Genomic DNA, 111992 nt, shown 5'->3' with positions numbered 1-111992 from the left:
CCGCCGGCCCCAGCCTCGCGGTGAATGTCGGCAGCGCGGCGCTGCCATCGCGCATCACGCCGGAAGACGCCGGCCTGCCCCGCCACCCGCTCGCCGCCATCCGCGGCGGCGATCCGGCCTATAATGCCGCCGCGCTGCGCCGCCTGCTCGATGGAGAGGCGGGCGCCTATCGCGACGCCGTGCTGCTCAATGCGGCGGCGGCGCTTGTCGTCGCCGACCATGCACCCAATCTCACTGCGGGCGCACAGGCCGCCGCCGAAGCGCTCGACGCCGGCCGCGCCGCCGCGCTCCTCGACCGCTGGATCGCCTACCGATGACCATTCTGTCCCGCATTATCGAAACCAAGCGCGCAGAGGTTGCCGCGCGCAAGGCGACGATCAGCCTCGCCGATCTCGATGCGCGCATCGCCGCGGTGACGAAGCCGCGCGGTTTCCGCGCCGCGCTCGACGCGAAATCCGGCCATGCGCTTATCACCGAAATCAAGAAGGCCAGCCCATCCAAGGGGCTGATCCGCGCCGAGTTCGATCCGCCCGCCCATGCGCGCGCCTATCAGGCGGGTGGCGCGGCCTGCCTGTCGGTCCTCACCGACGAACAATGGTTCCAGGGCAGCGACGACTATCTGATTGCCGCCCGTGCCGCCTGCGACCTGCCCGTGATTCGCAAGGATTTCATGGTCGATCCCTGGCAGGCGACCGAAAGCCGCTCGATCGGCGCCGACGCCATCCTCATCATCGTCTCTGCGCTGGACGACAATCAGATGGCGGAAATCGAGGCCTCGGCGCTCGATTGCGGCATGGACGTGCTGGTCGAGGTGCATGACGAATCCGAACTGGAACGTGCGCTTCGCCTCAAGTCGCGGTTGATCGGCGTCAACAACCGCAATCTACACGATTTTTCGGTCAACTTCGCCCGCACGTACGAGCTGGTCGGCAAGGCGCCCAAGGGCTGCACCTTCGTCGCCGAAAGCGGCCTCGAAACCCGCGCCGACCTCGACGCGATGGCGCAGCACGGCGTGCGCTGCTTCCTGATCGGCGAGGCGCTGATGCGCGCCGACGACGTCGAGGCCGCGACGCGGGCACTGGTCGGGTGAGTCGCCTCACCCATCTCGACGCAGACGGCGCCGCGCATATGGTCGACGTCGGCGACAAAGCGGTGACGCAGCGTCGCGCGGTCGCGACCGGCCGCATCGCCATCGCCTCCGACGCCCTCGCCGCGATCCGCGACGGCGCCGCGAAGAAGGGCGACGTGCTCGCCGTTGCCCGCGTCGCCGGGATCATGGCGGCAAAGAAGACTGCGGACCTCATCCCGCTCTGCCACCCCTTGCCGCTGACCCGTGTCACGCTCGACCTGACGCTCGACGATGCCGGCATCACCGCCACCGCGCTGACTGCCACCGACGGCAAGACCGGCGTCGAGATGGAGGCGCTGACCGCCGTCTCGGTCGCGCTGCTCACCATCTACGACATGGCGAAGGCGATGGACCGCGCGATGACGATCTCCGACATCCGACTGCTCGAAAAGGCCGGCGGCGCCTCCGGCGACTGGCGCGCCTGACGCCATGGCGCTGCTGCCGATCGACGAAGCCCAGGCGCGCCTGTTCGCGCGCGCAGCGCCGGTCGAGACCGAAACCGTGCCGCTCGCCGCCGCCGCCGGCCGCTGGGCGGCGGACGACATCGCCGCCCGCCGCACCCAGCCCGCCAGTGATTTGTCGGCGATGGACGGCTATGCGATCCGCTTCGCCGACCTGCCCGGCCCGTGGACGCTGGTCGGCGAAAGCGCCGCCGGCCGGCCCTTTGCCGGCACCGTCGGCGCTGGCGAGACCGCGCGTATCTTCACCGGTGCCGCACTCCCCGACGGCGCCGACACGGTCATGATCCAGGAGGAGGTCGCGGCCTCCGGCACCACGATCCACCTGACCGGCGAAGGTCCAGCGACACTCGGCCGCAACACCCGCCGCCGCGGCCTCGACTTTCACGCCGGCGATCGCCTGATCGCGCGCGGCGAGCGGCTGACGCCCGCGCGCATCGCCGTCGCCGCGACGGGCGGCATCGGCACGATCGCGGTCCACCGCCGGGTGCGCATCGCCATCTGCGCCACGGGCGACGAATTGGTCGATCCGGGCACCGGCGGCGACCCGAGCGCGCTGCCCGAATCGAACCGGGCGATGCTGGCGGCCCTGCTCGCCGATCTGCCGGTCGAGCTGATCGACCTCGGCATCCTGCCCGATGACCTCGATCGCCTGCGCGAAGCCTTCGCCCGCGTCGACGCAGACCTGCTCGTCACCACCGGCGGCGCGTCGGTGGGCGACCACGACCTCGTGCGGCCGGCGCTGGAGGCGGCGAGCGGCGTCATCGATTTCTGGCGGATCGCGCTGCGGCCGGGCAAGCCGATGATGGCGGGACGGCGCGGCGCGATGCAGGTGCTCGGCTTGCCGGGCAATCCGGTATCCGCCTTCGTCACCGCCATACTCTTCGTCAAACCGTTGATCGCGCACCTTTCTGGTGCCGCGGACCCGCTGCCGCGCAGCACGATGGCGATCCTGGGCGAAGACCTGCCCGCCAATGGCGCGCGCACCGATTATCTGCGCGCGGAACTGCGCGACGGCCGCGCCTATGCCTCGACCATTCAGGACAGTTCGATGCTGCTGACGCTGGCGCGCTCACACTGCCTGATCGTGCGACCGATCGATGCCCCCGCGGCGCGCGCGGGCGACTCGGCGGAAATCCTCGTCATCGCTTGACGCCCCACGAATTGTTCCCTAGAAGTTCCGCGTCTGTTCTGACGGGGAAGGACCGCTTATGCTCACGCGCAAGCAGCACGAGCTTGTATGCTTCATCAACGACCGGCTCGAGGAGACGGGCATCTCGCCGTCGTTCGAGGAGATGAAGGACGCGCTCGACCTCAAGTCCAAGTCCGGCGTCCACCGCCTGATCAGCGCGCTGGAGGAGCGCAACTTCATCCGCCGCCTGCCCAACCGTGCTCGTGCGCTCGAAGTGCTGCGCATGCCGGAACGCTCCGAACGCAAGGCGCCCGAAACGCCCGCGCTCGCGGCGCCGCCGAGCGCTCCGGCCACGGGCAATGTGCGTCCCGCCCCCTCGCCAGCAAATGACGTCGTCGAAATCCCGCTGCACGGCCGGATCGCCGCCGGCGTGCCGATCGAGGCGTTCGAAGGCAGCTCGATGCTCGCCGTCCCCGCGGCGTTGCTCGGCACCGGCGAACATTATGCGCTCGAGGTCTCCGGCGATTCGATGGTCGAGGCCGGCATTCTCGACGGCGATTACGCGCTGATCCGCCGCACCGACATCGCCCGCGATGGCGAGATCGTCGTTGCGTTGATCGAGGACAGCGAGGCGACGCTCAAATATTTTCGTCGCGAAGGCGCGATGATCCGGCTCGATCCCGCCAACCGGGCCTATGAACCCCAGCGCTACGTCCCCTCGCACGTCCGCGTGCAGGGCAAGCTGTCGGGCATCCTTCGCCGCTACGACTGATGCAAGGCCGCCGCGGCGACGGGGCGTACGACCCTGTCGTTCGTGTGACTTTTGTGACTTTCAAACGGCCCCTTCGACGTCCCGTTGAGGGGGGCGTATCAGGATTTTAGATTCTTTGCCCGCAGGTTAGGACGGTAACGCCAGCCGTCTCTGGAGTTTGATCCATCGCCGTTGAACCAGGCGTCATCCCAGCGAAGGCTGGGATCTTCCGATGATAGCGGGCGACAGGAGCCGCAAGAGGCCCCATCTTTCGCTGGGGCGACGGCTCTGTGGAAATGGGTCAGGCTCTAAGGCGGTATGACATCAGGTTGATCAAGTGGCATCATCGCGAGCGGAGCGAAGCAAGGGGCGGCTCAGCGTTGGGCCCTCCTACTACAGAGCGGCATGCCCGTCGCGAGGGATCAGCGCGCCGGCATGGCGTGATCAGAACGGGATCGCCGGCGTGGTGCCCTCCGTCCTCGGCGGCGCCACCTTTGCCCCGACCAGCCACGGATGCCGATCCCCGGGGTGCATCACCGTGCGCACCCGCCCGCTCGCCAGGGTCAGCATGACGCCACCGGTCCGTCGCAACACTGGCGCATCAAGCCGCAGCCAGCGCGGCCGGCACGCACGCGGCAGGCGCCGGTCGCTCACCACCACATCCGCCGCCTGACAGGCTACAACCAGGTCCTTCCACGCAAGTTGGTAACCGCTGCGGGTCGCCAGCACCCGAAACCGGCGCCCCTGCCCGTCGATCGTCGCCACGCACGCATCGCGGCTGCACCGGGCCTCCGGCAGATCGTCGAGCAGCCATGGCTCGCCATCGGTCCCGCCATTTTCGGCGAGCATCGCCCGCGTATAGTCCCCGGCACGATCGCGCAGCAGCGCCAGCCGACCGCCCACCCGGATCGCCATATGTCGCCCGTCCCCCGTCACCAGTAGGTCGGGTGGCGGGGTCGACGCCGCCCAGACGGCGCCGACGACGATCGGCAGCACGCCGACCCAGCGCACCCGCGTATTCCACAGCGCCAGCCAGAGCCCACCGGCGATCATCGCCAGAAACGCCCCCATTGGCATCGACGGCACCGCCAGCGACGCGCCCGGCGCATCCGCCACGACATGCGCCAGCCACAGCAGCGCCCGCAACGGCCCGTCGGTCAGCCACCACAAAGGCCCGCCCAGCCCGATCGTGTCGAGCAGCAACGCGCCCGCCTCCAGCGGCATGACGACGAACGTCGTCAGCGGAATGGCGATGATATTGGCGGCAGCCCCGTACAGGCCCGCCTTATGGAAGTGATAGACCGCGATCGGCATCAGCGCCGCCTCGACCACCACGCCCGTCAGCAGCAGCGACCCGAGCCCGCGCAGCAAACGCCGCGTGCGCGACTCCTCGCGCGGCTCGAACCATCCGCGCACCCGCGGATGCTCATGGAGCGCAACGATCGCCACGATCGCGGCGAACGACAGCTGGAAGCTCGGCCCCACCAGCGCTTCCGGCCGCACGGCCAGCACGACCATCGCACCTGCCGCAACCAGCCGCAGCGTCATCGCCTCCCGCCCCATCGCCAGCGCCGCCAGCACCAGTAGCGCGGCGACGCACGACCGGATCGTGGGAACCTGAGATCCGGTGAGCAACGTATAGCTGATGGCAGCCAGCGCCCCCATCCCCGCGGCGACCAACGGCAACCGAACGCGAATGGCGAGCCACGACCACAGCGCCAGCAGCCGCAACGTCAAGACCATCGTCGCCGCCACCGCCGCGGTGATGTGCAGCCCGCTGACCGACAGCAGATGCGCGAGTCCCGCACGCCGCATCGCCTCCGCATCGCGCTCGCTGATCGCCCCCTCGTCCCCGGTCGCCAGCGCCGCCGCGATGCCGCCCCGGCTCCCTTCCAGCCGATCCGTGATATGGGCAGTCAGGCGCCGCCGCAGGCTGCCCTCCGACGCGCCGGGCGACAGCAACTCCACCGGCGCGAACCCCCGTCCGGTCGCGCCAATTCCGGCGAACCACGCCGCCCGCGCGAAATCATAGGCTCCCGGCACCGACGCCGCAGCCGGCGGCATCAGCCGCGCCCGCAGCCGGATCCGCGCCGCCTCACCCAACCCCTTCGGCACATCGTCGGTCGACAGGTTGACCCGCACCCGCGGCGGCAATCCCAGCCCCGGATCGCTCTCGATCGTCAGCCGCACCAGATCGCGCGCGACGAGCGCCTCCATCCCGGTCACCCGCCCGGTCACGACGGCGACGACCGGCCGCGCCAGTACCGGTGCCGCGACCTGCTCCGCGCGCCACCACGCGGCCGCCACGCCCGCCGCGACCATAATACCGCCGACAGCGACGCTATGCGCCGCCCGCCCGCCCCGCCCGATCGCCGCCGCAGCGCAGGCCATGGCCAGCGCCGCCAGCATTGCGGCGATCCACTGGTTCGGGTCGGGCATCAGGAACCAGCCGCCGGCGCCGGTCCCGAACGCAACCGTCACCCACAGCGCAATACGATCGCGTTCCGCGTCCAGCCACGCTTCCATACGATCGCGCAACCGATGCCACCCCCGGGGCATTTGAAGGCGCACGGAGCGCGTGCTAGAGGCCGCGGCGGCTGAACTGGCCATCAGGTTTCAAACTTTGGGAGCAAGCGCGGTTGGGCGCAACAGTTGAAAATCGTTCGGGCGACGGCGCGGGAATAGTCACGCGATTCGCCCCCTCGCCCACCGGCTATCTGCACCTCGGCGGCGCGCGTACCGCGCTGTTCAATTGGTTGTACGCGCGTCACCACGGCGGCACGTTCCTGCTGCGGATCGAGGATACCGATCGCGCCCGCTCGACGCAGCCGGCGATCGACGCGATCCTCGCCGGTTTGCAATGGCTGGGCATCGACTGGGACGGCGACGCCGTCTTCCAGTTCGCGCGCGCCGACCGCCATGCCGAGGTTGCGCATCAGATGGTGGCGAACGGCCATGCCTATCGCTGCTATATGACGCAGGACGAGATCGCCGCGCAGCGCGAGGCGGCCCAGGCGGCGAAGCAGCCGCTGCGTATCCGCTCGCCCTGGCGCGATGCCGATCCGGCCACCGCGCCGGACGGCCAGCCCTTCGTCGTGCGCCTGAAGGCGCCGCGTGAGGGCGCGACGACGATCGACGACCAGGTACAGGGGTCGGTGACGGTCCAGAACAGCGAGCTCGACGACCTCATCCTTCTGCGCTCGGACGGCACGCCGACCTATATGCTCGCGGTGGTGGTCGACGATCACGACATGGGCGTGACGCACGTGATCCGCGGCGACGATCACCTCAACAACGCCTTCCGTCAGCTGCCGATCTACAAGGCGAATGGCTGGCCGGAGCCGGTCTACGCGCATATCCCGCTGATCCACGGCACCGACGGCGCCAAGCTGTCGAAGCGCCACGGCGCGGTGGGGATCGAGGCGTATCGCGACGAACTCGGCATCCTGCCCGAAGCCTTCGACAATTACCTGCTCCGTCTCGGCTGGGGCCATGGCGACGACGAGATCATCAGTCGCGAACAGGCGACCGAATGGTTCGACCTCGACGCGGTCGGCAAGAGCCCGTCGCGCTTCGACTTGAAGAAGCTCGAAAACCTCAACGGCCATTACATCCGTGCCGCGGACGACGCGCGACTGGCTGGATTGGTCGCGGGGATCGGCGGCTATACCGACGTCGATCTGCTCACCCGCGCGATGCCGGTGCTGAAGGCGCGCGCCGCCAACCTCAACGAACTGAGCGAGGGCGCCGCTTTCCTGTTTGCGGTCCGGCCGCTCGCCATGGATCAGGCAGCTTCGGACCTGCTGACCGCCGACGCTCGAACGCTCCTCGCTGCGCTGCACGCCGCGCTTGACGCGGTGCAGCAGTGGGATCAGGAGACAATCGAAGCAGCGGTACGGCAGGTGGCGGACAGCACGGGCGTGAAGCTCGGACAGGTCGCCCAGCCGCTCCGCGCCGCTCTCACCGGGCGCAAGACCTCGCCCGGCATTTTCGACGTGCTCGCGTTGCTCGGCAAAGAGGAAAGCCTCGGCCGCATCGCGGACCAGATGCAAGTCTGATAGGAAGGACAACCAGATGACCGAAGCCGCAAAGGTATCCGTGAACGGCAAGGATTTCGACTACCCGGTCATGTCCGGCACTGTCGGACCGGACGTCGTCGACATCCGCAAGTTCTACGCGCAGACCGGGGACTTCACCTACGATCCGGGTTTCACCTCGACGGCGTCGTGCCAGTCGAAACTGACCTATATCGACGGTGACGAAGGCGTTCTGCTGCATCGCGGCTATCCGATCGGCGAACTCGCCGAACAGTCGAGCTTCATGGAAGTCGCCTATCTGCTACTGAACGGCGAGCTGCCCTCGGCGGATGAGCTGACGGGCTTCACGAACACGATCACGCGCCACACCATGGTGCATGAACAGCTCGCGGCGTTCTTCCGTGGCTTCCGCCGCGATGCGCACCCGATGGCGATCATGTGTGGCGTCGTCGGCGCGCTGTCGGCTTTCTATCACGATTCGACCGACATCCACGATCCGGTGCAGCGCACCATCGCCTCCCACCGCCTGATCGCGAAGATCCCGACGATCGCGGCGATGGCGTACAAGTACAGCGTGGGCCAGCCCTTCCTGTACCCGGACAACTCGCTGTCCTACACCGGCAACTTCCTGCGCATGACCTTCGGCGTTCCCGCCGAGCCGTATGAGGTGAACCCGGCCGTCGAAAAGGCGATGGACCGCATCTTCATCCTCCACGCCGATCACGAACAGAACGCGTCGACCTCGACCGTGCGTCTGGCGGGTTCGTCGGGCGCCAATCCGTTCGCGTGCATCGCGGCGGGCATCGCCTGCCTCTGGGGTCCGGCGCATGGCGGCGCGAACGAAGCCGCGCTCAACATGCTGCGCGAGATCGGCACGCCAGAGCGTATCCCTGAGTTCATCGCGCGCGCCAAGGACAAGAACGATCCGTTCCGCCTGATGGGCTTCGGTCACCGCGTCTACAAGAATTACGACCCGCGCGCGACGGTGATGCAGAAGACCGTGCGTGAGGTGTTCGACGCGCTGAAGGTCAACGATCCGCTGTTCGACACCGCGCTGCGGCTCGAGGAGCTGGCGCTGTCGGACGATTACTTCATCGAGAAGAAGCTGTTCCCGAATGTCGACTTCTATTCGGGCGTCATCCTGTCGGCAATCGGCTTCCCGACCGAGATGTTCACCGTGCTGTTCGCCCTCGCCCGCACCGTCGGCTGGGTCGCGCAGTGGAACGAGATGATCACCGATCCCGACCAGAAGATCGGCCGTCCGCGTCAGCTGTACACCGGCCCGACGCAGCGTTCGTACGTTCCGGTCGAGCAGCGCTGATGCGCCGGGCCCGGCCGGTCCTCATCTCGATCGGCGTCATGCTGACGCTGGTCGGGTTGCTGTGGGTCGGCCAGGGCCTCGGCTACGTCCATTGGCCGCAGGAGAGCTTCATGCTCGACCAGCGGCCATGGGCGGATCGCGGTGCCGCGCTCGCTGTTGGTGGATTGCTCTTGATCTTGGTCGCGCGTCGCATCCGACGCTGACGCCCCGCGAAACGCTTCGGGGCCGCGTTCAGACCGGCAGGCTGAGCGTGAACCGCGCGCCCTCACCGGGCGCACTCTCTACCGTAAGGTCGCCGCCCATCGCCCGCGCTAGACGCCGCGCGATATACAGGCCCAGGCCATTGCCGCCCGCCTCGGTCGGATCGACGCGCTCGAACTTCTCGAAAATGCGCGCCTGATCCTCGATCGCGATGCCCTTGCCCTGATCGGCTACCACCGCCTCTGCCATACCGCCGGTGCGCAGTGCGGTGACGCTCACCACACCGCCCTCCGGCGAGTAGCGCACGGCATTGCCGACGAGATTGACCATGATCTGCAGCGCACGGCGGAAATCGCCCTGTGCCGGCATGCGCAGCTCGGGCAGCGGCCGCGCAATCGCGACGCCCGCATTGCTCGCGCGGACGGAGAGCAGCCCCGCCGCGCGGCGCGCGACGTCGGCGAGATCGATCGAATCGGTTTCCAGCGCGAAATCGGGCCGCTCGATCGCTTGCAAATCTACGAGATCGTCGACCAATCCGAGCAGATGCCGACCGGCATTGGCGATGTCCGACGCATAATCGGCATAGTCGCGCTGCACCGGCCCCTCGGCCTCGGCGTGGATCGTGTCGGCGTGCGCGATGATCCGGGCAAGCGGCGTGCGCAGCGCCTTGTCGAGCCCTTCGGTAAAGGCCGGCGCGATCGGCGACGGGGCGGCCGGTGCTGGCGCGTCATCCTCAGCCCGCGCGATGCCGGACAGACCGGCAAATTGCCCCGAGGGGTCGCGGCGCACATGCGCGGTTAGCAGGACACGGACATCACCGCCGCGCACACGCGCCTGCTGGCGCTCGAGCGGCCGCTGACGCGCCACCGCCTCGAGGATCGGGAGCGCACCGTCGCCATCGGAGTCGAGCGTGAACAAGGCGGTCAGCGGCTGCCCGAGCAGCGACAAGGCGTCGAACCCCAGCCGCCGCGCTGCATCGATCGACACGAACGTCAGCCGAAGTCCGCCATCCGTATCCCAAGCGAGATCGTCCGATTCGATCAATCGGGCTGCAGGCGATGCGATGACCGGCCGCGCGCGCATCTCACGCCAGCCACTGACGGCCATGCGTACCCCATCGCTTTCCGGTTGGGCACGTACCCACAGGTCGAGGTCGGTATCGCCGTCGGCGACCACGACGCCACGTGACACGAGAATGCCGAGCCGCCGCGCGAGACGCGCTACGGTCGCCAATTGCGGCACCGCCAGCGCCGCGCCCATCATACCGCCTGCGGCTTCGTTGAGCGCGAGAAGTGCCGGGTCGGCCGCGACCAGCCGGCCCTCGCCATCGATCATCGCATGGCTGACGGGTACGTCGGGAATACCGTCCAGCCTCATCGTCCAGCCTCTCGCGCCAAAGCATCGATCGCGAGACGCAGGTCGTGGTGTAGCGTCAGCGGGGCCAGCGCCGATCGCGCAGCCTCGACGGGAACGGCGGCAATGGCGTCGAGTTCCTCGGCAAAGATATCAATGTCACGCCGCGGATCGGCGTCGGCAAGCGCCAACGCGATCCGCGCGATCGTAGGCCGGTCCAGCGCCGCAGCGCGCAGCGCCAGCCACAGCCGGTCGCCCTCAGGCTCCAGCACGATCGCGCGCGCGCCGATGAAGTCGAGATCGACCGCGCGGCCGAGGATTGCGACAAACAGGATCAGGCGACGATCGCCAAGGGCTTCGACCAGCAGATCGCCGAGTTCGTGCGCCCGCGCATCGATCGCGCTCGCGAGGCGGACCGCCAATGCTTCCACGCGCTGGCCCTCGTCGTGCGCGGCAAGACTGCGCTGCGCTGCCTCGACGATCGCGCGATCGACGGCGGCGTCCTCACCCGAGACGGCGATGCGGCCTTCGCGGATCGAGGCGGCGACCCACCAGACCAACTGATGATGCCGCTCGGCGGGCAGCAGGCCGGACATTGCGCCGCCTTGCTCCACCGCGGCCCGGCGCCGAGCCTCTGCGGTCATCAACGCCCGGGCCGCGCCGGCGACGACGCCGTCATCGACCTCGGCCAGGCGAACGAGCAGGCTTGGCTGATCCGGCGCACCCGCCTGCGACGGCAGCGCAGCAGCGATTCGGTCGCATCGTACCTGCGCGATCAATTCGTCCATCAGACCACGATCGCGAAGCAGGCCGGCACGCGACAGGCGTCGCACCACGTCCTCGTGCCCCTTCAGCAGCTGTTCGGCCTGGCGATCGGCACCCTGCCCTGCAAGGACACGGGCTGCGTGACGGCGGATATCCGTCTCGACGCCCTGCACGACGGCTGCGAGCATGCGCCCCAGCGCCACGCGCGTCCGCTCATCCAGCCGCGAATCCTCAGCAACGAAGAAATCGTCGATCGCACCGGTCAGGCGCGCGTCGGCGCGCGCCGCGAGACGGGTCGCAGCGCCGATGCGCGTGGCGAGCGCATCCCGCTCCGCCTGATCCGTTCCGACCGCCATGATGTGGTTGCCTACGCTTCCATCATTAAGACAGCGTTATGCAAGGGTCCGCAATCGCTCGATTCCAGCGGCCAATGTTGCGGCGGCATAGGTCGCCGCAAGCCCAAGTCCGAGCATGGGCGACGACAGGAGCGCCCCGATCCAGACGAGCAGCAAATAGGCTGGCGGACTGCCCCACCACGTGGCGCGCGGCGCCGGCCCCAGCGCGCGCTCGCCAAGACCCGCAAGCACGACACCGGCCAGAGCCAGCATCTGCTCACTACCATCGACGGATAATTGGGTTGCATCATGGCCATAGGCCAACACCGCCAGGGCCGGCAGGATCGCGGCGGCGCGAGCCAGCCATGTCGCACTGCCCGATTCGTCACGCAGATCGGCAAGGATGGCGCCGAGCGAGAGGCCCAGCGTGCCGACCAAGGTCAACAGCAGCCCCGACACGTCGTGCCCGAACGCCGTCAGCGTCGTACCGAGCAGCCCCAACATACCTCCCGCGCCCGCCACGGCGACGATGGGCACCGTCCGCGGCACCAGCAACGGAATGACCGACCGGGCGAGCGGTGCAGCAATGTAGCGTTCGAACCACCCACTTCGCGACGACACCATCGCCGCCATCGCGCGCCGGCTTCGCGCTTCCAGCGCCTGCGCGGAATGACCGACGCCATGGCTCGCGCGGACCGCCTCTTGCGGCAGCAGGATATGCGTTGCCCGTGCCTGCGAAGCGAGGCGGACCAACGTCGAGGGCACGTCATAGTCGCGTGGCATCGCGGCGAGTTCGGCCAGGCGACGCGATTCCAGTCGGGCAACGCCTGCCCAGACCATACCACCGCCCAGCCTTTCATAGCCCGGGCCCACCTGATCCTCCGGCACCACCAGCAGCGCATCGCCGCCCTCGCGCGCCAGTACGGCGAGCGTATCGCCAGTGGTGGTCAGCCCATCCGCCAGCATCAGCACGCGGGCCAGCGGGTGCAGGGTCTCTGCCGCCTCGGCGGCAGTCCGCACCGTGTCGACGGCGATGCCACGCTTGCCTATGCGATTGATCGCGCCCAGCAATTCTGGCGTCAGGCGGGCAACGACGATGATGATCTGCGATGCGCCGGCGGCGATCAGCAGACGCGCCTGATATTCGATCAGCGTCACGCCACCGAAGGGCAGCGTCGCGGTCAGCATGTTGGGCCGATCGTCCGCGTCGTGCATGGCGAAGAGAAGGCCGGCGAGCATCTGGCGCTGTTAAGGGGTCATCTTCCCCCTGCCTAGGGCGGATTGCGTCTAGAGGCGCATCACCGATCGACGCAGCTTGCCGAGGATAGCAGTATCGCGTGCGCCGTCTGCCGCCTGTGCCGCCAGCGCCATCAGCCGGACTGCTCCGAAGCTCGCCGCCAGCCCCTTCAGTCGCGAGGCCGCGTCACGCCATTGGTCGCGGGTCGTCGCCGCGTCCATCGCCGCCAGCGCCCGTTCGGCGCTTTCGGTGAAGGCCAGCCGCAATTCGGCGATCAGCCCGGGTTCGTCACCCACTGCGGCGGCCAGCGCCGCGTCGATCGCTCCGGGATCATACGCCATGAGACCCCGCTTAGCGTACCACCACTTAACCAAGTGTTGCACTTTCGCTTTATGACGGTGCCGAACATGGTTAAGCCCGGCGGACACGAACGGGGGTTCCATGATTATCGACATGCGGGCGGAAGCCGCAGCCACCGACGATGCCCTGGGCCGGTACGAGCTGGAACCGACCACGCCCGAATCGATGGGCGGCCACGGCGACTATCACGGCGGCGAACCGCTCGCCTGGACCGAAGCGGTCGAGGTCGAGCCGCGCCGTGCGACGTGGCTGGCGCCGACGCTGGCGATCGCCGCCTCCATCGCCTGGATCGGCGGCATGCTCTGGCTCGCCCGCGATCAGCTTCCGTTCCTGCTGCCCGTCCCCCTCGCCCAATATATCGCCGCGCTGGCGGTGATCCCCGCCCTCATCGGCATCGTCTATCTGCTCGCCATGCGAACCAGCCGGCGCGAGGCGACGCGATTCCGCAGCACCGCCCAGGCGATGCGTGCCGAGGCTGCCAGTCTGGAGCGGACGGTCGCCGCCGTCTCCCGCTCGCTCGACGCCAACCGCCGCCAGCTGGCCGACCAGATCACCACGCTGATGGCGATGGGCGATGGCGCCAACGAACGGCTGGCTGCCGTCGGACGTGGCATGGCGCTTGAGATCGGCCAAGCCGACGCCCACGCCCGCGCGCTGTCCGAAGCCGTAGCCGAGGCGCAGACCCACCTCGGCGTGCTTCTCGCCTCGCTGCCCCGCGCGCAGGCCGAGGTGGCGGAGGCCGGCCGGTTGCTCGACGATACCGGTCTCGCGGCCGGCGAGCATGCCGCGGCTTTGGAGGCGAAGCTCGCCGCGCTGGCCGACCGCGGCCGGGAGGCGGACCTCGTCGCCGGGGGCGCCGCGCAGAAGCTCGCTGCGCATATCGCGCGCATGGAGGCGACCAGCGAAACCGCGGGCGCACGGCTCGAATCGGTCACGGGCGACATGTCCGATGCGGTCGACGCGCTGCTCGACCGGACCGCCGACGCCGTGGACGAGGCACGCAAGGGCATTGCCGCGCAGGGCGAGGCGATGCTGGCAATGCTCCGCGCCAACCAGGCGGCGCTCGACACCGCTGCGCGTCAGAGCGCGGATGCCTTGGGGGAACGGATCGCTGCCGTCGAGGACGTCATCGACCGCGTGACACTGCGCCTGCACGACCAGCGTGGTGCCAGCGAATCGCTGCTCGCCGGGCTCGACGCCGGGATCGAGCGGGTGGAAACGCGGCTGGATACGTTGCACGCACAGGGCGTCGACCGGTCGCAGCTGCTCGCCGCGTCGATCAGCGCGTTGGGTGGCTCGGCGGATGCGATGACCGAGGCCTTGCGCACCGGTGAGGCGATGGCGACGCGGACGATCGGCACCACCGAATCGCTGCTCATCGCGCTCGACGCCGCCGCCCGCGAGATCGACGAGACGCTGCCCGAAGCGCTCGCACGGCTCGACTCGCGCATCGCGTCGAGCAAGCAGGTCGTCGTCGCCGCCAAGCCGGAACTGCTCGCGCTCGTGACCGCTGCGGAAAGCACGCATGATGCGATCGAGGCGATCGCCGGCGTTATTGCCGAACAGACAACGACGCTCGATCGGCTATCGGGCACCCTGCTCCAGACGCTCAACGATGGCCGTGCCAAGGCCGATGCGCTCGGCATGATGGTCGACGAAACGATCGATCGCACGCATCGCTTCGCCGAGGAGGCCGCACCGCGGCTCGTCGACGCGCTGCTCCGCGTCCGTGACACCGCATCCGTCGCGGCGGACAAAGCGCGCGAGACGCTGGCGAGCGTCATTCCCGATGCGGCCAGCCAGATGGAGGAAGCGAGCGCCGAGGCCATGCGCCGTGCCACCGGCGACACGGTCGAGCGGCAGGTTCGGGCGATTGCCGATGCGACGGGGCATGCCGTCGATGCCGCTACCCGCGCGACCGAACGGCTATCGGCGCAGGTTCAGCGGATCCTCGATCAGACGGCGTTAGTCGAAACGCGGCTGGAGGATGCGCGCACCGAGCGCGAAGAGGCGGAACGCGACACGTTCGCACGCCGCGCGTCCCTGTTGATCGAATCGCTCAATTCGGCAGCGATCGACATCACCAAGGCATTTGCACCCGAGGTATCCGACAGCGCCTGGGCCGCCTATCTGAAGGGCGATCGCGGCGTCTTTACTCGCCGAGCGGTGCGCGTCCTCGAACCGGGTGATGCGCGCGATATCGCGCGGTTGTACGATGACGACGCCCGGTTCCGGGAATCAGTCAATCGCTACATCCACGATTTCGAAGGGATGCTTCGGACGATCCTTGCGCAGCGCGACGGCTCGCCGCTCAGCGTCACCTTGCTGTCGTCGGACATGGGCAAGCTGTACGTCGCGCTGGCGCAGGCGATCGAACGGCTACGCTAAGACGTCAGTTGGGATGCTGCTCGCGTGTCGTGGCGTCGCGCAGCAGATCGTCGATCGCGGCGGCGATGCGAGCCGCAACCAGCGGTCGCCCTTCTTCATCCATCAGGTGGAGCGCGCGTTCGAGCAGATCGAGCGCCTGGCCGTGCCTGTCGTACACCGATCGGGCCTTTCGTCAGTCACCACCCTCTGTGGCGGCGGGAAAAGCCTATCAGGCAACGGCTTGCGCGAACCTGACACGAACATGACAATCAAGTCAGACCGATCGTGCCCTAACTTCGATTGTAGACGGCCTCGCGATCGAACAGGTCGAGCATCTGCGGCGTGACCCAGCCGAATTCGTAGTTGGCGATAAACAGGCCGAACAGGATCGTCGCGACGATGGTCACACGGACCGCGAGGCGGCCGAGGCGGAATTCGTGCGGCGCACTTTCCGCCTGACCTGCGACGTGCTCACCCCCCACTTCGTGGGTCGTGCGCACGCCCCAGGGCAACACTAGGAACACCGAGAACGCCCAGAACAGGACGTAGATCGCAAGCATCGACGTCCAGCGCATGGAATCAGGCCTCGACGACCAGCACGTCGACGATCGGCTTCTTGCCCGTCCAGCGGGTCGCGATGCGACGCACCGCGAGCCGGACGTCCTCGCGGCGACGGTCGAGTTCGCGCCGCTGGCCCTTCAGCGCTTCGGCAGCTGCCTCGGCGGCATCTTCGATAAACGCCGCGCGATCCTCTTCGACCGGCACGCCCTGTACGCGCACCTGCGGCCGGCCGAGCAGCCGCCCGTCCTTGCCGATCGCGACCGCAACCGAAATCTGGCCGTTGATCGCCAGCTTGCGACGTTCGTTGATCGTCGATCCGTCGGCGGGCAGAATCACGTCACCATCAAGCACCAGGCGGCCCACACTGGCATTGCCGATCTTCTCGGGCTTGCCGGGCAGCAGTCGAATGACGTCGCCGTCGCTCTGTACGATCGACTGCGGCACGCCTTCGCTCAGGGCGAAACGGGCATGCTCCATCATGTGACGCATCTCGCCATGGACCGGCACCAACGTCTGCGGACGGATCCACTTGTACATCTGCGCCAGTTCCGGCCGACCGGGGTGGCCCGAGACATGGACGTGCGCTTGCCGCTCGGTGATCATCACGACGCCCTTAGACGCGAGCGTATTCTGGATCTTCCCGATCGCGACCTCGTTGCCCGGGATCTGCTTCGACGAAAAGATCACCGTGTCGCCAAGGTCGAGCTTGATCGTGTGCGAGCCATCGGCGACGCGTGCCAGCGCTGCGCGCGGCTCGCCCTGACCGCCAGTGGCGACGATCAATACTTTGTTTTTCGGCAGGCGCATCGCGGTGTCGGGATCCACCGTTTCGGGGAAGTCGGTCAGATACCCGGTCGCCTGCGCGACCTTCAGGATCCGATCGAGCGAGCGGCCGGTGACACACAGCTTGCGGCCCGTCTCCCGCGCAACCTGCCCCAAAGTATGGAGGCGCGCCGCATTGGACGCGAAGGTGGTGACAAGCACCCGCCCCTTCGCGCGCGCGATCTGCTCGGCAAGGCCGCGACGCACCGACGCTTCGGAGCCGGACGCTTCCGCATTGAACACGTTGGTAGAGTCGCAGACCAGCACGTCGACGCCAGCATCCCCGATCTGGGTCAACCGTTCGGGGCTGGTCGGCTTGCCGATCACCGGCGTGGGATCGAGCTTCCAGTCGCCGGTGTGGAACACGCGGCCCGCCTTGGTCTCGATCACGAGCGCATTGGGTTCGGGAATCGAGTGCGACAGTTCGATGAAACTGACGCCGAACGGACCGATCTGCGCCCCTGCGACGCCGCTCTTACCCGGCTGAATCACGCGCAGTTTGACGCGGTGGACGTTGCCCTCTTCCTCCAGCTTGCCGCGGATCAGGCCCGCGGTGAACGGCGTCGCATAGAGGGGCACGCCCAGGTCTTCAGCGAGATAGGGCAGCGCCCCGATATGGTCTTCATGCCCGTGCGTCAGGACGATGCCGACGAGGTCGTTCAGACGATCCTCGATGAAGGACAGGTCGGGCAGGACGATGTCGATGCCAGGATAGGCGGCGTCGGCGAAGGTCACGCCCAGATCGACCATCAGCCACTTGCTGGCGTGGCCATAGAGATTGACGTTCATGCCGATCTCGCCCGAGCCGCCCAGGGCGCAGAAGAGAAGTTCGTTGGTCTTGGGGGTCATTGATGTCTTTCGTGAATTGCGTAGCGCCCGCAGGCCGGTGAATGGCGCGAGCGCGTCTCAGCCGATATGGGCGTTTTGGTACATGATCGCCAGCCCCTGGATCGTTAGGTCCGGCTCGATGACGTCGAACACGTCGGTATGCTGTTCAAACAAGGTGGCAAGGCCGCCGGTAGCGATCACCTTGGTGGGACGGCCGATCTCCGCCTTCATGCGCGCGACCAATCCCTCGATCATCGCGATATAGCCCCAGTAGATACCGATGTTCATCTGATCGACGGTATTGCGGCCGATAACGCTGCCGTTCCCCTTGGGCGCTTCGATCGCGATCCGCGGGAGCTTGGCGGCGGCACTGACCAAAGCGTCGAGCGACAGGTTGATACCTGGCGCGATGATCCCCCCCTTGTACGCCCCGCTATAGTCACTGCAGTCGAAGGTCGTCGCGGTGCCGAAGTCGATGACGATCAGGTCGCCGGGATGCAACGCGTGCGCCGCGATGGTGTTGACCGCGCGGTCCGCGCCGAGCGTCGCGGGCTCGTCCACGTCGATTGTGATGCCCCATTCGACGGGCGCCCGGCCGGCGATAAGCGCTTCTCCGCCGAAATATTTGTTGCTGAGCACCTGGAGGTTGTGGAGCGCGCGCGGCACGACAGTCGCGATCATGACCGCCTCGACTTGGCTCCGGTCATAGCCTTCCAGCGCGAACAGCTGGCTGAGCCATACCGCATATTCGTCGGCGGTGCGCCGCGGATCCGTGGCGATGCGCCAGCGCGCCTTGATCGTCCGGCCTTCCACCAGCGCAAACACGACGTTGGTGTTGCCGGCATCCACGGCGAGCAGCATCCTCAATACCTCACAGCAGAAACACGTCGCCGGCGTGAATGACATGCCGAACGCCAGAGGCCAAGCGCAGGATCAGCGCGCCCTCCGCATCGAGCCCGTCGAACAGGCCGTCGACCGCGCTGCCATCGGGCAGCCGCGCCGTCAGCGCCGTGCCAACCGGATGCGCCGCAGCGAGCCAGGCCGCCCGGACCGCGGACAGCCCCTCACCCCGCCAACGGCCCAGCCAGCGCGCGAACGCTTCTGCCAATACATCGGCGAATGTCGCAGGGTCGACGGTAAGACCATATGCGGCGAGGCTGGTCGTGGGCCGGTCCGGTAGATCGGGGTGGTGCGCCAGATTGACGCCGATCCCTACGATCACCGCGTCCCCACTGCGTTCGAGCAGGATGCCCGATAGCTTGGCGCCATCAATCGACACATCGTTCGGCCATTTCAGAATGGCGCGAGCCTGTCCCCGCAGGGCGACGCCGAGCGCATCGTGCAGCGCGACCGCCGCCACCAGGGCCAAGGTGGCGGCAGGCGGATCGCTCGGCCGCAATCGTACGATGGTCGAGCCTGCGAAATTGCCCGCCGGCGCGGACCACGCCCGTCCGAGCCGCCCGCGCCCCGCGGTCTGTCGCTCGGCGCGGAGCCACAACCCTTCTTCCGCGCCGTGCGAGGCGAGGAGCAGCATGTCGGCGTTGGTCGATCCCGTTTCGGGGATTGTGCGGATGGTCAAACGCCGGGGAACAATGCGCGAGCGGCGGCCATAGTCCAGCCACCGAGCAGCGGAATGGCGAGATAGCCGAGCGGCGACACGAAGGCAGCCGTCAGCACGATCAGACCGCCTTCGACGGGGCTGTTGCCCTTCACGAACGCGGGCGCCGGTTCGTCGAAGTACATCGTCTTGACGACGCGCAGGTAATAATAGGCACCGATCGTCGACGCCGCGATACCGATGACCGCGAGCGGGAACAGCCCGGCCTTCACCGCAGCGTCGAACACCGCGAACTTCGCGTAGAAGCCGAACAGCGGTGGGATGCCGGCGAGGCTGAACATGAAGATCGCGAGCGCCGCAGCGAGGCCCGGACGGGTCCGCGACATGCCCGAAAGCGAGGCGATGCTCTCGACCGGCTGGCCCGCTTCGTCCCGCATCTGGAGCACGATCAGGAACGAACCCAGCGTCATGGCGATGTAGATCGTCATGTAGGTGAGCACGCCCGCTACGCCCTCCGGCGTGCCCGCGGCGAGGCCGACCAGCGCGAAGCCGACGTTGTTGATCGACGAATAGGCAAGCAGGCGCTTGATGTTGGTCTGGCCGATCGCCGCAACCGCACCAAGGATGATTGAGGCGAGCGCGGCGAAGATGACGATCTGGCGCCACTGTTCGGTCGCCGGGCCCATCGCCTCAACGGCAACGCGGACGGCGAGGCCCATGGCCGCGACCTTCGGCGCCGAGGCGAAGAAGGCGGTGACCGGCGTCGGCGCACCTTCGTACACGTCCGGCGTCCACATGTGGAACGGCACGGCCGAAATCTTGAAGGCGATGCCGGCGAAGACGAACACCAGACCGAACAGCAGACCCAGCGACTTCGTGCCGGCGTAAGCCGCAGCAATCCCGCCGAACAGCGTCGTGCCCGAGAAGCCGTAGACCAGGCTGATGCCGTAGAGAAGGATGCCGCTCGCCAGTGCGCCGAGGATGAAATATTTAAGGCCCGCTTCCGCCGAACGCGTGTCGCGGCGCATGAAGCTCGCCAGCACATAGGCCGACAGGCTTTGCAGCTCGAGGCCGACGTACAGCGTCAGCAGATCGCTCGCCGACACCATCATGCCCATGCCTGCCGCGGAGAGCAGGATGAGCACCGGATATTCGGGACGCAGATCGTCGCCGCTGGTGCGCTGGAAGAAGTCCGGCGCCATCAGGATACCGACGGCGGCGGCCACGAAAATCAGCACCTTGGCGAAAGCGGCGAAGGCGTCAGCGCGGTACAGCCCGTCGAACGCGCTGCCGCCGGAGCCCGCGGGCCCCATCAGCGCGACGCACGCGCCAGCCAGGATCGCAACCGCAGCCCAGGACACCGCGCGGGTCGACGCAGGCCCACCCCAGGCGGCGACCAGCATCAGGACGATGGCGCCGACGCCGAGGATCACCTCGGGCAGCGTCATGGCGAGATTGGCGGCGTAATCCATCAGTGCGTGGTTCCGTGGGCAGCGGCGGCATGCGCCGCGGCAGGAGTGGTCGCGGCGGGCTTGCCGGCGGTCGGCTTGGAATCGGACGGCGGCGCTGCCCGATCGACGCGGGTCAGCAGGACGGCGACGTCCTTACGCATCGGCGCCATGAAGCTTTCCGGATAGACGCCCATCCACAGCGCGACCGCGGCGATCGGCGCAAGCAGCCAAAGTTCACGATGCGACAGGTCTTCCATCTCGCGGACCTCGTCCGACTTGATCTCGCCGAAGGCGATACGGCGGTAGAGATAGAGCATGTACGCGGCGCCGAGGATGATGCTGGTCGTGCAGAGCAGCGCGATCCACGTCGACACCTGATACGTGCCCATCAGCGACAGGAATTCGGCGACGAAGCCACTCGTCCCCGGCAGACCGATCGACGCCATCGTGAAGAACAGAAAGAACAGGGCATAGCGCGGCATATTGATCGCCAGACCGCCGTAGCGGCTGATCTCACGCGTGTGCAGGCGATCGTAGATCACGCCGACGCATAGGAACAGCGCGCCCGACACCAGGCCGTGGCTGAGCATCATGATCATCGCGCCTTCGATGCCCTGCCGGTTGAAGGCGAACAGGCCGATGGTCACGATCGCCATGTGCGCGACCGACGAATAGGCGATCAGCTTCTTCATGTCGGACTGAACCAGCGCGACGAGACTGGTGTAGATGACCGCCACCGCCGACAGGCCAAAGATCAGCCAGGTAAGCTGGCCCGACGCTTCGGGGAACATCGGCAGGCTGAAGCGCAGGAAGCCGTAGCCGCCGAGCTTCAGCAGCACGCCCGCCAGGATCACCGAGCCAGCGGTCGGCGCCTGCACGTGCGCGTCGGGCAGCCAGGTGTGGACCGGCCACATCGGCATCTTCACCGCGAACGAGGCGAAGAACGCGAGCCACAGCCACGTCTGCACATGCGCCGGGAAGTTGAAGGTCTGCAGCGCCGGGATGCTGGACGTGCCCGCAGTCTGCACCATGTACAGCATCGCGATCAGCATCAGCAGCGAGCCGAGCAGCGTGTAGAGGAAGAACTTATACGACGCGTAGATGCGGTTCACCCCGCCCCAGATGCCGATGATCAGATACATCGGGATCAGACCGGCTTCGAAGAACAGGTAGAACAGGAACAGGTCCTGCGCCGCGAACGTGCCGATCATCAGCGTTTCGGTGAGCAGGAACGCGGCCATATATTCCGGCACGCGGTTCGTCACCGACCGCCAGCTCGCCCCGATGCAGATCGGCATCAGGAAGACGCTGAGCATGATCAGCATCAGCGCGAAGCCGTCGATGCCGAGGTCCCAGGCGAAGAAGCCGAGGCGCGGGCCGTGCTCGACGAACTGCCACTGCGCTCCGCCGATGTCGAAGTTCGCCCAGAGCAGGATGCCCAGCGCGAAATCGACCAGCGTCGCCGCCAGCGCGATCATCCGCGCCGTTGCGGCGGGGACGAACAGGCAGGCGATCGCCGCGAGCGCGGGGATCAACAGCATGATCGTCAGGATGGGGAAGCCGCTCATTGTGCGATCGCCCAGGTGACGACGGCGGTCAGACCGATCAGCATGACGAAGGCATAGGTATAGACATATCCGTTCTGGAGCCGGCCGGCGATGCGACTGGACCGCTCGACGATCCACGCCGAGCCGTTCGGCCCGAAGCGATCGATCGTCTTTTCGTCACCGCGATGCCACAGGAAGCGGCCGATCGCGAAGGCGGGGCGGACGAAGAGCAGGTTATACAGCTCGTCGAAATAATATTTGTGGGTGAGGAAGCGGTACAGAACGCGGAACTGCTCCGCCACCGCGGCGGGGAAGGTCGGCGCCTTGATATAGGCGTACCATGCGGTGAACAGGCCAGTCAGCATCGCGACCGTCGCCGACAGCTTCACCCACGTCGGCACCTCATGCATCGCGTGCATCAGATGTTCGCGGAAGGCGATATCGCCCTTCCAGAAGCTTTCACCCGCACTCGGCTCGATGAAATAGCCATGGAAGACGAAGCCGGCCGCGATGGCGCCGATCGACAGCACGATCAGCGGGATCAGCATCGGCAGCGGGCTTTCGTGCGGATGATAGCCACCCGTCCCCGCCGGCAGATCGTGCTGCGCAGGACCGTGCGCCGAGGGATGGTCACCCGCATCCTCGGCCTGCGCCGGGTTGCCGCGCACCTCGTCGGCATGATGCGCGTCGTGCGCATGGGCGTGGTGATCGTCATGGTCGTGGCCATGCGCATCGTGGAGCGCATGCTGGATATGCTCCGACGCAGCCCACCGCGGCTTGCCCCAGAAAGTGAGGAACATCAGGCGCCACGAATAGAAGCTCGTGATCAGCGCGACGAGCACACCGACGAACCAGACGCCGGGCTCGCCCGCTGCCCAGCTCGCTTCGATGATCGCATCCTTCGAATGAAAGCCCGCGAAGCCAATGCCGAGTGGGTTGCCGAACACCGCGGGCAGGCCCACGCCGGTAATCGCCAGCGTGCCCATCATCATGCCCCAGAAGGTCAGCGGGATGCTTTTGCGCAGGCCGCCGTAATAGCGCATGTCCTGCTCGTGGTGCATCGCGTGGATGACCGAGCCGGCACCGAGGAACAGCAGCGCCTTGAAGAAGGCGTGCGTGAACAGGTGGAACATCGCCGCGCCATAGGCGCCGACGCCCGCGGCGAAGAACATGTAGCCGAGCTGCGAACAGGTCGAATAGGCGATGACGCGCTTGATGTCGGTCTGCACCATGCCGACGGTCGCGGCGAACAGGCAGGTCGCGGCGCCGATGAAGGTCACGAAATGCAGCGCGGTCGGCGACATTTCGAACATCGGCGACAGGCGGCACACCATGAAGACGCCCGCGGTGACCATCGTCGCCGCGTGGATCAGCGCCGACACCGGGGTCGGGCCCTCCATCGCGTCCGGCAACCAGGTGTGCAGGCCGAGCTGCGCCGACTTGCCCATCGCACCGACGAACAGCAGCAGGCAGAGCACGGTCATCGTATCGGCGCGGAACCACAGGAAGCCGATCGTCGAGCCGGCCATGTTCGGGGCCGCGGCGAGGATCGCCGGGATCGAGACGGTGCCGAACACCAGGAACGTGCCGAAGATGCCGAGCATGAAGCCAAGATCGCCGACGCGGTTGACGACGAACGCCTTGATCGCGGCCGCATTGGCCGACGGCTTGCGGAACCAGAAACCGATCAGCAGGTAGCTCGCGAGGCCCACGCCTTCCCAGCCGAAGAACATCTGGACCAGCGTGTCGGCGGTCACCAGCATTAGCATCGCGAAGGTGAACAGCGACAGATAGGCGAAGAAGCGCGGCTGATCCGGGTCCTCGCTCATATAGCCCCAGCTATAGAGGTGGACGAGTGCCGACACGCTGGTGATGACCACCAGCATGATCGCGGTCAGCTGGTCGACGCGCAGCGACCAATCGACCGCCATGTCGCCGCTGACGATCCAGGTCAGCACCGGCACGACCTGTGCCGTGCTGGTGCCGGCGAGGAAGCCGAGGAAGATCGGCCACGACAGCAGGCACGATGCGAACAGCGCGCCGGTCGTGATCACCTTGGCAGGCACGAAGCCGATCGCCTTGTTGCCCAGCCCCGCGACCGCGGCCGCGAGCAGCGGCAGGAATACGATGAATAAGATGGCGTGCACCGAAATCAGCCCTTCATCCGGTTGACGTCATCGACCGCGATGGTGCCGCGGCCACGGAAATAGATCACCAGGATCGCCAGCCCGATCGCCGCCTCACCCGCCGCGACGGTCAGCACGAACATCGCGAAGATCTGGCCGACCAGATCGTGGAGGAAGGCCGAGAAGGCGACGAGGTTGATGTTCACGGCGAGCAGGATCAGCTCGATCGCCATCAGGATGACGATCAGGTTCTTGCGGTTCATGAAGATGCCGAGCACCCCCATGGTGAACAGGATCGCCGCGACGACCAGATAATGCGTCAGACCAATCACAGCTGGACCCCCTGGCCGACCGTCGGCTGCGTGTTGCGCGTCGCATCCTGGGGACGGCGCGCGTTTTGGCGGGCGATATTCTGCCCGCGCACGCCGCCACGCTGGCGATGCGTCAGCACGATCGCACCGATCATCGCGACCAGCAGGACGAAGCCCGCCGCCTCGAACACAAACAGATAGCGCGTGTAGAGCAGCTGCCCCATCGCCTGGATGTTCGGCACGGTGCCGTCGATCGGCGCGATGCGCTGGCTGATCTTCAGGCCGCCGGCGCTCCACGCGCCGATGCCGATCAGGATCTCGGCGGCGAGCGCCACCGCCAGCGCCAGGCCCAGCGCCGCATAGCGTGCGAACCCGGCGCGCAGCTGCGCGACCTCGATGTCGAGCATCATGACGACGAACAGGAACAGCACCGCGACCGCGCCGACATAGACGATGACAAGCAGCATCGCGATAAATTCGGCGCCGACGAGCACCATCAGCCCAGCCGCGTTGAAGAAGGCGAGAATCAGCCACATGACCGAATGCACCGGGTTGCGCGACGAGATCGTCATCGCACCCGACCCGATCACGACGATCGCGAAGAGATAAAAGGCTATGGCCTGGATCACGAGTTGGTCGGCCCCCTCAGCCCGGAATCAAGTGCGGCGCGCATTAACGGTACGGCGCATCGGCGGCAAGGTTCGCCGCGATCGCCCGCTCCCAGCGGTCACCGTTGTCGAGGAGCTTGGCCTTGTCGTAGATCAGCTCTTCGCGCGTTTCGGTCGAAAATTCGTAGTTCGGCCCCTCGACGATCGCGTCGACCGGGCACGCCTCCTGACACAGGCCGCAATAGATGCACTTGGTCATGTCGATATCGTAGCGCGTCGTGCGCCGGCTGCCGTCGTCGCGCGGTTCGGCCTCGATCGTGATCGCCTGCGCCGGGCACACCGCCTCGCACAGCTTGCACGCGATGCAGCGTTCCTCGCCATTGGGATAGCGGCGCAGTGCATGCTCGCCGCGGAAGCGCGGCGAGATGGGATTGCGCTCGTACGGGTAGTTGATCGTCGCCTTGGGCTTGAAGAAATACTTCAGCGTGAGGGCGTGCGCCTTCACGAATTCCCACAGCGTAAACGATTTGACGAGTTGACCTACGGTCACGATCCAAACCCCATAACCCGGTCGATGGCGACGACCGTCAATCCGATAATCACGCCGCCCAGGGCACGGCGCCACAGGTTGCTGGTGAGGATGGCGCTCATAGCGGCACCCGCATCCACATCAGCACGCCCGACACCAGCAGGACCCAGAGCAGCGACAGCGGCAGGAACACCTTCCACCCCAGACGCATCAGCTGGTCGTAGCGATAGCGCGGGACGGTCGCCTTCACCCAGCTGAAGATGAAGAAGAAGATCAACATCTTCATGAAGAGGTTGATGATCCCCGGCACCCAGGTGAACGGAGCGAAGTTGAAGAACGGCAGCCAGCCACCCCAGAACAGCGTCGCGTTGAGCGCGCACATCAAGAGGACGTTGGCATATTCGCCGAGCCAGAAGAGCGCGAAGCTCATCGAGCTGTATTCGGTCTGGTACCCGGCGACGAGCTCGCTCTCCGCCTCGGTTAGGTCGAACGGTGCGCGCTGCGTTTCCGCCATCGACGAGATCAGGAACACCACCGACATCGGGAAGAGCAACGGATTGAGCACGAAGCCGTTGATCGGCAGGCCGTACAGATTCTGCTGCGCCAGCACGATCGCCGACAGGTTGAAGCTGCCCGCCCACAGCACGACGGTGACCAGGACGAAGCCGATCGCGACTTCGTAGCTGACCATCTGTGCCGCCGCACGGAGCGCCGAATAGAAGGGGTATTTCGAGTTGGACGCCCAGCCCGACAGGATGATCCCGTAGACGCCCAGCGACGAGGCTGCGAGTACGTAGAGCAGGCCGACGTTGATGTCGGACAGCACCACGCCCGCGCCGAACGGCACCACCGCCCAGACGATCAGCGCCACCGTGAAGGTGATGATCGGCGCCAGCAGGAACAGCGTTCGATTGGCCGCGGCCGGCACGATCGTTTCCTGCAGGAAGACCTTGAGGCCGTCGGCGAACGACTGAAGCAGGCCGAGCGGGCCGACGACGTTCGGACCGCGACGCAGCGCCATCGCCGCCCAGATCTTGCGATCGGCATAAATGATCATCGCGACCGCCAGCATCAGCGGCAGCGCAATGACCAGGATACCGATGATGGTCGAGACGAACCACGCCCAGCCATAGGGCAGCCCGACCGTGGTGTTGAAGAATTCGGTCACTCCGCCGCCTCCGCGAACGTCTCGCCATGGACCAGTTCGGCCGAGCAGCGCTGCATCGTCGGGGACGCGCGGCAGATGGCGTTGGTCAGATAAAAGTCCTTGATCGGATAGCCGGAAAGGCTCCCCTGCCCCGCGCCATCCAGCGCCGGCGGGTTCCATTCATAGCCGGCCAGCTGACCGACATGGCGCAGCGCCGGCACCTCGGTTGCCATCGCTTCACGAAGGCCAGCAAGCGTGTCGAACGGCAGCGTGTGGCCCAGTACTTCCGACAAGGCGCGGAAGATCGTCCAGTCTTCGCGCGCATCGCCCGGTGCGAACACCGCGCGCTCGCCGCGCTGAACACGGCCCTCGGTGTTGACCCAGGTGCCCGACTTTTCGGCATAGGTCGCACCCGGCAGGATCACGTCGGCATGATGCGCGCCCTGATCGCCGTGATGGCCGACATAGACCTTGAAGCCGCCGAACGCGGTGAAATCCACCTCGTCCGCGCCCAGGAAGAAGGTGACGCCCGCGTCGCGCAGATCGGCGATGCCGCCCTTCTGCGCATAGCCGAGCATCAGCCCGCCCATGCGGCTGGCGGCCATGTGAACGACGTTAAAGCCGTTCCAGCCGTCACGGACCAGGTTATAATGGTTGGCGAAGGCGAGCGCGGCGCCATGGCCACCCTTCAGCGCGCCACCACCGACGATCACCATCGGTGCCTTGGCGTCGGTGAAGATCTTGGCCGCAGCCTCCGGCAGATCGGCCAGCAGCGACAGATCCGCGCCAAGCCATTCGACCTTGTAGGTCAGCTCGGTTTCCGGCCCGATCGCGAAGACCTTCGCACCCTTTTTGATCGACTTGCGGATGCGCGTGTTGATCAGCGGCGCTTCCCAGCGAAGGTTGGTGCCGACCAGCAGGATCGCGTCCGCCTGTTCGACGCCCGCGATCGTCGTGTTGAAGTTCACCGCAGCGAGGCTGGACGTATCATAGTCCATGCCCGTCTGGCGGCCTTCGAGCTTGGACGAACCGAGCGTCGCGAGCAACGCCTTGGCGGCATACATCGTTTCGCAATCGACGAGATCGCCCGCGACCGCAGCGACATTCGATCCGGCTGCGGCAACGCGGTCCTTGATGACGCCGAACGCCTCGTCCCAGCTGACCGCGACGAGCTTGCCGTCACGGCGCACATAGGGACGATCGAGACGGCGACGCACCAGGCCATCGACGTGGTGGCGCGTCTTGTCGTGCGCCCATTCCTCGTTGACGTCCTCGTTAATGCGGGGGACGCAGCGCAGCACCTGACGGCCGCGGCTGTCGAGGCGGATGTTGGTGCCGACCGCGTCCTGGACGTCGATCGTCAGCGTCTTCTTGAGCTCCCACGGCCGCGCTTCGTAGGCGTAGGGCTTCGACGTCAGCGCACCAACCGGGCACAGATCGACCACGTTGCCGCTCAGCTCGCTCGTAACCGCCTGTTCGAGGTAGCTGGTGATCTGCATGTCCTCGCCGCGATAGATCGCGCCGATTTCCTCCACGCCAGCAACCTCTTCCGCGAAGCGGACGCAGCGGGTGCACTGGATGCAGCGGGTCATGATCGTCTTGACGATCGGCCCCATATACTTCTCGGTCACCGCGCGCTTGTTCTCGGTGTAGCGGCTGTGGCCCTTGCCGTACGCGACGGACTGGTCCTGCAGGTCGCACTCGCCGCCCTGATCGCAGATCGGGCAGTCGAGCGGGTGGTTGATCAGCAGGAATTCCATCACGCCTTCGCGCGCGTTCTTCACCATCGGAGTGGTGGTGAACACTTCCTGATTGTCTGCGGCGGGCAACGCACACGACGCCTGGGGCTTGGGCGGCCCCGGCTTCACCTCGACGAGGCACATGCGGCAATTGCCGGCGATCGACAGCCGTTCGTGGTAGCAGAAGCGCGGGATTTCCTTGCCCGCCGCCTCGCACGCCTGGAGCACGGTGGCCCCCTGCGGTACCTCGACCTCGATCCCGTCTACTTTAAGCTTCGGCATTATTCGGCAGCTTCCTGCATCGGGGCGAGATCGCCGCCGTTGCGCGAGTTGATGCGACGTTCCAGTTCCGGGCGGAAGTGGCGGATGAGGCCCTGGATCGGCCAGGCAGCAGCATCGCCGAGCGCGCAGATCGTGTGGCCTTCGACCTGCTTGGTCACCTGCTGCAGCGTGTCGATTTCGGCGATGTCGGCATCGCCGGTGCGCAGCCGCTCCATCACGCGCCACATCCAGCCGGTGCCTTCGCGGCACGGCGTACACTGGCCGCAGCTCTCGTGCTTGTAGAAGTACGAAATACGGCTGATCGCGCGGACGATGTCGGTCGACTTGTCCATGACGATGACCGCCGCGGTGCCGAGACCCGAGCCGACCGCCTTCAGACCGTCGAAGTCCATCGGGGCATCGATAATGTCCTTGGCCGGTACCAGCGGCACCGACGAGCCGCCGGGGATGACCGCCAGCAGATTGTCCCAACCGCCGCGGATACCGCCGCAATGCGTCTCGATCAGTTCACGGAAGGTCAGGCCCATCGCGTCTTCGACGACGCAGGGCTTGTTCACATGGCCGCTGATCTGGAAGAGCTTTGTGCCCTTGTTGTTCTCGCGTCCGAAGCTGGAGAACCATTCGGCGCCGCGCCGCAGGATCGTCGGGCCGACCGCGATCGATTCGACGTTGTTGACCGTCGTCGGGCAGCCATACAGGCCCGCACCCGCCGGAAACGGCGGCTTGAGGCGCGGCTGGCCCTTCTTCCCCTCGAGGCTTTCGAGCATCGCGGTCTCTTCACCGCAGATGTACGCGCCCGCGCCACGATGGACGAAGACGTCGAAGTCATAGCCCGAACCGCAGGCGTTCTTGCCGATCAGCCCGGCATCATACGCCTCCGCGACAGCCGCAAACAGCGTCTCCGCCTCGCGGATATATTCGCCGCGGATGTAGATGTAGGCCGCACGCGCACGCATCGCGAAGCCGGCGATCAGCGCGCCCTCGATCAGCTTGTGCGGATCGTGGCGGATGATCTCGCGATCCTTGCACGAACCGGGTTCGGATTCGTCGGCGTTGATGACGAGGAAGTTCGGCCGATCGGGCTTCGGCTCCTTCGGCATGAAAGACCATTTGGTGCCCGTGGGGAAGCCCGCACCGCCACGGCCGCGCAGACCCGACGCCTTGATGACGTCGATGATCGCGTCCTGGCCGAGCGCCATCAGCGCCTTGGTATTGTCCCAGTCGCCACGCTTCAGCGCCGCTGCCAAGTTCCAGGACTGGAACCCGTAGACGTTGGTGAAGATGCGATCCTTATCGGCAAGCATCAGGCCCACTCGCTCCGGTAATCGTGGTTTTCATGCGTCATCTGGGTCAGCGTCGTCGGGCCGCCTTCGGGGCAGCTCGTCTGGCGGCCGATGGTGGAGCCGGTCTTCGGCTGCTCACCCTTGGCCAGCGCCTCCAGCACCGCGATGGTGCGATCGTAGTCGAGATCCTCGTAATTGTCGTCGTTGATCTGGACCATCGGCGCGTTGGCACAGGTGCCAAGGCACTCGACCTCGGTCAGCGTGAATAGGCCGTCGGGCGTGGTCTTGCCCTTGATCAGACCCTTGTTCTTGCACGCCGCCAGCACGTCGTCCGACCCGCGCAGCATGCACGGCGTGGTCCCGCAAACCTGCACGTGATAGCGGCCGACCGGCGCGAGGTTGAACATGGTGTAGAAGGTCGCGACCTCGAACACGCGCATGTAGGGCACGCCGATCTGGCGCGCGACGAACTCGATCACCGGGACCGGCAGCCAGCCCTGCGTCTGCGTTTCCGCACCGACCTGACGCTGCGCCAGGTCGAGGAACGGGATCGATGCCGATTGCTCACGGCCCGCCGGATAGCGCGCGAGGATCTCGTTCGCCTTCTTCTGGTTCTCTTCGGTCCACGCGAAACCGCCCCAGCGTGCGCGGGTTTCGGCTTCGTCGGGGATCTGGGCTGCTTCAGCCATCAGCGGATGAACTCCACGCGCGACACCTTGTCGCCTTCAAACGAATAGACGGACATGACCTCGAACGTCTCGCCACCGGGCGCACGCTCGACCGCCTCATGCAGCACGACCGTCTCCCCCAGCTCGAACGTCGCGAGAATGTCCGCACGGTTTTGCGGATATTGCGCGAACATCGCCTTCAAGCCCGAACGCACGCCTTCCCGACCCTCGCGCAGCACGGCGCCGCGGTAGCCCGCCTCGCAGGCATCGTCGGTCATGAACGCGACATAGGCGTCGGCGTCCTGCGCATTGTAGCGCGCGATCATCTCACGCGCGATGCCGGGCCGGTCGATGCTCACCGGTCGCACTCGCCGAACACGATGTCCATCGCGCCCAGGATCGCGGTCGTATCCGCCAGCATGTGGCCCTTCGACATGAAGTCCATGGCCTGCAGATGGCTGAACGCGGTCGGGCGGATCTTGCAGCGGTAGGGCTTGTTCGATCCGTCGGCGACGAGGAACACGCCGAATTCGCCCTTGGGGCTTTCGGTCGCGACATACACTTCGCCCGCGGGGACGTGATAGCCCTCGGTGTAGAGCTTGAAGTGATGGATCAACGCTTCCATCGAGCTCTTCATCTCGGCACGCTTCGGCGGCACGACCTTGCGGTCGCTCGATGCGATCGGCCCTTCCGGCATTTCGGCGAGGCACTGCTTCATGATCCGCGCGGACTGGCGAACCTCCTCGACGCGCACCATGAAGCGGTCGTAGCAATCGCCACGCGTGCCGACCGGAATGTCGAAGTCCATGCGGGCATAGACGTCATAGGGCTGCGACTTGCGCAGGTCCCACGGAATGCCCGCGGCACGGATCATCGGGCCGGAGAAGCCCCAGGCGATCGCGTCTTCGCGGCTGACCGTCGCGATATCGACGTTGCGCTGCTTGAAAATGCGGTTGTCGGCGACCAGCGAAATCGCGTCCTCGAACAGGCGCGGCAGGCGCGTGTCGAGCCAGTCGGCGATGTCGGTCAGCAGCTTGAGCGGCACGTCCTGATGGACGCCGCCCGGACGCATGTAATTGTGATGCATGCGCGCGCCCGAGGCACGCTCGAGGAAATTGTAGCAATCCTCACGGATCTCGAACAGCCACAGGTTCGGCGTCATCGCGCCGACGTCCATGACGTGACTGCCCAGGTTGAGCATGTGGTTCGAAATACGCGTCAGCTCGGCGAAGAAGACGCGCAGATACTGGGCGCGCAACGGCACCTCGATATCCAGCAGCTTTTCGATCGCGAGCACGAACGTATGCTCCATGCACATCGGCGAGCAGTAATCGAGGCGATCGAAATACGGGATCGCCTGCGCGTAGGTCTTGTATTCGATCAGCTTTTCGGTGCCGCGATGCAGCAGGCCGACGTGCGGATCAATGCGTTCAATGATCTCGCCGTCCAGCTCCATCACGAGCCGCAACACGCCGTGCGCCGCAGGATGCTGCGGGCCGAAGTTGATCGTGTAGTTCTGGATGGTGACGTCGCCCGTCGTCGGATCGCCCGCGTCGGTGACGTGCATCAGTTCGTCGACATAGTCGCTCACTGGTTCTGTCCTTGGCCCTTGGTCGGGATCACGTCGGATTCGCCCGGCTTGCTGTCCGCCTTGTTGCCGCCATGCGCTTCGCCCGCACCAGTCTGTGCGGAGCCTTCCGCCGTGGTCTTGGCATAGGGTTCGCTGCCGGCCTTGGGCGTTTCGGTCGGCGCCTTGGCGGCATCGGCCTTGACGATCGTATCGGCCTTCAGCGGCGTCGGCGCGCCCTTGGCTTCGGGCAGCATGCCCTTCTCGTCGCCCGGCAGCACATATTGCGCGCCTTCCCACGGGCTCTGGAAGTCGAAGTTGCGGAAGTCCTGCGCCAGCTGCACCGGCTGATAGACGACACGCTTCGCCTCTTCAGAATAGCGCATTTCGACGAACCCGGAGAGCGGGAAGTCCTTGCGCTGCGGATGGCCGCGGAAACCATAGTCGGTCAGGATACGGCGCAGGTCGGCATTGCCGGTAAACAGCACGCCGTACATGTCGTACACCTCGCGCTCCAGCCAGCCGGCGACCGGCCAGATGCCCGTGACCGACGGCACCGGCTTGTCCTCGTCGGTGGCGACGTGGACGTGCAGGCGATGGTTCCGCGTCAGCGACAGCAGGCAATAGACGACCTCGAACCGCTCAGCGCGATCCGGATAGTCGACGCCGGCGATTTCCATCAGCTGCTGATATTCGAGGCCCGGCGTATCGCGCAGCTTGGTCAGCGCCTCGACGATCGCCTCACGCTCGACGTAGAGCGCAACCTCGCCGACCTGATCGACCGCGTCGATCAGCGCCGCGCCGAGCGTGGCGCGCACCGCTTCGATCGTTTCGCCGTTGAGGTTCGCCGCGAAGGCGGGAGCGGGCGCCCTCACCGTTCGATGCTCCCGCTGCGGCGGATCTTCCGCTGCAACTGCATGATGCCATAGAGCAAGGCTTCCGCGGTCGGCGGACAGCCGGGGACGTAGATGTCCACGGGCACCACGCGATCGCAACCGCGCACGACGCTGTAGCTGTAATGGTAATAGCCGCCGCCGTTGGCGCAGCTGCCCATCGAGATGACGTACTTCGGCTCCGACATCTGGTCGTAAACCTTGCGGAGTGCCGGCGCCATCTTGTTGCACAGCGTGCCCGCGACGATCATCACGTCCGACTGGCGCGGCGACGCGCGCGGTGCGGCGCCGAACCGCTCCAGGTCGTACCGCGGCATGTTGACGTGAATCATTTCGACCGCGCAGCAGGCGAGGCCGAACGTCATCCACCACAGCGAGCCGGTACGCGCCCACTGGAACAGCTCCTCGGTCGAGGTGACGAGGAAGCCCTTGTCGGTCAGCTCGCCGTTCAGGCTGTCGAAAAAGCCCTGGTCCGGCTGCACCAAAGCGGTGCCGGCGGCCGAGCGATCGAGTTCAACGGGTCCGGACATGGGGGTCATTCCCAATCCAACGCTCCCTTTTTCCAGGCGTAGACCAGGCCTAGGGCCAGTTCGCCGATGAAGATCATCATGGAGATCCATGCGGTCCAGCCGATGCTGAAAACCGAGACTGCCCAAGGATATAGGAACGCGGCTTCAAGATCGAAGATGATGAACAGGATCGCAACGAGATAAAAACGCACGTCGAACTGGCTGCGCGGATCCTCGAACGCGGGGAAGCCGCACTCATATTCCGACAGCTTCTGCTCGTTCGGCTTGTTGCTGCCGGTCAGCCGCGACACCGCCATCGGCAGGAACACGAAGGTGCTCGACAGCGCGATGGCGACGCCCAGGAACAGCAGGATCGGCAGATATTGCGACAGGTCAACCAAAGGGCATCTCGCACATGCGATAGGAATGGGGTGGCTTTAGGCCTCCGCGCCGGGTCGGGCAAGGCCGTGGGGTGTGAGAATGAATCGCAGAAAGGCGTGGTTCAGGCACGCGCCCTCACCCTTCCCACCGCCTGCGGCAGCGGGCCCCTCCCTCCCCCGATGGGAGGGGGATAAGCAGGTATAACCTGCTTGGGTAAGGTGAGGCGGAACGCCCCCTGAGATCAGCGCAGTGCGCCGGCGACCAGCTTATGCAGCTTGACGTGCAGGCCGTCGTTGGCGGCGAGAAATTCGTTCTTTTCCATCGCCCGGTCCGCACCGCGGAAGTCGGTGACATAGCCGCCGGCTTCCTTGACGAGCAGCAGGCCCGCTGCGGTATCCCAGGGCTTGAGGCCCGATTCCCAATAGCCGTCGAAGCGACCCGCCGCGACCCAGGCGAGGTCGAGCGCCGCCGAACCGAAACGGCGGATACCGGCGACTTCAGGGGCGACCGCACCGAAGATGCGGCTCCACTGGACGAAATCGCCATGGCCCAGGAACGGGATGCCGGTCGCGATCAGCGCTTCCGACAGATCGCGGCGGGCCGAAACGCGCAGTCGCTGGTCGGTCAGCCAGGCGCCGCGACCCTTTTCGGCCCAGAAGCTTTCGTCGGTCAGCGGCTGGTAGACGAGCGCGGTCGTGATCTCGCGCTTGCCGGCCGGCGTCAGCTCCTCGACGGCGATCGAGATCGCGAAATGCGGGATACCGTGGAGGAAGTTCGACGTGCCATCCAGCGGATCGATGATGAAGCGCGGCTTGTCGGGATCGCCCTTCACCTCGCCGCCCTCTTCCATCAGGAAGCCCCAGTCGGGACGCGCCTTGCGCAATTCCTCGAACAGGGTCTGCTCGGCACGCTTGTCGGCGATCGACACGAAGTCGGCAGGCCCCTTACGGCTGACCTGGAGGTGCTGAACCTCGTTGAAGTCGCGACGCAACGCGGTGCCGGCCTTGCGGGCGGCGCGCTCGATGACGGTGAAGAGGCCGGAATGGGAGGGCATGAATGTTCTCTTTAACCCCTCTCCCGCCGGGAGAGGGAGGGACCCGCCGCCGACAGGCGGTGGGAGGGTGAGGGTCGGATGAAGGCCCTGCCCTCACCCGACCTCGCTACGCTCGGCCACCCTCTCCCGATGGGAGAGGGATAATCAATCAGTCTGCGCGCCGGACGTACGTCTGCTCGTACACGTCGACGACGATGCGCGTGCCGGCACCGATATGCGGCGGCACCATCACGCGGACGCCATTGTCGAGGATCGCCGGCTTGTAGCTGGACGAGGCGGTCTGCCCCTTCACCACGGCATCCGCCTCGACGATCGTCGCTTCGATCGTGCTGGGCAGTTCAACCGAAATCGGCTTTTCGTCATACAGTTCGAGCACGACGTCCATACCGTCCTGCAGGAAGGCCGCGGCATCGCCGAGGATGCCCGCGTCGAGCGTGATCTGTTCGTAGCTTTCCTTGTCCATGAAGGTCAGCTGGTCGCCGTCGCGGAACAGATACTGGAAATCCTTGGTGTCGAGGCGGACGCGCTCGACCGTTTCCGCCGAGCGGAAGCGGACGTTGTTCTTGCGGCCGTCGATCAGGTTCTTCATCTCGACCTGCATGTACGCACCGCCCTTGCCGGGCTGCGTGTGCTGGATCTTGACCGCGCGCCAGATGCCGCCTTCATATTCGATGATGTTGCCGGGACGGATGTCCACGCCGCTGATCTTCATGGGATTGAACCTACTGGAAAGAGCGAGTTTGGCGGGCAACGAGCCACGCCGGGTGGCGGCGCTTTACCGTGCAGGCGCCGACCCGGCAAGCATCGGGAACGGATTGACGTCTTCGCCCTGATACCAGCGATCGCCGACCCCCATGCGCTGCAGGCCGAAATGGAGGTGATAATTGCCCGCACCCGCATCGCCGGTGTCGCCGACATAGGCGATCGTCTGCCCGGCCCGTACGGGCTGGCCGACGGCGATGCCCGGCGCATAGCCCGACAGATGCGCGTAATAATAGACCCAGCGGCGGTCGGGCGAGCGGATGTAGAGCGTCGTGCCGCCCCGGCCGGACTGGAACAGCTTTTCGACACGGCCAGGGGCGGCGGCGAGGACGGGGGTACCGGCAGCGGCAGGAATATCCGTGCCGTGATGCCCGCGGCTACCGCCTTCGCGGGGGTCGTTCCAGCTATCCCTGATCGTACCACGGGCAATGCCGGCGACGGGGACGGTGAGTTGGCCGCTCGGTGCAAGGACCTCGACGGCTGGTTCGGGGGCACTCACCGCAGCCGTCACGCGGCGCGCGGAGGGGTCGGCGGTGCCGAAGCGCGTCATCGCGACGAACGCCGCGACGAGCAGCACCAGGCCGGCGAAGATACCCCAGCCGAGGCGGGTCATGCGCCCTCCCCTTCGTCACCCCGGACGTTTTCCGGGGTCCATTTGGCCGCGATGGGGTGGCAGGAGGCACTTGCCGTGCCCCACCCCGCCGAGTGGACCCCGGAACGGGTTCGGGGTGATGGGGTGGCTGGGGCGACCGTCACCACCCCCCTCACGCCTGGAACACCGCCTTGGTGCCCGGCTTCACCATCTGTGCCAAACGCGCGACATCCCAATTGGTCAGGCGGATGCAGCCATGGCTTTCCGTCCGGCCGATGAGTTCGGGGTGCGGCGTGCCGTGGATGCCGTAATGCTCCTTCGACAGGTCGAGCCACACCACGCCGACCGGACCGTTCGGCCCCGGCGGCAGCAATTCCTTCTCGTCGCCCTTCTTGGCATCCCAGAACAGTGCGGGATTATAGTGGAATTTCGGGTTATAGTCCGCGCCGTAGATCTTCCACGTGCCCAGCGGCAACGGATCGTGCTCCGATCCCATGGTGGCGCTGAACTGCGCGATCAATTTGTCATTCTTGTCGAGGACGCGCAGCACCTTGTCCGATTTGTCGACGACGATGTGGTCGGCGACCGGCTGGTTGGCATCGACATTGAGCATGTTGAGCGTCTGGCGCCAATGATCGGGCAGCTTGGCGTCGTAATTGCGCGATGCGGGCAGCGCGTTGGGGACGACGATCGTGTTGCCGACCTTCAGCCGCGTTGAGGGGGAATTGAGCGCGATCAGCGTCTCGGGGCTGGTGTGGAACATCTCCGCCAGCTTTTCCATCGGCGTCGCATAGCCGAGCGTCGGCAGCTTCGCCTGTTCGCCATAATCCTTGGGCAGCGGGTTGATATAAGGGCCGGCGAGCGCCTCGCGCGTCAGCATGAACCGTGCGGTCGGGCGCTTGGCGCGATAGGGATAGAGCGCCGCAAGCGTCGCGGCGTCGGGCTTGCCGGTCTTGGGTAGGCCCTTGGCCTCCTGGAAGCCCTTCAGCGCGGCCGTGAGCGACTGGCCGCCCCTGCCGTCGAGCAAGCCCGGGCCGAAGCCGAGCGAATCGAGGATGACCTGGACGTGAAGCAGATTGCGGTCGACGGGCTTGGCCGCCGGGGCGGCTTGCGGCGCTTGTGCCGTCGCCGACGCGGCGAGCGCGGCGCCCGCCAAAAGAACCGTGGTGAGTGCCGCCTTCATCAATCCGCTCCCTGACCGTTACGCAGGCGGATCAACGGGCGGAGGGGCTAAGGGTTTCGTGGAACAGTGGTTTTGTGCGGAGCACTTCGCTGCCATCCATCGTCACCCCGGAAGAAGTCCGGGGTGACGGGATAAACGGTTCAGCCGTTCAGAACCTTTGCAAACGCAGCCACGGCAGCGGCCTCGTCGCCATTCCACACCGCGCCGGACACGGCGAGGAAGTCCGCACCCGCAGCGACCAGCGGCGCGGCATTGTCTGGCGTGATGCCGCCGATCGCGACGCTCGGCAGTTCGAACATCGACGCCCACCAGGACAGGATCGACGGTTCCGGCACGTGCTTCACCGCTTTGGTCGTGGTCGGATAGAAGGCGCCGAATGCGACATAGTCCGCCCCGCCCTCGCCCGCTTCCATGGCGAGGTGCCGGCTGTCGTGGCAGGTCACGCCGATCTGGACATTGGGCCCCAGCGCATCACGCGCTTCCCGCGGATCGCCGTCATCCTGACCCAGATGCACGCCGTCGGCGCCGAGGCGCTTGGCGAGCGAGATGCTGTCGTTGACGATGAACGCGACCTCGCGGTCCGCACACAGACGCTGAAGCGGTTCGGCCAGCTTCGCGGCGGCGTGCTGATCGATATCCTTCACACGGAACTGGAAGGCGGCGACGGGCCCCGCGTCGAGCGCGCGGGCCAGTCGGTCGGCGAAGCCACCCGAGACGTCGAGCGGCGAGATCAGGTAGAGCTGGCACGGCGGCCGGCGGTCGTCACGGCGGAACTGCGCCGCAAATTCGGGGTCGAGGGGGCCAAGCGGATCGTCTTCGGTCATGCCCGGCCCCTACCCCGATTGCCGCCGCGACGAAAGCCGCGGAAAGCCTCGTGCGAATGTACCGGAAGTCACGTTTGCGAGGCGGTGCCGGCCCGCGCCCCCTTCCCGGCCACCCACACGGTATCTTGATGGGTGGCAGGGAGGACGAGCGGACCGGCACCGCCCGATCAAACCCTTACGCCTCGCCCTTGTAGATCGCGACGAGCTTGGCCAGCATCTCCAGCGCGTCTTCGCGGCTGCGCTGGAAGGTGTTGCGGCCGATGATCGAGCCGTTGCCGCCACCCGCCAGGATGTCGCGCGCGTCCTGATAGACCGCGTCGGCGCCCTTGGCGGCACCGCCCGAGAAGACGACGATACGACGACCGGCGAAGCTCGACTGAACGACGTGGCGGACGCGGTCCGCCTGGTTCGACCAGTCGGTGCCCTCATACGCCTTCTTGGCTTCGTCCTGCTCGATATGCGCCGACGGCAGCTTCACCTTGATAATGTGCGCGCCGAGCAGCGCCGCCATGTGGGCGGCATAGGCGCCGACGTCGAGCGCGAGCTCGCCGTCCTTGCTGAGTTTGCCGCCGCGCGGATAGCTCCAGATGACGGTCGCGATGCCGACAGCCTTCGCCTCTTCCGACAGTTCGCGAATCTCTTCCATCTGCTCGAAAATCTGGTCCGAGCCGGGGTAGATGGTGAAGCCGATCGCCGCACAGCCGAGGCGCACCGCATCGCCGACGCTCGCCGTCACCGCCTGGTCGATGCTGGTCGCCCAGCTATTCGAGCTGTTGACCTTCAGGATCGTCGGGATCTGGCCGGCGAAGGTGTCGGCACCCGCCTCGAGCGGGCCAAGCGGCGCGGCATAGGCCGAAAGGCCGGCGTCCACCGCCATCTGATAGTGATAATGCGGGTCGTAGGCCGGCGGATTCACCGCGAACGAGCGCGCCGGGCCGTGTTCGAAGCCCTGATCGACGGGCAGGATGATGAGCTTGCCGGTGCCGCCCAGCTTGCCCTGCATCAGGATGCGGGCGAGGTTCGCCTTCACCGCGGGGCTGGTGGCTTCATACTTGTCGAGGATCGCCTTGACGGCGGGCGTGACGGTCGTGGTCATGGATGGCTCCTTCGGGGGCACGTCGTGAAATGGGGTCGTCAGAGCATCAGCCAGCGCCGCAGCGCCTGGTCGATCTGCTCCATGCGGGTGGGGCTGGCATCGCCGATCACCGCGGTGATACGCTCGCGGGCGACGCTGGTGATCCGGTCGACCTCCACCTCGCACTCGGCGGTCAGGCCATTGTGTTCCCGGGGTGACATCACGACGCGGAACAGCGCCTCGCCCCCGATCACCGAGGTGAGCGGGCAAACGGTGATCGTCGCGTGCGTCGCGTTGAACAGATCCGACTGGACGACGACACACGGCCGCGCCGGCGCGCCGTCGGGTCCATCGACCAACACGATGCCGCCATGCCTTATTTCCACGCGCGCGCATCCTGCCAGAAGATCACATCGTCGCTCGATGCGCGTTGCGATGCGCGGGTCGACTGGCGGCGGGCCTCGCGGCGATAGGCGTCGTCGTGCAGGTCGACGTAGCGACGCACCGCCTCGCGCGCGATGTCGCTTTTGCTGCGACCCTGCGTGCGCGCGACCGCGGCGAGCCGCTCTTCCAATTCGGTGTCGAGGCGCACTCCGAGCATGCCAGCTCCCTGCCTGTTTAACGCGTTTAACCTACGGCGTGGCATGGGCTTGCGCAAGGGGCGAGTGCAGCCTTGACGACATACGCCAAAGGACGCTTGATGCTGGTCAAGGGGGAACGATCATGACACCAATCCGACTGGCGATCGTCGCTGCGCTGTTGACTGCGAGTGGCGCGGGCGCCGCAGCGGACCGTTATGCGTCGCCGCTGGTCGGCAAGCCCGCGCCGGACGCGGAATTGACGCTGATCGACGGCAGTAAAGTGCGGCTCGCCGATCTGCGCGGACAGGTGGTGATCCTGAATTTCTGGGCGACGTGGTGCGTGCCGTGCCGCGCAGAGCTGCCGCTGCTGGATGCCTATTATCGCACGCAGCAGAAGCACGGCCTGCGCGTGTTCGCGGTGGCCACCGAGGATTCGGTGCCGGTCTTTCGGATGAAGCCGCTGTTCGCCGCGATGGCGATCACGCCGACACGGCGGGTGAAGGGCAAATATCCACTGATCGGCAATGCCGTGCCGACCAATTACGTCATCGATCGTGCAGGCGTCGTCCGCTACGCCAAGGCGGCATCGCTGGACCTCGACGATCTCAACACGATCGTCGTGCCGTTGTTGAAGGAGACGCCGCCGACTTGAGCGGCGTCTCGCATTCGGATCAGGCGGTGAGCGCGGCGACGCCCGGCAGCGCCTTGCCTTCCATCCATTCGAGGAAGGCACCACCGGCGGTCGAAACGAAGGTGAAGCGGTCAGCGACGCCGGCCTGGTTGAGCGCGGCGACGGTATCGCCGCCGCCAGCCACCGAGACGAGGCTGCCGTCCTGCGTCAGCGCCGCGGCGGTGCGCGCCAGGCTGACGGTGGCGACATCGAACGGCGGCGTCTCGAATGCGCCCATCGGGCCGTTCCACACGAGCGTGCGGCAGTTCTTCAGCACATCGCCCAACGCCTCGACCGCACTTGGGCCGACGTCGAGGATCATTTCGTCCGCCGCGACTTCGTGGACGTTGACGGTGCGTACCGGCGGGTTGGCGCGGAATTCCTTCGCCACCACGACGTCATACGGCAGGTGAACGGTGCAATTGGCACGATCCGCGGCCTCGAGGATTTCTTCCGCGGTGCCGGTCAGGTCATGCTCGCACAGCGATTTGCCGACATCGACGCCGCGCGCCGCGAGGAAGGTGTTGGCCATACCACCGCCGATGATCAGATGATCGACGCGGGTGACGAGGTGCTTCAGCACGTCGAGCTTGGTCGACACCTTGGCGCCCCCCACGACGGCCGCGACGGGGTGGTCGGGATTGCCCAGCGCCTTTTCCAGCGCGTCGAGTTCGGCTTCCATCGCACGACCGGCGAAGGCGGGCAGCACCTTGGCCAGCCCCTCGGTCGAGGCATGCGCACGGTGCGCCGCGGAAAAGGCATCATTGACGTAGAGATCGCCCAATTTCGCAAAGCGTGCAACGACTTGCGGATCGTTCTTTTCTTCACCGCCGAAGAAGCGGGTGTTCTCAAGAACCGCGATATCGCCGGGTTGCAGCGTCGCGACGGCCGCCTCGTCACCCTCCCAATCGATATAGCGGACCTCGCGGCCCAGCACGGCGGAATAGGGGCGGACAATACGGCGGAGCGACATGTCGGGGTTGGGCGTGCCTTTCGGCCGGCCGAAATGCGCCAGGATCAGCACGATCGCACCACGGTCGGCGAGTTCGGTAACGGTCGGCAGGGTCGCGCGCAGCCGCGTGTCGTCGGTCACCGCACCGTCCGCCATCGGGACGTTCAGATCTTCACGCACCAGCACGCGCTTGCCACGAACTTCGCCCATATCGTCGAGCGTCTTGAAGGCCTTAGCCATGATATCGTCCTTCAGATCTTAAGAGAAAGAGACGACCGACACGGGATCGCCGATCGCGATCCGGCCGGGCACCTTGACGCGCGTACAGGCCCCGCCCCGCCAGTCGGGGGTCAGCGCCGCTTTCAGCCCGGTCGCGATCGTCTCCATGCGGCTGCACGGATCGCATTCGACCGTGATTTCGAGCTCAACCACGCCGATGCGCAGCCGTGTGCCGGGTACCTGCGGGATGTCGAAGCCGTCGACCAACAGGTTTACGCGCCGTTCCTGCCACGGAATCGTATGGCCGAGGTCCGCCATGGCGGCATCCCAGTCGCCGCGCTCCATCAGCGTCACCTGCCGCTTGCCACGGCCGCCGGGCTTCACCGCACCGCGAAAATCGCCGTGCAGCCCACCCTCGACGGTCACGTCGACGGCGTCGACCAGTTCCATCGGCGCCTTCGGGAACGCGTGGCGTGCGATGCCGACGAGCGTACCCTCGGTCTTCATACCCACCCCGTCATCGCCACGCGCGCGGCGACGCGGCCATCCAGAGCGTCGTGCGTGACGCTCTGGATCGCTTCGCTCCGCTCGCAATGACGAGGTGGGTCATAGGCGGTGCCTTACAGGAACTTCGCCATGGCGGTCGCAGTGTCGACCATGCGGTTCGAGAAGCCCCATTCGTTGTCGTACCAGCTGACGACGCGGACCAGCTTGCCGTCGAGCACCGCGGTTTCCAGGCTGTCGACCGTCGACGACTGCGGCGAATGCATCAGGTCGATCGAGACGAGCGGTTCGTCCGAATAGACCAGCACGCCCTTCAGCGGGCCGTCTTCCGAGGCGGCCTTCAGGATCGCATTGACCTCGTCCTTCGTCGTGTCGCGCTTGGGGGTGAAGGTGAGGTCGATCAGGCTGACGTCGGGCACCGGCACGCGGATCGCCGAACCGTCCAGCTTGCCCTTCAGTTCGGGCAGCACTTCGCCCACCGCACGGGCCGCGCCGGTGGTGGTGGGGATCATGCTCATCGCCGCGGCGCGGGCACGACGCAGGTCCGGGTGAATCTGGTCGAGTATCTTCTGATCGTTGGTGTAGGCGTGAACGGTGGTCATCAGACCGCGTTCGATACCGACCGTGTCGTTCAGCACCTTGGCGACCGGCGCCAGGCAGTTGGTGGTGCAGGACGCGTTCGAGACGATCGTGTGCTCGGCGGTCAGCTTGTCGTGGTTGACGCCATAGACGACGGTGAGGTCGACGCCCTTGCCCGGGGCCGAGATCAGCACCTTCTTGGCGCCCGCATCGATATGCTTCTGGCACGAGACGTTGTCGGTGAAGAAGCCGGTGCATTCGAGCACCAGATCGACGCCCAGTTCCTTGTGCGGCAGGTTGGCAGGATCGCGCTCGGCGGTGACGCGAATGCGCTTGCCGTCGATGACGAGGTCATTGCCTTCGGCGGTGACGGTGCCGGGGTATTTGCCGTGGACGCTGTCACGGCTGAACAGCCAGGCGTTCGACTTGGCATCGGCGAGGTCGTTGATCGCGACCAGTTCGAGGTCGCCGGCACCGCGTTCGATGATCGCGCGCGCCACCAGTCGGCCGATGCGGCCGAAGCCGTTGATCGCAACCTTCACCGTCATCTGCTTCACTCCTCGCAATGGGTCGCGGCGCGTCGGATTCGGGGCCGCGTTAAACGTGTTAAAGCGGCCCCGCCTTTGCGAGGGGGAACGCCCGTCTGTCAACCGCGGGCGATGCGCGGATCGTGTTTGCGCGAAGCGGTTTGACGACTTGCCGCTGCCCCGGCGCACGCCTAGGTCAGGAGGTATGGCCGAACCGCTTCCCGACACGTCCCCCGATACGCCGAGCGCCGTCGATCGCATCGACGCGGCGATCGCCCGAATCGAAACCGCGATCGCGGCCCGCGCCGCGGCTGGCGATGCGCTGGCGCGCCGGCATGCGGCGCTGAAAGCGCGCATGGCCGAAGCGGTCACCGCACTGGACGACGTGATCGCCCGTGGGACGACGGCCTGATGGCGAACGTCTCGCTGCCGATCGGCGGTCGTCCGCACACCGTCGCCTGCCGCGACGGGGAGGAAGCGCATCTCGTTGAGTTGGGCAAGATGCTCGACGAGCGCTGGCCGGCAGCCCTGCGCGCGGCGGGCGGCGTACCGGGCGAGCGGGCGATGCTGTTCGTCGCCCTGATGCTCGCCGACGCCTTGGAAGACGTCCGCCAGCGCCCGCCCGAGGGCGCGGCGGTGAGCGAACCGGCGTTGCAGCGCATCGCCGATCGGCTGGAGGCGCTGGCCGACGCACTGGAGCACGATCCGGCGGCAGGATAAGGTCCCTGCCCCATTGCCAGTGCGCTCCGCGCATCCTAAATTGGTCGGCGGCGGGTTCTGCCCGGTACGAGCCTTACTTTATCCCTGAGGCTATTCATCATCCATGGGGGCTGTCCCTGCCCGGATCCTGGTCCGACGCACATGGTCCCCACCTGACGTTACAGGGCGTCAGTGGATATTTTGGCACACGGCCATGGCGGTCCCGCCACCCGCCCCTCTCCTCTCGTGACCGCGTGGAGCGATGACCGACAAGCTCGCCCTCCGCGCCCGGCTGCGCGCTGTTCGTGACGGTTTTGCGCCGACGGCGCCGATCGGGTTGGCGGCCGCGTTCGTTGCGCGGTTGCGGCCGGGTCTGATCGTCGCAAGCTATATGCCGCTGGGCAGCGAGGCCGATCCCGCGCCGCTCGCCGACGCTGCCCGCGCGGCTGGATGCGCGCTCGCACTGCCGCATGTCACGACGCGCGCCGCGCCGCTTCGCTTCCTGTCGTGGGACCTGTCGCAACCGCTGGAGCGCGGCGTCTTCGGCCTGCTGCAACCCGCAGCAGATGCGCCGGAGGTGTCGCCCGACATCATCCTGGCGCCGCTGCTGGGCTTCGACGACGCCGGAAACCGTCTGGGGCAAGGGGCAGGTCATTACGATCGCGCCTTTGCCGCCCATCCCGATGCGTGGCGGGTGGGAATTGCCTGGTCGGTGCAGCGAGTCGCTGCGTTGCCCGCCGATCCGTGGGATATGCCGCTGCACGCCATCGCCACCGAATCAGACTGGATCGCCTTATGACCCCTACGTGGCGCAAGCCCGCCGGCATGCTCATCATCCTGAGCCTGATCGCAATCTGGTGCGTGGGGATCGTCAGCCTGTCGGAAGTCGTCATCACGTGGCCGTGGTGGCTGCAGGCGCCCTTCTATCTCGTTGCCGGGATCGTATGGATCCTGCCGTTAAAGCCGCTGCTGCTTTGGATGGAGACCGGGCGCTGGCGGTAACGCTGTCCTTGCCCCCTGCGATGATCGACGGCACGGGCCACACGCGTTCCGTTCGCGCATAGGCCATCGACAACAGGCCAAGGCCAACGAGGGCGTGTGAGAAAAATCATCGCCCATCGGGCGGATGCCACCGGTCCTGACCGGTGGCGCGAGTGACGGGGCTCGAACCCGCGACCTCCGGCGTGACAGGCCGGCGCTCTAACCAACTGAGCTACACCCGCGTGTTCGGCACGCGGCGCAATGCGCTATGCTTGTCTCGGCAAATCATACCATTCCGGGATGGAATGGCGCGAGTGACGGGGCTCGAACCCGCGACCTCCGGCGTGACAGGCCGGCGCTCTAACCAACTGAGCTACACCCGCTGAAAGCGTTGAGGCGCGCCCACTAAGCGAGGGCGCGGGGGGTGTCAACGACCTTCTTCGCCCTCCCCCTCACTGCGGCGGCGTCGGGCACGTTCCTGATGCACCAATGTGCCGTGTTCGAACAGGAATCCGGCAATGTCGGGCTTGCCCGCCGCGCCCAGCACGGTCTGGATGATGATGAGCAGCGGCACCGCCAGCACGGCGCCCGTCGTGCCCCATACCCAGCCCCAAAAGCTGATCGACACCAGGATCATCAACGGACTGATCGTCAGCCGATGCCCGACGATCAGCGGCGTGATCGCATTCGCCTCGACGAGGTGACAGCCGATCATCACGCCCGGCGGGATCAGCGCCAGCCAGATGTCGGTGAAGGTCATCAACCCCCCGATCGCGAGCAGGAATGCCGCCAGGATCGGCCCGAAATAGGGGATGTAGTTGAGCAGCGCGACGATACCGCCCCACATCAACGGCGACGGCATGCCGAGGAAATACAGCGCGCCCGCGACGATGCCGCCCAGGGTCAGGTTGATGAGCGTAATCGTGCCCAGATAGGCGGACACGTCATCGACGACGTCCTGGATCACGCGGGCGGTCGCCATTGCGCCGTCGAAGCTGGTGCGTCCGGTGATCGTCTTCTTGCGCAGGCCGGTCCAGCCCGAAAGGAAGAAGAAAACGATCAGGATACCGAAGAAGAATTGGACGATGACCGTCGGCGCGGACGTCGCGGCGAGTTCCAGGATCGAGCTGGGCGGCGCGACCGCGGCGGTCTGCGGCTGGCGCACCGGTGTCGAAGCAATCTGCCGGAACATCTTGTTCACGGATTTTTCGAGCGTCGAGTAGAGGTCTAGCAGCGGCGACAGATTGTGCTGGATCCGCGTGATCCGGCTGGGGAGCAGCTGGAAGAAGTCCGTCGCCGGCACCACGATGGCCGCGATCGCGATATTGGCGATGATCAGGAACACCAGGATGCAGAATAGCGCAGCGATGGCGGAGGGGATGCCGCGCCGTTCGAGCCATTCGAGCACCGGCACCAGCGCGATAGCGATCACCAGCGCCGTCGTCAGCGGCAGGAAGAATTCCGCGCCCGATTTGAGCGCGAAGGGCGTGCCGAGGGCAAGGCCGATGCCCGCGATAAGCGTGAAGGCAGCGAGCAAGCGATCGCGGCGCTGCGCAATGCGGCCGATCTCGCTGCGGGTGCCGGGCATCAGCGGCGCGCCGAGCGCGATCTGCTCCTCGGGCGTGATGGAGGGTGACGGGGGAGCAGGATCGGGATCGTCGGCCATCCCTCTGCTCTAGCGCATTTTCGCGCGCCGCCACCCTCCTGTTTGCAGCCGGTCAGGCCGCGGCGGCGGAATGATCCTCGAACAGCGCTTTCAGCTCGCGTTTCAGGATCTTGCCATTGGCATTGCGCGGCAGCGGTTCGGGCAGGAACCGGATCGCGACGGGCACCTTGAACGCCGCCAGCCGGTCGCGCACGAACCCCTGCAATTCCGCCTCGGTCGCGGTGCAGCCTGGGCACAGATGGACGATTGCCGCTGGCTCCTCGCCCAGCGTCCGGTGCGGAATGCCGACCAGCGCGGCGTCCGTGACCGAGGGGTGGGCGTAGAGTACGTTCTCCACCTCGATCGAATAAATATTCTCGCCGCCGCGGATCACGATGTCCTTGGCGCGATCGGCGATGAACAGGAACCCGTCGTCATCGATCCGCGCGAGGTCGCCGGTGCGCACCCAGCCATCGACGAAGGTCGCCGCGGTCGCCTCCGGCTTGTTCCAATAGCCCTTCACGATCATCGGCCCGCGCGCCCAGAGCTCGCCGATCTCGCCACGAGGCAGCACGGTGACGCCATCGTCGGCACGGATTTCGATGTCCGCCGCCGCAACGGGGGCGCCGGCGCTCGCCGGGCGGTTAAGATAATCCTCGGCGCCATGCTGCGTCACCGTCGCGGTCGTTTCCGTCATGCCCCAGCCATTGCCGGGCAGCGCACCAAATTCCTGATAGATGCGCCGCACCAGCTCGGGCGCCGAGGGTGCACCGCCATAAGCGATCGTTTCCAGCGACGAGAGATCGTATTTCGCGCGATCGGGGTGTTCGAGCAGCTGCCAGGCGATCGTCGGCACGCCGCCGGTCATGTTGACGCGCTCACGCTCGATGATCTCCAGCGCGCGCACCGTGTCCCAGCGGCGCATGTAGATCGTCGTCGATCCGGTCGCGATCGTTCCCATCATCCCCGCCGAACAGGCCGTGACGTGGAACATCGGGATGACAGTAAGGCTGACGCGCGGCGTAGGATCGGGCGGCGTTTCGCCCCGGCGCAGATAGCTGCGCGCCGCGGTAAAGCCGCTCGACAGGATGTTGGTCATGAAATTGCGGTGGGTGCCCAGCGCCCCCTTGGGAGCGCCGGTCGTACCGCTGGTGTAGAAGATCGTCGCATCGTCGTCGGGCGCGATCTCGGCAGGCGGCAGCGGCGTGGCGGGCAGATTCGGCCAGTCATGCGGCGTACCGATGATATCTTCCAGCCGCTCCACGCCCTCCGCCAGCGGCGTCGAGGCCCGCGCGACGATCACCCGCTCCAATTGCGGCAAGGCGTCGTAGACATCGTGCAGCCGCGCATGGCGCTCGTCATCGACGATCAACACCTGCGCGCCCGAATCGCGCAGGCCGTAATCGAGCTCGGCGCCCGTCCACCAGGCGTTAAGCGGCACCATGATTGCGCCGATCGATACCGCGGCGAAGAACGCGACGGGCCATTCGGGCAGGTTGCGCATGGCGAGCGCGACGCGATCCCCCTTCTTCATACCAAGGGCCACCAGATGTGCGGCGAGCGCGGCGACGGCACGGTAATGCGCCTCATACGACACGCGCTCGTCCTCGTAGATGACGAACAATCGGTCGCCATGACCGCGACTCGCCTCGATCAGGAAGCGCATCGACGGCGGCGCGTTCTTCCACACCCGAGTCGGCAGGCCGCGGATCACGACTTCGTCCATCTCGAACTTCGCGCCGGGCGCGGTCAGCAGCGCGTCGACCTGAGCCAGCGGCAGCGCCGGCCATGTCGGCGGCAGGGGTACGATCGGCTCGCTAGCGGGCTCGCTGGCCATGTCGGCATCCTCTCCATATCGGCCCGCCCGCGCTTGCGGTTACGGCGTTTCGATGAAAGGTTACTGTTGATTCCGCCGCCGCTCAAGGCAATAGAGCAGATAAGTTCGAAACTGGGGTATGTCACCGCATGGCCGACACCGATGCACGCGCGCTGGGCTTCGACCCGGATCGGCTGGCGACCATCGACGCGTTCCTGAAGGCGCGCTACCTCGACACCGGACGCCTGCCGAACGCGCAGCTGCTGATCGCGCGGGAGGGAGCGATCGCGCATTTCTCGCACCAAGGGCCGGCACGTGAGGGCGGTCCGAGCATCGACGAACGCTCGCTGTTCCGCATCGCGTCGATGACCAAGCCGATCACCAGCCTGGCATTCATGATGCTGGTCGAGGAGGGGAAGGTCGCGGTCGACACGCCCGTCCACCATGTTTTGCCCGAATTCAAAGGCATCGGCGTCTATGACGGCGGCGGTGGCGGCGTTCCGTTCGTCACCAAAGCGACCACCGAGCCGATGCGCATGCTCGACCTGCTGCGCCATACCGCCGGCCTGACCTATGGTTTCCAGAATCGGTCGAACATCGACGCCGCGCATCGCGAATCGAAGCTGGAAAGCTGGCACGGCAACCACGACCTCGACGGATTCGTCGCGGCGCTGGGCAAGCTGCCGTTGGAATTTTCGCCGGGAACGGCGTGGAATTACTCCGTGGCGACCGACGTGCTGGGTGCGGTCGTGCAGCGCGTGTCGGGCATGCCGCTCGACCAATTCTTCACCACGCGCATCTTCGCCCCGCTGGGCATGCACGACACCTTCTTTGCGGTGCCCGACGACAAGACCGACCGGCTGACCGATTGCTACACCCTGGTCGAGGGCAAAGGCCGCGTGATCTACGATCGCGGCGAGGCGAGCGCGTGGAGCCGGCAGCCCAAGCTGCTCTCGGGCGGCGGCGGCCTCGTGTCGACCGCGCTCGATTATCACCGCTTCTGCCGGATGTGCGAAAATGGCGGGACGCTGGACGGCGCACGGATCGTCGGCCGCAAGACACTCGAGCTGATGACGATGAACCACCTGCCGGGCGGAAAGGACCTCAGCAGCCTGTCGCGTTCGCTGTTCAGCGAGACGCAGAATGCCGGCACCGGCTTCGGCCTGGGCTTTGCCGTGACGCAGGACGTCGCCCGCACGATGATGCCCGGATCCAAGGGCGAATATTATTGGGGCGGCATGTTCTCGACCGCCTTCTTTATCGACCCCGTCGAACGGCTGCACATGGTGTTCATGACGCAGCTGAGCCCGTCGGGCCTCTATCCGATCCGGCGCGAGCTGAAGACGATGATCTACGCCGCGCTCAACTGATCATTTCGTGACCCCGGCGCCGACCGGGGGACGCCTTAGGAAGGACTGTCCATGACCTCGCCGATCCGCACCGAACGCCACGACGACGTGCTCGTCATCATCTCCGACAACCCGCCGGTCAATGCGCTGGGCGCAGCCGTGCGGCAGGGATTGGAGGCGGCGATCAAGGAAGGCGTCGCAGATGCCTCGATCGCGGCGATGGTGATCCGCTGCGACGGCCGTACCTTCTTCGCCGGCGCCGACATCACCGAATTCGGAAAAGCCATGGTCGAGCCGGGCCTGCCGACCGTGGTCGACATGATCGAAGCGTCGACCAAGCCCGTCGTCGCGGCGATCCACGGCACGGCGCTGGGCGGCGGGTGCGAGGTGGCGCTGGGCTGCCATTATCGTGTCGCGGTGCCCTCGGCTAAGCTCGGCACGCCCGAAGTGAAGCTCGGCCTGCTGCCCGGTGCGGGCGGCACGCAGCGTCTGCCGCGCATCGCCGGGGTCGCGATGGCGCTGGAGATGACCGCCAAGGGCGATCCGATCAGCGCGAAGAAGGCGCAGGAGGCCGGCCTGATCGACAGGATCGTCGGCGAGGATAGCCTGGCGGCGGATGCGATCGCCTTTGCGAACGAGGTGAAGGCGAAGCGACCGATTCCCCGCGCATCCGAGCGGACGGTGCAGCCCGATCCTGAGGCGGTTGCCGCGTTCCAGAAAGCCAACGGCCGCCGCTTCCGCGGTTTCGATGCACCAGCCGCCAACATCGCCTGCGTCGTCAAGGCGACCGAGACGTCGTTCGCAGACGGCATCGCCTTCGAACGGCAGGAATTCGTGAAGCTAATGATGGGCAACCAATCCGCCGCACAGCGCCACATCTTCTTCGCCGAACGCCAGGCCGCGAAGATCGACGACGTCCCAGCCGACACCGTCAAGCGGCCGATCAAGCGTGTCGGCGTGATCGGTGCCGGCACGATGGGCGGCGGCATCGCGATGAACTTCCTGAGCGCCGGCATCCCCGTGACGATCGTCGAAATGGCGCAGGAGGCGCTCGATCGCGGCACCGGCGTGATCCGCAAGAATTACGAGGCGACCGCCGCCAAGGGCCGGATGAAGCCCGAACAGGTCGAAGCGGCGATGGGCGCGCTGACCCCGACGCTCGATTTCGACGCACTGGCCGAATGCGACCTCATCATCGAGGCGGTGTATGAGAATATGGACGTGAAGAAGGAGATCTTCACGCGGCTCGACGGTCTGGCGAAGCCCGGTGCGATCCTGGCCAGCAATACCTCCTACCTCGACATCGACGAGATCGCCGCGGTGACCAAGCGGCCGCAGGATGTCGTCGGCATGCACTTCTTCTCGCCGGCCAACGTCATGAAGCTGCTGGAGGTCGTGCGCGGCGCGAAGACGGCGCCGGACGTGCTGGCGACGGTCATGGACCTTGCCAAAAAGATTAAGAAGGTCGCCGTGGTGGCCGGCGTCACCTATGGCTTCATCGGCAACCGCATGCTGATGCCGCGCCAGGTCGAGGCAAACAAGTTGCTGCTGGAAGGCGCGACGCCGGAACAGATCGACCGCGTCCACGTCGCCTTCGGCATGCCGATGGGGCCGTTCCAGATGGCCGACCTCGCGGGCGTCGACATCGGCTGGCACCGCGACCCGAACCGTATCGAGAACGTCCGCGACGCGCTCGCTGCCGAAGGGCGCTGGGGACAGAAGAAGCAGGCGGGCTTCTACGATTACGACGAGAAGCGGAACCCCACCCCCAGCCCTCGCGTCGCCGAGATCATCCAGGAATGGCGCGACAAGACCGGCACGCCGCAGCACGAGGTGACCGACGAGGAGATCGTCGAGCGGACGCTGTACACGATGGTCAACGAAGGCGCGCTGATCCTGGAAGAGGGCAAGGCACAGCGCGCGAGCGACGTCGATGTGGTATGGATCTACGGCTATGGCTGGCCGGTCTATCGCGGTGGCCCGATGTTCTGGGCGCAGAGCGAGGGGCTGGGCAAGATCGTGGCGGGGCTGGAGAAGCACGGCTTCACCGCGGCGAAGAGCCTGAAGGATGCCGCGGCCAGCGGTGGGCGGTTGAAATGAGCGCATTCCTCCCCGGCACGGGGAGGGGGACCGCGCCCGTAGGGCGTGGTGGTGGGGGCTTGCCACGAGCGCATCGCCTGCCGCCCTCCCCCTCCACCATGCCGCTACGCGCCATGGTCCCCCTCCCCGTGCCGGGGAGGATGGCATGATCGAGCGGTCCGCCCTCGCCACCGCTGCGGCCGTCCGTGCCGGTGACACCACCGCGCTAGCCGAAACCGAAGCCGCGATCGCGCGGATCGAGGCGGCGAATCCCTACCTCAACGCGGTTGTCGTAAAGGACTACGATCGCGCCCGCGACGCGGCGCGTGCGCTCGACGCGCGGATCGCGGAAGGGTTCGACGCGCCGTTGCTCGGCGTGCCGATGACGATCAAAGAAAGTTTCAACGTCGCCGGCCTGCCGACGACGTTCGGCGTCGAGCAGTTCCGCGATTTCGTGGCCGCGGAGGATGCGGTTGCCGTGCAGCGGCTGAAGGCCGCGGGCGCGATCATCCTAGGCAAGACCAACGTGCCGCCGCGCCTTGCCGATATCCAGTCGAACAATCCCATCTACGGCCGCACGCGCAACGCGTTCGATCCGGCGCGCGTGGCGGGCGGATCGTCGGGCGGGTCGGCGGTCGCGCTGGCGAGTGGCATGGTGCCGCTCGAGTTCGGGTCAGACATCGGCGGCTCGATCCGCGTGCCCGCGGCATTCAACGGCGTCTGGGGGCACAAGCCGACCTATGGCGTGCTGCCGACCGACGGCCATTTCTTTCCCGGCACCGATTTCGCCAAATCGGTCCTGTCGGTGATTGGGCCCTTGGCGCGCGACGCGGACGATTTGGAAACGGCGCTGAAGATCGTCGCCGATCATCCGCTTGCACCCGCCAAACGCCATGGCGACCAGTGGCGCATCCTGCTGCTGGTCGACGCGCCCAAGGCGAAGGTGCAGCGCGCGATCCGGGATGCGATCGACGATCTTGCCGAGCGCTTCCGCGCGCAGGGTGCGACGGTCGATACGGCGAGCGACCGGCTGCCCGACCTCGAACGGCAGAACGCCGCTTACGAACAGATGCTCAACATCGCGATGTCGGTGCGCGGGCCGCAACCGCCGGGGCATGAACCGCCGACGCTGGCGACCTGGCTGCACCTGCATGACGAGCAGGCACGCGTGCAGCGCCAGTGGCGCCGCTTGCTCGAAACATATGATGTGGTGATCGCGCCGACTGTCGGCATGACCGCGTTTCCGCACGACGACACCCCCCTGCCCCACCGGCGGCTCGACATCGACGGCGAGGACACGCCGTTCCTGCACCAGTTCGCCTTCCCCGGCCTCGCCACGCTGCCGATGCTGCCCGCGACCAGTGTGCCGATCGGCCGCGATGGCGGCGGCCTGCCGATCGGTGTGCAGGTGATCGCCGATTTGTACCAAGACCGCACCGCCCTCGCCGCCGCCCGCGCGGCCCATGCGCTTGCCTGGAGCTGATGATGACAGACCTCGACCAATTTCGTGAGCAGACCCGCGCGTGGCTGGAGGCGAACTGCCCGCCGGAGATGCGCGAGCCGATCCGTGGGGATCAGGACGTCTGCTGGGGCGGGCGCCATTACGATCCCGCCGCCAACCCTGCGCAGGCGCAATGGCTGAAGGTGATGGGCGAGCGTGGCTGGACCGTGCCCGACTGGCCGAAGGAATATGGCGGCGGCGGGCTGTCGCCGGCGGAAACCAAGGTGCTGCGCGAGGAAATGCGCGCGATCCGGGCCCGCAATCCGCTCAACAGTTTCGGCATTTCGATGCTCGGGCCGGCTCTGCTGAAATACGGCAGCCAAGAGCAGAAGCTAGAACATCTGCCCAAGATCGCGCGCGGCGAGATCCGCTGGTGCCAGGGCTATTCGGAACCCAATGCCGGCAGCGACCTCGCGGGCCTCGCCACCAGTGCCGAGGATGCGGGCGATCATTATATCGTCAACGGGCAGAAGGTGTGGACCAGCTACGCCGACAAGGCCGACTGGATCTTCTGTCTCGTCCGCACCAGCAAGGCGTCCAAGCAGGGCGGCATCAGCTTCGTGCTGTTCGACATGGAGAGCCCTGGCGTCTCGACCAAGCCGATCCTGCTGATCAGCGGCTATTCGCCCTTCTGCGAAACCTTCATGGACAATGTGAAGGTGCCCAAGGCGAACCGCATCCACGAGGAAAACAAGGGCTGGGACGTGGCCAAATACCTGCTCGGCCACGAGCGTGAGATGATCTCCGGCATGGGCCTCGGCGGTCAGGGCGAAAGCCCGCTGGTGGCAGGCGCGATCGCGACGATCGGGCTGGACCACGACGGCCGCCTCGCCGACCCGGTGCTGCGCACGCAGATCGCGCTGTTCGAGGTCCGCGCCAAGGCGTTCGCGGCGATGAGCGAACGCTTCATCGACGAACTGAAGGCCGGCCGTGCGCACCCTGCCCAGCCGAGCATGATGAAGTACGTCGGGACCGAGCTGAATAAGGACCGCCACGAGTTGATGATGGCGGCGGGCGGATCGGACGCGCTGGAATGGGAAAGCGAGCGGTCGAATAGCGGCGCTGCGCCGCGCGCCTGGCTGCGAACCAAGGCGAATTCGATCGAAGGCGGGACCAGCGAGATCCAGCTCAACATCATCGCCAAGCGCATCCTGGAACTGCCGGGAGCGTAAGCCCCTTACGTCACCCCAGCGCAGGCTGGGGTCTCCCTGTTGTAGCCCGCGCCGGTGGCGCGAGACCCCAGCCTTCGCTGGGGTGACGGAGATACGGACATGCCCCTCTACCTCAACGACGAACAGACGATGCTGCGCGATACGGCGAAGGACTTCGTCGCCGAACATGCGCCCGTCAGCCACCTCCGTGCGCTTCGCGATGCGAATGACTCCACCGGCTTTTCACGGGATCTGTGGAAGCAGTTTGCCGAAATGGGCCTGAACGGCGTGCTGGTGCCCGAGGCACAGGGTGGCCTGGGCCTGGGCCATGTCGAAGCGGGCGTGGTGCTGGAAGAGATCGGGCGCAACCTGTGCCCCTCCCCCTTCCTCGCCACGGCGGTCGCAGCGGTCGAGGCGCTGAAGGGGAGCGCGCAGGCGGAACGCTGGTTCCCTGGCATCGTCTCAGGCGACACGATCGCCGCGCTGGCGATCGACGAAGGTCCCAAGCATCGCGACGGGATCGGCATGACCGCAGAGCGCGCCGGCAACGGCTTTCGCCTGAACGGTGCCAAGCAGTTCGTCGCGCATGGCCATGTCGCCGACCTGCTGATCGTCGCAGCGCGCACCGCCGGGTCGGCGGAGGAGGCGGACGGCGTGACGCTGTTCGCGGTGCCGCGAGATGCCGCGGGGCTGACGGCGTCGCCCGAACGGCTGGCCGACTCGAGCCTTGCCGCGCGGATGACCTTCGACGGGGTCACCGTCGATGCCGATGCGGTGATCGGTGAGGTCGATGGCGGGCGCGGCGGGCTGGACCGGCTGCTGCGTGCCGGCCGGACGGGTGCGTCGGCCGAGATGCTGGGCGTCGCGGGCGGCGCGATGGACATGACCGTCGGCTATCTGAAGGAACGCAAGCAGTTCGGCACGCTGATCGGCAGCTTCCAGGCGCTGCAGCATCGCGCCGCGCACCTCTACAGCGAGCTGGAGGTCGCGCGCGCCGCGGTGCTGAAGGCACAGCAACTGCTTGACGCCGGATCGGATGAGGCGGACGAGGCGGTGTCGGTCGCCAAGGCGATGACCGGCATGGCGACGACGCTCAGCGTCCAGGAAGGCGTTCAGATGCATGGCGGCATCGGCATGACCGACGAATATGACATCGGCTTCTTCATGAAGCGGGCCCGGGTGCTTGCCGAAATGTTCGGCGACACCGGCTTCCATGCCGACCGGCTGGCGCGCGCGGCAGGCTATTGATGGGCGACCAAGCCACCACCGAACACCGCGAGCGGACGCCGGAGGAGCTGGCGGCGATGCTCGTCACGCTGCTCGACGTCGAGACGCTCGATACCGATCTGTACCGCGGCCCCCGCCAACCGGGCGGCCGCGGGCGGGTGTTCGGCGGTCAGGTGATCGCGCAGGCATTGCAGGCGGCGCAGCGGTCGGTCGAGGGCAAGGACGCGCATTCGCTCCACGCCTATTTCATGCGGCCGGGCGACGAGAATTTCCCGATCGTGTATCAGGTGACGCGTGACTTCGACGGCAAGAGCTTCGCGACGCGCCGGGTGGTGGCGATGCAGCAGGGCCAGCCGATCCTGACGATGACCGCCTCGTTCCAGACGCCCGAGGACGGCCTGCACCATCAGGACACGATGCCCGAGGTGCCGGCGCCGGAGACGCTGAAATCGGAACGTGAGCTGCGCCTCGCCGTTGCGGATAAGGTGCCGGAGAAGTTTCGTGATTTCTTCACGCGGCGGCAGAATGCGATCGAGATGCGCCCGCTGTACCCGCGCAGCTGGTTCCTGCCGGAGAAGCGCGCGCCGAACAACGCCGCGTGGTTCCGCACCGCCGCGCCGATCGGCGACGATCCGGCACTGCATCGCGCGGCCCTCGCCTATGCGTCCGACATGGCGCTGATGGCGACGAGCATGATGCCGCACGGCGTCAACTGGCTGATGCCCGAAATGCAGACCGCGAGCCTGGACCACGCCCTGTGGATCCACGAGCCGTTCCGTGCGGACGAATGGCTGCTCTACGTCACCGATAGTCCCTGGGCGGGCCATGCACGCGGCATGAACCGCGGCAGTATCTTCACGCAGGACGGTCGACTGGTGGCGAGCGTCGCGCAGGAAGGGTTGATCCGGAAGCGCGCGCCGAAAGCCTGAGTTGCGCATACGCATATCGGCTAAAAAGCCGTCACTGCGAGCGCAGCGCAGCAATCCAGAGCCGGAGCGGGACGCCCTAGATTGCTTCGCTTCGCTCGCAATGACGAACGCTCAATCGGGCAGAGGCACCTGAGCAGCGGTTGGATTGGGTACGCCCGGCTTGCGGATCACGTAGCGCACGCGTTCGATGCAGCCGACATAGCCCGGGCCGGGCTTGAACGTCGCGGAGCGCAGCATGTTTTCGGCGGCCGCGCCGAAATCGGCGGTCGGTTCGGCGGCCTGCGCATGGACATTGCCGATCGCGCCCCAGGGCGCGACGTCGAAGGTCACCATCGCCCAGCCTTCGATGCTGCGCGTGTTGTAGTTCGCCGGATAGACGAGCTGCGGTTGCCGGTCCCAGACATGCTCGCGCGGACAGGTCGCCGCGGCAGGGCGCCAGGCATCCTCTTCGGGCGCAGGCGGCGCGGGCAACAGGGTGGGTGCCTTGAAATAGCCGAAGGTGCAGGCCTTGTGCGCCCCCTTTTCGAAGCGCGAGCGCGCCACCGCCTCGCGCCCCGCCCGGTCGAGCGGCGCCGTGCCGCTGCTGTCGAGCGTGCGGATCGCCTTGGGCTTGCCATCGCCCGACAGGTCGAAGCCGATCAGCGTCCAGCTGACATAGCCCGGCTGATCGGGCAACGCCTTGAAATCCGGAAAGGCACGCAGCAGCGCCTGCGGCGCCGGATCGCCGCAATCGCCGCCGGCATGGATCCGATCCCAGATGCTGCGCGGCGGCGCGGTGCGCGGGGTCATGAAGGTAGCAATGACATCGTGTAGCGGCGCACCCGCGACCGAGCTGACATCGGGCGTGAAGGTGACGACGCAACCCGTTCGTGCAGAACCCGCGGCGAAACGGGTCGCGGCGAGCGCCGGCGCGATATCCTCGCTATCCTGCAGATAGGCATTGCCGCGGCGCGTGATCGACAGCGGTCGGCCGCTGGCATCGATCCGGAAGTCGAACGTCGCGGAGGCGCGGCCGTTGCCGTTCCAATAGAGGACGGCCCGGCGCGGTTCGGCGGCCATGACCGGAGGCTGGCTGCCCCCGTCGCGGCACAGCACCGGGCTCATCGTCCAGTGGAGCAGCCATTGCCCCGACTCCGGCGCGCGCGGGACGGACGGCACCGAAATGATCGGTGGGGGAGCGGCCTGCGGGGCGGCGAGAGCGGCGGCGAGGATCAGTAGCATGTCCGCATCCTGCGCGCGCCGCGTGACGGCATCAAGTCAGACCGCGGTCTTGCCATATTCCTGGCGCGTGACGGGATGGCTGGAGGACAGCCCCCCATCGACCGCCAGCGCCTGCCCGTTGACGTAGCTGGCATCGTCGGAGGCGAGGAACAGTGCGACCTTGGCCAGCTCTTCCGGCTGCGCGCCGCGGCGCAGCGGATTGAGGCGGCCGACGCGGTCCATCTTGCCCGCCTCTCGCGCATAATCGAACGTCGGCTTGGTCATGCCGGTTTCGGTGAGGCCGGGGCAGATGGCATTGACGCGGACGTTGCTGCCGGACAGCTGCTGCGCGGCGACCGCGGCGAGGTTGATGACGCCTGCCTTCGATGCCGAATAGGCAGGCGAGCCCGCGCCCGAGCGGATGCCAGCGACGCTGGCGGTCAACACGATCGCCCCGCCGCCCCGGCTCGCGATCTTCGGTGCGGCGTGCTTGATGGCGAGGAACGGGCCGATCAGGTTCACGCGCAATACGTCGGTGATCAGCGCGACGTCGGTGTCGAAAATGTTGGCCATGCCGCCCGAAATGCCGGCGTTGGCGAACATGATGTCGAGGCCACCGAAGCGTTCGCAGGCGAGGTCGATCGCGCGGACGACGTCGGCTTCGCTGCCGGCGTCGATGCGCAATGCCTCTGCCGTGCCGCCGGCCTGACGGATCGCATCTGCCGTGGCGTCGGCGCCGTCGGTGAGGTCGGCGACGAGCACGCGGCCGCCCTCCGCCGCAAAGGCCATGGCGGCGGCACGACCGATGCCGCTGCCGGCACCCGTCACGATGATCGATTTGTCGGTGAAGCGGGCCATCAGATCGTCACCCCGCCATCGACGACCATCGCCTGCCCCGTCATGTAGCGGCTGGCGTCGGACGCGAGATAGACGACCGCACCGGCGATATCGATGGGATCGCCCAGCCGTCGCAGGGGCGTATGGCGGCTGGAGCGCGTCTCCGCCTCCGGCGTGTCCCACAGAGCGCGGGCGAAGTCGGTCTTGATCAGGCCGGGCGCAATGCAGTTCACGCGGACGTTGTCGGGGCCGTATTCGACCGCATAATTGCGGGCGAGCTGGAAGTCCGCCGCTTTGGACACGTTATACGCGCCGATGACGTCCGAGCCCTTCAGGCCGCCGATCGACGAGACGATGACGATCGAGCCATCGCGTCGTTCGCGCATGTCGGGTGCCACCATCTGGATCAGCCAGTGATTGGACAGGATGTTGTTGTCGAGGATCTTGCGGAACTGGTCGTCGGCGATGCCGGCGAGCGGGCCGTAATAGGGGTTGGACGCGGCATTGCAGACCAGCACGTCGATCTGCCCCCAGGCCGCGCGCGTCTGGTCCACCAGCGCCTGCAAGGCGGCCTTGTCGGAGATGCTGGCAGCGATGGCGATCGCCCGTCCTTCCCCGAACTCCGCATTGATCTCGGCTGCGACGGCGTCGCAGGCGTCCTGCTTGCGGCTGGAGATGACGACACGCGCGCCGGCGCGGGCGAGCTCGATCGCGCTCGCCTTGCCGATGCCGCGGCTGGAGCCGGTGACGATGGCGACTTTGCCGGTGAGGTCGAACAGCGACATGGAGGCCCTTTCAAAAGTCCTAAAAGTCACACGAAAGCATGTCTCGCACCTAACACTTGATGCGAGACATGATGCCTAAAGCATTGTTTATGCTCCAGCCGCTTGCGCGAAGTGCCAGCTTGCCGCGGCGAGGCGATGGACCTGCGCCGCCGACCGTTCGGCCTGCGCACTCGACGCGGTGCCATCGACGATCCGCTTCTTGATGCCCTGGACGATGCCGGTCAGGCGGAAGAGATTGTAGGCGAAATACCAGTTGAGATCGGGCACGCCGTCGCGCCCCGTGCGGGCGCAATAGCGGTCCACCATCTGCTCGATCGTCGGGATGCCGGTGTCGGGGCCGGTCTGCCCCTTCACGCCCGATCGGCCTTCGGGTTCGGTCACCCAGCTCATCAGGAAATAGCTGAAATCGGCGAGCGGATCGCCGAGCGTCGATAGCTCCCAGTCGAGCACCGCGATGACGCGGGGTTCGTCACCTGCGAAGATCATGTTGTCGATGCGATAATCGCCGTGGACGATCGACGTGCGCGTCTGGTCCGGCACCGTGAGCGGCAGGAAGTCGATGAGCTTCTCCACCTCCGGCATGTGTTCGGTTTCGCTGGCGCGATATTGCTTGGTCCAGCGTTCGACCTGGCGGGCGAAGTAATTGCCCGGCTTGCCATAATCGCCGAGGCCCGCGGCGACGTGATCGGTGTTGTGCAGGTCGGCGAGCGTATCGACCATCGCATTGTAGATGCCGGTGCGCTGCTCGGGCGTATAGTCCGGCAAGGTGCCGTCCCACAGGTTGCGCCCGTCGGCGAGACCCATGACGTAGAACATCGCGCCGATGACGCTGTCGTCGGTACACAGGCCATAGGGCTTCGCGACCGGAAAGCCGGTCGGGTACAGGCCGGCGATCAACCGATATTCGCGATCGACCGCATGGGCGGAGGGGAGCAGCGGTCCGAACGGCTTGCGGCGCAGGACATAGGCGCCCGACGGGCTGTCGATGCGATAGGTCGGGTTGGACTGGCCGCCGGCGAATTTGGCGTAGGTGAGCGGGCCGGTGAAGCCGGCCACGTTCGCCTCCATCCAGCGGGTGAGCTTCGCCTCGTCGAGCCGGTCCTTGTCGGCGACGGCGATGGTGCCGGGGGGTGTGGTCATGAGAAGGCCCTTTGGGATGCGCGACGCTTTGCCCCTCTTCCTCCGTCACCCCGGACTTGTTCCGGGGTCCACTCCGCGGCGAGGGGAGCGGTTCGAGCCTCCTGCCGTGCCCGTGTGGCCCGGTGGACCCCGGAACGAGTCCGGGGTGACGAGGTGCTTTTGGCACCCCTCACGCGAACGTGATCACGCTGCGGGTGGCGTCACCCTTGCGCAGTTCGTCAAACGCATCGTTGATCCGCTCCAGCGGCATGCGTTCGGCGATGATCGTGTCGAGGTCGAGGCTTCCGCGCATGTAGAAATCCACCAAGCGTGGAATGTCGACGGGGAAGCGGTTGCTGCCCATTAGGCCGCCCTGCAGCTTCTTGCCCGACAGCAGGTCGATCGCCGACAGGCCGACCTTTTCCGAGGGTGGCAGCATGCCGAGGATCGTCGCGGTGCCGCCGCGGCGCAGGACCTTGACCGCGGTGGCGGCGCTTTGCGGGCGGCCGACCGCTTCGATCGCGTGGTGGACGCCACCACGCGTGATCTCGACCACCTCGTCCGCCGCGGTATCCGACAGCGCGTCAATGCTGTGGGTCGCACCGAGCTTTTCGGCGAGCGCGCGCTTTTCCGGCACGGGATCGAGCGCGATGATCTTGCCCGCGCCGGCGATCTTGGCGGCGTTCACCGCGGCAAGGCCGATGCCGCCGCAGCCGACGACGCACACCGTTTCGCCGGGCGTGACATCGGTGGTGTTGAACACCGCCCCGGCCCCTGTCGTCACGGCGCAGCCGATCAGCGCGGCGCGGTCCATCGGCATCTCCCGGTCGATCGCGACGCAGGCATGCTCGTGGACGAGCATCATCTCGGCATAAGCCGACAGGTTGAGCATTTGCGCGACCGGCTGGCCGTCGAGGGTGAGGCGCGGCGCGGCGCCTTTGGGCCGGCGGACGCCCGCGTCGACGCACAGGAACATCCGCCCCGTGACGCAGAATTCGCAATGGCCGCAGAAGGCGCTGAGGCAGGTGACGACGTGGTCGCCGACCTTCACGGTGCGTACCTCGCTGCCCACCGCCTCCACCACGCCTGCGGCCTCGTGCCCCGGGATGGTCGGGAGCGCGTGCGGGTAGATGCCATCGACGAAGTGCAGGTCGGATCGGCAGACGCCGACCGCGACGGTGCGGATCAGGACTTCGTGCGGGGCCGGATCGGCGACGGCGACGTCCTCGATGCGGAGCGGGGTCTTGGGTTCGAAGAGGACGGCGGCTTTCATGGGAATGGCCTTTCCTGTTTCGTATTCGTCATCCCGGCGGACGCCGGGATCCATGGTTTCGACATCGCTGGTGGAGCGCGCCCTCGTCAGGTCATCGCATCCATGGATCCCGGCTTTCGCCGGGATGACGATACGGTGGCAGATCAGCGCGCGGGGCGCTCCGCAGCATAGTCGCCATATTTGCCGAATTCGGCGCGGGCGATGGCGCGGTTGTGGACCTCATCCGGCCCGTCGGCGAAGCGGAGCGTGCGCAGTGCCGCCCAGGCGTGGGCGAGGTGGAAGTCCTGGCTGACGCCACCGCCGCCATGCGCCTGGATCGCGTCGTCGAGGATCTGCAGCGCCATCGTCGGCGCGGCGACCTTGATCATTGCGATCTCGAGCTGCGCGGCCTTATTGCCCGCCTTGTCCATCATGTCGGCGGCCTTGAGGCACAGGAGGCGCGTCATTTCGATGTCGATGCGCGCCTTGGCGATCCGCTGTTCCCACACCGAATGATCGGCGATGCGCTTGCCGAACGCGACGCGGCTCAGCAGCCGCTTGGCCATCGCCTCGATCCCCGTTTCCGCGACGCCGATGGTGCGCATGCAATGGTGGATGCGGCCCGGCCCGAGGCGCCCTTGGGCGATCTCGAAGCCGCGGCCTTCGCCGAGCAGCACGTTCTCGACCGGCACGCGCACGTCCTTCATCACCACCTCGCCATGGCCGTGCGGTGCATGGTCGTAGCCGTAGACCGTCAGCATACGCTCGATGGTGACGCCGGGGGCATCCATCGGCATCAGGATCATGCTCTGCTGCTGGTGGCGCTTGGCCGATGTATCGGTCTTGCCCATCACGATCGCGACCTTGCAGCGCGGATCGCCGACGCCCGACGACCACCATTTGCGGCCGTTGATGACGTAGTGATCGCCGTCGCGGACCATGGAAGTTTCGATGTTGGTCGCGTCGGACGAGGCGACGGCAGGTTCGGTCATGAGGAAGGCGGAGCGGATGTCGCCGTTCATCAGTGGCCGCAGCCATTGGTCCTTCTGCTCGCGCGTGCCGTAGCGGTGGAAGACCTCCATATTGCCGGTGTCGGGCGCGGAGCAGTTGAAGACCTCCGACGCCCAGCCGATCTTGCCCATTTCCTCGGCGCACAGGGCGTATTCCAAGTTGGTGAGCTGCGTGCCTTCGAACTCGAACGTGTCATCGACATGCGTCTGCCCCGAGTTGGGCGGCATGAAGAAATTCCAGAGGCCGGCGGCCTTCGCCTTCGCCTTGCACTCCTCGATGACCGGGATCACCTTCCAGCGCTCGCCTTCATGTTCCTGCGCGTCGTGTTCGGCCTGGCGAGGGCGGATTTCCGAATCGATGAACTGGCGGACGCGGTCGCGGAAATAGGTTTCCCGCTCGCTCAGGGTGAAGTCCATGGGGCGTCTCTCCAACGTATGTTTGGCAGAGGTCTAGGCCGTACCGTACATTCGGTAAAGTCCCATCCGCCCGCTCCCCATGGCTTTTTCACGCCTGACGCCCGGCAGCCCAAGAAAACACTGTTTCTTCGAAAGCGGCATTGATAGACTGGCCGGATGGAACAAACGGGGGCGGATGCCGGCGAGACAGTCGGGGCGGAGGAACAGGGCACCAAGCGCTTCCGGGCGAAGCGCGATGCGATCCTGTCCGCCGCAGCGGAGGCGATCAACGAACAGAGCGCGAAGGGCATGACCTTCGCCGACGTGGCGCGCCGCGTAGGACTGAATACGACCAGCGTCACCTATTATTTCAAGCGCAAGGAAGACCTGGCGGCGGCGGCGTTCGAGCATACGCTCGACCAACTGCTCGCCATGCTGGACGACGCGCTCGCCCAGCCGACGCCGCAGGCGCGCGTGCGCCGCTATCTCGGCCTCATCATGGACCGGCTGGCCCGCGTGCAGCGCGGCGAGGATCGCGCGATGGCGGTCCTGTCCGACCTGCGCGCCAGTGAGGAGCCCAACCGTACCCGATTGCTGAATCGCTGGCGCGAGGTGTTCCGGCGGACGCGCTCCTTATGGGGCCCTGCCGCCAGCCGTGCGGAGACGGACCTGTTCGGGGCGCGGGCGCACGTGCTGCTGGAGAACACCTTCTGGCTGCCGATCTGGGTGCTGCGCTACGAACCCGATCAATACGATCGGATCGAAGCACGGCTGATGGACGTGTTCGAACATGGCATCGCCGCGCCGCATGCGCGCTGGGCGCCGCAGCCGATCGATCTGAGCCATGAAGAGACCGAGCCGGGGCGCGCAGCCTTCCTGCTGGCGGCGACGCGGCTGATTAACGAGCTGGGCTATCGGGGCGCATCGGTGCAGCGGATCGCGGCCGAGCTGAACGTTACCAAGGGCAGCTTTTACCATCACCTCGACGCCAAGGACGATCTGGTCATCGCCTGCTACCGCCGCAGCTTCGACACGATCAGTGATGCGCAGCGCCTGGCGGACGAGACCGGCGGCAGCCACTGGCAGCGACTGTCGAGCACGATCGCGACGCTGCTGGACGTGCAATTTGCCGAGCGCGCACCGCTGCTGCGGACGACCGCGCTGTCGGGCCTGCCGGCGATCGTCCGGACGGCGATGGTCGACCGGTCCAACCGGATTGCGCGGCGCTTCGCCGGCACGATGATGGACGGGATCGCCGAAGGATCGATTCGACCGGTCGATGCGCTGGTGGCGGCGCAGGCCCTGATGGCCCTCCAGAACGCGGCGTTCGATATGCGGAAATGGGCGGGAACGATGCCGCGCGAACGTGCGGTGGCGATGTATGCCTCGACCCTGTTCTTCGGCCTGTTCGACGATCGGGCGCTTCGCGACGCGTGAGCGCGGGTCGTTACGGCGACGTCCGCTAAATTATTGCGATCTCGGACACTTTATGTGCGCGTCCCGTTGGGCGGTGCGGGCGTTCGGCCCGACGAGAGGATAAGCGCATGGCGGTGAAGTTTGCAGGAACGATGAACGCGATCAATCGCGGCCTGGACGAGACCAAACCCAATAAGGGCGCGGATATGGTCGAGGATTGGGAAGCCGCTCTGGCCGACGTTGACGTGCCGGGCGCGAAGGGCATCTTGCGCGACCTGGGTTCGCTGCGCAAACAATTGGAAAAGGACTCGCCGGACGCAGACCGCATCCATGCGTTGCTGCATCGGCTGGGTACGGCGACGACCAAGATCGCCGACAAGGCCGACAAATCCCAAGAGAAGCTGAAGGCGCTGGGCGAGGCGCTGACCGAAGCGGGCGAGGATCAGCCCGATGAGGAAGAAGACACCGCCGCAGCCGCCGCGCCGAAGCGCGCGCGCAAGAAGGCGGCCTGAGTATCGGACGGGGCGGCGCACCGGCCGCCCCGTTCCCTTCAATAGCCGGCGAGTTTCGCGAAGCGTTCGCGATGGAAGGCCGCATTGCCCCACATCGCCTCGAGCACCGCGGCGCGCTTCATGTAGAAGCCGGCGTCATGTTCGTCGGTCATGCCGATACCGCCATGCAGCTGGATCATCTCACGGCTGACGAGGCGCAATGTGTCACCTGCAACCGCCTTGGCGAGGCTGACGCTCTGTGAAAGGTCGCTGCGGCGCGCATCGATCGCCTCCAGCGCCCCCTCCACCACCGATCGCATGAGTTCGAGCTCGGTCAGCATCTTTGCCATGCGGTGCTGAAGCGCCTGAAAGGTGCTGAGCTGCTGGCCGAACTGGACGCGCGTCTTGAGGTAATCGTTGGTGTTGGCGAACGCCTGTTCGGCGAGGCCGAGCATTTCGGCGGTGACCAGCGCGGTGGCGTGGTCGACGATCCTCGCGGTGAGGTCTGTGCCGCCGAGCCGGGTCGCGGGAGCCTTGTCGAAGCGGACCTCGGCATGGCTGCGGGCATCGGCCATGCGACGCGTGGAGCGGGTGACGCCCTCGTCGCCGGCCACGAGATACAGCCCATCGGCGGCGGCGACGACAAAGGCCGTAGCGCTGTCACCCTCCGCGACGAACGCCTTGGTGCCGGTGATACGGCCGTCCTCGACGCGGGTGTCGATGGCACCGCCGTGCAGCGGGCCTTCGTCGATCGCGAGCGTCGCCACCGCCTCGCCACTCGCGATGCGCGGCAGCCATTCGGATTTGGCGGCATCGCTGTCGCCGAGCCCGATCGCCGTTGCCGCGGGACCTGTAGAGGCGAGCGGATGCGCGACGAGCGTGCGGCCGAGCTGTTCGATCACCATGCCGAGCGACAGATAACCGAGTTCGGAGCCGCCATGCGCCTCTGGCACGACGATGCCGCCCCAGCCCATCTGGCCCATTTCGCCCCAGGCGTTGACGTCGAACTCTTCGGCAGGCGCGGCATTGCGCAGGCGCCGGAAGGCGGTGACCGGGGATTCGTTGTCGCCCCATTCGCGCGCCATGTCGCGCAGCATCGTCTGTTCTTCGGTGAGGACGGCCATGCCGTGAACTCCTGAGTTAGGGTGCTCGGTTATTGGTGATCGAGCATCCCGAGGATGCGCTTGGCGACGATGTTGTTCTGGATTTCCGAGCTGCCGCCGTAGATCGACACCGCCTTGCCCCACAGCCACGTGCGGGTCTGCGCCAGTTCGTCGTCGGTGAACCCCTCGCCTTCCCAGCCGAGGCCGTTCATCCCCATGATCTCGATCGCGAGTTCGGCGCGGTCCTGCGTGATGCGCGCGCCGACGTTCTTCATGATCGACGTCGCGGCCGACGGCCCCTGATTCGACTTCGCTTCGGCTGCGGCGCGGCGCAGTGTCAGGACGAAGGCGCGCACGTCCATCTCGTGGCGGATGATGCGGGTGCGCAGGTCGGGATCGGCGATGCGGCCCTGTTCGTCGGTGCCGCGATAGGCCTTGGCGATCTCGCTGAGCGGCTTGCCGGCGAGCAGCCGCCCGGCCGATCCGCCGCCACCCGACAGGCTGGAGCGCTCGTGCTGGAGCAGGCGCTTGCCGATCGTCCAGCCTTCGCCCTCACGCCCGACGAGGTTCTCCTTCGGCACCTTCACGTCGGTGAAGAAGGTTTCGCAGAAGGGCGACGAGCCGGAAATCAGGCGGATCGGCTTCACCTCGACGCCGGGGGCATCCATGTCGATCAGCAGGAAGCTGATGCCTTCATGCTTTTTCGTCTTGTCGGTGCGGACGAGCGCGAAGCATTTGTCGGCCCATTGACCGCCGGAGGTCCAGGTCTTCTGCCCGTTGACGACATAATGGTCGCCCTTGTCCTCGGCGAAAGTCTGCAAGGAGGCCAAATCGGAGCCGGCGCCGGGTTCGGAATAGCCCTGGCACCAACGGACCTCGCCGCGCGCGATCGCGGGGATATGCTCCTGCTTCTGCGCCTCAGTGCCATATTCGAGCAGCGTCGGGCCGAACATCATCACGCCCATGCCGCCGATCGGATTCCACGCGCCGATCCGCGCCATTTCCTCTTGCAGCACGCGGGCCTCGGCCCGGCTGAGGCCACCACCGCCATATTGCGCGGGCCAGGTGGGGACGCCCCACCCCTTCTCGCCCATCGCCTTCGTCCAGGCGGCTTCGTCGGGCGTGGGATCGTGCGGGCCTTCGACGGCGGACATGCCGCCATCCTTATGTGCAAGGGCCTTTGGGAAATGCTGCTCCAGCCAGTCGCGCGCCTCGGCGCGGAAGGCGTCGAGCGGATCGGTGGGGGCGTCGGCGGTGAGGGCAGTCGCCATCATGTCTCTCCTGATCCCGAATCTGAAGATCGGGTATGCTGGGTGTAGCCATGCCATGAATGATCGGGCGTGCAAAGCCCCGCATTGGCTTGGCGCGCAGCTTGCGGCACAAGGGCGCCGACACGTGCGGGGAGTGGGGCATGCGGTTCGAGCATAAGGCGGTGCCGATCGCGCTGGCGGCGGTACTGATCGATACGATCGGCTTCGGCATCGTTGCACCCGTCTTCCCGGCGCTACTGCGCAACCTGGGCGAGACGGACATCGAACAGGCGACGCGGATCGCCGGGTGGATGCTCGTCGTCTATGCCGGCGCGCAATTCTTTGCGGGGCCGGTGCTGGGCAATCTGTCCGATCGGTTCGGACGGCGACCGGTGCTGATCGCATCGATGATGAGTTTCGGGCTGGATTATGCGGTGATGGCGGTCGCGCCGAGCGTCGGCTGGCTGTTCGCCGGACGCGCGATCGCCGGGATCGCGGGCGCGGTCTACGGCCCTGCCGGATCGGTGATCGCCGACGTGACGCCACCCGAAAAGCGCGGCGGCACCTTTGCGCTGATCGGCGCGGCGTTCGGCCTGGGCTTCATCATCGGCCCGGCACTGGGCGGGCTGTTCTCGTTGTGGGGACCAAGGGCACCGTTCGTCGCGGCGGCGGTGCTGGCGCTGGTCAATGCCGGCGTGATGCTCGTGGCGATGCCGGAGACGCTGGCGCCCGAGAATCGGCGACCGTTCCGCCTGCGCGACGCGCATGTCATCGGGGCGTTCCGGCCGCTGTTCCACGCCGGCAATGCCGCGCCGCTGCTGATCGCGATGTTCCTGTGGCAATTGGCGCACATGGTCTATCCGGCAACCTGGAGCTTCTGGGCCACCGCGCAGGTTGGCTGGGATGCCAAGGCGATCGGCTGGAGCCTCGCGTTCGTCGGGGTGGTGGCGACGATCGTGCAGGGCGGGCTGACCGGACCAGCCATCGCGCGGCTGGGGGAGCGGCGGGCATTGCTGATCGGACTGACCGCGGCCGGCCTGTCGTTCCTGGCGTTCGGCGGCGTGACCCAGGGGTGGCAGGTCTATGTGCTGTTCGTCGTCAGCGCCTTCGATGGCTTCGCCATGCCCGCAATGCAGGCGATGGTGTCGCGCATGGTCGACGCGTCGCGGCAGGGGCAGTTGCAGGGCGGGCTGGGTGCGATGGGGAGCGTGTCGGCGATCGTCGCGCCGCTGCTGCTGACGCAGGTGCTCGCCTGGGGCGTGGGCCACGGGTTTCCCGGCGCATCCTTCGTTATCGCGGGTGTGCTGGCGCTGGCGGCGGGCGCCATCGTGATGGCGCGTGTGCGTACCGCCGGATGACGATGCCGCACGATTTCGAACATTGCGTATGGCATCCACCCGAACCTTGCCCTAGCCTTTGCCGATGAGCCCGACAGCCGACCCCGCCGCCGCCCAGTCCGCCGCCTTCGTCCCCCTGCGCGACGTGATTGCCGGTTTGCAGCCGGACGAGGGCGGCTGGACGGGCGTCGTGCCGGACAGTTGGTTGCAGGGCCGCACGGCTTATGGCGGCCTGTCGTCGGCGCTCGCTCTCCACGCCGCCATGGCGTCGGACAGCGATCTGCCCCCGCTGCGCTCTGCGCTGGTCGCATTCATCGGCCCGCTGAGCGGCGCCATCACCATCCGCGCCGAGCGTCTGCGGCGCGGACGGAACGCCGCCTTCGTCCAGGCGGACGTGACGAGCGAGGCGGGCCTGGGCTTGCGCGCGACCTTCGTCTTCATGGGGCCCGTACCGTCGCGGCTCGACCAGCGTGCGCCGGCCGGCCCGGCGGTGTCGCCGCCCGGACCGGACGACCGGATCCTGGGCGGCCATCCCGCCGTGCCCTTCACCAGCAATTTTGAACTGGTCGATGCGCCCGGCGCCGGACCCGCGGAGTGGCTCCGCTGGGTCCGGCTGAAGGACCGCGAGGGGCTGCATCCGATGGTCGAGCTGATGGCGGTCGCCGACTGCCTGCCGCCCGCCGCGATGAAGCTGCTCGGCGGACCGGCGCCGGTCAGCTCGATGACGTGGCAACTCAATGTGCTCGCCGACGCGCCGGTGACGCAGGATGGCTGGTGGCTGCTGCAAGCGGTGGCGGGTCATGCGCGCGACGGCAGTTCCAGCCAGCGCATGGGCATCTGGTCCGCCGACGGCGCGCCGATCGCCGATCACATGCAGAGCGTGGCGGTCTTCGCCTGATCGTCACCGCGACGATGAAGCAATCCTACCCAGCACCCGGTAGCTTCCCACCATCGACACTAATCCTGCCGCATGCCGACGTTCCAACGCAGATGACGGCGTGCGTCTCAAGCGCCCGTTATCTGACGGAAAAGTGAACTATTGTTCACGGGACAGGACTCGGTGGCTCGCCTATATTGCGGCTCTTCGATGTGGAGAATGCTCGATGCGTAAGCTTGCTTTTATCGCCATTCCGCTCATGATGGCTTCTGCCCAGCCGGCTCTGGCCAAGGGGTGCCTGCGCGGCGCCGCCGCCGGCGCGGCGGCCGGTCATTTCGTCGGCAAGGGTCACGCCATGCTCGGCGCCGCGGCAGGCTGTGCCGCGATGCACCACCATTATGCCAAACAGGCGCGCGCGCAAAAGGCGCAAGCCAAGGCGGCCGCGCAGCACTGAGCCGCTGCGACAGTTTGCGACACAATGAAGCGCGTCCGACATGACCGCGCGACAGAGCTGATCGACAAGGCGCATCGTCGGGCGGGGGTTGGCCCCGCCCCCTGGAGACCAGGACGATGCGTACAGCTCTGATTTCGATGATGGCGGCGGGCGGCCTGCTGGCAACGGCTGCGACGGCGCAGACCGCGCCGCAGGCCCCCGCTCCTGCCCCCAATGGTGCCGCTCGTCCGCACGGCGGCATGATGCGCGCCGACGCCAATGGCGACGGCACGGTCACGCGGGCGGAAGTGATCGCACAGGCGCAGGCGCGCTTCGACGCGATGGATACCAACCATGACGGCACCGTCACGCCGGAGGAACGCGCCGCAGCGCGCGCCGCGATGTGGGCCAAGCGCGGTGGTGGGACGGCGGACGCTCCTGCGATGAACCGCGGCGGCAACGGTGGTGGCCGTACCCTGACCCGCGCCGACGCCACGGCACGCGCGGGCGCGCGCTTCGACCGGATGGACACGAACCACGACGGCAAGCTCGACGCGACCGAAATGGCAGCGGCCCGATCCGCGATGCATCACGGTCGCCGTGGCGACGCGGCGCCCGATGCAAGCCAGCCCGCCGGCACACCCGACGCGCAATAAGCGTATTCTGACGGCAAGCGCCGGGCGGTCCCGATCGGACCGTCCGGCTTTGCAGGAGACGATTCGCGTGGCAGAGCGGGATCTTATGGGAGACATGCAGCACCTGCTGCTCGTCGATGACGAGCGTTCGATCCGCGAGCCGCTGGCGCAATATCTCACCAAACAGGGCTTTCGCGTGACCCAGGCCGCCGATGCGGAAAGCGCGCGGACGCGACTGGCGGCCTATGCGATCGATCTGGTCATCCTCGACGTGATGATGCCCGGCGAGGACGGCCTGTCGCTGTGTCGGCATATTGCCGCGACCAGCGACACGCCTGTCATCCTGTTGACCGCAAAGGCCGAGGAGACCGACCGGATCGTCGGGCTGGAAATGGGCGCGGATGATTATGTAACGAAGCCCTTCTCTCCCCGCGAACTCGCGACGCGGGTAAAGGTGGTGCTGCGCCGCCTGACCGCGGGCGGCGCGCGTCAGCATGCGCCCGAAAGCGGCTCCTACGCCTTTGCCGGCTGGGTGCTGAAGACGGGCGAGCGCTCGCTGGTCGATCGCGAGGGCGTCAGCGTACCGCTGTCGACCGGGGAATATAATCTGCTGCTCGCGCTGGTGACGCGGCCGCGGCAGGTGCTGACGCGCGACCAGTTGCTCGACCTGACGCAGGGCCGTGAGGCGGCGGCGTTCGATCGTGCCATCGACAATCAGGTCAGCCGCCTACGCCGCAAGATCGAAGCGGACGCCAAGGCTCCTGATATTATCAAGACCGTCTGGGGGGGCGGCTACACGCTGGCCGCGGAAGTGACGCGGCTGTGACGCAGCCCGCCGCGGCGGCGGCGCCGCGCGCTAGACGACGGCTGTGGCCGCGCAGTCTTGCCGGACAGATGGCGGTGTTGATCGCGCTGGCGCTGTTCGTGGCACAGGCGGTGAATTTCGGTCTGGCGCTGCGCGACCGAGCACAATTCCGGCTCGCGCAGGCGGCACGGCCGGTCGCGATCCGAATCGCGGATGCGGTCGAACGCGAGGCGCAAGGTCTGCGGCCGATTTTGCGCGACAGGGGGCGCGTGCGGCGCGCCGATCGCGACGCAATTCCCGCCGATCTGCCGCGCCTGCCCGCCTTCGCCGACGAATTGCGCGATCAGTTGCGCGAGCAGGGGATGGAGGTCGGACGGATCGATACCGGGGTGCGTCCATGGGCCGGAATCGACGATGCATGGCAGGCGCGCAATCCGATGCGGCCAGGTCGCTATCGCCGGCACATCGAGCGCCCCGAGGACGCCTTGCTGGTGACGATCGAGCAGCCTGGGCATGGCTGGCTGGCGCTGACGGTCGCCTGGGGAGACAATGGCGGCATTCGGCTGTTCTGGCGATTGTTCGCGCAGACGCTGATCCTCTACGCGGTCGTACTGCTGCCGGTGTTGTGGATCGCGCGGCGGATTTCGCGGCCGTTGCGCGATCTGACCGCCGCGGCCGAGCGGTTCGGGCGCAGCGGCGAAGGCGTGGTGCCGGTGCCCGTGCGCGGCCCGGCCGACATCACCGGACTGGTCCAGTCGTTCAACCAGTTGCAGACGCGTGTCACTGCGATGCTTGATGAGAAAGACCGGATGCTGGGTGCGATCGGTCACGATCTTCGCACCCCGCTCGCCGCGCTGCGCGTCCGGGTCGAATCGGTCGAGGACGACACCGATCGCGCCCGGATGAGTGACACGATCGCCGAAATGAACCGGACGCTTGATGACATCCTGTCGCTGGCACGCATGGGCCGACCCAGCGAGCCCGTCACCGAGGTCGATCTTGCCGCGTTGGTCGATGCAGTCGTCGAGGATTTTCGCGATTTGGGTCAGGACGTATCGTTCGACGAGGCCGAGCGGCTGCGCATGCGGCTGCGTCCGTCGCTGATCCGCCGCGCGATCCGCAACCTTATCGAAAACGCCGTGAAATATGGGGGCGGCGCCGAGGTGCGGCTGATCGCCGAACCGCAGCGTGTCGCGATCGAGGTGGGCGACCGTGGACCGGGCATTCCCGAGGCGCGGCTGGGCGACGTCTTCGCGCCCTTCACCCGCCTGGAAAGCTCGCGCAATCGCGATACGGGCGGCATCGGACTGGGCCTTGCGCTCGCCCAGTCGATCGTGCGCGAAGCCGGCGGCGAGATACGGCTGGCGAACCGGGCGGGCGGCGGCCTGTGCGCGACGATCGAGCTGCCGCGCTGATCCGCCGTCAGACCTGCGGCACGGCGGTCGCCCAATTCCCCATATCGGAATAGAGATAGTCGCTTTCGAATTCGGCGACCGCCGCAAGGCCGGTCAGGTCGAGAATTTCGACGTGGCCGTTGCGGAAGACCAGCAGGTTCCGCTCACGCAGATCACGCAGCACGCGATTGACGTGGACGCCGGTCAGGCCGCACGCCTCCGCCAGATCGGGCTGGGTCAACGGTAGCTCGAACCGCCCGGCCTGCGCCAGGCCAACCATGGTTAGGCGGGCGTTCAGTTCGCAGAAGAAGTGCGCGAGCCGCCCGTCGGCACCCAGTCGCCCGAGCCGGAAAATCCATTCCCGGTGCATCGCCGCGTCGAGCAGCGTGGAGAACCATAGGACGCGGGTGAGGTGCGGGTGCCGATCGGTGATCGCGGTGAGCGTCTGGTGGTCGTACAACGCCACCTTCACCGGCCCCAGCGTGCCGATATCGTGATCGAGCCGTCCGGTCGGGAAGCCGTGCAGATCGACGAAATCGCCGGGCACGTGAACCGACACCAGCTGTCGATACCCCTCGCGGTCGTCCATGTAACGGGTGACGTAGCCGTCGACGAGCAACATGCTCTGGTCCAGCCGCTCGCCCCGGCGCACCAGATGGTGGCGCGCGGGAAAATCCTTCACGGTCTGGACATTGTCCTCCAGCACGCGCTGTTCCTCGGGCGAGAGACGTTCGCGCCCCCGCCCCATGAGGAAACGGCCGGTGAGGGGAAAGCGCCCGAGCGCGGTAGATCGGGGCAAGGCGAGTGCAGCATCATCGATCATGACCCTGTCAAACACGGATCGGGGGCGTAACGTTCCCATATCGGCCGCGCCTGTTTTCGGAACGACTTGCCCCCTCCCCCCGTTTCGATGCGAAGGCGGAACAGTTGATCCGCGATGCCCGCATGCCGCATGGGGTGCGTGGCAAATATAACAGGGGGATAGGTCCAATGCTCGAACCGGATCGTAACGTCTGGCGGATCGAGCGGGCGAACCGCCTGTCGGTGATCGTCGACGCCGACCGCTATTTCGGCGTCGCCCGTGAGGCCTTCGCCGCGGCAAAGAAGCGCATCATGCTGGTCGGCTGGGATTTCGACGCGCGTATCCCGCTGGTGGGCGACGGCGTGGACGTCAACGGACCGGAGACGGTCGGCGATTTCCTCTACTGGCTGGTCGAGCGCAATCCGGAGCTGGAACTGTATCTACTCCGCTGGGACATCGGCGCGCTGAAGTCGATCTTTCGCGGCAAGACGCTGTTCACCGTCTGGAAGTGGGCACGGCACCCGCGCATCCACGTGAAGCTCGACGCACATCACCCGACCGGATCGTCGCATCACCAGAAGATCGTGTCGATCGACGACTGCCTCGCCTTTTGCGGTGGGATCGACATGACCGCCGAGCGCTGGGACACGCGCGCGCATCGCGACGACGATCCCGGACGGCGGCTGCCGGGCGGTGGCCTGTACAAGCCGTGGCACGATGCGACGACCGCGATCACCGGCCCGGCCGCGGCGGCACTCGCCGAATTGTGCCGCAACCGCTGGCGGCTTGCGACGACGCATCGGCTGGCGCCGGTCGAAGGTGCCGTGTCGTGCTGGCCAGAGTCGCTCGCGCCGACGTTCGAGGACGTCGATGTCGGCATCGCGCGCAGCCAGCCTGAGATGCCGGGCGAGGCTCCGGTGACCGAGGTCGAGGCGCTGTTCCTTGATCAGATCCGGGCCGCACGCCGGCATATCTATTGCGAAAGCCAGTATTTCGCCTCGCGCCGCATTGCGGAGGCGATCGCGGCGCGGCTGGATGAGGAGGACGGTCCGGAGATCGTCATCGTCAATCCGCTAACCGCGCAAGGCTGGCTGGAGCCGATCGCGATGGACACGGCGCGCGCCCGGCTGGTTGAGACGCTGCGGCGGCGCGACCGACACGGGCGGCTGCGGCTGTACCATCCCTTCACGCAAGGGGGCACGGCGATCTATTGCCATGCCAAGATCACGATCATCGACGACACGCAGCTGCGGATCGGATCGGCGAACATCAACAATCGCTCGCTGCGGCTGGATACCGAATGCGACGTCGTGGTCGATGCGGCCCGGCATCCCGGTCGCGGACTGGAGGCGACTATTGCAGACGCCCGCGCCGACCTGATGGCGGAGCATCTGGGCGTATCCCCGGCGAAGGTCGCAGCGACGATCGCCGAGACGGGATCGCTGATCGCCACGATCGAGCAATTACGTGGGTCTGGCCGTTCGTTGCGGCCCTATGAGGTTCCCGACCTCGACGGCGTGCAGGAATGGCTAGCTGACAACGAGATCCTGGACCCCGAAGGGCCGGGCGAGATGTTCGAGGCAACCACGCACCGCGGGCTGTTCCGCGGGCGGTTGAAACGAGGCTAGCGCGCGGGTGTCTGCTGGGCGAGCAGGCGGTCGAGCAAGGCGAGCCGGACGGCAATGTCCTTGCGGTAGGACGCCCGCTCCGGTGTCAGCGCGAGCGCCTGCGCCCAATAGCGGCGCGCGAGTTGAAACTCGCCGGCGCGGATATAGGCGAGCCCCAGGAAGAAGCGCGGCCCCGGATGATCCGGCGCGAGACGCATCGCCTGCTGGAACGCGAATAACGCGGGCGGCGACACCACATCGCGATCATGCGCGGCCATCGTCGTGCCCAGCGCGGTCCACAGCATCGCGCTGCTGCGATAGCGGTTGATCCCGCCCAGGATCGCGATCACCGCCGAGCGTCGATCGCCGGACCGGGCGAGCGCATCGGCCGCAGTCAGATAGGCGCCATCGGCGGTGAAGCGCCCGAACATCGCCTCGCGCAGGGTGACGAGTTCGGGATCGTCGGCTTGCAGCGCCGCATTGGTCCGCGGGCCGGCGCCGGGCCGCATCGGACTACCCTGCCACGCATAGCCGGCAGCGCCGAGCATCAACGCGGCGCCGACCATCGACCACAGCCGCCGGTTAACGCGTAGCGCGACAAGCGCCGCAAAGCTTGCCCCGGCGATCAGGAGAAGCGCGATCCAGCCCATCAGTCGCGCCTCCGACGCCGGAAGCTCGACCGCGCGATCCCAATGCCGATGGCGAGCAGAACCAACGGCGCAGCCCATAACGGGCCCGTCGCCGCGCCGAGCGGCGGATCGTAGCTGATGTAATCGCCATACCGTTCGATCAGCCATGCGCGGATCGCCTGCGGCGTCTCCCCCGCGGCGATACGGCTGCGCACCAGCGCGCGCATGTCGCCCGCCATGCTGGCATCACTGTCGGCGATCGACTGGCCCTGACAGACGACGCAGCGCAGCGTCTCCATCAGCGCGCGCGCCTTCGCCTCCTGGGCGGGATCGCGCAGCTGCGTGTCGGCAAGCGCTGCCGGCGGAGTCGTCGGATCGGCAAGCGCGGGCGTGGCGAGCGCCGCCGCAAGGAGGATCGCCCAGCCCCTCATCGTGCCGCCTTCACCGCGGCGGCAATCTGCGCCACGTCGCCCGCGCGGATGTCGCCGACATGCTGCAGGACGATACGTCCCTGCCCGTCGACCACGAAGCTTTCCGGCACACCGGACGAGCCGAGCGCGAGCTGCACCGCGCTCTGCCGGTCGTCGCCGATGCTGGCATAGGGGTCGCCGTTCTGGCGCAGGAAGGTGGCGAGCGCAGGCGCGGTGTCGCGGATCGCGATACCTTCGATCGGCACGCCCAGGGCCTTGAGGCGCATCAGCTGCGGTGCCTCGGCGATACAGGGAATGCACCAGCTGGCGAAGATGTTGATCAGCCGTGGCTTGCCCGTCAACGCGCCGCTGCCGGGCTTGCCGGGGACGATGGCGGGCAAGGTGATGTCGGGTAGCGGTTTGCCGATCATCGCCGAGCGCACTGTGCGGTCTGCGGGTCGGAACAGGCCGAACGCCACCACCGCCGCAATCGCGACGAACGCCGCGAGTGGCGTCCAGAGCAACCACCGCTTCATGCCTGCGCCTCGCGCAGCGCGCTACGCCGCTCGCGCCGCCAGCGACCGATCAGCGACAAGGCGCCACCCAATGCGACCAGCGCACCGCCCAGCCAGATCAAGGTGACGAACGGCTTCCACCACAGCCTGAGCTGCCAGCGCCCCTGCGGATCGGGCTGGCCGAGGACCGTGTAGAGCTGGCCGTCCCACAGCGTCAGGATCGCGCTTTCGCTGGTGGTGGTGACCGGGTCGGAGAAGAAGCGCGATTGCGGACGCAGGATCACCGTGTCGTCGTCTCGCGTCGCGCTCAGCCGCGCCTCAAGCGCCGACCAGTTCTGGCCGATCACGGGACGAACGCCCTGAAGACGGACGGTAAAGGGACCGACATGAACCGGCTGGCCCACCCGCGCTGCGACCAACGTTTCCGACGTATAGGCCGCGTCGCACGCCATGCCGGCAAGGCTGACCGCGATGCCGAGATGCGCGACGACCATGCCCCAGGTGAACAACGGCGTGCGCCACGGATTGCGCCCGAGCAGCGGCAGCACGCTCGCCACCGCCAATCCCGCAGCGAGCGACAGGCCGAACAGCGGCAGCACGCCAGGGGGTGCCAGCACGATCAGCCCGGCGCCGGTGAAACCCGCAGCCGCGACCGGCCACATCATCCGCTCCAGCAGCGCGTTCGCGCTGTCCCGCCGCCAGCGCAGGAGCGGCCCGGCGGCCATGACGACCACGAGCGCCAGCGCGACCGGGCCCGCCGCCTTGTTGAAGAAGGGTGGCCCCACCGACAGCTGCACGCCGAAGCCGGCGGCGACGAGCGGGTAGAGCGTGCCGATCAAGACGATGCCGAGGATGACGGACAGCAGCAGATTGTTGAGGACCAATCCCCCTTCGCGGCTGACCAGCTCGAACGTCGTGCCCGCGCGCACCGTGCCGATCCGCGCCGCGAACAGCGCCAGCGCCCCGCCAATATAGACGGCGAGCAACGCCAGGATGAAGGCGCCGCGCTCCGGATCGACGGCGAAGGCATGGACGCTGGTCAGGATGCCGGAGCGGACCAGGAAGGTGCCGATCATCGACATCGAAAAGGCAACGACCGCCAGCATCACCGTCCACGCGCGCAACCCGTCGCGCGTCGCCAGCACCGTCACCGAATGGAGCAAGGCGGTCGCGGCCAGCCACGGCATCAGCGAGGCGTTCTCCACCGGGTCCCAGAACCACCAGCCGCCCCAGCCGAGCTCGTAATAGGCCCAATAGGATCCGGCGGTGATGCCGAGCGTCAGGAATACCCACGCCCCCAGCACCCAGGGCCGCATCGCCCGCGCGAACGCCGGACCGACGTCACGCGTGATCAGCGCGCCGACCGCGAAGGAGAAGGCGACCGAAATGCCGACATAGCCGATGTACAGCGTCGGCGGATGGAAGGCGAGACCGGGGTCCTGCAACAGCGGGTTCAGCCCCATGCCGTCGCGCGCCGGCATCGGCAGCCGTGCGAACGGATTGGAGGCGAAGAGCAGGAAGGCGTAGAAGCCGAGCGCGATCCCCGCCTGCGCGGCCAGCGTCGCGATCAGCGAGCGTTCGGGCAGGCGCCGCTCCAGCACCGCGACCGCGCCCCCGGCAAGGCCCAGGATCGTCACCCAGAGCAGCATCGACCCTTCGTGATTGCCCCAGGCGCCGGCGAATTTGTAGATCCACGGCTTGGCCGAATGGCTGTTCTCGACCACCAGCTTGACCGACATGTCGGACGCGAGGAACAGCGCGATTAGCGCCGCCATCGCCAGCAACGCCAGCGCACCCTGCACGATCGCGACGGGGCGGACCGCGGCGATCGTCTCGGCACCGCCACGTAACAAGCCGATCGCGCCAAGGGCCAGCTGCAACGCCGCCAGCGCAGCCGCGAGCCATAAGGCGGCAAGGCCGACCTCGGCGATCATGGTTCCAGCGTCCGCGTCTCGTGCATCGCCTTGCCGCCCTTTGCGGCGAGTTCGGGCGGCATGTACTTTTCGTCGTGCTTGGCGAGCAGATTGGTCGCGGTGAAGCCGCCGTCCGGGTTGAAATGCCCCTCGGCGACGACACCGGAGCGCTCGCGGAACAGGTCGGGCGCGATGCCGGCGAAGGTGACGGGGGTGGTCGCGATGCCGTCGCCGACGACGAAGTGGATGGTCACCCCGTCGGCGGCGCGCTTGATCGACCCGGCCTGCACCATGCCGCCGAGGCGCACCGCGCGGCCGAGCGGCAGGCCCTGTTTGGCGACGTCGGACGGCGCGTAGAAGAACGACGCCTGATCCTTCAGCGCGGACATGGCGAGCAGCGCCGCCGCGATCACCGCGGCGAGGCCCAGCAGCACGAGCGTCAGCCGTTGATGCTTCGCCTTCATTTCTCGGCGCGCTTCATCGCGATGTAGCTGACAAGCGTCAGCGCACCCGCCGCGCCGAGCGTGATGGCATATGCCGCGACGATGAACGGCCAGTGGTTCATGCCCGCGCCATCCGCCGCATCCGCGCCTCTGCCTTGGTCCGTGCAAGCGTCGTGCGCATGCGCATCATGACGATCGCGGCGAACAGCAGGGTGAAGCCGCCCATGGTGAATCCAAGCGGCCACAGGATGCTGCCCGCGATGCTCGATCCAGTGAGGCCGATCGACGGGCCCTGATGCAGCGTGTTCCACCAGATCACCGAATAGCGGATGATCGGCAGCAACACGGTGCCGGCAATGCCGTACAGCGCCGGGATACGCCCATCGCCGCCGCGCTCCGCATCGGCGCGTGCGAGCGCCATATATCCGCAATAGACGAAGAACAGCAGCAGCATCGACGTCAGCCGCCCGTCCCATTGCCACCACGTTCCCCAGGTCGGCCGCCCCCAGATCGATCCGGTGACGAGGCAGACGGCGGCGAACATCGCCCCCGGCAAGGCGATCGCGCGCGCCGCGACGTCGGCCAGGGGATGCCGCCAGACGAGAAAGGCGATGCTGCTGATGGCAAGGCCGCTCCACCCGCCCATCCCGAGCCAGGCGGCGGGGACGTGGATGTAGAGGATGCGGACGCTATCACCCTGCAGATAGTCGCGCGGGCTTTGCGTCAGGCCGGCCCAGCAGCCGACGGCGATCAGCGCGACGCCCGCCCACAGCAGCACCGGCGTCAGCACGCGGGCGAGCTTCAGGAAGCGGGCGGGATTGGCAAGGGCATGAAGGGTCGGCACGGTCGCCCAGCGTCATAGCAGCTTTGCAGCCGCCGTCATCCCGTCGGTTGCGGTGGCGCCGTCGGTCTTTGGACCAACGCCGGCGGCAGCGCACCGCCGGTGTCGGCCAAAACCGTCTGAGCCGATCAGCCGGGGCCGATCAGCCGCGGCCGATCAGGCGCTGCGCGATCGTATCGGCGACCTCCGCGGCGGGGCGGCCGGTACGTTCGCTCTCGTCCCACACCTCGTTCAGGCGTTCGGGGATCTTCGCAATGCGCGCCATCACTTCGGCCTCATCGCCCTGCCCCAGATATTCGAGGCCGACATTGATGATGCCGCCGGCATTGATGACGTAATCGGGTGCGTAGAGGATGCCGCGATCGTGCAGGCGATCGTAATCCTCGCGCGTGGCGAGCTGATTGTTGGCACCGCCCGCGACGACCTTGGCGGTCAGCGTCGGGATGGTCGCTTCGGTCAGAATCGCGCCGAGCGCGTTGGGGCTGAAGATGTCCGCCTCGACGCCCAGGATCGCACCGGCCGCAACCGTCTCACCGCCCAGCTCCGCCGCCAGCGCCGCTGCACGCGCCGCGTCGACATCGGCGAGCGTCAGGCGCGCGCCGTCCTTCGCCAGCAGCTTGGCAAGGCCGCCGCCAACCGAGCCGACGCCCTGAATCGCGACGTGCACACCCTTCATATCGTCAGTGCCGAGACCGCGCTTCGTCGCTGCCTTGACGCCCAGATAGACGCCGTGCGCGGTGTACGGGCCGGGATCACCACCCGCCGCGCCGCTTTCGACCGGCAGGCCGCTGACGTACTTGGTTTCGCCCGCGATCAACTTCATGCGCGCTTCGGACATGCCGACGTCCTCGGCGGTGACGTAGCGGCCGCCGAGCGATTCGACCGCCCGGCCGAACGCCGTCAGCTGCGCGTCGGGGATCACTGCGCCGGGCTTGTCCGCCAGGATCACGCCCTTGCCGCCGCCGAGCGCGAGGCCCGCCATGGCGTTCTTGAAGCTCATGCCGCGCGACAGGCGCAGCGCGTCGGTGACGGCGAGGTCGCCCGAGGCGTAATGCCAGAAGCGCGCGCCGCCCGCTGCCGGGCCGAGATGGGTCGAATGAACCGCGATAATCGCGCGCAGGCCCGATTCGCGATCGGTGAAGGCATGGACGCCCTCATGATGGTCAAAGTCGGGAAGGTCCCACACCGAGGTCATCGCCTGCTCCATGGATCGAATATTGCGAATGTCCGCAATATTGTTTCCCGGCGGCTTTGGCTAGTCCCTGCGGTCCTGAAAAGGAGCGGGAAAATGGGGCGACCGACGGGACTTGAACCCGCAACTTCCGGCATCACAAGCCGGCGCTCTAACCAATTGAACTACGGTCGCCGCGAAGACGGGTGCCCCTAGCGGGCACCGTCGCGGTGGTCAAGGCCGTCAGAAGCGTCCTTCGACCGAAAGTCGATAACCACCGGCGCCAGCGACGAAACCCGTCGCCGCCAGCCGCTGTGCCGCGGCATCGTCGCTGGGCGCGAGGCGCAGCGCGGCGGAATAGCGGCCATCGCCGGTCAGCCGCAGCTCGATCGCCTCGGTCCCGGCCTGGCTGGCGAGTGGCAGCAGCAAAGCGTTGCCGTCGCAGCGGGCGACGCCCGTCAGCTCGGTCGGCAGGGCGATCCCCGCCGCCTCGCCCACCAGCCGTGCCCGCACCCGACCTTCGGCCTGTTCGCAGACATCGTCGGCGAAGCGGATGCTGACGTCTTCCAGCGTTAGCGCGGTAACGGGCAGCGGAGCGAAGGCGTTGCCGGTGGGGAAGGTCGCGGTCATCCCCTCGATCCCGCGCAGATGGCGGCCCAGCACGAAGGCGCCATGCACCGTCCCCGCCTGATCCTCGACCAAGACGCGCGCGCGCCCGATCAGCAGCGCAAAGGGCGACAGGCTGGCGTCCAGCGTGCCCAGCGCGAGATCGCCGAACCGCGCATCGACGAGCCGACCGTCCCACACGCTGCCTGTGACGCTGCGTGCGCTGAAGCCCTGCTCGCCGACGCCCGCCGAGGCCAGCACCAGCCGCATCGGCAGGAAGACGAGCAACGCCACGAACATCATCGCACCGAACAGCGCCGCCGGCCCGGTGGTGAGTCGCAGCCGCCTCACGACGCGCGCGCCCGTGCGACGAAATCGACGCCGACGCTGCCATCCGCATTGTCGCGCCACGCCGCCGATTCGATCAGGATGCCACTCGCCTCCAGCCCTGCGAACCAGCGGGCCAGCGCCGCCGGCCGTGCTGCGGAGATGGTCGCATGCACCCGGCCCGCACCCGATTCGTCGACGGTGGCAAGCGCGAAGCCCGCCGCCTCGGCACGCCGCCGTACCGTGTCGGCGAGGCTACCCTCAATAGGCGTGCGCCGCCCGGCGCTGCGGATCAGGTCTACCGCATTCTGCGTGCTGCCCAGCCGGACGACCGCGTCGGCGTAACGCTCCCGCGCGCTCGACAGGCCGTCGCGGACGGGCAGGATGATTCCGCCCCACAGGATGGTGACGACCAGCAGCGCCAGCATGACGAGGATCAGCCGGCGTTCGCGCAAGGATCGGCTGGCGAACCAGCTGCGGATGCCGCTCATGGCCGCGTCACCGTCATCTCGCCCGTCACCCTTCCGTTGGCCGACTGGAACGTGCCGGCGGTGACGGTGAAGCCCGCCGCCTCCAGCGCGCGCTTGAGGTCGGTCGGCAGCGATTCGCGCGCCGCACCGACGCCGATGCGCAACGCGCCGTTCGACTGGAAATCGAGGCTGGTCAGCTCCGTGCCCGGCGTCGCGCGGACGGCGGCATAGACCGCAGCGACCGTCCGGCTGAAGCCCAGCCCCGGCCCGCGCACCGCCGACAGACGCTCGGCAAGCTGACGGTCGACGTCGGTCACCGTCTCGCCGCGCGGCAGGCCGGTGCGCGCCAGCGCTTCGGTCCGCGCGTCGATCGCATCCGCGCCGAAACCGTATTTGCCGATCCGCACCAGATCGATCGCCAGCGTCAACGCGAGGATGCCGGCCCCCATGACGGCCAGGCGCCGCACCAAAGGCCAGTCGATCCCGATCCGGCGCCGACGCGCGAACGGCCCCTGCCGCAGGTCGAGCGGCGGCGTCGCCGCGGCGGTGGCGATCACCGGATCGAGCGCGCTGCGCGGCAGCGTCTCGATCGGCGCATCCCCCACGACGAGGTCGGTCAGCCGCGCTTCGTCGGCAAAGCCAGACGTGCGGCCGCGCACCAGCGCCGCTCCGCCGACCGTGGCGCGAAGATAGCCCTCGTCCGGGCGCGGCAACAGCAGCGGCGCCGGCACCATCGCCGCCGGGTCGATTCCGAGTGCCGCAAGGTCCGCGAGCCAAGCCGCCATCACCGCGCTGCCCACCACGGCGATCGGCCGCTCGCCATTCCCCTCTTCCACGGCGCCGACCGCGACGTGGAGTTCGTGGATCGGCGTCGCACTCGCCTCGGCGACCAGCAGGCGCGCGGCAGCGACGCTCTGCGCGGGCGAGCGGGCGGGCAGGTCCGCCCAGTGCAGCGTCACGTCCTGTGCGGGTGCGACCGCGACGATGCGCTCGTCGGGCAGAGCCGGCAGCCCCTCGCCTTCGGCGATTCCACCGTCTTCGGCCAGGCGCAGCCAGCGATAGGGGGCGTCGCCCGCGGGCAGGAAGAGCAGCGTCGTCATGATTCGTCGCCCCATTGCCGTGCCACGAGCCGCGCGGGAAGACGGCTTGCGTCGATCAGCGCCCTTTCCTGCAGCCGGGCGGACCCGGTACTGACGTCGATCGCCAGCGCGAACCACGTCGTTTTCACGCCCAGACCGCCCCCGCCCTCCGGCGCGGCGCCGTTGCCGGCGAGGTTGAGGAACGTGCTGGCGTCGCGAAACCCGTCCGGCGGCCGGCGCAGGATCATGCCGCGAGCGGCCTCGACGGAGAGCGTGCCGGGAAACAGCATCGCGACCAGCGGGGCCTGTTCGGGCGTCAGCGTGTTGATGTTGATCGTCGCCGGCTCCGCTTTGGGCAGGGTACAGATCCAGGGCCGCAACTTCGCGTAAATCTCGGGCGTCACGCCATCCACCGCGCGGAGTTCGCTGGGATCGGCCATCAGCGTGCCCGCGGTGCGATAGGGGACGCTGCGGGCGAGATAGACGGGGTCCTCGGCGCCATTGCCCTGCTGGTCGCCGTCGCTGTCGATCCAGTCGGCGGTGGCGGCGGCGATATGGTCGGCGGCCTGGCTGGGTACGCCGATCGCCTGCATCAGCCGGACGAACTGCAGCCGCTGCGCAAAATTCTGCGACGAGGTGTAGAGGTTGGGCGCAAGCCGGCTGACCAGACCGTTGAGGTTGAAGCAATTGCCGCCATCGCGAACCCGCGCGACGGCAAGTCCGCCGCCGGGCAGCGGCAGGCCGAACGGCCGCCCGCTCCAGCCACCCGCCAGCGTCACGCGATCGGGCGCATCGCCCAGCATCGTCGTGATCCGCGACGTCGCCAGCGCCTCGGCTGCCCGCGCGAAGCCGCGCGCCTGCTCGCCCGCCAGCGCATTGCCGGCAAGCCGGGTCGTCAGCCGCAGCCGTTCCAGCGCGGCCCCCGCCAGTACGGCGATGATCGCAACGAGCAGCAGGACGGTGAGCAGCGCGGCGCCGCGCTCGCGCTCAGGTGGCACCGGGCGTTCCCGTCGGGGTTGGTTGGGGCCCGGGCTGCGCGCCGGGCTGAGCCGGGGCATAGCCCGCCCCGACCAGCAGCATCAGCCGCAGCGTGCTGCCGTCGGTGCGCCGGATCGTCAGCTCCGCCGCCTGCGGCAAGGGCGCGCCCTGCGTCCCATCCCAGCGGTCGCTCCATGCGCCCTTGTAGCGATAGCGCGCACCGACCCCGACGACCTTGCCCAGCAGCGCAACCGCGGGCAGTGGCGCGGCGCCATCGATCATCGGATAGGCGACGCGCTCCAGCGTGCCATCGACGACGCGATAGGCGACCTTCTGCGCGCTGGCGCGCGGGGCATCGTCGACATTGGTCCAGCCGGCGCGGACGAACGCCAGCCGGCCGTCGCTCTCGCCGGTGAAGGCAGGGCGCGGCGTGCCCGCCTCGTCGCGCGCGGGGCGGTCGATGGCTTGCCCCAGATCGCCCGCGATCAGCGCGGCGGTGCGGTTGAGCGCCGCGATATCGTCGAACCGCGCGCCGGTGGCGGTCTGCGCGCGGACGCTGAAGGTCAGGATTGCGACGCCCGCCGCGGCGATCAAGCCGAAGATGAGCAGCGCCACGAGGACTTCGACGAGGGTGAAGCCGCTGTCGCGGGTGCGCGCGCGCCCCAATTCCACCGTCACCCCGGACTCGTTCCAGGGTCCACCATGCCCCGCGGGGACGGCAAGACGCGCGAACGCCCCCCCTCGCCGCAGAGTGGACCCCGGAACGAGTCCGGGGTGACGACGAGGATTAACACCGCGCATCATGATACGTCCGGCGGCCGGATCGCCGTCGTCCGCCCGACCACTTGCCCCGTGCGATTGCTCACCGCGACATCGATCCGCACGATGCTGGCATTGCCCGTCGGCATGACCTGCCGCACCCAATTCCAGGTGCGGCCGGCGTTCACTTCGCTGCCGCTCGTCCGCCCGACCACCGGCGGCCGCGCCTCGCTGACCGCTTCGTTGGCGACGTTGCGCGCCACGATCCCCGCCACCAGACTGTCGTCCAACACCCGCGCGCCGCGGATGGTCGCCGTCTCCAGCCGCAGCAATGCCAGCACGGCGAGGCTGAACACCGCCAGCGCGACCATGATCTCGATGAGGGTGAAGCCATCCTCTGCGCGATCGAAGCGGCCAAGCATCAGCTCGCCACCCGCACGCTGCCGTCCGCTTCCATATCGATCACCGCGCGCGCGCCGCTGCGGGTCAGCGTCACCTGCGCCGGCCGGTCGGCGAGGCCGGTGGGATCATAGACGATCCGCAGCCGGCCGTTCGCGTCGCCGATCGCGGCGTCCGTGCCCTCGCTCCAGCGTTCGACCCGCAGGGGCGTGTCCGCCACCGCGACCCATTGCCCCGCGATCCGGCGGTCGAAGCCATAGCCGCCCGCCGTGACCCACAGGCTGACGGGCCGCGCCTCGACGATCGCCGCGTCATGCGCCGCCCGCGCCCGCACCGCGAAGCGCGCCGCCTCATCCGCCACCCGGCCACGCGGATCGGGCATGTTCCACACCGCGACGGCCGCCGCCAGCCCGATGATGGTCACGACCACCATCAGCTCGATCAGCGTGAAGCCCTGTTGGGCGTTACGCCGAACACGGCGCAATCCCGTGACCGAGGGGCGGCGGCGCGGCACGTTATTGCCAGCTGGTGATGTCGGCGTTGGCGCCCTCGCCGCCTTCCTTGCCATCCGCACCCAGGCTCCAGACATCGGCCTCGCCATGCTGGCCGGGCGACGCGTACAGGTACGGCCGGCCCCAGGGATCGTTGGGCAGCTTCTTGATATAGCCGCCCTTCTGATATTCGGCGGCATTCACGCCGCTCGGCGCGGTGACGAGCGCCTGGAGGCCCTGCGACGTCGTCGGATAGCCGTTCATCTGCAGGCGATACATTTCCAGCGCGCCTTCGATCGTGCTGATGTCCGCCTTCGCCTTGGTGATCTTGCCCTTGTCGCCCGCGGGCAGGACATTGAACGTGACGATCGCGGCAAGCAGGCCGATGATGACGATCACGACCATCAGTTCGACGAGCGTGAAGCCCTCCTCCCGACGGTGACGCTTATGAGGCTGTTTACGCATGATGATCCTTACTGGCCTGCCAGTGTGTTGAGCTGGAGGATGGGGAGCAGGATGGATAGCACGATCGTCGCGACGATGCCGCCCATCAGCACGATGATCGCGGGTTCGAGCAGCGACAGCGCGGTCGCGGTGAAGCGGTCGAACTCACGCTCGAGGTAATCGGCGGCGCGCTCCAGCATCTCGTCGAGTCGCCCCGCCGCCTCGCCGCTCGCCGCGAGATAGGTGAGCAGCGGCGGGAAGACGTTCGCGCGCCGCATCGCCGCCGACAGGCTGCCGCCCGAACGGATCGCCTCGACGATCTCGTCCGACGCGACGCGCAGGCGGCGATTGTGGATCGTGCTCGCCGTCAGCGTCAGCCCCTCCAGCAACGGCAGCCGGCTCGCGACCATCGTCGACAGCGTCCGCGCCATGCGCGCGGCATGCAGGTCGCGCAGCAGGCGGCCGAGCAGCGGCAGGCGCAGCAGCCCCGTATCGAACGACAGCCGGATCGCGGGATCGCGCAAGGCATAGGCGCCACCGGCCCCGATCAGGCCGAGCACCAGCGCCAGCACCCACCAATAGCCCACCAGTATGTCGGACAGGGCGATGACGACGCGCGTCAGCAACGGCAGCTCCTGCCCCACGGTGTCGAACTGCTCGACGACCTGCGGCACCACGAACATCATCAGCGCGGTGACGACACCCAGCGCCACGACCGCCAGGATCGTGGGATAGGCGAGCGCGGTGATCAGCTTGCCGCGAATCTCTGCCTGCCGTTCGAGCAACGCTGCCAGCCGATCGAGGATGGTCGGCAGGCTGCCCGAACTCTCACCCGCCGCCACCATCGCCCGGTACAGCGGCGGGAAGCTCTTGGGCGCACGCGCCATCGAATCGGCGAGGCGACGCCCCTCGACCACGCCGGCATGGACCTGCGACACGATCCCGCGTACGCTCTCCTGCTCGGTCTGGCGCGTGATGGTGCGCAACGATTCCTCGAGCGGCGAGACGCGGTTCAGGGTCGCGAGCTGGCGCGTGAAGAGCGTCAGCTGCTTGTTGCTCATCTTCTTCTGCCCGAACCGGATGCCGAACAGCGGCCGGCTCTGCGCGACCGGCGGCGCGCCGGGATCGAGCCGCACGACGAACAGCTTGCGCCGATCGAGCTGCGCCCGCGCCGCGTCCGCATCCGCCGCCGCGACATGGCCGCGCTGCTCCTGCCCGCGCGTGTCGATGGCGAGATAATCGAAATCAGCCATAAATCCTCCCCGGCACGGGGAGGGGGACCAGCCGCAGGCTGGTGGAGGGGGTTTTCCACGCAGCGCGACGCGTGTGGAAGCCCCCCTCCGTCACCGCTTCGCGACGCCACCTCCCCGTGCCGGAGAGGATCATGGGGCTACCTCATCCACCACATCCGTCGCATCGCGCCGGCTCACGCGAATCGCCTCCTCGGGCGTGGTCAGCCCTCGCCGCACCAACGCCTCGGCCGCCTGTGCCAGCGTCGGGCTACGCGCAAAGGCATGCGCGGCGATCGCGGTCTCATCCGCGCCATCGTTGATGAAGCGGCGAATCGTGTCGTCGACGCGCACCGCCTCGAACACGCCGATCCGCCCCTTGAAGCCGCTGTGGTTGCACTCCGGGCATCCCACCGCCTCGTACACCGTCGCCTCTGGCTCGATCCCAAGCAGGCCCGCCACGCTGCTCCCCTGCACCGGCCGCCGGCACGTCGGGCACAACCGCCGCACCAGCCGCTGCGCGATCACCGCGCGCAGCGTTGAGGCGAGCAGGAAAGGCTCCACCTTCATGTCGCGCATGCGGGTGATCGCGCCGATCGCGTCGTTGGTGTGGACGGTCGACAGCACGAGATGCCCGGTCAGCGACGCCTGCACGGCGATCTCCGCGGTCTCGCGATCGCGGATTTCGCCGACCATCACCACGTCCGGATCCTGGCGCAGGATCGCGCGCAAGCCGGCCGCAAAGGTCAGCCCGACCTTCGGATTGACCTGCGTCTGCCCGACACCCTCGACGGCATATTCTACCGGGTCTTCAACCGTCAGGATGTTGCGGCTGCCGTCGTTGAGCAACCGCAGCGCACCGTACAGCGACGTCGTCTTGCCGGAGCCGGTCGGCCCGGTGACGAGGATGATACCATTCGGCTCCGCCAGGGCGCCGCGCAGCAACGCGTACATCCGCTCGTCCATGCCCAGCGCATCGAGGTCAATGCCCGCATTGTCCTTGTCGAGGATACGCAGCACGACGCGCTCGCCAGCGCGGCTGGGCAGCGTCGAGACGCGGACGTCGAGCAATTTGCCGCCCAAGGTCAGCCCCATGCGCCCATCCTGCGGCACGCGCCGCTCGGCGATGTCGAGGCGCGCCATTACCTTGACGCGGCTGACGACGACGGGGGCGACATGCGGCGGCATACGCAACGTCTCGCGCAGCACGCCGTCGATGCGCATGCGGACGATCAGGCCCGTCTCATACGGCTCGATGTGGATATCGCTGACGCCGTTGCGCGCGGCATCGGCGATGATGCCATTGATCAGACGGATCGCCGGCGCATCGTCGGCAGTGTCGAGCAGGTCCTCCGCCGTCGGCAGGCCTTCGGCGAGGCTGTCGAGTTCATCGCCCATACCGACGGCGGCGAGCGCATTTGCCTGCCCGTCCATGGCGTAGCTGTCGGACAGCAAGCGATCGAACGCGGGCGCCTCGACGATGACGACATCGAACGGCCGGGCAAGATACCGCCGCACCTCGAGCAGCGCGCGCGGGTCGGCGCCGGTGCGCAGCGCAACAGTCAGATGCGCGTCCGCCTCGGTATGCTGGAGGACGACGCCGAACCGCCTCGCAAACGCATAGGGGATGGCCAGCATTGGCAGCGGATCGAGCGGCAACGGCGGCGTCGGCTCGACGACGGGCGCGACTTGCGGGTCGGCCAGCGCGGCGGGCTCGTCGATTTCGGAGCCGGGGCGGATGATCATGCGGTGCGCTCCGCCTGCCCCACACACGCCGTCATTCCCGCGAAGGCGGGAATCCATAGTCGCAGGTTTCGCGATAGGGCCGCACCGCCAGCCAGTCTGGATTCCCGCCTGCGCGGGAATGACGGATGGGGAAGGCGCTTAGCCCACTCCTCCGTCATCCCGGCGCACGCCGGCATCCATGGACGCGCGACGCTCAGGACGCGCGTCACCGCCGGAGGCACCGCAACCGTGGATCCCGGCCTTCGCCGGGATGACGGAGAAGCGAAAAGCCGCCTCACCGATCCCTCGGCCGGATAACCCTGGTCGTATTGTGCTGCACCGGCACCGCGACGCGCGGGTCCTCGATATTCCCCGGCACCGGCGCGGACGGGATCGGCGGCGCAGCGCCCATGTAATCGCGCACCAGCTGGTCGATCGACGGTTCCTCGCCCGGCGCCTGCAACCCCTGTTGCAAACGCAGATAGCCGTAGCGCTGCTCGGCAACCCTCCGCGCATCCGCCGCCGATCGCAGGATCGTCGGCCGGATGAAGATCATCAGGTTCGTCTTGTTGCGCGATTTCGCCTTGGACTTGAACAGATTGCCCAGCACGGGGATGTCGCCGAGCAGCGGGATCTTCTCGATCGTCCGCCGCTCCTCGTCGCTCAGCAGCCCGCCCATCACCGCAATCTGCCCCTCGTCGACGGTCAATACCGTCTCGATCTCGCGCTTGTTGAGGATCAGGTCGCTATTGTCGTTCGACACCGGCCCGGCGATCGAGCTGACCTCAAGGCGCAGGTTGAGCTTCACCGTGCCGCTGGAATTAACCTGCGGCCGTGCGGTCAGCTCGATGCCGACATTCTCGCGCTGAGTCGTGCGGAAGGTGTTGTCGAAATTGTTCGACAGCGCCTGCCCCGTGGTGATCGGGATTTCCTGACCGACCAGGCTGTGCGCTTCCTGATTGTCCAGCGTGACGAGGTGCGGCACCTGCAACAGGTTCGACGTCGTGTCGCTCTTCACCGCGTTGATGATCGCGCCGAAGATGAAGTCGCCGACTTTGCCGCCGAACCCGCCGAAGCCGCCCGACGATCCGATGATCGAGCTGATCGCGCTCTGCGTCAGCTGATCCGACGCATTGTTGGTCGTCACCGTCGTCGTCACGCCGTTGGCGATCGTCGTCGTCGTGTTGCGCCCCAGTTCGCGCGCACCGATCGCGCCGGCGATCTGCAGGATATTGGGCGCGCTGTTCGAGAAGGTCGAAGCGGCGAACGCGCCACCCGACGGATTGGCGAGGATGAACTGCGCACCCAGGCGGTTGACCGTCGCGTCTGAGACTTCGGCGACGATCCCCTCGATCAGCACCTGCTCGCGCCGCGTATCGAGTTGACGCACGACATCGGACAGCTGGCGCTGGATGTCTGCGGGCGCGGCGATGACGATCGCATTGGCCCCCTGGAAGCGCGTGACGACCGCGGCGGTGCGGCCGCCTTGCGTGGTGATCGCCGGCTGGCCGGTGGCGCCACCGCCGCTGCTCTGCTGGACCGGGGCGCTGGCGGCCGGTGGGCGCTGCACTGCCGCCGCACTGCCGGTGTTGGTGCCGAACCCCGTCTGCGTGCGCGACAGCGGCGTTTCCTGCACCGCATCAGGCGCCTGCCCGACCAGCTGCTGGAGCACCGGCAGCAGCTGCGCCGCATCGGCATTCTCCAAGAACACGACGCGGATTTCGGTGCCGTTCTTTGCCTTTTGGTCGAGATCCTGCGCCACCGACACCAGCCGCGCGACGCTGGAGGGATCGCCGCGGATGATGACCGAATTGCTGCTGTCGACGGCCGTCACGCTGGTGCCGACGCCGCCCGGAACGCCCTGTCCGCCCTGCGCTCCGCCGGTGAGGCCCTGCAATGCCGCCGCGATCTCTTTGGCCGACGCGTTCTTTAGCGCGACGACCCGGGTCGAGGCATTGTCGCTGTCCACCCGGCGCAGCACTTCGCGGATGCGGCGGATGTTGTCGGCGAAGTCGACGATGACGAGGCTGTTCGACCCACGGTTGGCGCTGACCGATCCCTGCGCGCTGACCAGCGGGCGTACGGTATCGATCGCCTGCTGCGCATCGACCGATCGTAGCCGCACGATCTCGGTCACGAAGCTGTTACGCGCCGCGCCGCCCAGGCCGATGCGGCTCGGCTGGGACGCGGCATTGTCGATCGGCTGGATGCGGAACGCGCCATTGCCGGTGGGCACCGCGACCAGCCCGTTCGCCCGCAGCGTCGACAGGAACGTCTCGAAATATTCGGACTTCGACAGCGGCCGGTCGGTGACGACGGTCACCTTGCCGTTGACGCGCGAATCGATGATGAACGTGCGCCCGGTCACCCGCGCGGCATCGGCGATGAACGCGCGGATATCGGCGTCGCGCACGTTCAGCGTCGTCTGCGCCATGGCCTGGACCGGCAGGCCGAGCGCCGCGGCCGACAACATTAGCGCGGGGTAGAACGTCTTCATGGTCATTGCGGAGCGATCGTAAGGGCGAGCGCGAGCGTCTGCTGGCCGCGTTCGACGGTGATAGGAAGCGATCCGCCGCCGGCGAAATCGGTAGCGATGCGATCGAGGTCCTGTGGGCCGCTCACCGGCCGTCCGCCGATCGCGGTGACGACGTCGCCTTCACGCAGGCCCGCCGTGCGGAACAACGCACCCGACCCTTGCGGCCGAACGACCAAGCCGGAGATGCGACTGCCGTCGATGCGGGGGATGAAGCCGATCTCGTTGCGGATCTGGCTCGCCTTGATCGCCGGTGCGGCGTCCGCCGCAGGCGGCGCAAGTGGAACGCCGGCCGGCGCGGCGGGCATCGCGGCAGGCGCGCCCGCACCCGGTGCATCCGACTGGACCAGATACAGGTCCTCGGCCGTGCCGCCGCGGTCGATGGTGATATGATCGAACGACACCGACTTCAGGCGGACGCCGGGCAGGATTTCCTCGCCGACCGCGACGCTCTTCTGGATATTGTCCGGCCCCGCGACGATCGCCGAGCCCCGGCCCGACGCCTCGTCGACGCGGATACCGAACAGGTTGAGCTGCAGCGAGGTGACGGTGGCCTGAGCCGGCGCGCGCGTACCCAGACGAAAGAACGGATCGAAGCCCGCCAGCACGTCATACGGCCGCCCCGGCACCGCGACCTCCGCCGGTCGCCAGTCGCCCAGCGGCGCGATCGGCGTCACGATCGTCCAGAACAGCCGCGCCGACTGAATGGCGAGGCCGCCGATCAGCACCAGCTCGGCGAGCGAGTAGACGTTCACGACGGGCAGCCGGCGCAGGATGCGCCGCGTGCGCGCGTCGAATCTCAAGCGCATGATGTCGTCCCGTCCCGCGTACCTCGGCCTACGCATGCCATGTTACGCTTGTGCGTCAATGGGGTGCTATGCACCCCACCCTCTTTTCGGCGCCCCCTTTCCGGCATGTCATGGCGGGTGATATGACCCCCGCCATGACCGATATGACCCTGCTCGGCAATGGGCTGGAAGGCCAGGCGATCGCCCGCCGCATCCTGTCGCAGCCCGGCGTGCAGAAAGTGCCCAGCCCCAAGCTCGACCTGTTTCTGGTCCGTGAGTTCCTGGATGCCGATACCTGTGCGGCGTTGATCGAGCAGATCGACGCGGTCCGCCGCCCGTCGACGATCGCCGACCCGAATGGCGACGCGGCGTTCCGCACCAGCGAGACGGGTGACCTGTTCGCGGGCGATCCGCTGGTCCAGGCGGTCGAGGCGCGCTTCACCGCCTTCACCGGCCTTCACCCCGCGCACGGCGAACCGTTGCAGGGGCAACGCTATGCGGTGGGGCAGGAATTCAAGGGACATACCGACTATTTCGAACCCGATGGCGCGGACTATGACCGCTATTGCTCGGTCGCGGGCAACCGGACGTGGACGCTGATGGTCTATCTCAACACGCCGGACGCGGGCGGTGCCACCCGTTTCAAAGCGGTCGACAAGATCGTCCAGCCCGAAACCGGCAAGCTCGTCGCCTGGAACAACCGCCGCCCCGACGGGACGCTCAACCCTGCGACCCTGCATCAGGGGATGAAGGTACGCGCCGGCACGAAATACGTCATCACGAAATGGTATCGCGAGCGCGTGTGGGGGTAATCCCTTCCCCCGGCGCCTCCCCGTCACCCCGGACTTGTTCCGGGGTCCACCGGGCCGCCGGGGGACGGAAAGAGCCCCTAGCCTCCCCCCTCGCCGCGGAGTGGACCCCGGAACAAGTCCGGGGTGACGGGTGGAGATAGAAACGTCTCGCCCCCCCAAATTAGAACGTCGCGCTCACCCCCAGGCTGAACACGCGGCCCAAGTTGTACCGGTTGATGTACACCTCTTTCCCGCTCGCGAAGGTCTGACTCTCGTTATAGCGTGTGCGCGTGAGGTTGCGGGCCTCGGCCTTGATCTCGAATTCGCCGCCGAGCAGCTTGATGCCCTGTCGCGCGACGAGGTCCAGGCGGATGCCGGGATGCTCGACGATATCGGGCTGGAAGGTGTTGCCGCCGAGGTTCGACGGTCCGCGGTTCGTCACGCGATCGCTCGCATAGTTGAACAGCAAGGTGACCTGCGACAGCGAGTCCTTGTCCTCGATCCCGACCTGTACGTTGACCAGATGGTCCGACTGGCCGGTCAGCGGCGCGCCGTCGCGGAACAGCAGCCCCGCCGGCCCAAGCTTCGAGCCACAGCCCGCTAGGCCCGGCCCCGTCGAGCGGAAGTCGACCGCCGGATTGGGCACGCAGGTGCCGTCCGCGGTGATCTTCGACTTGGTGTACGTATAGTTGGCGATCAGCAAGGCGCGCCGCGTCGCGAAGAAATCGCTGCCGGCGAACAGGTCGCCGAGCGGGAAATACTTCTGCAGCTCGATTTCGCCGCCATAGAGCACGGCCTTGGGCAGATAGGTGAAGCCCGTCTGCAACCGGTCGTCGGCGCCGGTGTAGAAGCCGACCTGCTCGATCGGGCGATCGATCCGCTTGTAGAAACCCGCCAGCGTGAAGCGCTGGTCGCGCTTGAAGAACCATTCGTAGCGCGCTTCGAGGTTATACAGTTCGCTGTCGCGCAGCAACGGGTTGCCGAAGAACAGACGATCCGAATCGGGGTCGCGGAACTGCTGCGGTGCGAGTTCGCGGAACTGCGGACGCGAGATCGTCTTGGCGGCGCTCGCACGCAGCTGCATGTCGGCGGCGAAATTCCACGTCAGCGTCGATGCCGGCAGGAAATAATCGTTGCGCAGCCGCGTGCCGCCCGTCGTGACACCGAACGGCGTGACCCGCTCGTCGCCCTTTTCGTAGCGCACGCCGATCACCGCGCGCAGGCCGTCGAACGCCTCCGCCTCGGCCTGGACATAGCCCGCATGCACGTTGAGCTTCGCATCGTAGCGATAGGCGCCCGCCTGCGTGTTGAATTGCAGCTCGATCGTGCAGGCGCCGGTGCCATCGAGCGGACACGCATTATTGAGCACGTCGGGGCTGAGCAGATAATCCGGCCGCAGCAGGTTATAGGGATAGCCCGGCGCGGTGCCGCCGCCGCGCGACGTCTGATAGTTGAAGACGAGCCGTGACGACCGACGCTTGGTGTCCTGATAGAAATAGCCCGCCGACAGCGTGATCGGTCGCTCGGCATCGATCTTGTACGACGCGTCCGCCTGACCGGTCCACAGATCCTCGTTCAGATCGCTGAAGATGATCGAGGCGAAGGGCGTGAAGCGCTGCGTCACCTGATAGGCGCCGTTGCACTGGAAACCGCCGGCCTGTTGCATACCATCGCTGGTGATCGGATAGCCGTTGGTCGTCGTCGCCGAGCACAGATAGTCGAACTGCCGCTCGTAGGGCGCATTGCGCTTCGAATTGGCGTAGGCGCCGCGCGCGTCGACCTTCAGCGCGTCGCTGATCTTGAACTCGCCGACCAGCTGCGTCTCGATCAGCTGGCGTTCGAACCAGTTGGTGTTCTGCTGGAAGCGCAGGCCGCTCGCGTTGTTGTACAGCTCCGCCGCGGACCCGCGTGCCTGCTTCAACGTGTCGTGAATGTAGACGTTGGTCCAGCGCAGCGTATTCTCGCCGAACTCGAGGCCGAGGCCGATCAGCGCGTTGGCGACGATGCGATTGTCGGTCAGCAGCGTGCGGAAGTCGTTGCGCAGCGTGCCGTCCGCCGACACGCTGTCCTGCTGCACCGCCGATCGCGTGCGGAAGGTGTTGCTGGCGCTGAGCGACGCGATCACGCCGAGGCGCGACGACCCGATGTCATAGACCGACCCACCGCTGATCTCGCCCGACCAGTTCGCCGGTAGCTGGTTGTTGCGCTGGAGCAGCGTGGTCGAGGCGTTGGACAGCTGCGCGACCTGCGCCGCCGGAATGATGCCGCTGCCGGTCGGCGCATTGCGGATGAACGCGGGCACCTTGCGGGTGCCGTCGTCATAGCCGATCCAGTCCGCGCCACCGCCGTAATAGGTGTAGCCAAGCTCGCTGGTCGTCGAATCGTCGGCCGCGATCGATCCGCCCACCTGGACGAAGTTTTTGTCCGGAATCGCCTTGGTCGTCAGGTTGATGACGCCGCCGCCGAATTCGCCGGGATAGTTCACCGAATAGGTCTTCTGGACCAGCGCCGATCCGACGATCGTGGTCGGGAAGATGTCGAGCGGCACCGACCGGCGCAACGGCTCCGGCGAGGGCAGCGGCGATCCGTTGAGCAGCGACGACGAATAGCGATCGCCGAGCCCGCGAACGTAGACGAAGCCGCCGCCGACGACCGACAGGCCGGTGACGCGGGTCAGCGCGCCGGCGATGTCGCCCTCGCCCGTGCGGGCGATGTCAGCGGTCGACAGGACCGAGACGATCTGCGGCGTCGCGCGGACGACGTTGGGGATGTTGCGACCGACGACGACGATATCCGCGCCATCACCGTTCATCCCGGGCGCGGACACCTCGACGGGCGCCTCCTGCTGATCGGTCGAGGTCGGCGCCGCGCTCTGTGGGTCGGCCGCACCGCTCGGGCTCGCTGTCGCGGGCGTGGAAGTCTGTGCCGGGGCGCCGGCTCCGTTGGTCTGCGCCAGCGCGGCCGGCGCCACCAACGTGGTGGAAAGAAGAAGAAGGGTGGCGAAAGCGTGCCGCTGCGACATGACCGTCAATCCCGGACAGGAGGCTGTAGATACAGGTGTCCGGGGCGGCGTTGCCGCCACCCCGGAACCGATGCTGGCTGGGGACGGGTGCGTCCCCGCCGCATCAGCGGCCCTGGCAGGCGAAGTAGATCGAGTTGAACGTCGGCGGGCCGAAGTCCTGCAGGGTGTCGTCCTTCGGCCGGATCGTCGTGCGGCCGCCGCTGGTCTGTTCGCCGGCCACCAGGTTGATGCAGGCGACGTTGCTCACCGTCTTCACGATGCCGTTGACGTAGCGCATGTCCGACCCGCCACGCTGGCGGATCGCAGCCGGCGCCAGCGCGGTCTGGATGAAGGTGAAGTTGGCGTAGGTCGAGAAGGTGCGCGGCAGCAGATCCTCGGCATTGTTCGAGTCGATCTCGGTCGAGAAGCTGTCGACCGTCGCGCCGCCGACGCGCTGCGCCGCGATCATGAACTGCATGAAGCCGCGATAGCCGTTGTCGATGTCGAAGCCGTCGTCGTCCGCGCCGGTGATCGCGATATATTTGATGTTGGTGTTGCCGCCGAAGATCTCAATGCCGTCATCCGCCGAATTGTGGCTCTGGATGTGGTCGATGACCGTACCCGATCCGGTGCCGCCCAGCGTCAGGCCCTGCAGCTCGTTGCCGTCGCTGATCGCGATGCCCGAATAGCGGATCTGGACGTAGGACATCTGGCCCGACGAATCGGCCGCGGTCGGCCCGCCGTAGAAGCGGCCGGTAACGCCCTCGATCGCCTGCTGGCAGGTGGTCGAGCTGCCCGCCGCATTGTTCGGGCCGGTGCCGCTGGCGCACACCCCGGTCGGCGCGCGGCCGAGCAGGATGATGCCGCCCCAATGGCCCTGGCTGGTTTCCGATTCGCCCGTCGCGGAGGTCACGTTCTGCTGCGAGGTGAAGATGATCGGCGCGTCGCGCGTGCCGATCGCCACCAGCTTCGAACCGCGGTTGACCAGCAGCAGGTCGTTCGTCGCCTCATTGGCGTTGGAGAAGACGGTCACGCCCGCCTCGATCGTCAGCGTCGCGCCGGTGCCGCCGGTCGAGCCCAGATCGGTGCCGACCTCGGTCTGGCCGGTCAGGCGATAGGCGATGCCGGGGATGCGCGGCAGCGTCAGGCTGGTGGTGATCGCCTGCGGGATGTCGCACACCTTGAAGCCGCCGACGGTCGCCGCGGTCGCGGTGCCGCTGCCGCCGGTCGCGGTGGTCGTGCCCGTCGGGCAGGCGGTGCCGCTCGCCAGCGTACCGATCGCCGGGACCGCGGTGCAGCGCGCGCCCGACCCGCCGAACTCGGCGGCGGTCGAGTTGCAGGTCCAGCCCTGGAAGCTCGTGTCGCTCGGGCCGTTCAGGGCACCGACGTAGTTGGTGCTGGTGAAGAAGCTGTTGATCGACGACGGATCGGTCGCGGTGGTCAGCGAGGTCGACGAGACGGGGTAGACGCCGTTCATCTGCGCGCCGGTGCCGTTGATATTGTTGTTGCTGCCCGCATTCACGATCGCCAGCTGTTCGTCGGCGGTGATCGAGATGCCGTTCACCGTGGTGACGGCGGCGAACTGCGCCGCGGTGATCGCGCTGGGCGTCGGCGTGGGGGCGGTCGGCGTCGGCGTCGGGGCCGGCTGCACGATCGTCACGCTGCCAGCGCCGGGCGAGGCGACGTTGTCCGCGCCGCCGCAGCCGGCGAGCGCGAGGCAGGCGGCGGACGTCATGAGGAATTTGCCGTAGCGCGTGGTGGTCGCCATGATCGAAATGCTCCCGGTCGATATACGTTGTCGCGAGGTCGGGCTGCGTGCCCGCGATCGACCAAGGGTCCCCCGTTCGCCGATCCCTGGAGCGGCGGTTAGCCGCGTTGAATGACGCCATCGTGAGGATTTCGAGACGTTGCCGTTACGATATTACGACAGTGATGTGACACGCGAGGAAGGCAAGTCGTTGATTTTGCGACCGTCAGCCTTGCTCTAACCCGTTGCGGGCGCTGCCCCGCCCTCGTCACCGGTGGCTGGAAATGACATCGTAGACATTATGAGCCGGCAACTCAGGCACTCATATAACGTGTAGCCCCCTGTGCTGTGGCAGGCCCCAAACGAAAAAGGGCGCCTTCCCACGGGAAGACGCCCTCGAAACATCCGGCTTGGCGACGAGATTACTTCTCGCCGTTGTCCTTCACGCCGACTGCCGGCACCGAGATGGTTTCCTTCTCGGTCTTCACCTTGGGCACCTCGACCGTCTTTTCGGTGGTGCCGACGACGACTTCCTTCGAATCGAGGTCGACCTTCGGCAGCGAACCGCCCTTGGCGCTGACGTCGACCGACGGCAGCGAGCCATCCTTCGTCACCTTCGCGCTCCAGAAACCGGTCGCAAACAGCAGGCCGACGATCACGATCGCAACGACCGCGACGATCGCCAGCACACGGCCCGCACCGCCGCGACGCTCCACCACGACGCGCTGTCCGGTCCGATCGGTCGTATAGTCTACCATCACCACTCTCCCTGAAATGTGAAGGCGTTAAAGCGCGCCGGAAGACATTGTTCCCGAACCGCAACGACAAAATGACAGGGATATGACACAAACGGGCAATGCCACGTCTGGGCCGCGTCCGGTGGATCGGGCGCACGCAGCGCACCAAAAAGCCCGCCGGTCGATGCGACCTGGCGGGCTGATATGGTGGGCGCGACAGGGATTGAACCTGTGACCCCACCCGTGTGAAGGGTGTGCTCTACCGCTGAGCTACGCGCCCGAAACAGTTCGGAGGCGGGCCTTTAGGGGGCGGCGTGGCCCCCTGTCCAGTGCAAAATCCGCGCGTCGAAAAATTCTCGCCGGAATATTGCCGCCCGCCCGGTCAGATCAGTTGACCGAATCCTTCAGGCCCTTGCCGGCCTTGAACTTGGGCTGGCTCGACGCCTTGATCGTCATCGGCTCGCCGGTGCGCGGGTTGCGGCCCGTCGACGCCTTGCGCTTCGACACCGAGAAGGTGCCGAACCCGACCAGGCGCACTTCGTCGCCCTTTTTGAGGCTTGCGGAGATCGCGTCGAACACCGCTTCGACGGCCTTGACCGCATCGCCCTTGGCGAGGCCCGACATGTCCGCGACAGTCGCGATCAATTCCTGCTTGTTCATCGAGTTACTGCCCCCTTTGGCATGAGCGTCAGAATCATTGCCCCGCCGGAACAACGAATAACGCTGTCGCGGCCGGGCATGTCAAATGATTATGGCCGCGCCCTCTCCGACGCGGCCGTTCAATAGCGTTAATACACGGACCCGAAGGGTCGCCAAGTGCTCAGTGATGCAACTCGCCGCCCGCGGGTGCAACCCCTGCCGGGGGCAGCGCCGCAAGTTCGTCAGCGTCGGTCCAGTCGATCGCCTCCAGCGGCTCGGTCAGCGCAAGCGTCAGCACCTCGTCGACATGGCTGACCGGAACGATGGTCAGACCATCCTTCACGTTCTGCGGGATGTCGGCGAGATCCTTTTCGTTCTCCTGCGGGATCAGCACCGTGGTGATGCCGCCCCGCAGCGCCGCGAGCAGCTTCTCCTTCAGCCCCCCGATCGGCAGCACGCGGCCGCGCAGCGTCACCTCGCCGGTCATCGCAACGTCCTTCTTCACCGGCACGCCGGTCAGCGTCGAGACGATCGATGTGACGAGCCCGATCCCCGCCGACGGCCCATCCTTCGGCACCGCGCCTTCGGGCAGGTGGATGTGGATGTCCTTGCGGTGAAACAGCGAGGGCTTGATGCCATAGCTCGGGCTGCGCGCCTGCACGAAGCTGAAGGCGGCCTGCACCGATTCCTTCATCACGTCGCCCAGCTTGCCGGTGGTCTTCACCGCGCCCTTGCCCGGCACCGTGACGCTCTCGATCGTCAGCAACTCGCCGCCGACCTCGGTCCAGGCAAGGCCCGTCACCGCGCCGATCTGATGCTCGGTTTCGCTAAGGCCGTGGCGATACTTCTGCACCCCCGCGAACTCGTGAAGATTGTCCGGCGTGATCGTGACGCTGCTCGCCTTGCCCTCCAGGATCTGGCGCAGCGCCTTGCGCGCCAGCTTGGCGATCTCGCGCTCCAGCGTTCGCACGCCCGCCTCGCGGGTGTAGCGCTGGATCAGCGCGCGCAGGCCCGCTTGCGTCAGCGTGAACTCGCCCGCCTTCAGCCCGTGCGCCTCGATCTGCTTCTCGACCAGATGGCGTTCGGCGATTTCGACCTTCTCGTCCTCGGTATAGCCCTCCAGTCGGATGATCTCCATGCGGTCGAGCAGCGGCTGCGGCAGGTTGAGCGTGTTCGCGGTGCACACGAACATCACGTCGCTGAGATCGATATCGATCTCGAGATAGTGATCGTTGAACTTGCCGTTCTGTTCGGGGTCGAGCACCTCGAGCAGCGCCGACGCGGGATCGCCGCGGAAATCCTGACCCAGCTTGTCGATCTCGTCGAGCAGGAACAGCGGGTTCGACGTGCCGGCCTTTTTGAGGTTCGTCACGATTTTGCCCGGCAGCGAGCCGATGTACGTGCGGCGATGGCCGCGGATCTCGGCTTCGTCGCGCACGCCGCCCAGCGACTGGCGGATGAATTCGCGCCCGGTCGCCTTGGCGATCGACTTGCCGAGGCTGGTCTTGCCGACGCCCGGCGGGCCGACGAGGCACAGGATCGGCCCCTTCAGCTTGTTGGTGCGCGCCTGCACGCCGAGATATTCGACGATCCGGTCCTTCACCTTTTCCAGCGCATAGTGATCCTCGTCCAGCACCGCCTGCGCGGCGGCGATGTCCTTCTTGATCTTCGACTTCTTGCCCCACGGCAGGCCGAGCAGCACGTCGAGGTAATTGCGCACGACGGTCGCCTCGGCGCTCATCGGCGCCATGGTCTTCAGCTTTTTGAGCTCGCTCGTCGCCTTGGCGCGCGCTTCCTTGCTGAGCTTCAGCGTCGCGATCTTCTGGGTCAGCTCGGCAATCTCGTCGCCGTCGCCCTCGTCGTCGCTGTTACCCAGCTCGCGCTGGATCGCCTTCAGCTGCTCGTTGAGGTAATATTCGCGCTGCGTCTTCTCCATCTGGCGCTTGACGCGGCTCTTGATCTTCTTCTCGACGTGCAGAACGCCGAGTTCGCCTTCCATCAGCGCATAGGCCATTTCGAGCCGCTTGACCGGATCGAGCTCGACCAGCAGCGCCTGCTTGTCGGCGACCTTCACCTGAACGTTGGCCATCAGCGCGTCCGACAGCTTCGCCGCCTCGACGAGCTCGCCCAGCTGCTGCGCCGTTTCCGCCGGCAGCTTCTTGTTGAGCTTCGCATAGGTTTCGAACTGCTCGACCGCCGAGCGCATCAGCGCCTCGACCTCGATGCCCTCGGCTACGCGCTCTTCCAGGATCTCGATCGTCGACTGCAGATAGCCGTCCGCCTCGGACAGCTCGACCAGCCGTCCGCGCGCCTTGCCCTCGACCAGCACGCGCACGGTGCCATCGGGAAGCTTCAGCAGCTGCAGCACGGTTGCGGTCACGCCGACCTCATACAGGTCCTCGCGCGCCGGATCGTCCTGCGCCGGGTCGAGCTGCGCGACGAGGAAGATTTCCTTGTCGGCGTTCATCGCCGCCTCCAGCGCCGCGACCGATTTGTCGCGGCCGACGAACAGCGGCACGATCATGTGCGGGAAAACGACGATATCGCGCAGGGGAAGTACGGGAAATAGGGTCATGGATACTCCGACGCCGCCCGATACCGGGGCAGCCTTGCCCCCTATATGGGGTGGCTTGCGATAGGCATCAATCGTTACGGGTCGGTATGCAAGCCTGCGGCTCGATCGGGCTCGGGCCGATCGCTTGCCTGGCAATCGCTTCGGCCCGGTCGCTTCGGACTTGTCATCGCCCGGCCCAGCGTGGAAACCGGCGCTCGCCTGTCCCCAGGGAGAAACCGATGTCGCCACGCCTGCCCTTCGCTGCCCTGCTGCTCCTGTCGACGGGGGTCCACGCTGCGGAAAAGGGCATGCCGCCGATCACCGCGCAGACCGCTTTGTCCGGTGGACCGCTCGATCCCGCGCAGAAGAAGGTGACGCTCGACACCGCCGATCTCGCGATCGAAGTCGATCCGGTGCGCGAGGTGATCAACGGCACCGCGACGCTGACCTTCACTGCGCGCGACCGGATCAACAAGCTGGTCGTCGATCTCGACAAGAACTTCACCGTCACGGCCGTGCAGGTCGATGGCGTCGATGCGGGGTTCAGCAACCCCGAAGGCCGGATGACGATCACGCTCGCCAAGAAGGCGGCGAAGGACGCCAAGCTTACCGTCAAGATCGTCTATGGTGGCCGCCCGCATACCGCGGTGCGCGCGCCCTGGGATGGCGGCTTCGTCTGGGCGAAGACGCCCGACGGCCAGCCGTGGATCGCGACCGCGGTGCAGATGGAGGGCTGCGACCTCATCTGGCCGTGCATCGATTACCCGACCTACGAACCGCAGAAGGTGACGCTGCACATCACCGTACCCAAGGGGCTGTCGGCGCCATCGAACGGCAAGCTGCTTGGCGTGGATCGCCTCGACGACGGCCGCTCGACGTGGAACTGGGAGGCCAAGCATCCGAATCTCTACGGCATCGCGCTCAACGTCGGGCCGTACGAACAGATCGCCGGCACCTACAAGAGCCGCTTCGGCAACGAAATTCCGATGTTCTATTGGTATCTGCCCGGCGAAAAGGAAAAAGCCGAGAAGCTCTTCGCCGAATTCGCCCCCACGATCGACTTCTACGAATCGACGGTCGGCCCCTATCCTTGGGCGGACGAGAAGGTCGGCGTGGTCGAGACGCCGCACAAGGGCATGGAGCACCAGACGATCAACGCTTATGGCAATAACTACGCCAAGGCGCCCGAGGGGTTCGACTGGCTGTTCCAGCATGAATTCGGTCACGAATGGTTCGCCAACCAGCTTACCGCGAGTAACTGGGACGACTTCTGGCTGCACGAAGGCTTCACCGCCTATATGCAGCCGCTGTACGGCCGCTGGCGCGAGGGCGAGGGCCGCTACACCGCGATGATGCTGGCAAGCCGCCCGGCGATCCTCAACGAATCGCCGCTCGTCACCGGCAAGCCGCAGGCCGCCGAAGAGGTGTATGATAAGGCGCCCGGCCGCGGCAGCGACATCTACAACAAGGGATCGTGGGTCCTCCACACGCTGCGCAACGCGGTCGGCGATACGGCGTTCGCCGAAATCCTGCGTCGCGAGGTCTACGGCCGCCCCGATCCCGCGCCGGGCAACTTCGTGCCCCAGTTCCGAACGACGCCCGAATTCATCGCGATTGTCAACCAGGTGACCGGGCAGGACTGGCAGTGGTTCTTCGACACCTACCTCTACCAGGCTGCCTTGCCCAAGCTGGTGGTCAACCGCAACGCGACGCAGCTGACGCTGAAGTGGGTCGCCCCGACCGGCAAACCCTTCCCGCTCCCCGTCGAGGTTGCGGTGGACGATGTCGTACGCAAGGTGCCGATGACCGGCGGCCTTGCGACGATCACCGTACCGGCGGGCGCGCATATCGTCGTCGACCCGATGTCGCGCGTGCTGAAGCAGGACGACGCCGTCGACGCCTATCAGGCGTGGAAGAAGGAACAGGCGAAGAAATAGTCCGTAGGTCAGACACACGCCGCCCAACGCCCACCGTCACCCCGGACTTGTTCCGGGGTCCACCGAGCCGCAAGGGAAGGACAAGAGGCCCAAACTTCTCCCCCAGCCGCACGGTGGACCCCGGAACAAGTCCGGGGTGACGGCGAATTTGGGCTGGCCGGTCGCGCGCAAAGGCCGCGCCCCTTCCCTCAAAAACGAGAGCCGGGGTAAGGACGTTCCATGCTCCTCCTCGCCCTGCTCGCCGCCGCTGCTACGCCGCTTCCCAAGAAGGGCGAGCCGCCGATCACCCCCCTCACCCAAACCTCCGGCGGCGTCCGCCCGGCCGAACAGCTCGCGCTGCGCTTCGACCATGCCGATCTCACCTTTGAAGTGCTGCCCGACACCGAAACGCTGAACGGCACCGCGACGCTGCGCTTCACCGCCACCGCGCCCGTCGCGACGCTGCTGATCGATCTCGACCGCAACCTGCCCGTCACGGCGATCACCATCGACGGCACATCCCTCACGCCGACGAGCTGGTCGAACCCCGGAGGGCGCCTCGCCATCCGTCTGCCGCACGCGCTGAAAGCGGGAGAGAGCGTCACCGCACGCATCGCCTACGGCGGCCAGCCGCACGTCGCGGTGCGGGCGCCCTGGGATGACGGCATGGTCTGGTCGAAGACGCCCGACGGCCGCACCTGGTTCGCGACCACATCCGAAGGCTATGGCTGCGATCTGTTCTGGCCGTGCCTCGACTTTCCAACCGGCGAGCCCGCCCTGGTCAATATCCACATCATCGTCCCCAAGGGCCTGAAGGCGCCTTCGAACGGCCGCCTGATTGGCGTCGACACCTTGCCCGACGGGCGCACCCGTTGGAACTGGCGGACGCGCAACCCCAACACCTACGCCATCGCGCTCAACGTCGGGCCGTATGAGGAAATCAGCGGCACCTACAAAAGCCGGTTCGGCAACGCGATCCCCATGTCCTACTGGTATCTGCCCGGCGAGAAGGCGCAGGCCGAACGCCTCTTTGCCGAATTCGCGCCGACGCTCGATTTCTTCGAAACTATGGTCGGCCCCTATCCCTTCGGCGACGAAAAGGTCGGCGTCGTCGAAACCCCGCACAAGGGGATGGAGCATCAGACGATCAACGCCTACGGCAACGACTACGCCAAGACGCTGGAGGGCTTCGACTGGCTGTTCCAGCATGAATTCTCGCACGAATGGTTCGCCAATCAGCTCACCGCCGCCAATTGGGACGATTACTGGCTGCACGAGGGCTATGGCACCTACATGCAGCCCGCCTACGGCCAATGGCGCGAAGGCCGCGCGCGCTACGACGCCATGATGCAGGCCGAACGCGACAAAATCGTGAACGCGCAGCCGATCGTGAAGGGCAAGGTCCTCACCGAGGAAGAGGTGTACGAACCCGACAAGGGCGGCGCGGGCCAGGACATCTATTACAAGGGATCGTGGATGCTCCACACCCTGCGCGGGCTGATCGGCGACGACGCCTTCTGGACGGTCACGCGCCTTGCCGTTTACGGTCGCCCCGATCCGCGCCCCGGCAATTTCCGCCCGCGCTTCGGTTCGACCGCGGAATATGAGGCGCTCGTCCGGCAGGTGACGGGCAAGGACTATCGCTGGTTCTTCGACGTCTATCTGCGCCAGGCAGCGCTCCCGGACCTCGTCGAGACGCGTGCCGGCGACCGCGTGACCTTCGCTTGGACGGTGCCGGGCGGCGGCGCCTTCCCCATGCCGGTCGACGTACAGGTCGGCGCCACCACCACGCGCCTGCCGATGACCGACGGCCGCGGCACGCTTACCATTCCGGTCGGCGCGCACTATATCGTTGATCCCGATGCGAAAATCCTGCGGCGCAGCGTCGCGGTAGAGGAGATGAGGGCATGGCGACCGACCCACGGCGCGCGCTGACCGGCAGCCCCTGGCCCGCCCGCGCGGCGGAGATGGCAGCGATCTTCATGGTCGGCGACGGCCTGATCGGCCTTGCCCAACCCGACCGCCACGTCGATTTATGGAAGGACGCGGCCCTCGGCGCAGAGCGCGCGGTTCGCCCGTTCGTCGGCCACCCGGCCCGTCGCCGCGTCTACGCTCTCGCCCAGATCGCCGCCGGACTGTGGCTGGCCAGTCGTCAGCGCCCCAAGCCTATCCGCGACTGAGCGGCATCGCGGGCACCGGCATCGGCGTCGTGTCGCCGTAAAGATGCGATACGTCAGCCTTCCAACCCTTCAGGCACGTGACGGTCTTTCCTTCGCACACCGGCATCGTGACCAGTCGCACCCAACGGCGCCCGCCATCGACCGGTCGGATCGCGATATCGAGCGTGAAGCCGCGGCGATGGCGGATCGCATGGGCGCGCAGCCGCTCCATCGCCGCCCGCGACGATTCTTCATACAGCGTGACGACCTCTTCGCGCAGCGGACAATGGTCGGCGGGATAGCCGAACAGGCGCCGCACGCTCGCACCCCAGTCGAGCCGCTGACCGGCCAGTTCGCAGCTCCACGCGCTCGCCAGCGTGTCGACCGGAGCGACGATCAGCTCGGATGGCGCGCTGTCCAGTTCGATCACACGCCCCAGATCGAAGCGATCGGCCATCCAAAGGGGCCAGCTGTGGTGAAGCGGTAAAGGCTCGGTCGGGATCACGCGCGGCAGCTCCTATACACCCCGCCCTAATTTAGATCATACTAACGTACCGTTACGGAAGCCTTTCCGTCGGCTCGACGCCCCACAGACGCGACACCTCGACGTAACCCGCCTGCCCTTTCACGTCGAAACGGCACCAGCCATTGCCGCATTCGCTCAGCCGCCCGACAACGCCCGGCGCGGCGCGCCACGACAGACCCGCGCCGGCGGACGGCTGCGCCCGCATATCGGCGGGTTGCTGCCCACGCACGATACCGGTGCGGCGTTCGCTGAGCAGTGCCGCCAGCATCCAGCCCTGCGTACCGTCCGGGTCTTCCACCTTGCGCCACTGTTTGAAAACGGCGACGACGCGCACGGGCAGATCGGCACGCTGATACAGCCAGCTCGCCGGATAGGTCTTGTCCGGCCCGGTCCGCATCCGCGCACGGCCTGCATTGATCGAGGCGTAATATGGCAATGTCTTCTTGGCGTCGGCCGCCAGCGCGCCGCCTTCCATAGCGACCGTCGCCAGCATCGCTGCCGCCCAGATCCGATGGCGCATCGTCACTGTCCCTTTTTCCCGTATATCCTCTCTCTAGCGCCACCGCGGGCGGTGGCAACGATGCGTTGACGTTCGCGCGCACCTTCGCCAAGCCGGACGGGCGATGCCAGATACAAGCCCCCGTCCGCCGGCGCCGCGCGCGCCCCGCGTGATCGTCACGCGCGAGTTGACCGACTCGATCATGACGCGGCTGGAGGATCTGTTCGACACGGCGAACAACCGCGGCGACACGCCGATGACGCGCGATCAACTCGCCGCGGCGATGGCCGACTGCGACGTGCTGGTGCCCACCGTCACCGACGATATCGACGCGGCATTGATCGAAGGCGCGGGCGAGCGGCTGCGCTTGATCGCCAATTACGGCGCGGGCGTGAACCATATCGCCCTGAAGGCGGCGCGCGCCCGCGGCATCATCGTCACCAATACGCCGGGCGTGCTGACCGAAGACACGGCGGACATGGCGATGGCCCTGATCGTGTCCGTCCCCCGCCGGTTGGCGGAGGGCGAGAAGCTCGTCCGGTCGGGCGAGTGGCATGGCTGGAGCCCCGGCGGCATGCTGGGCCGGCGGATCGGCGGCAAGGCGCTGGGCATCGTGGGCATGGGCCGCATCGGCCAGGCGGTGGCGCGCCGTGCCCGCGCCTTCGGCCTGTCAATCCACTATCACAATCGCCGCCGATTGCCCGCGGTGGTCGAGGCGGAGCTCGGCGCGACCTTCCACGCCGATCTCGACGACCTGCTCGGGATTGCCGACATCGTGACGATCCACACGCCGCTCAACACGGACAGCCACGACCTGATCGACGCGCGGCGCATCGGACTGATGCGGCCGCACGTCTATCTCATCAACACCTCACGCGGCGGCATCGTCGACGAGGTCGCGCTGGTCGATGCGCTGGAGGCGGGTCGACTTGCCGGAGCCGGCCTCGACGTGTGGGAGCACGAACCGCGGATCGATCCGCGCCTGCTCGCGCTGCCCAATGTGGTGATGACACCGCACATGGGCTCGGCGACACTCGAGGGACGGCAGGCGTCGGGCGAGCGCGTCATCCAGAACATCCGGATGTGGGCGGACGGCCACCGCCCGCCCGATCAGGTGCTCGACGGCTGGGTCTGAAGCCTCCGACGCGAATGTAACAAATCGTGATATTTCATGGGGTCGCGCAACCTTTGCTGCGTGGCAACATTGAACGCGGCACCCCTTTCGACAGGATGCCTAACCCATGATGCTCAAGCCGATCGCCGCCACGCTCCTTCTCCTCGGCACCGCTGCCGGCCTGTCGGCCTGCTCGACGCTCAAGGGTGCGGGCATCGGTGCGGCGGGCGGTGCGGGTGTCGCCGCGGCAACGGGCGGCAGCGTCGAAAAGGGGGCTGCGGTTGGCGGTACGGCCGGCGCAGTGGTCGGTACCGTCGCCAACTGACCTTATGGAGCGGGAGTCGAGCCTCAACCCGGCTCCCGCTCCTCCAACGCCGCAGCACGGCGTAAGTCCTTCGGGCGTCCCATGCGGTGCAGAAGTGCGACCAGCTCCGATCGTGCCGGCACGAAGAGCGTCGTATCGCGCACAGCGATCGCCTCCCGCGTTTCGGGCTGCACCGGCCACCATCCCTGCAGACCTGCGATAGCAAAGCCTGCCATGATCTCGACAGGCACGTCCGCGCCCGGCCACACGGCAAAGATATCCGAGCGGAGGAGCGGGTCCGGCGGCATCGTCAGCGGCGTAAGTCCGGCCGCCGTCAGCACGGCGGGAGCATCCGCACGGTAGATCAGGACGTCGATGTCGTGAACGTCGCCGGCCTCCGCCCCGTGCAACGCGACCGCCCCGCTGCCGATGATCCACCAGGGATGGCGCGCCGGCCGCATTAGTTGCGCCACGTCGGCCAGCGTCGCGGCCACCACAGGGGTCACGTTGGCGTACCGTCGTCCGTCTCGAACAGCATCAATGCACGCTCGCCGATGCCTAGCTCCGGCCAGCACGCGCGCCACGCGGCCAGATGCGACGTCGCGAAATGCCGCTCCAGCGCTGCACGGTCGCGCCAGCGCTCCGCGACATGGATTAGACCCGGCTCGAGCACGTCCTCCGCGTAGCTATAGCCAAGGCATCCATTCTCGGCCCGGCTCGCCTCGACCATCGTGCGCATCGCCGGGCGCGCCGCCGCCAGCCGGTCGGCTGGCAGGCGGATCGTCCCGGCGATCAGCAGCACGATCAGTCGCCGGTCAGGATGCGGTCGACCAGCTGCTTCACCGACGGCACGAAGCCGTTCGAATAGAAGGGATCGCGCTTGAAGTTATAGGCGGCGTGACCGGCGAACATCAGGTTCTGGTCGACGTCGCCACCGTGCGCGATGTCCTGCAGCGTCTTCTGGATGCAGAAGCTGCGCGGGTCGGCGAGGCGCCCGGTCGAATTCGTCTCGGTATCCGCCCAGCTCGAGAAGGCGCATTGCGACAGGCAGCCCATGCAGTCGGCCTGATCCTTGCGGATGATGCCCTTTTCGGTCGGCGTCACGAAAACGAGCGTGTTGTCCGGCGTCTTCAGCGCATCGGTATAGCCCTCGCCGAACCACTGGCGCGCGCGCAGCAGGTCGTTGCGCGTCACCCAGAAGTTCTTGCCCTTCACGCCCACGTCGAGCTGGAAGACGTGGTCGCCTGCCTCTTGGGTCGAGAAGGCGATCTGCCGGTCGGAGCGTGCTTCCAGGTTGCGCAGGAACGGGTTGCGCACCGCGGACGAATAGAAACCCGTCGGCGAAAAGCGGTGCAGCAGAACGTCGCCTTCCTCGATCTGCGTCAGGCGTGCCTTCCACCCTTCGGGGATCGGGCTTTCCTGCGTCAGCAGCGGGCGCGTGCCATACTGGAAGGCAATGGTGCCGAGTTCCGGATTGTCGATCCAGTCGTTCCAGTCGCGTAAGTACCAGACGCCGCCGGCCATCACGATCGGCGTGCTGTCGGGGATACCGCCTTCGCGCATCACGCTGCGCAGCTCGGCGACGCGCGGATAGGGGTCCTGCGGCTTCAGCGGGTCTTCGGCGTTGGACAGGCCGTTATGGCCACCGGCCAGCCACGGGTCCTCGTACACCACCGCTGCCAGCCAGTTCGCCGCCTTCGAATAGGCACGCTTCCACAGCGCGCGGAAGGCACGACCCGACGAGACGATCGGCAGGTACGACACCTCGTACGACGCCGCGATCTCGCTGAGCTTATAGGGCATGCCCGCGCCGCAGGTGACGCCCGCCACCATACCGCGGGTCCGCTCCAGCACGCCGTGCAGCACACGCTGCGCGCCGCCCATTTCCCACAAGACGTTGATGTTGATCGCGCCCTTGCCACCCGCGATCTCGAACGCGCGCTTCACCTGCTGGACGGCGCCCTCGATGGCATATTCGATCAGCTCTTCATGGCGGGCACGCCGCGTCAGCGCACGATAGACCTGCGGGATGATCTTGCCTTCGGGATCGTAGCTGTCGGCGTTCACCGCCGAGACGGTGCCGATGCCGCCCGCCGCCGCCCAGGCGCCTGCGGAGGCATGGTTGGTCGCGGCGACACCCTTGCCGCCCTCGACCAGCGGCCAGACCTCACGGCCATTGTACACGATCGGCTTCAGGCCCTTGAACACGGAAAATCCAACCTCGCTGCGAATAAATCCGGTCGGCTATACAAGATGAACGCGGCGAAGCGAAGAAAATGCAACGTGTGCCGGCCGGATGCACCACCGGACCTGCGGCAGGCTTAGGCGGCGGTTAACCCGATTGCGGCAGA

111 protein-coding genes and 4 tRNA genes (1 of these 115 running past the window's edge) are annotated in these 111992 nt (G+C 67.0%); 35 read left to right on the top strand and 80 right to left on the bottom strand.

The features are described 5' to 3' along the window. The 5 genes in view from trpD to lexA are tightly spaced (at most 58 nt apart) and all read left to right on the top strand, a layout consistent with a single transcriptional unit that may run on beyond the window. Nucleotides 1-317, top strand: the end of a protein-coding gene (trpD, locus tag ACGVWT_RS00845) for an anthranilate phosphoribosyltransferase (protein ID WP_063685274.1). The gene continues 679 nt to the left of window position 1, outside the view; 317 of the gene's 996 nt are visible here — the last part of the coding sequence; the start codon falls outside the window, past its left edge; the stop codon is at nt 315-317. Next, complete coding sequence (trpC, locus tag ACGVWT_RS00840) at nt 314-1090, top strand: indole-3-glycerol phosphate synthase TrpC (RefSeq protein ID WP_315462191.1); 777 nt, start codon at nt 314-316, stop codon at nt 1088-1090. Before trpD ends, trpC begins: the two co-directional genes overlap by 4 nt. Then, complete coding sequence (gene moaC / locus ACGVWT_RS00835) at nt 1087-1554, top strand: cyclic pyranopterin monophosphate synthase MoaC (protein ID WP_315462192.1); 468 nt, start codon at nt 1087-1089, stop codon at nt 1552-1554. Before trpC ends, moaC begins: the two co-directional genes overlap by 4 nt. 4 nt (nt 1555-1558) lie before the next feature. Beyond that, on the top strand, nt 1559-2740 hold the full coding sequence (locus tag ACGVWT_RS00830; RefSeq protein ID WP_315462193.1) for a molybdopterin molybdotransferase MoeA: 1182 nt from the start codon (nt 1559-1561) through the stop codon (nt 2738-2740). Between the two features lie 58 nt (nt 2741-2798). Then, the gene (gene lexA, locus ACGVWT_RS00825; RefSeq protein ID WP_315462194.1) at nt 2799-3491 is read left to right on the top strand and encodes a transcriptional repressor LexA; all 693 of its coding nucleotides are present in this window, start codon (nt 2799-2801) and stop codon (nt 3489-3491) included. 423 nt (nt 3492-3914) lie between these two features. Here lexA and ACGVWT_RS00820 read toward each other — a convergent pair whose 3' ends face one another. Further along, nucleotides 3915-5996 (bottom strand): ComEC/Rec2 family competence protein, encoded by a 2082-nt coding sequence (locus tag ACGVWT_RS00820; RefSeq protein ID WP_315462195.1) that lies wholly within the window; start codon nt 5994-5996, stop codon nt 3915-3917. A gap of 113 nt (nt 5997-6109) precedes the next feature. On the opposite strand from ACGVWT_RS00820, the gene gltX reads away from it, so the two are divergent. The 3 genes from gltX to ACGVWT_RS00805 are packed head-to-tail and all read left to right on the top strand — an operon-like array spanning nt 6110 to nt 9031. Continuing rightward, nucleotides 6110-7528 (top strand): glutamate--tRNA ligase, encoded by a 1419-nt coding sequence (gltX, locus tag ACGVWT_RS00815; RefSeq protein WP_394425083.1) that lies wholly within the window; start codon nt 6110-6112, stop codon nt 7526-7528. 16 nt (nt 7529-7544) lie between these two features. Continuing rightward, complete coding sequence (locus tag ACGVWT_RS00810; protein WP_017979157.1) at nt 7545-8828, top strand: citrate synthase; 1284 nt, start codon at nt 7545-7547, stop codon at nt 8826-8828. Further along, the gene (locus ACGVWT_RS00805; protein WP_017979158.1) at nt 8828-9031 is read left to right on the top strand and encodes a hypothetical protein; all 204 of its coding nucleotides are present in this window, start codon (nt 8828-8830) and stop codon (nt 9029-9031) included. Before ACGVWT_RS00810 ends, ACGVWT_RS00805 begins: the two co-directional genes overlap by 1 nt. A 28-nt stretch (nt 9032-9059) precedes the next feature. On the opposite strand, the gene ACGVWT_RS00800 is transcribed toward ACGVWT_RS00805, so the two are convergent. Genes ACGVWT_RS00800 through ACGVWT_RS00785 form a run of 4 tightly spaced genes read right to left on the bottom strand, consistent with a single transcriptional unit; the run spans nt 9060 to nt 13060 of the window. Next, nucleotides 9060-10406 (bottom strand): HAMP domain-containing sensor histidine kinase, encoded by a 1347-nt coding sequence (locus ACGVWT_RS00800; RefSeq protein WP_315462197.1) that lies wholly within the window; start codon nt 10404-10406, stop codon nt 9060-9062. Then, nucleotides 10403-11503 (bottom strand): hypothetical protein, encoded by a 1101-nt coding sequence (locus ACGVWT_RS00795; RefSeq protein ID WP_315462198.1) that lies wholly within the window; start codon nt 11501-11503, stop codon nt 10403-10405. The genes ACGVWT_RS00800 and ACGVWT_RS00795 overlap by 4 nt, the downstream gene beginning before the upstream one ends. A 36-nt stretch (nt 11504-11539) precedes the next feature. After that, nucleotides 11540-12721, bottom strand: a complete 1182-nt coding sequence (locus ACGVWT_RS00790) for a hypothetical protein (protein WP_315462199.1) — start codon at nt 12719-12721, stop codon at nt 11540-11542. Between the two features lie 48 nt (nt 12722-12769). Beyond that, on the bottom strand, nt 12770-13060 hold the full coding sequence (locus tag ACGVWT_RS00785) for an Hpt domain-containing protein (RefSeq protein ID WP_017979162.1): 291 nt from the start codon (nt 13058-13060) through the stop codon (nt 12770-12772). Nucleotides 13061-13160: 100 nt separating this feature from the next. Between ACGVWT_RS00785 and ACGVWT_RS00780 the strand changes: the two genes are divergently transcribed. After that, nucleotides 13161-15467, top strand: a complete 2307-nt coding sequence (locus ACGVWT_RS00780; RefSeq protein ID WP_315462200.1) for a hypothetical protein — start codon at nt 13161-13163, stop codon at nt 15465-15467. A 4-nt stretch (nt 15468-15471) separates the two neighbouring features. Here the strand turns inward: ACGVWT_RS00780 and ACGVWT_RS00775 are convergent, their stop codons facing one another. The 28 genes from ACGVWT_RS00775 to ACGVWT_RS00640 all read right to left on the bottom strand — a co-directional run bounded on the left by ACGVWT_RS00775 (nt 15472) and on the right by ACGVWT_RS00640 (nt 40347). After that, nucleotides 15472-15624, bottom strand: coding sequence for a hypothetical protein (locus ACGVWT_RS00775; protein WP_315462201.1), 153 nt, complete (start codon nt 15622-15624; stop codon nt 15472-15474). Nucleotides 15625-15736: 112 nt separating this feature from the next. Then, complete coding sequence (locus tag ACGVWT_RS00770; RefSeq protein ID WP_017979165.1) at nt 15737-16021, bottom strand: DUF1467 family protein; 285 nt, start codon at nt 16019-16021, stop codon at nt 15737-15739. Between the two features lie 4 nt (nt 16022-16025). Then, entirely contained in the window at nt 16026-17678 is a 1653-nt protein-coding gene (locus tag ACGVWT_RS00765; protein WP_315462202.1) for a ribonuclease J, read from the bottom strand. A gap of 57 nt (nt 17679-17735) precedes the next feature. Beyond that, nucleotides 17736-18518, bottom strand: coding sequence for a type III pantothenate kinase (locus ACGVWT_RS00760; protein WP_315462203.1), 783 nt, complete (start codon nt 18516-18518; stop codon nt 17736-17738). 10 nt (nt 18519-18528) lie between these two features. Beyond that, entirely contained in the window at nt 18529-19236 is a 708-nt protein-coding gene (locus ACGVWT_RS00755; protein ID WP_315462204.1) for a biotin--[acetyl-CoA-carboxylase] ligase, read from the bottom strand. After that, nucleotides 19233-20687, bottom strand: coding sequence for an NADH-quinone oxidoreductase subunit NuoN (gene nuoN / locus ACGVWT_RS00750; protein WP_116462240.1), 1455 nt, complete (start codon nt 20685-20687; stop codon nt 19233-19235). Before nuoN ends, ACGVWT_RS00755 begins: the two co-directional genes overlap by 4 nt. Continuing rightward, nucleotides 20687-22234 (bottom strand): NADH-quinone oxidoreductase subunit M, encoded by a 1548-nt coding sequence (locus ACGVWT_RS00745; RefSeq protein WP_315462205.1) that lies wholly within the window; start codon nt 22232-22234, stop codon nt 20687-20689. Before ACGVWT_RS00745 ends, nuoN begins: the two co-directional genes overlap by 1 nt. Then, complete coding sequence (gene nuoL / locus ACGVWT_RS00740) at nt 22231-24360, bottom strand: NADH-quinone oxidoreductase subunit L (RefSeq protein WP_315462206.1); 2130 nt, start codon at nt 24358-24360, stop codon at nt 22231-22233. The genes ACGVWT_RS00745 and nuoL overlap by 4 nt, the downstream gene beginning before the upstream one ends. A 5-nt stretch (nt 24361-24365) precedes the next feature. Then, nucleotides 24366-24671, bottom strand: a complete 306-nt coding sequence (gene nuoK / locus ACGVWT_RS00735; RefSeq protein WP_017979172.1) for an NADH-quinone oxidoreductase subunit NuoK — start codon at nt 24669-24671, stop codon at nt 24366-24368. Continuing rightward, entirely contained in the window at nt 24668-25279 is a 612-nt protein-coding gene (locus tag ACGVWT_RS00730) for an NADH-quinone oxidoreductase subunit J (protein ID WP_017979173.1), read from the bottom strand. Before ACGVWT_RS00730 ends, nuoK begins: the two co-directional genes overlap by 4 nt. A gap of 43 nt (nt 25280-25322) precedes the next feature. Further along, entirely contained in the window at nt 25323-25811 is a 489-nt protein-coding gene (gene nuoI / locus ACGVWT_RS00725; protein ID WP_172436196.1) for an NADH-quinone oxidoreductase subunit NuoI, read from the bottom strand. A 94-nt stretch (nt 25812-25905) separates the two neighbouring features. Next, entirely contained in the window at nt 25906-26955 is a 1050-nt protein-coding gene (nuoH, locus tag ACGVWT_RS00720) for an NADH-quinone oxidoreductase subunit NuoH (protein WP_315462207.1), read from the bottom strand. Then, the gene (nuoG, locus tag ACGVWT_RS00715; protein ID WP_315462208.1) at nt 26952-28955 is read right to left on the bottom strand and encodes an NADH-quinone oxidoreductase subunit NuoG; all 2004 of its coding nucleotides are present in this window, start codon (nt 28953-28955) and stop codon (nt 26952-26954) included. Before nuoG ends, nuoH begins: the two co-directional genes overlap by 4 nt. Further along, entirely contained in the window at nt 28955-30259 is a 1305-nt protein-coding gene (gene nuoF / locus ACGVWT_RS00710; protein WP_315462209.1) for an NADH-quinone oxidoreductase subunit NuoF, read from the bottom strand. The genes nuoG and nuoF overlap by 1 nt, the downstream gene beginning before the upstream one ends. Then, complete coding sequence (locus ACGVWT_RS00705) at nt 30259-30927, bottom strand: NAD(P)H-dependent oxidoreductase subunit E (RefSeq protein WP_315462210.1); 669 nt, start codon at nt 30925-30927, stop codon at nt 30259-30261. The genes nuoF and ACGVWT_RS00705 overlap by 1 nt, the downstream gene beginning before the upstream one ends. After that, the gene (locus ACGVWT_RS00700; RefSeq protein ID WP_232479821.1) at nt 30927-31232 is read right to left on the bottom strand and encodes a nuclear transport factor 2 family protein; all 306 of its coding nucleotides are present in this window, start codon (nt 31230-31232) and stop codon (nt 30927-30929) included. The genes ACGVWT_RS00705 and ACGVWT_RS00700 overlap by 1 nt, the downstream gene beginning before the upstream one ends. Nucleotides 31233-31261: 29 nt before the next feature. After that, complete coding sequence (locus ACGVWT_RS00695; protein ID WP_207771688.1) at nt 31262-32473, bottom strand: NADH-quinone oxidoreductase subunit D; 1212 nt, start codon at nt 32471-32473, stop codon at nt 31262-31264. Nucleotides 32474-32493: 20 nt separating this feature from the next. Further along, nucleotides 32494-33348: an NADH-quinone oxidoreductase subunit C gene (locus ACGVWT_RS00690; protein ID WP_116462247.1), complete on the bottom strand. Its 855-nt coding sequence runs from the start codon at nt 33346-33348 to the stop codon at nt 32494-32496. Then, nucleotides 33345-33896 (bottom strand): NADH-quinone oxidoreductase subunit B family protein, encoded by a 552-nt coding sequence (locus ACGVWT_RS00685; protein WP_017979183.1) that lies wholly within the window; start codon nt 33894-33896, stop codon nt 33345-33347. Before ACGVWT_RS00685 ends, ACGVWT_RS00690 begins: the two co-directional genes overlap by 4 nt. 5 nt (nt 33897-33901) lie before the next feature. Further along, complete coding sequence (locus tag ACGVWT_RS00680; protein ID WP_017979184.1) at nt 33902-34276, bottom strand: NADH-quinone oxidoreductase subunit A; 375 nt, start codon at nt 34274-34276, stop codon at nt 33902-33904. Nucleotides 34277-34497: 221 nt separating this feature from the next. Next, nucleotides 34498-35310, bottom strand: coding sequence for an inositol monophosphatase family protein (locus tag ACGVWT_RS00675; protein ID WP_043059730.1), 813 nt, complete (start codon nt 35308-35310; stop codon nt 34498-34500). A 148-nt stretch (nt 35311-35458) separates the two neighbouring features. Beyond that, nucleotides 35459-36022: an elongation factor P gene (gene efp / locus ACGVWT_RS00670; RefSeq protein WP_017979186.1), complete on the bottom strand. Its 564-nt coding sequence runs from the start codon at nt 36020-36022 to the stop codon at nt 35459-35461. A gap of 63 nt (nt 36023-36085) precedes the next feature. Continuing rightward, a complete protein-coding gene (locus tag ACGVWT_RS00665) occupies nt 36086-36685 on the bottom strand; it encodes a M23 family metallopeptidase (RefSeq protein WP_315462211.1) in 600 nt (199 codons plus the stop codon). Between the two features lie 151 nt (nt 36686-36836). Further along, entirely contained in the window at nt 36837-37847 is a 1011-nt protein-coding gene (locus tag ACGVWT_RS00660; RefSeq protein ID WP_315462212.1) for a L,D-transpeptidase family protein, read from the bottom strand. A 140-nt stretch (nt 37848-37987) separates the two neighbouring features. Beyond that, nucleotides 37988-38671: a thiamine phosphate synthase gene (gene thiE, locus ACGVWT_RS00655; protein WP_315462213.1), complete on the bottom strand. Its 684-nt coding sequence runs from the start codon at nt 38669-38671 to the stop codon at nt 37988-37990. 175 nt (nt 38672-38846) lie between these two features. Next, the gene (locus ACGVWT_RS00650; protein ID WP_116462251.1) at nt 38847-39767 is read right to left on the bottom strand and encodes a class I fructose-bisphosphate aldolase; all 921 of its coding nucleotides are present in this window, start codon (nt 39765-39767) and stop codon (nt 38847-38849) included. 38 nt (nt 39768-39805) lie between these two features. Further along, nucleotides 39806-40132, bottom strand: coding sequence for a type II toxin-antitoxin system PemK/MazF family toxin (locus tag ACGVWT_RS00645; protein ID WP_243402994.1), 327 nt, complete (start codon nt 40130-40132; stop codon nt 39806-39808). Next, the gene (locus ACGVWT_RS00640) at nt 40123-40347 is read right to left on the bottom strand and encodes a ribbon-helix-helix protein, CopG family (RefSeq protein ID WP_029720425.1); all 225 of its coding nucleotides are present in this window, start codon (nt 40345-40347) and stop codon (nt 40123-40125) included. The genes ACGVWT_RS00645 and ACGVWT_RS00640 overlap by 10 nt, the downstream gene beginning before the upstream one ends. Before the next feature lie 122 nt (nt 40348-40469). On the opposite strand from ACGVWT_RS00640, the gene ACGVWT_RS00635 reads away from it, so the two are divergent. Continuing rightward, nucleotides 40470-40979 (top strand): TlpA disulfide reductase family protein, encoded by a 510-nt coding sequence (locus ACGVWT_RS00635; RefSeq protein WP_294284809.1) that lies wholly within the window; start codon nt 40470-40472, stop codon nt 40977-40979. A 19-nt stretch (nt 40980-40998) separates the two neighbouring features. Here ACGVWT_RS00635 and ACGVWT_RS00630 read toward each other — a convergent pair whose 3' ends face one another. The 3 genes from ACGVWT_RS00630 to gap all read right to left on the bottom strand — a co-directional run bounded on the left by ACGVWT_RS00630 (nt 40999) and on the right by gap (nt 43799). Continuing rightward, the gene (locus ACGVWT_RS00630) at nt 40999-42189 is read right to left on the bottom strand and encodes a phosphoglycerate kinase (protein WP_315462214.1); all 1191 of its coding nucleotides are present in this window, start codon (nt 42187-42189) and stop codon (nt 40999-41001) included. Nucleotides 42190-42207: 18 nt separating this feature from the next. Continuing rightward, nucleotides 42208-42675 (bottom strand): MOSC domain-containing protein, encoded by a 468-nt coding sequence (locus ACGVWT_RS00625; RefSeq protein ID WP_315462215.1) that lies wholly within the window; start codon nt 42673-42675, stop codon nt 42208-42210. A 113-nt stretch (nt 42676-42788) separates the two neighbouring features. Further along, a complete protein-coding gene (gene gap / locus ACGVWT_RS00620; RefSeq protein WP_020486529.1) occupies nt 42789-43799 on the bottom strand; it encodes a type I glyceraldehyde-3-phosphate dehydrogenase in 1011 nt (336 codons plus the stop codon). 184 nt (nt 43800-43983) lie between these two features. Here gap and ACGVWT_RS00615 point away from each other — a divergent pair, with 184 nt between their 5' ends. The 4 genes from ACGVWT_RS00615 (at nt 43984) to ACGVWT_RS00600 (ending at nt 45479) form a co-directional block, all read left to right on the top strand. Beyond that, nucleotides 43984-44190, top strand: a complete 207-nt coding sequence (locus tag ACGVWT_RS00615) for a hypothetical protein (protein ID WP_116462256.1) — start codon at nt 43984-43986, stop codon at nt 44188-44190. Continuing rightward, complete coding sequence (locus tag ACGVWT_RS00610) at nt 44190-44498, top strand: cell division protein ZapA (RefSeq protein WP_043059765.1); 309 nt, start codon at nt 44190-44192, stop codon at nt 44496-44498. The genes ACGVWT_RS00615 and ACGVWT_RS00610 overlap by 1 nt, the downstream gene beginning before the upstream one ends. 241 nt (nt 44499-44739) lie before the next feature. After that, nucleotides 44740-45276: a 5-formyltetrahydrofolate cyclo-ligase gene (locus ACGVWT_RS00605; protein ID WP_315462216.1), complete on the top strand. Its 537-nt coding sequence runs from the start codon at nt 44740-44742 to the stop codon at nt 45274-45276. After that, nucleotides 45273-45479 carry a DUF2842 domain-containing protein gene (locus tag ACGVWT_RS00600; RefSeq protein ID WP_315462217.1) on the top strand — a complete coding sequence of 69 codons (207 nt, stop codon included), beginning with the start codon at nt 45273-45275 and terminating at the stop codon, nt 45477-45479. The genes ACGVWT_RS00605 and ACGVWT_RS00600 overlap by 4 nt, the downstream gene beginning before the upstream one ends. A 144-nt stretch (nt 45480-45623) precedes the next feature. On the opposite strand, the gene ACGVWT_RS00595 is transcribed toward ACGVWT_RS00600, so the two are convergent. The 4 genes from ACGVWT_RS00595 to ACGVWT_RS00580 form a co-directional block, all read right to left on the bottom strand. Continuing rightward, a tRNA-Asp gene (locus tag ACGVWT_RS00595) sits at nt 45624-45700 on the bottom strand. A 64-nt stretch (nt 45701-45764) separates the two neighbouring features. Next, nucleotides 45765-45841, bottom strand: a tRNA-Asp gene (locus ACGVWT_RS00590). 44 nt (nt 45842-45885) lie between these two features. Then, complete coding sequence (locus tag ACGVWT_RS00585; RefSeq protein WP_043059768.1) at nt 45886-47124, bottom strand: AI-2E family transporter; 1239 nt, start codon at nt 47122-47124, stop codon at nt 45886-45888. A gap of 52 nt (nt 47125-47176) precedes the next feature. Beyond that, nucleotides 47177-48940 (bottom strand): class I adenylate-forming enzyme family protein, encoded by a 1764-nt coding sequence (locus ACGVWT_RS00580; RefSeq protein ID WP_315462218.1) that lies wholly within the window; start codon nt 48938-48940, stop codon nt 47177-47179. A 128-nt stretch (nt 48941-49068) separates the two neighbouring features. Between ACGVWT_RS00580 and ACGVWT_RS00575 the strand changes: the two genes are divergently transcribed. The 6 genes from ACGVWT_RS00575 (at nt 49069) to ACGVWT_RS00550 (ending at nt 57155) form a co-directional block, all read left to right on the top strand. Next, nucleotides 49069-50289, top strand: coding sequence for a serine hydrolase domain-containing protein (locus ACGVWT_RS00575; RefSeq protein ID WP_315462219.1), 1221 nt, complete (start codon nt 49069-49071; stop codon nt 50287-50289). Between the two features lie 51 nt (nt 50290-50340). After that, complete coding sequence (locus ACGVWT_RS00570; RefSeq protein ID WP_315462220.1) at nt 50341-52368, top strand: 3-hydroxyacyl-CoA dehydrogenase NAD-binding domain-containing protein; 2028 nt, start codon at nt 50341-50343, stop codon at nt 52366-52368. A 145-nt stretch (nt 52369-52513) separates the two neighbouring features. Beyond that, nucleotides 52514-53830, top strand: a complete 1317-nt coding sequence (locus ACGVWT_RS00565; protein ID WP_315462221.1) for an amidase family protein — start codon at nt 52514-52516, stop codon at nt 53828-53830. Continuing rightward, the gene (locus ACGVWT_RS00560) at nt 53830-55020 is read left to right on the top strand and encodes an acyl-CoA dehydrogenase family protein (RefSeq protein WP_315462222.1); all 1191 of its coding nucleotides are present in this window, start codon (nt 53830-53832) and stop codon (nt 55018-55020) included. The genes ACGVWT_RS00565 and ACGVWT_RS00560 overlap by 1 nt, the downstream gene beginning before the upstream one ends. 99 nt (nt 55021-55119) lie before the next feature. Then, nucleotides 55120-56247, top strand: a complete 1128-nt coding sequence (locus tag ACGVWT_RS00555; protein WP_315462223.1) for an acyl-CoA dehydrogenase family protein — start codon at nt 55120-55122, stop codon at nt 56245-56247. Beyond that, nucleotides 56247-57155 carry an acyl-CoA thioesterase II gene (locus ACGVWT_RS00550; RefSeq protein WP_315462224.1) on the top strand — a complete coding sequence of 303 codons (909 nt, stop codon included), beginning with the start codon at nt 56247-56249 and terminating at the stop codon, nt 57153-57155. The genes ACGVWT_RS00555 and ACGVWT_RS00550 overlap by 1 nt, the downstream gene beginning before the upstream one ends. Nucleotides 57156-57266: 111 nt before the next feature. Here the strand turns inward: ACGVWT_RS00550 and ACGVWT_RS00545 are convergent, their stop codons facing one another. From ACGVWT_RS00545 to ACGVWT_RS00520, 6 genes are all read right to left on the bottom strand, one after another. Further along, complete coding sequence (locus tag ACGVWT_RS00545) at nt 57267-58376, bottom strand: energy transducer TonB (protein ID WP_315462225.1); 1110 nt, start codon at nt 58374-58376, stop codon at nt 57267-57269. A gap of 36 nt (nt 58377-58412) precedes the next feature. Next, nucleotides 58413-59213: an SDR family NAD(P)-dependent oxidoreductase gene (locus ACGVWT_RS00540; protein ID WP_315462226.1), complete on the bottom strand. Its 801-nt coding sequence runs from the start codon at nt 59211-59213 to the stop codon at nt 58413-58415. After that, complete coding sequence (locus ACGVWT_RS00535) at nt 59213-59977, bottom strand: SDR family oxidoreductase (RefSeq protein WP_116462267.1); 765 nt, start codon at nt 59975-59977, stop codon at nt 59213-59215. Before ACGVWT_RS00535 ends, ACGVWT_RS00540 begins: the two co-directional genes overlap by 1 nt. 87 nt (nt 59978-60064) lie before the next feature. Next, nucleotides 60065-61117: a phosphotransferase family protein gene (locus ACGVWT_RS00530; protein ID WP_315462227.1), complete on the bottom strand. Its 1053-nt coding sequence runs from the start codon at nt 61115-61117 to the stop codon at nt 60065-60067. A 169-nt stretch (nt 61118-61286) separates the two neighbouring features. Further along, complete coding sequence (locus ACGVWT_RS00525; RefSeq protein ID WP_315462228.1) at nt 61287-62369, bottom strand: Zn-dependent alcohol dehydrogenase; 1083 nt, start codon at nt 62367-62369, stop codon at nt 61287-61289. Between the two features lie 143 nt (nt 62370-62512). After that, complete coding sequence (locus ACGVWT_RS00520; RefSeq protein ID WP_315462229.1) at nt 62513-63775, bottom strand: acyl-CoA dehydrogenase family protein; 1263 nt, start codon at nt 63773-63775, stop codon at nt 62513-62515. A gap of 156 nt (nt 63776-63931) precedes the next feature. On the opposite strand from ACGVWT_RS00520, the gene ACGVWT_RS00515 reads away from it, so the two are divergent. Beyond that, nucleotides 63932-65191: a TetR/AcrR family transcriptional regulator gene (locus ACGVWT_RS00515; RefSeq protein WP_063685362.1), complete on the top strand. Its 1260-nt coding sequence runs from the start codon at nt 63932-63934 to the stop codon at nt 65189-65191. Between the two features lie 107 nt (nt 65192-65298). Then, entirely contained in the window at nt 65299-65682 is a 384-nt protein-coding gene (locus ACGVWT_RS00510) for a hypothetical protein (RefSeq protein WP_315462230.1), read from the top strand. Nucleotides 65683-65720: 38 nt separating this feature from the next. On the opposite strand, the gene ACGVWT_RS00505 is transcribed toward ACGVWT_RS00510, so the two are convergent. Together ACGVWT_RS00505 and ACGVWT_RS00500 are read right to left on the bottom strand one after the other, a co-directional pair. Next, nucleotides 65721-66785 carry an acyl-CoA dehydrogenase family protein gene (locus ACGVWT_RS00505; protein WP_394425056.1) on the bottom strand — a complete coding sequence of 355 codons (1065 nt, stop codon included), beginning with the start codon at nt 66783-66785 and terminating at the stop codon, nt 65721-65723. A 29-nt stretch (nt 66786-66814) separates the two neighbouring features. Then, nucleotides 66815-68035, bottom strand: a complete 1221-nt coding sequence (locus ACGVWT_RS00500) for an acyl-CoA dehydrogenase family protein (protein ID WP_116462362.1) — start codon at nt 68033-68035, stop codon at nt 66815-66817. A gap of 140 nt (nt 68036-68175) precedes the next feature. Between ACGVWT_RS00500 and ACGVWT_RS00495 the strand changes: the two genes are divergently transcribed. The 6 genes from ACGVWT_RS00495 (at nt 68176) to ACGVWT_RS00470 (ending at nt 73516) form a co-directional block, all read left to right on the top strand. Next, nucleotides 68176-69372, top strand: a complete 1197-nt coding sequence (locus ACGVWT_RS00495; protein ID WP_315462232.1) for an MFS transporter — start codon at nt 68176-68178, stop codon at nt 69370-69372. Nucleotides 69373-69436: 64 nt separating this feature from the next. Then, entirely contained in the window at nt 69437-70249 is an 813-nt protein-coding gene (locus tag ACGVWT_RS00490; RefSeq protein WP_315462233.1) for an acyl-CoA thioesterase II, read from the top strand. Nucleotides 70250-70454: 205 nt separating this feature from the next. Then, complete coding sequence (locus tag ACGVWT_RS00485; RefSeq protein WP_017979220.1) at nt 70455-70682, top strand: hypothetical protein; 228 nt, start codon at nt 70455-70457, stop codon at nt 70680-70682. A gap of 116 nt (nt 70683-70798) precedes the next feature. Beyond that, nucleotides 70799-71317 carry a hypothetical protein gene (locus ACGVWT_RS00480; protein ID WP_315462234.1) on the top strand — a complete coding sequence of 173 codons (519 nt, stop codon included), beginning with the start codon at nt 70799-70801 and terminating at the stop codon, nt 71315-71317. 85 nt (nt 71318-71402) lie between these two features. Beyond that, complete coding sequence (locus ACGVWT_RS00475) at nt 71403-72122, top strand: response regulator (protein ID WP_315462235.1); 720 nt, start codon at nt 71403-71405, stop codon at nt 72120-72122. After that, complete coding sequence (locus tag ACGVWT_RS00470; RefSeq protein WP_116462275.1) at nt 72119-73516, top strand: ATP-binding protein; 1398 nt, start codon at nt 72119-72121, stop codon at nt 73514-73516. Before ACGVWT_RS00475 ends, ACGVWT_RS00470 begins: the two co-directional genes overlap by 4 nt. Before the next feature lie 7 nt (nt 73517-73523). Here the strand turns inward: ACGVWT_RS00470 and ACGVWT_RS00465 are convergent, their stop codons facing one another. After that, nucleotides 73524-74318, bottom strand: coding sequence for a Crp/Fnr family transcriptional regulator (locus ACGVWT_RS00465; RefSeq protein WP_116462276.1), 795 nt, complete (start codon nt 74316-74318; stop codon nt 73524-73526). A gap of 167 nt (nt 74319-74485) precedes the next feature. Between ACGVWT_RS00465 and ACGVWT_RS00460 the strand changes: the two genes are divergently transcribed. Then, nucleotides 74486-75925 (top strand): phospholipase D-like domain-containing protein, encoded by a 1440-nt coding sequence (locus tag ACGVWT_RS00460; RefSeq protein WP_315462236.1) that lies wholly within the window; start codon nt 74486-74488, stop codon nt 75923-75925. Here ACGVWT_RS00460 and ACGVWT_RS00455 read toward each other — a convergent pair. From ACGVWT_RS00455 to ACGVWT_RS00360, 20 genes are all read right to left on the bottom strand, one after another. Continuing rightward, nucleotides 75922-76554 carry a tetratricopeptide repeat protein gene (locus ACGVWT_RS00455; RefSeq protein ID WP_315462237.1) on the bottom strand — a complete coding sequence of 211 codons (633 nt, stop codon included), beginning with the start codon at nt 76552-76554 and terminating at the stop codon, nt 75922-75924. The genes ACGVWT_RS00460 and ACGVWT_RS00455 overlap by 4 nt on opposite strands. Next, nucleotides 76554-76964, bottom strand: a complete 411-nt coding sequence (locus ACGVWT_RS00450; protein WP_116462279.1) for a cytochrome c-type biogenesis protein — start codon at nt 76962-76964, stop codon at nt 76554-76556. Before ACGVWT_RS00450 ends, ACGVWT_RS00455 begins: the two co-directional genes overlap by 1 nt. Beyond that, nucleotides 76961-77479, bottom strand: a complete 519-nt coding sequence (locus ACGVWT_RS00445; RefSeq protein WP_116462280.1) for a redoxin family protein — start codon at nt 77477-77479, stop codon at nt 76961-76963. Before ACGVWT_RS00445 ends, ACGVWT_RS00450 begins: the two co-directional genes overlap by 4 nt. Beyond that, a complete protein-coding gene (locus ACGVWT_RS00440) occupies nt 77476-79392 on the bottom strand; it encodes a heme lyase CcmF/NrfE family subunit (protein ID WP_315462238.1) in 1917 nt (638 codons plus the stop codon). Before ACGVWT_RS00440 ends, ACGVWT_RS00445 begins: the two co-directional genes overlap by 4 nt. Beyond that, nucleotides 79389-79835, bottom strand: coding sequence for a cytochrome c maturation protein CcmE (ccmE, locus tag ACGVWT_RS00435; RefSeq protein WP_315462239.1), 447 nt, complete (start codon nt 79833-79835; stop codon nt 79389-79391). The genes ACGVWT_RS00440 and ccmE overlap by 4 nt, the downstream gene beginning before the upstream one ends. 97 nt (nt 79836-79932) lie before the next feature. Next, the gene (ccmC, locus tag ACGVWT_RS00430) at nt 79933-80658 is read right to left on the bottom strand and encodes a heme ABC transporter permease CcmC (protein ID WP_315462240.1); all 726 of its coding nucleotides are present in this window, start codon (nt 80656-80658) and stop codon (nt 79933-79935) included. 139 nt (nt 80659-80797) lie between these two features. After that, nucleotides 80798-81850 carry a Glu/Leu/Phe/Val dehydrogenase family protein gene (locus ACGVWT_RS00425; RefSeq protein ID WP_315462241.1) on the bottom strand — a complete coding sequence of 351 codons (1053 nt, stop codon included), beginning with the start codon at nt 81848-81850 and terminating at the stop codon, nt 80798-80800. 94 nt (nt 81851-81944) lie between these two features. Next, a tRNA-His gene (locus ACGVWT_RS00420) sits at nt 81945-82021 on the bottom strand. A gap of 48 nt (nt 82022-82069) precedes the next feature. Beyond that, entirely contained in the window at nt 82070-82783 is a 714-nt protein-coding gene (gene gspN, locus ACGVWT_RS00415) for a type II secretion system protein N (protein WP_315462242.1), read from the bottom strand. Then, complete coding sequence (gspM, locus tag ACGVWT_RS00410) at nt 82780-83250, bottom strand: type II secretion system protein GspM (RefSeq protein WP_315462243.1); 471 nt, start codon at nt 83248-83250, stop codon at nt 82780-82782. Before gspM ends, gspN begins: the two co-directional genes overlap by 4 nt. Then, nucleotides 83247-84329 (bottom strand): type II secretion system protein GspL, encoded by a 1083-nt coding sequence (gene gspL, locus ACGVWT_RS00405; protein ID WP_315462244.1) that lies wholly within the window; start codon nt 84327-84329, stop codon nt 83247-83249. Before gspL ends, gspM begins: the two co-directional genes overlap by 4 nt. After that, nucleotides 84326-85306, bottom strand: a complete 981-nt coding sequence (gene gspK / locus ACGVWT_RS00400) for a type II secretion system minor pseudopilin GspK (RefSeq protein WP_315462245.1) — start codon at nt 85304-85306, stop codon at nt 84326-84328. Before gspK ends, gspL begins: the two co-directional genes overlap by 4 nt. Then, entirely contained in the window at nt 85296-85964 is a 669-nt protein-coding gene (gene gspJ, locus ACGVWT_RS00395) for a type II secretion system minor pseudopilin GspJ (protein WP_315462246.1), read from the bottom strand. The genes gspK and gspJ overlap by 11 nt, the downstream gene beginning before the upstream one ends. Nucleotides 85965-86086: 122 nt before the next feature. Next, nucleotides 86087-86467 (bottom strand): type II secretion system minor pseudopilin GspI, encoded by a 381-nt coding sequence (gene gspI / locus ACGVWT_RS00390; RefSeq protein ID WP_315462247.1) that lies wholly within the window; start codon nt 86465-86467, stop codon nt 86087-86089. After that, a complete protein-coding gene (locus tag ACGVWT_RS00385) occupies nt 86467-86958 on the bottom strand; it encodes a GspH/FimT family pseudopilin (protein WP_315462248.1) in 492 nt (163 codons plus the stop codon). Before ACGVWT_RS00385 ends, gspI begins: the two co-directional genes overlap by 1 nt. Before the next feature lies 1 nt (nt 86959). Then, on the bottom strand, nt 86960-87400 hold the full coding sequence (gene gspG, locus ACGVWT_RS00380; protein WP_043059797.1) for a type II secretion system major pseudopilin GspG: 441 nt from the start codon (nt 87398-87400) through the stop codon (nt 86960-86962). Nucleotides 87401-87408: 8 nt separating this feature from the next. Beyond that, a complete protein-coding gene (gene gspF, locus ACGVWT_RS00375) occupies nt 87409-88632 on the bottom strand; it encodes a type II secretion system inner membrane protein GspF (protein ID WP_315462249.1) in 1224 nt (407 codons plus the stop codon). 129 nt (nt 88633-88761) lie between these two features. Further along, nucleotides 88762-90354 (bottom strand): GspE/PulE family protein, encoded by a 1593-nt coding sequence (locus ACGVWT_RS00370; RefSeq protein ID WP_315462250.1) that lies wholly within the window; start codon nt 90352-90354, stop codon nt 88762-88764. Nucleotides 90355-90628: 274 nt separating this feature from the next. Next, on the bottom strand, nt 90629-92836 hold the full coding sequence (gene gspD / locus ACGVWT_RS00365; protein ID WP_315462251.1) for a type II secretion system secretin GspD: 2208 nt from the start codon (nt 92834-92836) through the stop codon (nt 90629-90631). Then, complete coding sequence (locus ACGVWT_RS00360; RefSeq protein ID WP_315462252.1) at nt 92833-93675, bottom strand: type II secretion system protein N; 843 nt, start codon at nt 93673-93675, stop codon at nt 92833-92835. The genes gspD and ACGVWT_RS00360 overlap by 4 nt, the downstream gene beginning before the upstream one ends. A 134-nt stretch (nt 93676-93809) precedes the next feature. On the opposite strand from ACGVWT_RS00360, the gene ACGVWT_RS00355 reads away from it, so the two are divergent. Further along, the gene (locus ACGVWT_RS00355) at nt 93810-94466 is read left to right on the top strand and encodes a 2OG-Fe(II) oxygenase (protein ID WP_315462253.1); all 657 of its coding nucleotides are present in this window, start codon (nt 93810-93812) and stop codon (nt 94464-94466) included. 160 nt (nt 94467-94626) lie between these two features. Here ACGVWT_RS00355 and ACGVWT_RS00350 read toward each other — a convergent pair whose 3' ends face one another. The 6 genes from ACGVWT_RS00350 to lon all read right to left on the bottom strand — a co-directional run bounded on the left by ACGVWT_RS00350 (nt 94627) and on the right by lon (nt 103144). Continuing rightward, nucleotides 94627-97467 carry a TonB-dependent receptor domain-containing protein gene (locus tag ACGVWT_RS00350; RefSeq protein WP_315462254.1) on the bottom strand — a complete coding sequence of 947 codons (2841 nt, stop codon included), beginning with the start codon at nt 97465-97467 and terminating at the stop codon, nt 94627-94629. A gap of 103 nt (nt 97468-97570) precedes the next feature. Next, nucleotides 97571-99214, bottom strand: a complete 1644-nt coding sequence (locus tag ACGVWT_RS00345; RefSeq protein WP_315462255.1) for a hypothetical protein — start codon at nt 99212-99214, stop codon at nt 97571-97573. Between the two features lie 401 nt (nt 99215-99615). Continuing rightward, the gene (locus tag ACGVWT_RS00340) at nt 99616-99951 is read right to left on the bottom strand and encodes a hypothetical protein (protein ID WP_116462295.1); all 336 of its coding nucleotides are present in this window, start codon (nt 99949-99951) and stop codon (nt 99616-99618) included. A 184-nt stretch (nt 99952-100135) separates the two neighbouring features. Next, nucleotides 100136-100210, bottom strand: a tRNA-Val gene (locus ACGVWT_RS00335). Between the two features lie 107 nt (nt 100211-100317). Continuing rightward, the gene (locus ACGVWT_RS00330) at nt 100318-100590 is read right to left on the bottom strand and encodes an HU family DNA-binding protein (RefSeq protein ID WP_017979250.1); all 273 of its coding nucleotides are present in this window, start codon (nt 100588-100590) and stop codon (nt 100318-100320) included. A gap of 160 nt (nt 100591-100750) precedes the next feature. Beyond that, nucleotides 100751-103144: an endopeptidase La gene (lon, locus tag ACGVWT_RS00325; protein ID WP_116462296.1), complete on the bottom strand. Its 2394-nt coding sequence runs from the start codon at nt 103142-103144 to the stop codon at nt 100751-100753. Nucleotides 103145-103362: 218 nt separating this feature from the next. Here lon and ACGVWT_RS00320 point away from each other — a divergent pair, with 218 nt between their 5' ends. From ACGVWT_RS00320 to ACGVWT_RS00310, 3 genes are all read left to right on the top strand, one after another. Beyond that, nucleotides 103363-105060, top strand: coding sequence for a M1 family metallopeptidase (locus tag ACGVWT_RS00320; RefSeq protein WP_315462256.1), 1698 nt, complete (start codon nt 103363-103365; stop codon nt 105058-105060). Between the two features lie 219 nt (nt 105061-105279). After that, nucleotides 105280-106974 (top strand): M1 family metallopeptidase, encoded by a 1695-nt coding sequence (locus ACGVWT_RS00315; RefSeq protein WP_315462257.1) that lies wholly within the window; start codon nt 105280-105282, stop codon nt 106972-106974. Beyond that, nucleotides 106947-107219 (top strand): hypothetical protein, encoded by a 273-nt coding sequence (locus tag ACGVWT_RS00310; RefSeq protein ID WP_315462258.1) that lies wholly within the window; start codon nt 106947-106949, stop codon nt 107217-107219. Before ACGVWT_RS00315 ends, ACGVWT_RS00310 begins: the two co-directional genes overlap by 28 nt. Here ACGVWT_RS00310 and ACGVWT_RS00305 read toward each other — a convergent pair. Both ACGVWT_RS00305 and ACGVWT_RS00300 read right to left on the bottom strand, forming a co-directional pair. After that, nucleotides 107206-107655, bottom strand: coding sequence for a hypothetical protein (locus tag ACGVWT_RS00305; protein WP_315462259.1), 450 nt, complete (start codon nt 107653-107655; stop codon nt 107206-107208). The genes ACGVWT_RS00310 and ACGVWT_RS00305 overlap by 14 nt on opposite strands. A 100-nt stretch (nt 107656-107755) precedes the next feature. Beyond that, complete coding sequence (locus ACGVWT_RS00300) at nt 107756-108244, bottom strand: SH3 domain-containing protein (RefSeq protein WP_116462301.1); 489 nt, start codon at nt 108242-108244, stop codon at nt 107756-107758. A 103-nt stretch (nt 108245-108347) separates the two neighbouring features. Here ACGVWT_RS00300 and ACGVWT_RS00295 point away from each other — a divergent pair, with 103 nt between their 5' ends. Both ACGVWT_RS00295 and ACGVWT_RS00290 read left to right on the top strand, forming a co-directional pair. Beyond that, nucleotides 108348-109358 carry a D-glycerate dehydrogenase gene (locus ACGVWT_RS00295; RefSeq protein WP_116462302.1) on the top strand — a complete coding sequence of 337 codons (1011 nt, stop codon included), beginning with the start codon at nt 108348-108350 and terminating at the stop codon, nt 109356-109358. Nucleotides 109359-109464: 106 nt separating this feature from the next. After that, nucleotides 109465-109662 (top strand): hypothetical protein, encoded by a 198-nt coding sequence (locus tag ACGVWT_RS00290; RefSeq protein ID WP_315462260.1) that lies wholly within the window; start codon nt 109465-109467, stop codon nt 109660-109662. Nucleotides 109663-109685: 23 nt separating this feature from the next. Here ACGVWT_RS00290 and ACGVWT_RS00285 read toward each other — a convergent pair whose 3' ends face one another. The 3 genes from ACGVWT_RS00285 to ACGVWT_RS00275 are packed head-to-tail and all read right to left on the bottom strand — an operon-like array spanning nt 109686 to nt 111849. Further along, nucleotides 109686-110135: a hypothetical protein gene (locus ACGVWT_RS00285; protein ID WP_394425033.1), complete on the bottom strand. Its 450-nt coding sequence runs from the start codon at nt 110133-110135 to the stop codon at nt 109686-109688. Between the two features lie 8 nt (nt 110136-110143). Beyond that, nucleotides 110144-110443 (bottom strand): putative quinol monooxygenase, encoded by a 300-nt coding sequence (locus tag ACGVWT_RS00280; protein ID WP_315462262.1) that lies wholly within the window; start codon nt 110441-110443, stop codon nt 110144-110146. 2 nt (nt 110444-110445) lie between these two features. Then, a complete protein-coding gene (locus tag ACGVWT_RS00275; RefSeq protein WP_315462263.1) occupies nt 110446-111849 on the bottom strand; it encodes a nitronate monooxygenase in 1404 nt (467 codons plus the stop codon). Nucleotides 111850-111992: the final 143 nt, after the last annotated feature.

Source organism: Sphingomonas sp. S6, assembly GCF_043498045.1.
Classification (GTDB): domain Bacteria; phylum Pseudomonadota; class Alphaproteobacteria; order Sphingomonadales; family Sphingomonadaceae; genus Sphingomonas.
Note: the sequence above shows the minus strand (reverse complement) of the source record. Positions and strands in the feature narration are given on the sequence as shown.

Bases quoted from the DNA above. Each gene is read 5' to 3' on its own strand.
- trpC (WP_315462191.1), top strand. From the start codon at position 314: ATGACCATTCTGTCCCGCATTATCGAAACCAAGCGCGCAGAGGTTGCC.
- ACGVWT_RS00830 (WP_315462193.1), top strand. From the start codon at position 1,559: ATGGCGCTGCTGCCGATCGACGAAGCCCAGGCGCGCCTGTTCGCGCGC.
- lexA (WP_315462194.1), top strand. From the start codon at position 2,799: ATGCTCACGCGCAAGCAGCACGAGCTTGTATGCTTCATCAACGACCGG.
- ACGVWT_RS00820 (WP_315462195.1), bottom strand. From the start codon at position 5,996: ATGGAAGCGTGGCTGGACGCGGAACGCGATCGTATTGCGCTGTGGGTG.
- ACGVWT_RS00810 (WP_017979157.1), top strand. From the start codon at position 7,545: ATGACCGAAGCCGCAAAGGTATCCGTGAACGGCAAGGATTTCGACTAC.
- ACGVWT_RS00805 (WP_017979158.1), top strand. From the start codon at position 8,828: ATGCGCCGGGCCCGGCCGGTCCTCATCTCGATCGGCGTCATGCTGACG.
- ACGVWT_RS00800 (WP_315462197.1), bottom strand. From the start codon at position 10,406: ATGAGGCTGGACGGTATTCCCGACGTACCCGTCAGCCATGCGATGATC.
- ACGVWT_RS00795 (WP_315462198.1), bottom strand. From the start codon at position 11,503: ATGGCGGTCGGAACGGATCAGGCGGAGCGGGATGCGCTCGCCACGCGC.
- ACGVWT_RS00790 (WP_315462199.1), bottom strand. From the start codon at position 12,721: ATGCTCGCCGGCCTTCTCTTCGCCATGCACGACGCGGACGATCGGCCC.
- ACGVWT_RS00785 (WP_017979162.1), bottom strand. From the start codon at position 13,060: ATGGCGTATGATCCCGGAGCGATCGACGCGGCGCTGGCCGCCGCAGTG.
- ACGVWT_RS00780 (WP_315462200.1), top strand. From the start codon at position 13,161: ATGATTATCGACATGCGGGCGGAAGCCGCAGCCACCGACGATGCCCTG.
- ACGVWT_RS00770 (WP_017979165.1), bottom strand. From the start codon at position 16,021: ATGCGCTGGACGTCGATGCTTGCGATCTACGTCCTGTTCTGGGCGTTC.
- ACGVWT_RS00765 (WP_315462202.1), bottom strand. From the start codon at position 17,678: ATGACCCCCAAGACCAACGAACTTCTCTTCTGCGCCCTGGGCGGCTCG.
- ACGVWT_RS00760 (WP_315462203.1), bottom strand. From the start codon at position 18,518: ATGCTGCTCGCCGTGGATGCCGGCAACACCAACGTCGTGTTTGCGCTG.
- nuoN (WP_116462240.1), bottom strand. From the start codon at position 20,687: ATGGATTACGCCGCCAATCTCGCCATGACGCTGCCCGAGGTGATCCTC.
- ACGVWT_RS00745 (WP_315462205.1), bottom strand. From the start codon at position 22,234: ATGAGCGGCTTCCCCATCCTGACGATCATGCTGTTGATCCCCGCGCTC.
- nuoG (WP_315462208.1), bottom strand. From the start codon at position 28,955: ATGCCGAAGCTTAAAGTAGACGGGATCGAGGTCGAGGTACCGCAGGGG.
- nuoF (WP_315462209.1), bottom strand. From the start codon at position 30,259: ATGCTTGCCGATAAGGATCGCATCTTCACCAACGTCTACGGGTTCCAG.
- ACGVWT_RS00705 (WP_315462210.1), bottom strand. From the start codon at position 30,927: ATGGCTGAAGCAGCCCAGATCCCCGACGAAGCCGAAACCCGCGCACGC.
- ACGVWT_RS00700 (WP_232479821.1), bottom strand. From the start codon at position 31,232: ATGATCGCGCGCTACAATGCGCAGGACGCCGACGCCTATGTCGCGTTC.
- ACGVWT_RS00695 (WP_207771688.1), bottom strand. From the start codon at position 32,473: ATGCACGTCACCGACGCGGGCGATCCGACGACGGGCGACGTCACCATC.
- ACGVWT_RS00685 (WP_017979183.1), bottom strand. From the start codon at position 33,896: ATGTCCGGACCCGTTGAACTCGATCGCTCGGCCGCCGGCACCGCTTTG.
- ACGVWT_RS00675 (WP_043059730.1), bottom strand. From the start codon at position 35,310: ATGCCCTCCCATTCCGGCCTCTTCACCGTCATCGAGCGCGCCGCCCGC.
- efp (WP_017979186.1), bottom strand. From the start codon at position 36,022: ATGAAGATCAGCGGCGTGGACATCCGTCCCGGCAACATCATCGAATAT.
- ACGVWT_RS00665 (WP_315462211.1), bottom strand. From the start codon at position 36,685: ATGACCCGCCTCGGCTGGGGTATCTTCGCCGGCCTGGTGCTGCTCGTC.
- ACGVWT_RS00660 (WP_315462212.1), bottom strand. From the start codon at position 37,847: ATGAAGGCGGCACTCACCACGGTTCTTTTGGCGGGCGCCGCGCTCGCC.
- thiE (WP_315462213.1), bottom strand. From the start codon at position 38,671: ATGACCGAAGACGATCCGCTTGGCCCCCTCGACCCCGAATTTGCGGCG.
- ACGVWT_RS00650 (WP_116462251.1), bottom strand. From the start codon at position 39,767: ATGACCACGACCGTCACGCCCGCCGTCAAGGCGATCCTCGACAAGTAT.
- ACGVWT_RS00640 (WP_029720425.1), bottom strand. From the start codon at position 40,347: ATGCTCGGAGTGCGCCTCGACACCGAATTGGAAGAGCGGCTCGCCGCG.
- ACGVWT_RS00635 (WP_294284809.1), top strand. From the start codon at position 40,470: ATGACACCAATCCGACTGGCGATCGTCGCTGCGCTGTTGACTGCGAGT.
- ACGVWT_RS00630 (WP_315462214.1), bottom strand. From the start codon at position 42,189: ATGGCTAAGGCCTTCAAGACGCTCGACGATATGGGCGAAGTTCGTGGC.
- ACGVWT_RS00625 (WP_315462215.1), bottom strand. From the start codon at position 42,675: ATGAAGACCGAGGGTACGCTCGTCGGCATCGCACGCCACGCGTTCCCG.
- gap (WP_020486529.1), bottom strand. From the start codon at position 43,799: ATGACGGTGAAGGTTGCGATCAACGGCTTCGGCCGCATCGGCCGACTG.
- ACGVWT_RS00615 (WP_116462256.1), top strand. From the start codon at position 43,984: ATGGCCGAACCGCTTCCCGACACGTCCCCCGATACGCCGAGCGCCGTC.
- ACGVWT_RS00610 (WP_043059765.1), top strand. From the start codon at position 44,190: ATGGCGAACGTCTCGCTGCCGATCGGCGGTCGTCCGCACACCGTCGCC.
- ACGVWT_RS00605 (WP_315462216.1), top strand. From the start codon at position 44,740: ATGACCGACAAGCTCGCCCTCCGCGCCCGGCTGCGCGCTGTTCGTGAC.
- ACGVWT_RS00600 (WP_315462217.1), top strand. From the start codon at position 45,273: ATGACCCCTACGTGGCGCAAGCCCGCCGGCATGCTCATCATCCTGAGC.
- ACGVWT_RS00585 (WP_043059768.1), bottom strand. From the start codon at position 47,124: ATGGCCGACGATCCCGATCCTGCTCCCCCGTCACCCTCCATCACGCCC.
- ACGVWT_RS00580 (WP_315462218.1), bottom strand. From the start codon at position 48,940: ATGGCCAGCGAGCCCGCTAGCGAGCCGATCGTACCCCTGCCGCCGACA.
- ACGVWT_RS00575 (WP_315462219.1), top strand. From the start codon at position 49,069: ATGGCCGACACCGATGCACGCGCGCTGGGCTTCGACCCGGATCGGCTG.
- ACGVWT_RS00570 (WP_315462220.1), top strand. From the start codon at position 50,341: ATGACCTCGCCGATCCGCACCGAACGCCACGACGACGTGCTCGTCATC.
- ACGVWT_RS00565 (WP_315462221.1), top strand. From the start codon at position 52,514: ATGATCGAGCGGTCCGCCCTCGCCACCGCTGCGGCCGTCCGTGCCGGT.
- ACGVWT_RS00560 (WP_315462222.1), top strand. From the start codon at position 53,830: ATGATGACAGACCTCGACCAATTTCGTGAGCAGACCCGCGCGTGGCTG.
- ACGVWT_RS00555 (WP_315462223.1), top strand. From the start codon at position 55,120: ATGCCCCTCTACCTCAACGACGAACAGACGATGCTGCGCGATACGGCG.
- ACGVWT_RS00550 (WP_315462224.1), top strand. From the start codon at position 56,247: ATGGGCGACCAAGCCACCACCGAACACCGCGAGCGGACGCCGGAGGAG.
- ACGVWT_RS00545 (WP_315462225.1), bottom strand. From the start codon at position 58,376: ATGCTACTGATCCTCGCCGCCGCTCTCGCCGCCCCGCAGGCCGCTCCC.
- ACGVWT_RS00540 (WP_315462226.1), bottom strand. From the start codon at position 59,213: ATGGCCCGCTTCACCGACAAATCGATCATCGTGACGGGTGCCGGCAGC.
- ACGVWT_RS00535 (WP_116462267.1), bottom strand. From the start codon at position 59,977: ATGTCGCTGTTCGACCTCACCGGCAAAGTCGCCATCGTCACCGGCTCC.
- ACGVWT_RS00530 (WP_315462227.1), bottom strand. From the start codon at position 61,117: ATGACCACACCCCCCGGCACCATCGCCGTCGCCGACAAGGACCGGCTC.
- ACGVWT_RS00525 (WP_315462228.1), bottom strand. From the start codon at position 62,369: ATGAAAGCCGCCGTCCTCTTCGAACCCAAGACCCCGCTCCGCATCGAG.
- ACGVWT_RS00520 (WP_315462229.1), bottom strand. From the start codon at position 63,775: ATGGACTTCACCCTGAGCGAGCGGGAAACCTATTTCCGCGACCGCGTC.
- ACGVWT_RS00515 (WP_063685362.1), top strand. From the start codon at position 63,932: ATGGAACAAACGGGGGCGGATGCCGGCGAGACAGTCGGGGCGGAGGAA.
- ACGVWT_RS00510 (WP_315462230.1), top strand. From the start codon at position 65,299: ATGGCGGTGAAGTTTGCAGGAACGATGAACGCGATCAATCGCGGCCTG.
- ACGVWT_RS00505 (WP_394425056.1), bottom strand. From the start codon at position 66,785: ATGGCCGTCCTCACCGAAGAACAGACGATGCTGCGCGACATGGCGCGC.
- ACGVWT_RS00500 (WP_116462362.1), bottom strand. From the start codon at position 68,035: ATGGCGACTGCCCTCACCGCCGACGCCCCCACCGATCCGCTCGACGCC.
- ACGVWT_RS00495 (WP_315462232.1), top strand. From the start codon at position 68,176: ATGCGGTTCGAGCATAAGGCGGTGCCGATCGCGCTGGCGGCGGTACTG.
- ACGVWT_RS00490 (WP_315462233.1), top strand. From the start codon at position 69,437: ATGAGCCCGACAGCCGACCCCGCCGCCGCCCAGTCCGCCGCCTTCGTC.
- ACGVWT_RS00485 (WP_017979220.1), top strand. From the start codon at position 70,455: ATGCGTAAGCTTGCTTTTATCGCCATTCCGCTCATGATGGCTTCTGCC.
- ACGVWT_RS00480 (WP_315462234.1), top strand. From the start codon at position 70,799: ATGCGTACAGCTCTGATTTCGATGATGGCGGCGGGCGGCCTGCTGGCA.
- ACGVWT_RS00475 (WP_315462235.1), top strand. From the start codon at position 71,403: ATGGGAGACATGCAGCACCTGCTGCTCGTCGATGACGAGCGTTCGATC.
- ACGVWT_RS00465 (WP_116462276.1), bottom strand. From the start codon at position 74,318: ATGATCGATGATGCTGCACTCGCCTTGCCCCGATCTACCGCGCTCGGG.
- ACGVWT_RS00460 (WP_315462236.1), top strand. From the start codon at position 74,486: ATGCTCGAACCGGATCGTAACGTCTGGCGGATCGAGCGGGCGAACCGC.
- ACGVWT_RS00455 (WP_315462237.1), bottom strand. From the start codon at position 76,554: ATGGGCTGGATCGCGCTTCTCCTGATCGCCGGGGCAAGCTTTGCGGCG.
- ACGVWT_RS00450 (WP_116462279.1), bottom strand. From the start codon at position 76,964: ATGAGGGGCTGGGCGATCCTCCTTGCGGCGGCGCTCGCCACGCCCGCG.
- ACGVWT_RS00445 (WP_116462280.1), bottom strand. From the start codon at position 77,479: ATGAAGCGGTGGTTGCTCTGGACGCCACTCGCGGCGTTCGTCGCGATT.
- ACGVWT_RS00440 (WP_315462238.1), bottom strand. From the start codon at position 79,392: ATGATCGCCGAGGTCGGCCTTGCCGCCTTATGGCTCGCGGCTGCGCTG.
- ccmE (WP_315462239.1), bottom strand. From the start codon at position 79,835: ATGAAGGCGAAGCATCAACGGCTGACGCTCGTGCTGCTGGGCCTCGCC.
- ACGVWT_RS00425 (WP_315462241.1), bottom strand. From the start codon at position 81,850: ATGACCTCGGTGTGGGACCTTCCCGACTTTGACCATCATGAGGGCGTC.
- gspM (WP_315462243.1), bottom strand. From the start codon at position 83,250: ATGAGCGGCATCCGCAGCTGGTTCGCCAGCCGATCCTTGCGCGAACGC.
- gspL (WP_315462244.1), bottom strand. From the start codon at position 84,329: ATGACGACGCTGCTCTTCCTGCCCGCGGGCGACGCCCCCTATCGCTGG.
- gspI (WP_315462247.1), bottom strand. From the start codon at position 86,467: ATGCTTGGCCGCTTCGATCGCGCAGAGGATGGCTTCACCCTCATCGAG.
- gspG (WP_043059797.1), bottom strand. From the start codon at position 87,400: ATGCGTAAACAGCCTCATAAGCGTCACCGTCGGGAGGAGGGCTTCACG.
- gspF (WP_315462249.1), bottom strand. From the start codon at position 88,632: ATGGCTGATTTCGATTATCTCGCCATCGACACGCGCGGGCAGGAGCAG.
- ACGVWT_RS00370 (WP_315462250.1), bottom strand. From the start codon at position 90,354: ATGATCATCCGCCCCGGCTCCGAAATCGACGAGCCCGCCGCGCTGGCC.
- gspD (WP_315462251.1), bottom strand. From the start codon at position 92,836: ATGACCATGAAGACGTTCTACCCCGCGCTAATGTTGTCGGCCGCGGCG.
- ACGVWT_RS00360 (WP_315462252.1), bottom strand. From the start codon at position 93,675: ATGCGCTTGAGATTCGACGCGCGCACGCGGCGCATCCTGCGCCGGCTG.
- ACGVWT_RS00355 (WP_315462253.1), top strand. From the start codon at position 93,810: ATGACCGATATGACCCTGCTCGGCAATGGGCTGGAAGGCCAGGCGATC.
- ACGVWT_RS00350 (WP_315462254.1), bottom strand. From the start codon at position 97,467: ATGTCGCAGCGGCACGCTTTCGCCACCCTTCTTCTTCTTTCCACCACG.
- ACGVWT_RS00345 (WP_315462255.1), bottom strand. From the start codon at position 99,214: ATGGCGACCACCACGCGCTACGGCAAATTCCTCATGACGTCCGCCGCC.
- ACGVWT_RS00340 (WP_116462295.1), bottom strand. From the start codon at position 99,951: ATGGTAGACTATACGACCGATCGGACCGGACAGCGCGTCGTGGTGGAG.
- ACGVWT_RS00330 (WP_017979250.1), bottom strand. From the start codon at position 100,590: ATGAACAAGCAGGAATTGATCGCGACTGTCGCGGACATGTCGGGCCTC.
- lon (WP_116462296.1), bottom strand. From the start codon at position 103,144: ATGACCCTATTTCCCGTACTTCCCCTGCGCGATATCGTCGTTTTCCCG.
- ACGVWT_RS00320 (WP_315462256.1), top strand. From the start codon at position 103,363: ATGTCGCCACGCCTGCCCTTCGCTGCCCTGCTGCTCCTGTCGACGGGG.
- ACGVWT_RS00315 (WP_315462257.1), top strand. From the start codon at position 105,280: ATGCTCCTCCTCGCCCTGCTCGCCGCCGCTGCTACGCCGCTTCCCAAG.
- ACGVWT_RS00310 (WP_315462258.1), top strand. From the start codon at position 106,947: ATGGCGACCGACCCACGGCGCGCGCTGACCGGCAGCCCCTGGCCCGCC.
- ACGVWT_RS00305 (WP_315462259.1), bottom strand. From the start codon at position 107,655: ATGGCCGATCGCTTCGATCTGGGGCGTGTGATCGAACTGGACAGCGCG.
- ACGVWT_RS00300 (WP_116462301.1), bottom strand. From the start codon at position 108,244: ATGCGCCATCGGATCTGGGCGGCAGCGATGCTGGCGACGGTCGCTATG.
- ACGVWT_RS00295 (WP_116462302.1), top strand. From the start codon at position 108,348: ATGCCAGATACAAGCCCCCGTCCGCCGGCGCCGCGCGCGCCCCGCGTG.
- ACGVWT_RS00290 (WP_315462260.1), top strand. From the start codon at position 109,465: ATGATGCTCAAGCCGATCGCCGCCACGCTCCTTCTCCTCGGCACCGCT.